The sequence below is a fragment of the Bradyrhizobium lablabi genome (genome assembly GCF_900141755.1).
Lineage (GTDB): Bacteria > Pseudomonadota > Alphaproteobacteria > Rhizobiales > Xanthobacteraceae > Bradyrhizobium > Bradyrhizobium lablabi_A.
Map to the genome: position 1 here is coordinate 6,438,041 of NZ_LT670844.1, position 115,343 is coordinate 6,553,383.

The following is a 115,343-nucleotide window of genomic DNA, read 5'->3' on the forward strand; positions in this document are numbered from 1 at the left end:
AGCCAATCCCTTGATTCGCTTCACCAGCTTGCGCAGCACCAGCATCGCCGGCGGCGTCACTAGCAGTCCCAGCATCGACATGAAGGGATCCTGCATCACCATGACGACGGCGAGGCTGATCAGGAGCAGCAAATCCCGTCCAACCGCGTTGATCAGCGAATTGAGAACGTCGGTGATCGATTTCGCGCCCGCCGTCAGCCGGGCCAGAAATTCGGAGGAATGCCGCTCGGAAAAAAATCCGACGCTTTCGTTCATCAGCTTGGCAAACAGCGCCCGCTGATTATTGGCGAGGATGGCGTTGCTGATCTTGGACAGGATAACGGTGCCCCCGTAGGTCGAAGCACCCTTAATCGCGAACAGCACGGTGATCACCAGCGACCAGATCACGATGCCACGGACGTTCTTGTCGACATAGGCCTGGTTGATCACCTGGCCGAGCACCCAGGCCGATCCGGCCGTTGCGCCGGCGGAGACGCCCATCAGCACGAGGGCAAGCAAATAGCGCCGCCAATACGTCACCCCTTGTTCCATGACCAGGCGGCGAATCAGGATCACCGCCCCGTAGGGGTCGTCAGTAATTTTCTTCGGAAACGGGGCCATCCGCGCTCCATGGACGGCGGTGGGCGGCGAGCCGCCCGCGCGTCAGGTTGATGCGAATGCCTCCTTGCCCGCTAAATCGCCGTTTTTCAAGCCAAATCAGGGCTTGCGTCGCGCCGGATTTTAGGCCGATACCGCGTGCTGCAAGTCGCCATGGCGCTCCCTGGACAATTTCTCTTCCCATTTGAGCGCATGCGCGGCGATGGTGTCGAGATCGTCATATTGCGGCGTCCAGTCCAGCGTCGAGCGGATGCGGGCGGTATCCGCGATCATGGTCATGATATCGCCTGATCGCCGCGGGGCATATTGAACCGCAAAATTGCGCCCGGAGACGCGCCGCACCGCCTCGATGGTTTCCAGCACCGAGTAGCCGCGGCCATAGCCGCAATTCAGGGTCACGGACGTGCCGCCGCCGCGCAAATAAGAAAGCGCGGCGCGATGCGCCTGGGTCAGGTCGGTCACATGGACGAAATCGCGGATGCAACTTCCGTCCGGCGTCGGGTAATCGGTACCGAACACATCGATCTTGGCACGCTGTCCGGTGGCCGCTTCGACCGCGATTTTCAACAGATGCGTCGCGCCGACGGTTGCAAGCCCGATGCGCGCGTCCGGGTCTGCCCCCGCGACATTGAAGTAGCGCAGCACGATATAGTTCATGCCGTGCGCGGAGGCTGTATCATGCAACATGATTTCGGTCATCAGCTTCGACGAACCGTAGGGCGACAGGGGCCGTGTCGGCGCATGTTCGGGAACCGGCACCTGGTCCGGATTGCCGTAAACCGCTGCCGTCGACGAAAAGATAAAACGGTTGACGCCGCACTTGACTGCCGCGGTCAAGAGGCTGCGCGTGGTCATGGTATTGTTGCGGTAATAAGCGAGCGGATCGCGCATCGAATCCGGCACCACCACGGAACCCGCGAAGTGGATGATGCTTTCGACACTGTGTGCCGATATCACGCCCTCGACGAGGTTCTCGTCGGCGGCATCGCCGATGAACAGGGGAACGCCTTCGGGCAGGAATTGGGAAAAGCCGGTCGACAAATTGTCGATCACCACGACGCTTTCGCTGGCGTCCGTCAGCGCGCGAACCATGTGACTTCCGATATAGCCGGCGCCGCCGGTGACAAGCACGGTCATGAGTTCACCCATCTCCCTCTCATGTAGGCGATGCTATCGGGGGCGCGGTGAAGAGTGGGTTTCGGCGCAAGCGAACTGGCCACTATGCTTAATGTTGCGTATAGGAATCCCGCGAAACGGAGTTTTGCGTGGACAATCTGCAACTGATCGTGCCGAATCTGCACAGGCGCTATTCGGGCGTCACCGCGACGAACCGCATGGTGGCTCCGAAACTTGCAAAGATGTTCCCCGCCGCATGGCTCGGCCCCGATGCACCCGGCGGCATCGCGCCAATGCGGCTTGCGGATCTCCTGAAATTATGGCGGCGCGGCACGCCCGTGATCTGGCATGCGCGGCGCAACAACGAGATGATCGCGGGCGTCGTGCTGCGCTTCCTCGGCTGGCCGCTAAAACTGGTGTTCACCTCGGCGGCGCAGCGGCACCACACCTGGATCACGCGATGGCTGATCCGAAGGATGGACGCGATCATCGCCACCAGCGACATCTCGGCCTCGTTTCTTAAAGTGCAAGCAACCGTAATTCCGCACGGCGTCGATACCGACACTTACGCGCCACCCGCCAATCGCGCCGCGGCGTTCGCCGAAGCTGTGTTGCCGGGCCGCTACGCCGTCGGCTGCTTTGGGCGGGTGCGCGCGCAGAAGGGCAGCGACGTCTTTGTCGAGGCGATGTGCCGGCTGTTGCCGCGCTATCCCGATTTCACCGCCGTCATGGTCGGCGCGATCACGCCGGAGCAGATGCCTTTTGCGAATGATCTGAAAAAAAGAATCGCTGCCGCGGGTCTCCAATCGCGCATCGTTATCACCGGCGAGGTTGAGATCGAGGCGGTGCAGCGCTGGTACCGGCGGCTGACGATATACGCCTTCACCTCGCGCAACGAGGGTTTTGGATTGACGCTGATCGAGGCGATGTCGGTGGGTGCGGCGCTGGTGGCCTCGCGCGCGGGCGCCGCCGAACTCGTGGTCGAAGACGGTGTTACCGGCGTACTGACGCCGCCGGGCGATGTGGATGCGCTGGTGGCGGCGCTGGAGCCGCTGATGCGCGATCCGGCAGCGGCGAGCGCGATGGGCGAACGCGGCCGCGCGCGGGTTCTGGAAAAGTTCAGCCTGGACGCGGAAGCTGGCCGAATAGCCGAAGTCTATCGCAGGCTCGTCTGAGCCATCACCGCGGCGACAAACGCGTCGAGGTCGCCGCCTTCGAACAGAAAGCCGGGGAGGCCTGCGGCTTCCGCCGCCTCGATATCGGTCGGGCGGTCGCCAATGACAAAACTGCCTTCGTGCCGGACCGGCCAGTGCGCCATCAAATCGAGGATCATGCCGGGGCTCGGCTTGCGCCAATGGTGATCCTCGAGGTAGCCCGCGACCGTCCCGTCGGGATGATGCGGGCAGTATCTGATGTCGTCGACGACGGCACCTTGGGCAGCGAGTTCGGCGCGCATCCAGTCGTGCAGGGTGTTGAGTTCGTCTTCGGTGAAGAAACCGCGTGCCACGCCGGATTGGTTGGTGAAGAAGAACACAAGATATCCGGCCGCGTTGAGCCTGCGGATCGCCTTTGCCGCATTCGGCATCCAGCGAATCCGCTGCCGCGTGCCCATGTAGCCGTCGTCGTGATTGACGACCCCGTCACGGTCGAGGAACGCGGCAGGCTTCGGCGCGGAGCGGGCGGAAGCGATGCCGCTCATTTTTTCGCGGCCCCGCGCATCAACGTCTGCTCGATCTCGTCGCAGATACCGTGCGCCACCGCGAGATGAATTTGCTGGATCACCGGCGTGTCGTCGCTGGGCGCGACCAGCAGATGATCGCAGAGCGCGCCGAGGGTTTTGCCCTTGGTTCCGGTGAAGCCGACGGTGATTAGTCCGCGCTCGCGCGCGACACGCAACGCCGCCAGAATGTTCGGCGAGCGTCCCGAGGTGGATAACGCCAGCAGCACATCGCCGCGCTGGCCGAGACCGTCAACCTGCCGCGCGAACATCTGCTCAAAGCCGTAATCGTTGGCAATGGATGTCAACGCGGAGGTGTCGGTGGTCAGCGCGATTGCGGCATAAGCCGGCCGGTCCTGCTTGTAGCGGCCGACGATTTCGGCGGCGATATGCTGGGCATCTGCGGCGCTGCCGCCATTGCCGATGATCAGGAGCTTGTTGCCCGCGCGCAGCGCGGCGATGATGATCTCAGCGGTCTTGCGCGCGGCGGCGAGCAGCGCCGCATCCTGCGTCGCGCGCTCAAGCGCGGCGAGCGATTGACTTAGGTGGGCTCCGATCAGGTCTTTGGAATCGCGGTTCAAGTCGCACCGTCCAGGTTGCAGCCATCTCTGGTAATGAGCGCGCGGCGGCGGCGCAAGGTCGCAAAATTCAAGCTCGCGAAATCCAGGCCCGCAAAATCAATGCGCAACGCGAGCTCCGGTCTCCGCCAGCACGCGCCCGACGGTCTCGACCACATCGGATGCAGGGATGTCCCGCATGCAGCGATGGTCATTCATGGTGCAGACCGGCCGGTGGCAGGGTTGGCACGGGACCATGGTTTTGGTCTGCACGGTCGCAGCAAGGCCGTTCAGCGGCGCCCAGTGATACGGGCTGGTGGGACCGAAAATGCCCATGGTCGGCGTTCCCAGGGCGGCTGCGATATGCATCAGGCCGGAATCGTTTGAGATCGCGACGTCAGCCGCTGCCATCGCCAGAATGCCATTGCGCAGGTCGGCACCCGTAAGGTCGCGTACGCGTGGTCCGCCCGCGGCAACGATTTCCGCGGCCAGCGCCTTTTCGCCGGGCCCGCCCACCACCCAGACATCCAGGCCCTGCTCGGCCAGAAGGCGCGCGGCCTGTGGATAATGGGTCCAGCGCTTGGAGGCGCCGACCGAGCCCGGGGCGAGCGCCACCGCGGTTCCCGTGCCCAGCCCGTTCGCCTGCCGCCATCGGGCCACCTCCTCGGCGGGAACATTGAGCTGCGGCACCGGCCATTCCGGCGGCAAGGGCGCCCCGTCCGGGAGCGCCAGGGCGGCGTTTTTGTCGATGAAGCGGGGCAGGGCCTTTTCGCCCCAGCGCCATCGGTTGAGCAGCCCGAACCTGAATTCGCCGACAAACCCTACCCGTTCCGGAATACCGGCCAGCGCCGGCGCTATGGCCGATTTCCAGGTTCGGGGCAGCACCAGCGCCGTGCCGTAGCTCCTCGCCCTCAGCTGCGCCGCCAGGCCCGATTGCTTGGCCACCGCAAGCCGGCTGCGGGGCAGGTCCCAGACGATGCCCGCCCGCACGCCGGGCATATAATCGACCAGCGGCGCGCAGAGCGAGGTCACCAGCAGATCGACCGGCCGGTTGGGCCAGCGCTGCTTCAGGACCCGCACGACGCTATGCCCGCGCACGAAGTCGCCGATCCACATGTAGGGGATAATCAGGACCGGCCGGGTATCCGCCAAGTCCTCCATCGTCAGCATATGGTCTGAATATGTGTTCATGTCTTGGAGATTTAGTCGCGGGTTTTTATCAAACCTGTCGGTAACCGCTCCTCACGGCGGGGTAAAGCGACCTGATGGGTCGCGCCCCTTCACCACGCTCGCTTACCCAAGTTGCCTGCCGGACAGGACTAGGGCAAAGCTGGCTTTCCATATCAAGGGCAGGGATGCGAATGTTGCTGGTGACCGGTGGCGCCGGTTTTATCGGATCGAACGTCGTGGCCGCGTTGAACGACGCCGGCCGGGCTGACGTCGTGGTCTGCGACATGCTCGGCGATGACGGCAAATGGCGCAATCTCGCCAAGCGCCAGCTCGCCGACATCGTGCCGCCGGCGGAGTTGCCGGCTTGGCTGAGCGGCCGCAAGCTCGACGCCATCCTCCATCTCGGCGCCATTTCAGAGACCACCGCGACCGACGGCGATCTCGTGATCGAGACCAATTTTCGACTTTCGATGCGGCTGGTCGACTGGTGCACGGCGAACGCGACGCCGTTCATCTACGCCTCATCGGCGTCGACCTATGGCGACGGCGCGCTAGGGTTTCGCGACGACCCCTCGGTCGACGCGCTGAAGAAGTTGCGGCCGATGAATCTCTATGGCTGGAGCAAGCATCTGTTCGACCTGGCGGTGGCCGAGCGCGCGGCGCGCGGCGACAAGCTGCCGCCGCAATGGGCCGGCCTGAAATTCTTCAACGTGTTCGGCCCCAATGAATATCACAAGGGCACGATGATGAGCGTGCTGGCGCGCCGCTTCGACGACATCAAGGCGGGCCGCCCGGTGCAGCTGTTCAAGTCGCATCGCGACGGCATCGCCGACGGCGATCAGCGGCGCGACTTCATCTATGTCGACGATGTGGTGCGGGTGATGATGTGGCTGTTGGCAACGCCTTCGGTGAGCGGCATCTTCAATGTCGGCACCGGCAAGGCGCGCAGTTTTAGGGATTTGATGCTCGCGGCCTATGGCGCGCTCGGCCAGGCTCCAAATATCCAGTATGTCGATATGCCCGAGCAAATTCGCGGCAGCTACCAGTATTTTACCCAAAGCGAGGTCGATCGGCTGCGGCGCGCCGGTTACAATGGCGGTTTCACCGCGCTGGAAGATGCGGTCGGTGCTTACGTCAAGGGTTTCCTCGATCGCGCCGATCGTTTTCGCTGACGCGCAACAACCGACGAGAACAGATGTTCGATTTTGACGCCCTCGCGCATTCGATTGTCAGCCAGACCGTGCTCTGCGTCGGCGACCTCATGCTCGACGAATTCGTCTATGGCGAGGTGTCGCGGATTTCGCCGGAGGCGCCTGCGCCGGTGATCGCGGTGCAACGCAGCGAGACCAATATCGGCGGCGCCGGCAATGTCGCGCGCAATATCGCCTCGCTCGGCGCGCGCTGCATTTTTGTCGGGCTGATCGGCGAGGACGAGGCGGGGACGAAACTGAAGGCGCAGCTTTCGCAACAAAGCCTGATCGAAAGCGTGCTGGTTTGCGATGCCGCGCGGCCGACGACGCGAAAGGTGCGTTTTGTCTCCGAGCATTTCTCGACCCACATGCTGCGGGCGGATTGGGAAGTGGCGGCGCCTGCTGCCGCTGATATCGAACAGAAACTGATCGACGCCATCCTGCCGCAGCTCGCCCGCGCCGATATCGTGTTGCTGTCCGACTATGCCAAGGGCGCGCTGACGGCGCGCGTAATCCGCAACGTCATCGACACCGCGCGAAAACTCGGCAAGCGTGTGATCGTCGATCCCAAAAGCGCCAATTTTGCTATTTACCGCGGCGCCACGCTGCTCACCCCCAATCGCAAGGAGTTTGCGGAAGCGACCCGCAGCCGCGCCGACACCGAAGCGAGCATCGCGGAAGCAGCGCAGGACGCGATGCAGCTTGCTGATTGCGAGGCCATGCTGGTAACCCAAAGCGAGCACGGCATGACCCTGGTAACGCGCAAGGGCGAGGCCATCCATGTGCCGGCCCATCCGGTCAAGGTCCGTGATGTCTCGGGCGCGGGCGATACGGTTGCCGCGGTGCTTGCGGTGACGCTGGCGGCGGGGGCCGATTGGGAGACGGCGCTACGAATGGCGAACGCGGCGGCCGCGGTCGCCGTCAGCAAGAAAGGCACGGCGATCGTGACATCTGCGGAATTGCGGCGAAAAATCCTGCCGCACGCGTTCCTCGCGGCGGAGGAGAAAATTATTGCGGCGGGCAGCGACCTCGACGCGCGTCTTCAGGATTGGCGCAAACAGGGACTGCGGATCGGATTCACCAATGGCTGTTTTGACATTTTGCATCCCGGCCACGTCAAGGTCCTGACCGCCGCGCGCGGCGCCTGCGACCGGCTGATCGTCGGCCTGAACAGCGACGCCTCGACCAAGCGGCTGAAGGGCGAGGGACGTCCGGTCCAGGACGAACGGGCGCGCGCGGAAGTGCTGGCGGCGCTGGAGGCAGTCGATCTCGTCGTGATCTTCGAAGAGGACACGCCGATCCAATTGATCACCGCGATCAAGCCGAGCGTGCTGGTAAAGGGCGGAGATTATACCCGCGAACAGGTGGTCGGTCATGAGATCGTCGAGGCTTTTGGCGGCGAGGTGCTGCTGGTCGACGTGCTGCCCGGCTTCAGCACGACCTCGCTCGTCAACCGCGCGCGCGGAGGCAAGGCGTGACCGCGGCGGCGAGCGAGTCGCGGCCGGCGCCGTTGTGGCGGCTTTGGCGCGATCCGGCCACCTGGGTGACCACGGCCGATATCCTTGTCATTTTGATCGCCGTGTCGCTGCCCTGGTCGACGTCGCTGGTCGGGATTTTAGGGGTCGCATTCCTGGCGACGATGGCGCCGTTCCTCGACGTCAGGGCGTTCCTGCAATCGCTGAAGCGGCCGATCTGCGCGCTGCCGATCGCGCTGTTCGCGCTCGCCTTGATCGGAACGCTGTGGTCGAACGCGCCATGGGGCGCGCGGCTATATGCGGTCAGTCCGGCCGCAAAACTTCTGGTGCTGCCGCTGCTGCTCTATCATTTTGAACGCTCAGTGCGTGGCGCGCAGGTGTTCATCGCCTTTCTGGTATCCTGCACGCTGCTGATGGTGATGTCCTGGATCGTCGCGTTCGATCCCGGCCTGACGCTGAAGTCAGCGGGGGATACCGAACGGGGCATCTTCGTCAAGAACTACATCGACCAAAGCCAGGAATTTGCGCTGTGCGCGGTGGCGCTTGCCTATCCGGTTGTCACGCTGCTGCGGGCGAAACGAATTTGGCTGGCGGTGTTGCTCACTGCGGTTGCGTTGAGCTTCGTCGTCAACATGTCGTTCGTCATCGTGTCACGGACCGCACTTGTCACCATCCCGGTCTTGCTCGCGGTGTTTGCGCTGCTGCATTTGAAATGGCGAAGCATCGCCATCATTGTTTGCGCGGCGATTGCGTTCGCCGCGGTTGCATGGGTGACGTCGCCGCAATTGCGCTGGACGGCGGAGACCTTCTTACGGGATTACCGGCTATACAAGGAGCGCAATATTCCCACCTCGATCGGCAACCGACTGGAATTCTGGCAAAAGTCGCTGCGGTTTTTTGGCGAGGCTCCGATCTTCGGGCACGGCTCGGGATCGACCCGCGGCCTGTTCGAGCAGGCCGCCGTTGGCCAGGTTGGTGCTGCCGCCGAGGTTATCGGCAATCCGCACAACCAAACGCTTTATGTCGCCATCCAGTGGGGCTTGATCGGCATCGTCGTGTTGTACGCGATGTGGTGGCGGCATCTGATGCTGTTCCGCGGCGAGAGTTTGGAAAGCTGGATCGGATTGCTGATCGTGGTGCAAAATATCTTCACCTCGCTGTTCAATTCCCACATATTCGATTTCCACGAGGGCTGGATGTATGTTCTCGGCGTGGGCATCGCCGGCGGCATGGTGCTGGGGACAGGTTCGCGCGAAGCGGCGTCGGAATTTCGAACCAAGTCATGACGGCTGGCATCTCCCGGGGAGATGGGCTATCAGCAGCCTCGCAACGGCCCAGCCCCGATCTGATTTTTTAGCGGTCAGCGAAATGATACGTTTCCAAGGTCTGACCTACCGCAACTTGCTGATCGCAGTGCATGACGCGCTGGCGACCACGCTTGCGGTTCTTGCTGCCTTCTATCTGCGCTTCGAGGGTGAATTCTTTACCGAACGGTTGCCGCTGCTGCTGCGGATCCTGCCCTATTTCGTCGCGTTCAGTATCGTCGTTTGCTACTTCTTCCGACTGACGACCACGAAATGGCGCTTCATTTCGTTGCCGGACGCGCTGAATATTATCCGTGCGGCAACGGTGCTCACGGTCGCATTGCTGGCGCTGGATTACATCTTTGTTGCGCCCAACGTCCACGGCACGCTGGGGACGCCTAACCTTCAAACCCCGTTCTTCCTCGGCAAGATCACCATCATCCTCTATTGGTTCCTCGAGGTGTTCTTTCTCAGCGCCTCGCGCTTCGCCTATCGCTATTTCCGCTATACGCGCGTGCGCCATCACGCGAAGACTGAGGATGCGTCACCGACCCTGCTGATAGGCCGCGCCGCGGATGCCGAAATTCTGCTGCGCGGGATAGAAAGCGGCGCGGTCAAGCGGATCTGGCCGGTTGGCCTGTTGTCGCCGTCGCGCGCCGATCGCGGTCAGACCATCCGCAATATTCCGGTGCTGGGCGGCATCGACGACATCGAGGACGTGATCGCCGATTTCGCCAGGCGCAACAGGCCGATTGCACGCGTGGTGATGACGCCCTCGGCGTTCGACCCCGAGGCGCGCCCGGAAGCCGTTCTGATGCGCGCGCGCCGGCTCGGGCTGATCGTCAGCCGCCTGCCATCGCTGGAGAGCGGGGATACGCCGCGGCTGACGACGGTCGCGGTCGAGGACCTGCTGCTTCGCGCCAGCGAAAAAATCGATTACGCGCGGCTCGAAGCGCTGGTGAAGAACCGCTCGGTCATCGTCACCGGCGGCGGCGGCTCGATCGGTTCGGAGATTTGCGAGCGCGTCGTGACCTTCGGCGCGGCGCGGCTGTTGGTGATCGAAAACTCGGAACCGGCGCTCTACGCGGTCACCGAGGCGCTGGCGGCGCACGAGACCGGCGCGGTTATCGAGGGGCGGATCGCGGACATCCGCGATCGCGAGCGCATCCTGCGGCTGATGAGCGAGTTCAAGCCGGATATCGTGTTTCATGCCGCCGCGCTGAAGCACGTGCCGATCCTCGAGCGCGACTGGAGCGAGGGGGTCAAGACCAACATTTTCGGATCGGTCAATGTCGCCGATGCGGCGCTGGCGGCGGGCGCCAAGGCGATGGTGATGATCTCGACCGACAAGGCGATCGAGCCGGTCTCGATGCTGGGCCTGACCAAGCGGTTCGCGGAAATGTATTGCCAGGCGCTCGATCGCGATCTGGTCTCCCAGCCGGGCGACAAACCGCGGATGCGCTTGATCTCGGTCCGATTCGGCAACGTGCTGGCGTCGAACGGATCGGTGGTGCCGAAATTCAAGGCGCAGATCGAAGCGGGCGGGCCGGTGACGGTCACCCATCCCGACATGGTCAGGTATTTCATGACCATCCGCGAAGCCTGCGATCTCGTGCTTACCGCGGCCACGCACGCCCTGATGCCGGCGCGCCCGGACGTTTCGGTTTATGTGCTCAACATGGGACAGCCGGTCAAGATCGTCGACCTCGCCGAGCGCATGATCCGGCTTTCAGGGCTGCAGCCGGGCCATGATATCGATATCGTCTTCACCGGCATGCGGCCTGGCGAGCGGCTCAACGAAATCCTGTTCGCGTTCGAAGAAGAGACGGTCGAAATCGGGGTTGCCGGCATTGTCGCGGCGCGGCCTCGCGAGACGTCGCTGAACGTGATCCGGGCCTGGCTGGCCACGCTGCAGCAGGCGGTCAATAGCGAACAGCGGAACCTGATCGTGTCGGTGCTAAAGGATGCGATCCCGGAGTTTGCCGGCGGTGCAGGACCGGCTAGTCAGTCCGCACCCGCGAAAATCGAACAAGCACGATCGTAACGCCGAGGGCTCCAAGCGCCAGCGTCGCCAGATCGACGCGCGTCGAACCGGCTGCAATCGAGATTGCCGCCAGTCCCGCCAAAACCAGGTTGAGCAGGAATACGTCGGCGATGACCCGGCGGACGCTAAATCCATGGTTGGTGGCGCGTTGATAAAAATGCGATCGGTGCGCGTCCCAAAACCGCTCGCCGGCCGCAACCCGCCTGAACAGCGTGATCGTTGCGTCGGCGAGATAATAAAGCGGCAGCAGCAGCGCCGCCGCAAAATGCTGACGTGATGCCAGTTCGATCAGGCACCAGCCGGTCACAAGACCAATCGGCAGGCTGCCGACATCGCCGAGGAACAAGCGCGCGACGGGCCGGTTGAAGGGGGCAAAACCGAGCAGGGCGCCGGCGAGCGCCAGTGCGATCGGCAGGACCTCCGGCGGGGCTTCGCCGAACAGGGCGAATGCCGCGAGCGCGGTGGTGATCGGAAGCATTTCCGCGACCGTCATCCAGTCGAGGCCATCCATGAAGTTGACGAGGTTCACGAACCAGAGCAGCCCCAGAATCAGCAGCGCCCGCTCCAGCGAAATCGGGATCGCCTCGAAAATCCGCATCTGTGGCGGAAGGGTTGCGATCAGCAGCGCGACCACGGCGAACTGCAGCGCAAGGCGCGGCACCACCGGGATCGGCCGCAGGTCGTCGATCATGCCGACCGCCGCAAGGCAGGAAGCGGCAGCCAACACAACGGGGATCGTCAGGCCCAGATCGGGTGTCCCGAGCAAGGCGGTCAGCGCCACGGCGATTGCGGTGGCGGTGATCACGGCGATACCGCCGCCTTGCGGCGTTGGCGTCACATGCGAGGAGCGCGCGTTGGGCCGGGCCAACGCATAGCGCTGAAGCAGGGGGCGCAGCACCACGATCAGGCCGGCGCAGATCAGCGCGGCTGCGACTGGAATGACGAGGGCCAGGGCAGCGCGGTGCGGGTCTAACGTCGTCATGAAAAAATAGCCGGTGGCAGCCGGAGCGTTGATGCCAGCGGCGTATCGGTTCGGGGTCTCATCGGAAAACTCATGCGGTTGAAATCGGCTGCGGTCAACATCCAGCGGCCTGCCGATCAAGATCGCCTCGGAGAAAAGGGACTTCTGCGAAGCAAGCGCACGCCCCGAATGGATCGCGGAAGCTGCTCTGGAACCTCAGATCGCGCCGCGGGCCGTCGGGCGATTACATCGTGCCGGCCAGGGGATGGCCAGGATGAATTTCCAAGCAATTGATTAATATGATTTTTTTGAGTAAAGGCAACATGAGCCGTATAGTTTCGGCGACCCGGATCGTCCGGCGATAAAATGGTTGGGTTAGAGGGCGATATCGGCTAGGTCGTGCGCAACGAATATCCTGTGTATTTCCGGTAGATAGGTGGGCGGGTGATCAGGTTTGGCCTGTTGGGATGTGGGCGCATCGCTAAACGCCATTCCGACCTGCTTGGGGGCGGTCATATCGCCGGCGCCAAACTGGTTGCCGTCTGCGACGAGGCGCGCGAGCGCGCCGACGCGCTCGCTTCCCGCTTTGGAGTGGCCGCGCACTATGACCTGGATGAACTTCTGGGCCGCAACGACATCGACGCCGTCTCCGTGCTTACCCCGAGCGGCATGCATCCCCGGCATGCCATCGCGGTCGCGAAAGCCGGCAAGCACGTCATTGTCGAGAAGCCGATGGCGCTGCGGCTTGAGGATGCCGATGCGATGATCCGTGCCTGCGACCAGGCCGGCGTCAAGCTGTTCGTCGTCAAGCAAAACAGGTTCAATGTGCCCGTGGTCAAGGCGCGGGAGGCACTGGATGCCGGCCGCTTCGGCCGTCTGGTGCTGGGCACGGTGCGGGTGCGCTGGTGCCGCGACCAGGGCTACTATGATCAGGATAAATGGCGCGGCACCTGGGCCTATGACGGCGGCGTTCTGTCCAACCAGGCCAGCCATCATGTCGATATGCTGGAATGGTTCTTCGGCGATGTCGTCAGCGTACATGCGCGGGCGGTGACGGCGCTGGTGAATATCGAAGCCGAAGACACGGCGGTCGCAACGCTCAAATTCAGAAATGGCGCGCTTGGCATCATCGAGGCGACGACCGCGGTGAGGCCGAAAGATCTCGAGGGCTCGCTCTCGATACTGGGCGAGAAGGGCACGGTAGAGATTGCCGGCTTCGCCGTAAACAATATCCGGCACTGGCAGTTTGCCGAAGAGCTGCCGTCCGACAAGGACGTGATCGAGAAGTTTTCGGTCAATCCGCCGAACGTCTACGGGTTCGGCCACCAGGCCTATTACGAACATGTCGTCAAATGCCTCAACGACCAGAGCCCGGCGCTGGTCGATGGCCTGCAGGGACGCAAGAGTCTCGAATTGATATCGGCGCTCTACGAGTCGATCGAGACCGGCAAGGAAGTGCTGTTGAGTTTTGTTCCGCAGCTGTGCCGCCTCGGTGAGCTGCCGTGAGCGAGCCCGAGATCCGGCATGTCTGCGTCCACGATGTGCGGTTCGGCGCGCGTGTGACGATTGTGGAGCCTTGCAATCTCTACGGTTGCGAAATCGGCGACGACTGCTTTATCGGCCCGTTCACCGAAATTCAGAAAACCGCCCGCATCGCGGCGCGGACCCGCGTTCAATCCCACACCTTCATCTGCGAACTCGTCAGCATCGGCGAGGATTGTTTCATCGGCCACGGGGTGATGTTCATCAACGATACCTTCGCGACCGGCGGTCCGGCCGGCGGGCGCAAGGAATTGTGGCGCTCCACGACCATCGGCAACCGGGTATCAATCGGGTCGGGCGCCACCATACTCCCGGTGACGATTTGCGACGATGTCGTGATCGGCGCTGGAGCCGTGGTGACCAAGGATATCGCGGTCGCCGGATCGTATGTCGGAAATCCGGCGCGTCTGTTGGCGCGACGGTGACGTTAATCCGTTAAGTTTCCAGAAGAGAACCCAAGTCGATGGCTGTGCCCTACGCTGATCTTCATCTGCAATACCAGACCATCAAGCCGGAAATCGACGCCGCGGTCGCCGCCGTCATTCGCGACAGCGCGTTCATTCGCGGTCCCTATGTCGATGCGTTCGAGCGTGCCTTCGCCGACGCCGTCGATGTCAGGCATTGCGTCTCCTGCGCCAACGGAACCGACGCGCTCTACATTGCGATGAAGGCGTTGGGGATCAAGCCCGGCGACGAAGTCATTACGACGGCGCATTCCTGGATCTCTACATCGGCCATGATCACCCACGCCGGGGCGAGCGTGGTGTTTTGCGATACCGATGCCGCTACCTTCACCATCGACCCTGCCGCCATCGAGGGCGCCATCACGGCGCGAACCGTCGGCATCATACCGGTCCACCTCTACGGACAGCCGGCCGACATGGCGGCGATCATGGCGATCGCGCGCAAGCATGGCCTTTGGGTGATCGAGGACTGCGCGCAGGCGCATTTGGCGCGATACAGGGGACAGCAGGTCGGCACGTTCGGCGAAGCTGCGACCTATTCATTCTATCCGGGCAAGAATCTCGGGGCGATGGGCGACGCCGGTGCCATTGTCACCAACCGCGCCGATCTCGCAGAACGGATGGCGATGCTGGCGCGGCATGGCGGCCTGACCAAGCATCAGCATCAGATCGAGGGCATCAACAGCCGTCTCGATGGCTTGCAGGCGGCGATCCTGTCGGCGAAGTTGACGCATCTGTCGCGCTGGACAGAGGCGCGGCAGGCCGCGGCCGCGGTCTACGATGCCGGCCTCAACCAGATCGAGGATGTGATCGTGCCGCAGGTCGGTGCTGATCGAACCCATGTCTACCATCTCTACACGATTCAGCACCCCAGGCGCGATCAGCTCGCAGCCTATCTGAGCGCCAACGGCGTGCAGACGGCAATCAACTATCCGGTTGCGCTGCCCTTCCTCGAGGCTTACCGCCGCTTCAACCATCGCGCGGAACACTTCCCCAACGCCCGCCGTCATCAGGACCGGATTTTGTCGTTGCCGATTTTCGCCGAGATCACGCCGCAGCAGCAGCAGACCGTGGTCGACCTCATCCGCGCCTTTGGCTAGATGCATTCACTAAAGCATGATCCGGAAAAGTGGGTACCGGTTTTCCGAAAAGATCATGCTCAGATAAACAGATAGAGCGGGATGACGATTCGAAGAAAAGTCATCACGCTCTAGGCGCGTGTTGAATAGCGATATCGCTGATCGGCTTCGACCCCAGTGCCATCATGGTCGCTCAAGATGGTTTCCAGCCGAGCGCAAGCAGTTTTCTCGGCTGCGCGACGAGCGGGCGGCCGATCCTTTGCCATATGGCGCTTCGACCAATGGCTTTGAGAGACAGTTCGAGCCATCGTTCGGGTACCGCTATGAGCGAGGGCGGTCTGCCCAGGCTTGCCCGGTAACGTGTGATGATCTCGGAAAGAGTGAGCGGCGTCGGATCCGATACGATGAACGTCTCCCCGCGCGCGCCGGGATTGGTCAGAGCGAGAGCGACGGCGGAACAGAAATTCTGAACCGACAGCACGGATCGTTGAGCCGTCAACCCTCCAAACGGCAGTGGAATCGGAAGGCGCGATATCCTATGGATGGACGCAAAATTCCCCTTTTCGCCGTCGCCGAAAATCACGACAGGCCGCAGGATTGTGAACGAAGTACCTACCGCGCGAATAGCCTGTTCGGCGCCCAGCTTTGATCTTCCATAGGCATTGATTGGCTTAGGAACGTCATCTTCGCTCAATTCGCGGTCGGAGCATGCGCCTGATTGCGCGGCAATGGACGAGATGAAAACCAGATGCGCGCCGGAGCGAAATGCGGCGTCGGCCAGCGTCGCCGTCGCTCGATGATTGACGCGGTCATACAGGTCGTCTTCAGCGAATGTGTGAGCGATGCCGGCGAGATGGACGACGGCATTGCATTGCCCCAGCAGGGGTTGCCAGTCGAACGGCTTTGATAGATCCGGAAGCGATGCAGCGACTATGTTGGGGCTCTCGAAACTGGACAGAGCCCTCGATGCGGCTATCACCTTGTAGCCCTGTGCAGCGAGATAAGGCACGAGATGGCTTCCAATGAACCCGTCCGAGCCGGTTACAAGCACTGTGGTCTGGTCGTTCATGGAATGGCTTGAGATCGGTAAGCACCGTCGCCAGCTATTCTCGGCAGGGCTGCCAGCTTGATGCCATATCCCTTATCCCATAATGCCGGCTGGCGCCATCGGTCATGTCTTGTTGGCGCCTCTCACTGAAGCGGTTTCAAGCTGTTTTGATCGTCGCGCGATGCGAGCCAGCTTCAAGCGGCGGTTTTCAAGCTGTTTCGGGCGCGGGAAAGCTGTCCATCCAGCAACCTGTCAATGACATCGCGATAGGCGCCTAGTGCGATCTTCTGCGTGAAGCGGGAGGCGACCATCGCCGCGCGATGCCCTTTTTCAGCGGTGTTGCCGGCGGCGGAGGCCGCAAATGCGATGACCTGGGCGATCGCTTCCGGATCTTCTGGGGGGGTGACCCAGCCGATATCCTCCTCCCGCATCAGAATTGCCGCCTCGGCGTCCGGCTCCGAACAGATGATGATCGGTCGGCCGATGGCGAGCAAGTTGTAGATGCGGCTTGGGACTGACACGCCGGTGTTGTTCTTGCGATAGGGCACGATCCAAATGTCGCCAGCGGAGAGAAAGCTCTCCAGCTCGGATTCAGGCACTCGCTCGGTCAGCGTAACGTTGGGAAGGGGCGACGCCGTCTGCATCTCATTGAGCTTGTTCCAGCCCACGCCTTCGCCCGAAAGCAAAAATTTGATGTCCGGATTGTTTTGCAGGATTCGAGCGGCTTCAAAAACGGACTTGGGATCGTGCGTGAAACCTGAATTGCCCGACATCGCGACGATAAATCGACCCCCGCATCTCCTGCGATAAGGATTTTCGGGGTCCAGTTCTCTGTATCGGATCGGCAGGGTCGCCCAATTTGGAATTAGATTGATTTTCGCAGCGGTCATTTTGGGATATTCGAGCAATTTCGGACCCATGTCGCGACCGATGATCACAATCGCATCGAGCCATCGAAACATCACTCCGTTGGCAAATCGAAGCCACTTTGTGAGAATGGAGGAGGCCCTGAGAAAGCCGGCCATTACCAGGCTGTCCGGATATAAATCATAGATGATCAAGGCTGCAGCGGCCCTTCGCAGCCTTGCGGCCAGCGTAACGGTGTATGGCAACGTAAACGGCGTGGTCACGCATAGCAGGACATCCTCGCTCCGGGCATGCTTCATCACGGTAACGAAAACCTGGATGGAAAACAGCGCGGCGGCGAGCAATCGCGAAACCAGCGCGGATTTTTCCGGCCACCAGCTCTTGATCTCGATGACTTCGGGCTCGCCCGGCTGGGGCGGTAATTTGGAGGCTGAATCGGGCGAGCTCGATATCACCACTACGCGGTTCTTCTGTGCCAGCGTTTTTGCGATGTCCGTCATGTAGCCGGACGTCGAACTGGGGAAGGGCGCATAGTGCTGGGTGACCACCACGATCTTCCCGGTACGCCGCAGGTATTTGTCGACTGGCGACAATGGCTGGACGTCGCCCGAGTATGCCAACGTCAAGTCGTCATAAAGCTGGACAATCGAGCTTCCGATAATTTTCGCGGAAAGCTTGCTGACGACCAGTTGCCGCGCGGCATTACCGTATCGTGCGCGTAGTTCGGACGATCTGGCGAGACGCATGATTGCTTGCGCTAGTGCCGTCGGATCTTCGATCGGCACCAGAAGACCGGTTTGCTCGTCAATGACGACCTCGCGGCAACCGGGCGCGTCGGTTGCGATCATGGGTCGTCCGCACGCCGCTGCTTCGAGCAGGCTCACTGGCAGGCCTTCCCGGTGCGAAGGCAGCACCGCAAAGTGACAGCTTCGCCATAACGAGACGATATCTTCGATGTGTCCCAGCCAGGTGATCCCGGGCCGGCGGCTCCACTCTTCCACCTCTTCCAGCGCGATAGAAGTTGGATTGGCGGGGTCGAGATCCCCTGCGATGATCAGATTGGCATCGTGGCCGTGCTCACGCAGAATGCTATGGGCAGACACCAATGCCCGGATGCCTTTGTCGGTCAGGAGGCGTCCCGCGAAGCCGAAGGTAATAGGCCCTTCCGGTTCCGGCAGCGGCTGCAGGGCGTCCGTATCGACGCCTGAACCTGGGATGAGAACCATTCGCTCCTGTTCGATTCCAAGATCGTCAAGCGCCGAGCGATCATCGGGGTTCTGAACCAGAACGAGACTGCGTTTGCGATTTAGAAGCCAGGGTAGCAGCCATCTCATGCTTTCCTTTAACAGCCGCGTTCGCCAGGTTGTCGACGTAAAGATGTAGCCAAGTCCGGTGATGGCATTGACTTGCAGGAGATTTTTGCCGAAGGCCGCAATCGACCCATAGACGCAACATTGCAAACCCGCATGATGCACGATTTGCGGTTTAATTTTCTTCTCGACCCGCCGAAGCGCAAAGATGGTCGGAAGTGCTGCGAACGGAGACAATTCCCCGCGCCGGAAGGGTATCCGGTGCAAAATGAAGCCCTCGGCCTCGATCGCCTTCGCGCCCTTGTTTACCCGTGTCGCGACATGAACTTCGAAGCCCGCCTCACGCGCGGCGCGCGCCATCGGCAGACGATTAAGCAGGAACGCGAAATCCTCGTTCGCGACGTAGAGCAATCGTCGAGGCGAAGAAGCCGTGATCGGGCTCATGCTTTCGGCGTCGGAGAGGTCAGGCGCCTGCAGCGAAGCATCGATCGAGTGGACAGCCATTGCAAAATTATCCCATTCCCTGTGGGTCCGTTCGGACTCTATTTGTGCCGTGTAGCGTTCCCGGCCGGCGACGTCGGGCGTTGCCGGCCGAAATAGCGCGTTGCCGTCACCAACAAGCCGGCCAAGACTGGTGCCAGCAGCAGTCCACCAGAAAACAGCGCAATATTCAACGCGGTAGCCAGGAGCGTAAATACACCAATAAACGTCGCTCCCAGCACGGCGACAGCGACGACGGTCTTGCCATGGACGAGGAAGGCCGCGTCGACTGAACGGCAAACTGCCCCAGCGATCAGGCTAAACACGGCCACGCCGGCGTAGGAGAAGTCAGCCCACGCGTCAGCAATAAAGAGAGCCGGGTTCGTAGTATCATAGGTGCCGTACCATGTGAAAGCCACGATGCTGAAGGCCGGCAAGTAGGGCAGTCCCATCAGCACCGCGACGGGACGGAGATTGGCGCCCCACATGTAGGGATGCGCGTAAGGGAAAGTGGCGAAGTTTTCCAGCAGCGCCTGATTTTCCACTTCGAAGACGCGAAAATAAACGAATTCCAGCCCTGCGATGCCCTGAGAAATTGTCATGATCAGGCGAGTGATCGCGTACAAGACGAGCGCGACAACGCAGGCTCCGCCGAGCGCGGTTCGCCATGTAATCCTGTTCGTGAACGTCAGAAAAACCGCGATCATCAGCTGAATCAGAAAAAATGCCGGCGGCGCTTTGCTGAGAATTTCAAGTTTTCCGATCGCGGTGGCCATGAGCAGCAAAGATGCGGCCAACAACAGCGGCAACGATCTGTTCACCCAGCCTGACAGCAGACCCCAAATGACAAACATCGGAGCAACTGCCCCAAGTACCAAGCGGTAGGAATAATTGGGGCTTCCGGCAAAATGCAACCGAAACGCATTCTTGGCGACATTAAGATCATCGTCCCCTTTAATCGACAGGAAGTTCCAGATCGTTGCAACATGGTGCTCGGCAATCGAAAAAAACAACATGAACGCGACAAGAGATAGAATTAGGATCAGCAGAAAGCGCTGGCTGCCGAGATCATCCTCAAGCGTTTGAGCGTTCCAGTCCGTCAAAGCGATCCGCATCGCCGCGATCCGTTTGGGAATCAACCGATCGACGATCTCGACCCCTGCGATGATGCCCAGATACATTAATGCAATTGAAAAATTCATCGCAGTGACGACGGCGCCTAAATCCAGGCCTTTCGCCTTGATGGCCGCAAAGATTGCATGTGGTGCGCCGACCGAACCCGACAACAGGTGGATCAAATACGCGCGTTCGCCGGATGAAAGCGTATAGCTCAAACATGCGGGCCCGTAGATCAGCAACAGCGATCCGACCAGCATGGTGGTCGTCGTCAAGAACAGGCGCAATCTGAATATCAGGTAAAGTGCCGCGGCGACCATGGCAGCGGCTGCAGTGACGTAGCTTGCCGTAAGCGCACTCATTTCCTGCATGAAGCTGAACCGTTGTCCACGAACCCGCGACTTTCTGAAAGAAGCTTTAGGAGAGAACCTGAGCGCCGTGTCTCGGATCGAGTTTTTCCCTCGATGGCGTCAAGCCGGGAGCCAAGGCGTCATCCATCCGTCTCAGCGCAATAATTCCGACCGTAAGCGCGAAAAAGAATTGGTCCAAATATGCGATAGCAAATGCACCGGAAAACTCGGAGCCTGCGATGTGGAACACATACATGGATACGGCCGCTTTCTGCGCCAGCGTAAGCGAGGGCCAGTGCCTCAGCGAGATGACCAAGGGAGATAACGTAAGAACGCTGAACAGCAACAGTCCGGCAATTCCGGCTTCGTAAAGCATTTCGAGGTGCACATTATGGGGATAGACTCGGGAAGCTATGGTGCGGTGAAGCGGCCAATCCGGAGGGCCGTAACCCTCGTCCACGGGATAAATGCCGATCCCTCGACCGAACAACAGTCGATTCGGCTCGGCGATGATGCGGTGCCATGCTTGCGACCATATCTCCAGTCGTAGGCCGGGAGTCGGGTTGTGAATTTCTCGAATCGTGCGGGAAATCGCATCGGCAGCGACCCCATCGATGTCTCGATCGTGAAGCGCGCGTTCGTAAAACAGGCCTGATGCAACGGTCCCCACCGCGACGACGGCAATGATACCAAAGACGGCGAGCTTTTTTGAGCGAACCCAGATGGCTGCGCTCGCCAGAAAGATCAGACTACAAACGAACGCGATCAGCGCGCCCCTCGCTGAGATATGAACCAAAACCACCAGAACGACCGGCAAGGCGCAGATCGAAAGAATTCGCCAAGCTCGATTTGAACTTAGTCCGAGTGCCGCAAGCGCGGCCAACCCCAGCATTATGCCGATCTCCTGCTGGAATGCGATATATATGATCCGATCTCCGACGCCGAAGATATCCCTGAGATAGCCGTCCTGCATAAGTACACCGAACCGGATGATGTGCTGGACGAGCACGACCGAAAAGATTGCTCCGGCGCCCAGCAACATGACCAATACCGGTCTCAAGGCACGCGCAGCCGCAAAACCAAAAATAATGAAGAGCCCATGGAAAATCAGGATACCAAGCAAGTGCGTGGTCGGGACGGCCGGCCGAGAATAAAAAAGGAAGTTGGCAATAACCAAGCCGTAAAACAATGCCAACAAGAGAAGAATGTCGGGAACCTTGGTCGCCATGTCATATAAAGGGCGCCAACCAATTGCGATCAGCGTAACCCCGAGCACGCTGGCTACCGCAAAAATACCCGTTGAGCCAATGAAATAAAATGGCAAAAACATCTTTGCAAATGCAGCGGTGGTGACTACCGCCGCTGTCACTCCCGCAAGGGGACCTTTTTCATCTTTCGTGAAATAGAGGAACTGCCGAGGTGAGTCAGTCGTCATCTGGTCCACGAGATCAAGTTAGCGAGATCGGGCGTCGACAGCGAAGTGCCGATGGAGCGAACAGTCATTTCGAAATCATCTCATTCTCGTCGACCGGTTCGGATTCCACGCGCTGTGAGCCGGATGTTCGATCGGCGATCTCGAGGGTAAGCCCCGCAAATACCAGGTTGCCATCCCGGAGAAACCCCATCTGGAACAAGAGACGAGCCTCAACTGCGATCTCAAGTCAACTGGGGGGATTTTAGAATTTTTGGAGGGCCCTATGGCAGGGATTACGGCGGTCGCCTACGCAAAACAGATTTTTTGCCAACCGCTACGCCGCCCCGGTGCGTCATGGCGGTTCAGTCGGCCCCTGGCGCGCAGGACCCGAACCATCAATCCTTACGCCAAATGAAAGTCACTTTGGTGCGCCAGCAATTGCGCGGCGGTGACGTGCTGAATCATGATCGCGTCGTGCGCGGCATCCGTAATGACGGCATTGCCATGGCCGTCGTCATGGATTGCCGCGAGAAGAGCTGTCATGTTTGCGAAGATCGACTGGCTGATCTGGATCGTGTCCGTTGCCGGGTCGAAGTTCGCGATCGTAACGTGGCCAAAATTCGGCGCGAAGACGAACGAATCTTGGCCTGCTGTCACGAGCAGGTTCGACGGGCTGGTGCCGGCGGCTTGGCCGGCCGGACCGCCCTGGGAGACCGACTGGCCGGATGTCGGCTGACCGTATACGATGATTGCATCGCCATTGTCGTTCGCGAATTTGAAGTTGGCCTGCGAATATTCTCCAGCGAATTTGAGATTGATCGTCGTCGTTCCGTCGCTGACATTGAGGATCCCGTTGGAACTGTCATAGCTGGACTGAACCGTACTGTAATTCATGCCGCGCAGATCGATCTGATCCGAGCCAGCTAGGGTACCGTCCCCAGTGAAGCCGGTGATCTCGCCGGCGAATGTCGAAGGCGTATCCAGGATTAAAATACCGGCTGAGCTGGTAAAGGTTACCGGGGCGGAGCTCGTGCCGGCCAGCTCGAGCGCTGCCGGGCTAGTCGAAGCAGGAATGCCGATCACACCGTCGCCGTTCAGGTCCTGATGGAAAACGGTCTCGATCGATTCCAGCGCGGTGTCGGTGCCAGACACGAGGGTGGCGAGAAACGAAACGAGGTTTCCATTGCTGTCGGTGTTCCACACCGTGTACTGATCGCCGCCTAGGTTCTTGTAGGCCACGTCGTAGCCGCTGGCCGTTTGTACAGCGCCGATCGGCGCCCAGGCACCAAACTGACCCGCCACGACCGGCGCGCCGCCAATTTTTAGCGAAGGTCCAACCCCACCGGTGTAAAGATAGTAGCTATTTCCAACCTCGACCAGGCTGGTCGATCCGTCCGTCTGGATCACGGTCGTGGGCGGACCAATCAATCCGTCACCGTTCAGGTCCTGGTGGAAAACGGTCTCGAGCGATTCCAGCGCGGTGTCGGTGCCAGACACGAGGGCGGCGAGAAACGAAACGAGGTTTCCATTGCTGTCGGTGTTCCACACCGTGTACTGATCGCCGCTTAGGTTCTTGTAGGCCACGTCGTAGCCGCTGGCGGTTTGTACAGCGCCGATCGGCGCCCAGGCACCAAACTGACCCGCCACAACCGGCGCGCCGCCAATTTTTAGCGAAGGTCCAACCCCACCGGTGTAAAGATAGTAACTATTTCCAACCTCGACCAGGCTGGTCGATCCGTCCGTCTGGATCACGGTCGTGGGCGGACCAATCAATCCGTCACCGTTCAGGTCCTGGTGGAAAACGGTCTCGAGCGATTCCAGCGCGATGCTGCTGCCAGACACGAGGGCGGCGAGAAACGAAACTAAGTTGCCATTGCTGTCGGTGTTCCACACCGTGTACTGATCGCCGCTTAGGTTCTTGTAGGCCACGTCGTAGCCGCTGGCCGTTTGTACAGCGCCGATCGGCGCCCAGGCACCAAACTGACCTGCCACAACCGGCGCGCCGCCAATTTTTAGCGAAGGTCCAACCCCACCGGTGTAAAGATAGTAACTATTTCCAACCTCGACCAGGCTGGTCGATCCATCTGTCTGGATCACCGTCGTGGGCGGACCGATCAATCCGTCACCGTTTAGATCTTGATGGAAGACAGGCTCGAAAGATTCCAGCGCGATGCTGCTGCCAGACACGAGGGCGGCGAGAAACGAAACGAGGTTTCCATTGCTGTCGGTGTTCCACACCGTGTACTGATCGCCGCTTAGGTTCTTGTAGGCCACGTCGTAGCCGCTGGCGGTTTGTATAGCGCCGATCGGCGCCCAGGCACCAAACTGACCCGCTACAACCGGCGCGCCGCCAATTTTTAGCGAAGGTCCAACCCCACCGGTGTAAAGATAGTAACTAGTTCCAACCTCGACCAGGCTGGTCGATCCATCTGTCTGGATCACCGTCGTGGGCGGACCGATCAATCCGTCACCGTTTAGATCTTGATGGAAGACAGGCTCGAAAGATTCCAGCGTGACGCTACTGCCCGACACGAGGCTGGCGAGGAACGAAACCAGGTTGCCGCTGCCATCGGTGTTCCACACCGTATACTGATCGCCGTTCACGTTCTTCCAGGCTATGTCGTAGCCGCTCGTCGTCTGTATCGCGCCGATCGGCGCCCAGGCACCAAACTGACCCGCCACGACCGGCGCACCGCCATATTGCAGCGATGGCCCAGACCCGCCGTTGTAAAGGTAATACTCGTTGCCGACTTGCGTCAGGGCAGTCGATCCATCTGTCTGGATCACGGTCGTGGGCGGACCGATCAATCCGTCACCGTTTAGATCTTGATGGAAGACAGGCTCGAAAGATTCCAGCGTGACGCTACTGCCCGACACGAGGCTGGCGAGGAACGAGACGAGGTTGCCGCTGCTATCGGTGTTCCAAACCGTGTACTGATCGCCGTTCAGGTTCTTCCAGGCTACGTCGTAGCCAATCGCGGTTTGCTCGGCGCCGATCGGTGCCCAGGCGCCAAACTGACCTGCCACAACCGGCGCACCGATGTATTTCAACTCGGGGCCGACCCCGCTGCTGTTATTGTCAAGGTAATAGTTATTGCCGACCTGAACGAGGCTGGTCGAACCAAACGCCTCGATCACCGTTGCGGTGGGACCCGTCACCGAGAAGCTTTGCCAGGTGCTCCACAACGTTCCGTCATTGACACGAACCTGCAGCAAATCCGTGCCGCCTGCGGTCTGATAGGTCAGCTGCGAAAGCTGCGCCGCCGTCACGTCGATTTCTTGATTGTTCGCCTGCACCACCCCGTTGAGGACAAAGTGGCCGTTGCCGGCATCCTTGAGCGCGTAGCTGGCGATCGCGTCACCGTCAGGATCTGAAGCCGCAAACAGCGAAGAGGTTGCAACGGTTGTGAGATTGGCATCCAAAACCACGTTCGCAGCCGTCACCACCGGTGCGCGGTCGATCGCGATTTGCGACGTTGTGCTAAGGTTGGATGTTCCGTCGTTGACAGTCCAACTCACGTTGCGCAGCGGATGGCTTCCGGTCGAAGAATCGGTACCCGCATCCTGGTAGGTGATCTCGCTGAGCAGCGTTTCGTAAGCGGCAATCGAGATGTTGCCCACCAGGTTCAAGGATTTGGTGACGTTGTTCCAGCTCACCGCGACGAGGCCGCCATCGACCGTGCCGCTTTGCTGGCCGTTGATGTAGAGTTCGTCGCCTGCAACCGCGCTGCCGCCCGCGTTAGCAATCTTGGTTGTCGCGCTGGACAAACTTGCGCTTGCCAGATCCGTGATTGTTGGCGGCCCGCTTAGAAGCGCAACGGCAACTCCCCCCTGTATCGCCTGGGACGTTGTAGCGGCGACGACGATCCCCTGGGGCGCCGTATGAAAGCCCAGCGCATCGAGTTGCTCTTTATCGGCGTTCGTGAGAGTCTGAGTGGTGCTACCGGTATAGAATTCGTTGAACGGATCGTTGTAGCCCTGCACGCCGCTGTTGAGGAAATCGCTGGCATCGGAGATCTGGCCGTAGTCGGCCAATTTCGTATTACCTCCGTCCACTGAAAAATAGGCGGCCGGGGCAGTGGCGCCGCCCTCGATCAACCGCGCGCCGGCTGAGGTGAAACGGAAAAAGTCGAAAATATCGGGTTGCGGACCCTCAGCTTGCGGCACACCCGGGACCGGACCATAGGGAACGCGGCCCATCGCGTGGGTCAGTTCATGAAGCGCAACGCCAACCAGCAAGTTCGGACTGATATCGGTTGCAAAGGTAGCGCTGCCGTCGTCGGTGGTGGTGTCGTTCGCCCCAAGCAGCCCGAACAGTTTCAGCTGCGCATTCCAGACCGCGACACTGGACTGACCCTGAAACGATGAGCCGCCCGGCAGTGTATTAAAGACCGTGTCGCCGGGCGTGGCGTTGTTGATCAAGGCGGCCCTTACCGACGAATAGCTTTCGTACAGGCCGTTATCGGGACCGGCAGCAGCGCCACCGCCGGTTCCGCTATAATCGATTTGTATGTTGACGGTGATCTTGTCAGAGATTGCCGCCGTCAATATCGATGCCGCCTGCTGTATGCCAGCGCGAAAACTCGCGGGCGCCGCCATAGCTGCGGAATCGAACAACAGATTAATAGTGATGCCCCCGGACGTCGCCGCGGCGAGGGTAAAGGTTCCGCTTTGCGCGCTTTGGGCCTGGATTGCTTCGTTGGTAAGGGCAGTCGGCGGTATCGCTACGGGGGCGCTGGCGGACCGGTGCCAGCCGCCGTCGGCGGACGGAGTCGAGAAACTCACATAGATTTGGTCCCACGCCGAGTCGAGCAAGCCGTCGGAGGGGTCATGCGGGTCTGTGACGAACCTGGACCTCATCGCTTAGTCCTTGATCCTCAAGAAGAATTCGGGCCGATCCAATTCATTCCGAAACGTTGACGCCGCAATTTGTGCGGACACGAATGAGTCGCAGTGAAAAAATCACGCCCTCAGTCGATACGGGCAGCATGTTTACCTAGCTGTTAATTTGCAGTTTAGAATTCCGCCGCACGCGAGCAAAAGCGTTGAAGGGGGAGGCGAGGCGGTTCGGATAGACGAACCTCTGGCAGCAACCGAAGCCACCTTTTGGGGGCGCTTCCTCCCCGGCAGAGCGTTTGCCTCGACGAACAATTGTAGAATCCGCCAAAGTCGCCGGGGCTGGCGATTCCGGCCGAAGGGTGGCTGCCACTGGGCGCGGGGTGTTACGGCTTGCGCCGTTCCCCGTGGCCTAATAGAGAGGCGAACAGGAGCTCCGCTATTCTCGGGCGAGGAGCCCGGTGTTTTCGGAAGTTACCCGTGATTGGCCTGGAATCGGAAGGCAGGAATCGTGCAGCAAGAGCGAGGCCGATGAAGGTCATAATTCTGGCAGGCGGCCTGGGCACTCGCCTTGCCGAGGAGACGACGGTTCGCCCCAAGCCCATGGTCGAGGTTGGCGGGCGACCGATGCTTTGGCACATCATGAAAATATACAGCCACTACGGCTTCAACGATTTTATCATCTGCCTCGGCTACAAGGGTTACTTGATCAAGGAATATTTCGCGAACTATTTTCTGCACATGTCCGACGTCACCTTTCACATCGCGGAAAACCGCATGGAGGTTCATCGCGAAACCGCGGAGCCGTGGCGGGTGACGTTGATCGAAACCGGCGATCGAACCATGACCGGCGGACGCCTCAAGCGAGTCTTGCCCTACGTCAGCGGCGACGACGTTTTCGCGCTTACCTATGGCGACGGCGTCGGCGATATCGATCTCCACGCCCAGCTCGCCTTTCACAGAGCGCATGGCCGCATGGCGACCGTCACGGCGGTGCGGCCGGCAAAGCGTTTCGGCGCGATCTCCGTTGAAGGCGACCGCGTGGTCAGTTTCCAGGAAAAGCCATCGGATGATGGCGGGTGGATCAATGGCGGGTTCTTTCTGTTATCTCCCGCGGTCGGCAATTTGATCGCCGACGACGACACGATCTGGGAGCGGGAGCCGCTGGAAGCTCTCGCCCGCACCGATCAGTTGCGTGCTTTCGTTCATCACGGGTTCTGGCACCCGATGGATACGCTGCGCGATCGCACGTTTCTCGAGGAGCAGTGGGAAAGCGGCGCCGCGAAGTGGAGAGTTTGGTGATCGACCAGGCTTTCTGGAACGGACGGCGCGTCTTCCTCACCGGACATACCGGCTTCAAGGGCGCCTGGATGGTGCTGCTACTGCGTTCGCTCGGGGCGGAAGTCAGGGGATTCGCGCTGCCGCCGGACCATAAGCAGGGTCTATTTGAAATCGCCCGCGTCGCGGATGATGTCGATCACCGGATCGGCGACATCCGCGACCCGGCTGCGCTTGAGGCGGCGCTTGCCGAGGCCAAGCCGAGCCTTGTCATCCATATGGCGGCGCAATCGTTGGTGCGGATGTCCTACGATGCGCCGGTCGAAACCTATGCCACCAACATCATGGGCACGGTTCATCTGCTGGATGCGGTGCGGCGGACGACGGGCATCCGGGCAGTCGTCGTCGTCACAAGCGACAAATGCTACGAAAATCGTGGTGTCGCACGCGGCTTCCGCGAGGCGGATGCCATGGGTGGACATGATCCCTATAGCAGCAGCAAGGGCTGTGCTGAATTGGTCACCGCGGCCTATCGGGACAGCTTCTTTCATGCACCAGGGTCTGTTCGGGTGGCGTCGGCGCGCGCCGGCAACGTGATCGGCGGCGGCGATTGGGCGCGGGACCGGTTGGTGCCGGACATGATGCGGTCCTTCATGGACGACAACGTCGTCCGGATACGGTCACCGTCGGCGATCCGGCCGTGGCAGCACGTGCTCGATCCGCTGCTGGGATATCTGAAGTTGGCGCAACACCTTGTCGGCGGGTCCGATGGAGTCGCCGAGGGCTGGAACTTCGGACCGGGTGAGGAGAGCGAAGTTCCGGTGTCGACCCTCGTCGAGCAATTGGCGCGGCGCTGGGGTCCCCGGGCCCGCTGGCAGCTTGACGAGGGCGAGCACCCTCACGAAGCGGCCTATTTGAAGCTCGATTGCAGCAAGGCGCGGACCCGGCTTGGCTGGCGGCCATTGGTCGGACTTGATCTCGCGCTGCAGATGACGTGTGACTGGTATCTCGCGCTGGCCGAAGGTAAGGACATGCGGCAGGTGTCGACGCGCCAGATCGAAAGCGTGATGGAAAAGGCGCTGCATCACGCTTGACCTGATAAGCATCAAGCTGCGGAGATGGAATTTGGCAGAACAAGCGTCGGCGATTACGTCCTGCGAGGTTTGCGGCAGCGTCGATCTGCGGCTTGCGGTCGATCTCGGGTTTCATCCGATGTGCGACGATCTCGTTGCGGTCGGTGATGATCGCGCCTGCAGGGAATATCCGATCGAAATTCTGTTTTGCGATGTCTGTCGTACCGCGCATCAGCGGTTTCAGATCCCGAAGCATGAGCTTTTCCCGGCGACCTATCACTATCGCTCGCGGCATACCGCCGACGTTCTCAACGGGATGAAGGATCTCGTCGCGGCCTGCGAGCAGTCGCTGGGCAGCCTCGCCGCCAAAAAGGTGCTCGACATCGGGTGCAACGACGGCAGCCTGCTGTCGTTCTTCGTCGCGAAGGGGGCGATCGCCTTCGGGATCGAACCGACCGGCGCGGCCGCCGATGCATCGCAACGAGGTTATCCGATCGTCAACGATTTCTTCTCGGAGGCCGTTGCCGAGGATTTCGTGCGACGGCACGGCCGGCCGGACATCGTGACATTCACCAACGTGTTTGCGCATATCGAGGATCTGAAAAGTGTCCTTCGGGCGCTGCAGCAGGTTTGCCAAGAGCACACGCTGATCGTCATCGAAAATCACTATCTCGGGGCCATCCTCGACAAGAACCAGTTCGATACGTTCTATCATGAGCATCCGCGCACCTATAGCTACACCTCGTTCGCGCATATCGCGAAATCGCTGGGCCGCGAGATCGTGCGCGCGGAATTTCCGAAGCGCTATGGCGGAAATATCCGCATTTTCCTGGCCGCGCCGCATGGCCCGTCGCGCGCCGATGACGGGCAGGCGGCGATCGCCAGGGCCGAGGAGCTGTTCGGCCAGCGGTTAGACCAGCTGGCCGGCAAAATCTCGCGTTGGAAAACCAACAAACTGGACGAAATCCGCAGCCTGGTCGCGGAGCATGGTCCAATGCGCGCCAAGGCGTTTCCCGGACGCGCGGCTATTCCGATCAAGATGCTGGGACTGACGACGGCCGATGTCTCTGCAGCCTATGAAAAGCCCGGATCCGCGAAAATCGGGCATTATATCCCAGGAACGCGTATCCCGATTAAATCCGACGATGATTTCGATCCCGGCAAAGCGGATCAGGCGCCCTTATTGAACCTGGCGTGGCATATCACGAACGAGATCAGCAGCTACCTGCGGCAACGTGGCTATGCGGGCAGGATCATCGACATCATTTCGCCGGAAGATTTTCTGGACAAGAGATAGACGGAGGGTTGTCGCATTTCGGGGTCGGCGCCATGACGCGCGATGGGCGAACGATCGCGCTGGTTGGAGGCGGTCGCTGGGGCCGCGTGCACGCGTCGAATTTGGTTCAGCTTCTGACCTCCAGGGATCGCGTGCTCTGGGTTTCTCAACACAACCAGGATGTCCTGCGCAAAAATATCGCGCAATTTTCAGGGGACGGCCCAAAGTTCGAACTGCTGACGCGCCTTGATGAAGCGCTGGTCGAGCGGCCGGCGGCCGCGCTCATCGTCACCGCGCCGGACGCCCACGTCGCCGCGGCTGACGCCTGCTTGCGGCAGGGCATTCATACCTTTGTCGAAAAGCCTCTCGCATTCAGGCTTAGCGATGCACTGTCGCTGGTCGACGCTGCAGCAAGAGCCGATCTGATCCTGGCGCTCGGCGTGCATCTGCTTTCGGCGAGCTACTTGCGCCATTTCAAAAGCCACTTGGCAACGCGGCGCATCGCAGCGATGTCGATCCGCTGGTTCGATCCGGTTCACGAGATGCGTTACGGCGAGACCAAGCGCGCCGACTACTTCACGCCGCTGGCGCACGATCTTTATCCTCATCTCTGGTCCATCGTTCGCGTGCTGGCCGGCACAGGCGTCCAGATCATCACGAGCGCATCGAAGCAGCCCGACGGGTCGATCTCCTTCGAATCTTCGGCGGGTGCGGTGAAGATCGACGCACAATGCGGCCGCGGTACCGGCGTGCGCGAGCGCTGCGTCCGTGTCGTTTTTGAGGACGGCGGAACAGCCGGCATCGATTTCACCGAGGAGCCCGGCACGGCGACGCTGGGCGATGCTGCGTTGCCGCCGGATCCGCTGTGGGGCAAGACCCCGCGCCCTGCGATGGCCGAGGTGCGGGATTTTCTGGCGCAGGTTTCATCGCCGCTACGCGATCGAGAATGGCTGCATTTGGCCGCGAACTGCCTCGACAGCGTGACCGGAGCGGAAGCTCTCAGTGCCAGGCTGGCGTAAGCTGGCGCAAATACCGCAGAGGCCAGCGAGTGACGCAAGCTGGTCCTGGCTATTCATCCCGTGTGCGGCACGCGCGCTGAAACGTAGTATTGCGCCCCCAAGGGAAGCCATCCGATCATCCTGTCGAATGCCCGATAACCAGCGCCATCGAGCGGCGTGAAGAGAATGAAGCGGCTTTCGATTGCCGCGAACTTTGCCTGCGCGACCAGCTTCGACAGCCGTCCCCTGCCAAGCAACACGGCATTCTCGTCGATCGGACAGGTGCGGACAATCCACTGGGTCAGCGGGTTGATTGGATTGTGTTCGAAGATGGCGATCGATCCGCCGGGGCGGACGACGCGCCGCATCTCGTTCAGGAACGCCGGCCATTGCGGCGGCGGGACATGATGCATGACGGCGATGGTGTAGGCTGCATCGAAACTGTTGTCGTCGTAAGGCAGCCGCTCGCCCGCATAGGATTGATAGTCCACCGTCGGATTCATCAGACGGGCTTCCTCGACAACCGTTGCGGCCACGTCGACCGCCGACAGTTTCATTCGCAGCGCGGATTGAATGAGATAGGGATGGATATGACCGTGCCCGCAACCGACATCGAGAACCCTTAAAGGGATCGCAGCCAATGAGGGAGCCTCTTTCTCGACGGCACCCAACAGACCGATCAAATATTCCGCTTTCACGCGTGTGAAGAAGTCGTGCGATTGGCCGCTGAATGCCACCGCTCTGTCGATGTCCGATCGATAGGTTTCCTTGTGCCGGTCGAACTCCTGTGGCGCGTTCATCATGGCCTCGATTAGTTGTCCTGCATCGTTCGTGGCCGATCGGGCGCGGAATATTTGCGTGGAGCGGATTCCGCCGAAGGCATCATGTTGATTGAACGTTCGATGACGGTGGTCGGCCGTACGCGGATCTGCTCATAGATGCGCCCGACATACTCCCCGATCACGCCGAGAAAGATCGCATTCAAGCTGATCCCGAACAGGATGAGGATGGTTGTCGTCGCAAAGCCCTCCGGCCACTCCGTTCCGAAGAACAGCCGTCCGAGAATGTAGAACACACTCGCGAGCGCGGTTGCGAGCGCTATCAAAAGCCCGGCAAACGAGGCCATCCTGAGCGGCGTCGTGGAATGGGCGACAAAGCCATCGACCGCCAGACCGATCAATTTGACCAGCGGGAACTTGCTCTGGCCCTTTTCGCGGACCGCTCGCTCATACGGAACGCCGGTTTGATTGGACGCCAATAGCGAGGTCAGGCCGCGGGTATAGGGCGACGCATCGTCGATACGGCGGAGCTGATCGAGGATGCTGCGATCGACAAGACGGAAGTCGCCGCTGTCGAGCATCAGATTGTCGCTCGAGATTGCCTTGAGCAGTCGATAGTAGAGTTTCCGGCTCCATTGCAGCAACTTGCTCTCGTCGCGAAAACGTCGAATGCCGACCACAACGTCGTGGCCCTGCTCCCACAGCGCCAGGAACTGCGGAAAGATGGCCGGCGGGTCCTGCAGATCGCAGTCGATCTGGATCGCGGCGTCGCCGCGCGCGAGGCGATAGCCGGTCATCACCGAACGCTGAAATCCGAAATTTCGCGCGAAGCGGACCGCCCTGACGCGTTGATCCGATTTTGCTATGGCGAGGATACGCTCAAACGTCGCATCCAAACTGTGATTGTCGGTGAAGATGATCTCGAAATCGTAACGTTCGGCGAGACTTCCGAACACATCCGCGACCGCGGCATGGGCCGCGGCAACGTTCGCTTCCTCGTTATAGACGGGGATGACGACGGAGATCAGCGGCTTTGCTGCCGCTGTCGGTCGATCTGGGTGCGCGATTTCGGCGGTATCCATTTGCGAGGAACTTCAAATGAGCGCGGTTGAGCTACCATAGCTCATATCGCATGCTGCGAATCGAGACCAGCCGCTGGGGCCGTAAATCGACGCCCATCCGCCCGATTGCGGGTCTCGCGGCCGACGTTCCGTTCCGGACTAACCGCGGCCGGGACCGATGCGCCCTTTGACCCTCTCGCGCGGGACACGCTATAGGTTCGGCGGATGCCGTTCATCGCGATTGCGCAAGCGACAGCGGCCAAGACTACCGCAATGGTTGGAATCAGGGAATGCTTCAAGGGTCGGGACTGTGGTGGTGGGAGGATTTTGCGGCCGTGCCGGCCTCGCGCAGAAGGGCGATCACCGGGATCGTTATCGTTCTCGGATTTCTGCTGAGTGGGCTCCTGATCGGCGGGTTGTCTTATTCAAAGATCGGGCTCGTCGATGAGAATGACCTGCCGCAATATGTCGGCACCGAGGGGCATATTGCGTTCAGCCAGATCCCGCGTCTGTTGCTCGAGAAAACCGAGGTCGGTCAATTCGGCCAATCCCAGCGCTTCCGTCCCGTCTATTATCTGACCCGGCTCATCGAGACCGCGTTGTGGGGCCTGGAAGGCGGCTATTGGTACAGTTGGCGCGTTGTGATGTTCGGCGCGGTGATCGCCGCCATGCTGTGGCTCTACACACAATGCACCGGCCTTTTCCTCGGCGCCATCCTCACCGCTTATACGCTTTCATTTGCGATGTGGGTCGACATCTGGACACGCTCGACCGGTCCTTCCGAACAATATGCCGTCTTTGGCAGCGCGATCTTCGCGGTCGGCGCCTGGCAATTCGTGGAACGATGGCGCGCCGGCGAAGGCCTGGATGGTTCCTGCCTGGCGATGGCGGCGGGCGCCATCATCGCGATGGGCTCGAAGGAGAACATGTTGCTGCTGGAATTGCCGTTGCTCGCGGCATTGGCGGCGGGGCTGTGGCACCGACGAATAGGCCGCTTGAGTGCGGTCGCACTGAGCCTCGCGATCGCTTTCGGGGTGTGGGTCGCGTCGTCGATTGCACTCTATTTTGTCGGCGCGAAGGTCGAGGATATCTACGGCAATTCCGTTCACACATCGCTGCTGGGCGCGACATGGATGCGACGCGTCTACGCCGGAGTGCTCGTCATGGCGGTCATCGTCGGTGTGATTGGCCTCGCGCTGTGGAAGATCGGTGCTAAGGACAGGCTTGAGCGGTATCGGCCTCTGGCGTGGCGATATAGTCTGTATGCGTCGGCCATCGCTGGCGTTTTTGTCTTCAACTTTCTGTTTTATACCGGGATGATCCCCGCTGGGGCGCGCTACGATTTCCCGGCTGTTCTGGCGTTGCCGGCGCTGTTGATCCTGTTGCTCGATGGCCTGAGCGAACTCGGAGCGCTTTTTGGTCTTGGCCTTGTTGTGAAAAGGGCGGCCGGTCTGCTGTTGGCGGTCGCATTGATTGCCTATACCGCCCGCGCACCGTGGGAGCTCCCGGCCGCCGTGAAGGCGAACGTCGCGCGTAACTCGGCATTCGAGGCGGGTCTGCGCGAAACTCAACGAGTAGCAGGCGCGCACCCAGAGTGGCCGATCTTCATCAAGAGCTTCAATTTTCTGGATTATGAAGTGATCCAGGCGCTGGGGTATTTCTTTATCGCAAGGTCGATCAACAATCCCCGCTATCTCGTCTACGTTGCAAACCCCTACGGCGAACCTCGCAATGCGTTTCAGTCGGGCCTCGACCAGGCACTGCAGGCGGAGTCGAACAAGGGAATGCTGACGCGGGGATATCTTCCGCTCGCCGAAGCAACAACGCCTTCCAACGGGAAGTGTTACGTCGTTGTCTTGCGCAAGCCTGAGCAGTTCGCGCTGGACCAGGCAAACGGCAAAAACCCGGTCGCCGGCGAAAACTGCGCGCCCATTCCGTTGTCAATCTACTGGGACGACAACAGCCAGATTCACTTTGATCCGCCGAAGCGCTAATCGAACGCCCGACCAAACCGCCAGTACCCAACCGGTTCCAGCCAGGCAATTCAGGCGGTGACCGCGACCGCGGTGTCGGCAAAAATGAACGCGTTCTCCGGCCCGATTTCGCCCGCCGCCATCAAGCCCCGTTCCAGATCAGTCAGGAGTTGCAGCAGCGCAGCGTGGCGCTTGTTGGCGGGGTCGAAGTGATCATAGAAATTTTGATCGAGCGCATGTTGCAATATTCCGCCGCCAAACGGCAGAACTCTGGCTGAAGGAAAGTAGGAATTAATTAGATTGAGGATTTCACTGGATCTAACGCATTCCGAGGGGTCGGTCCGCAGCAAATATTCCTTTGGAGAACGATATACGACGCCAAAGTCGAAACGCTCGTTTTGCCTCCGCAAAATCTTCTTCAGCAAGCGTGACACCGCGCGTTGCCAGGGAGCCCACGACGCCCGCTCCTCGCGCGCGCATATCTCCCACGCTTTCGACATGAGGCGGAACAAGCGGTCGTTCCTGATACCGATCGGTTTGCGCGCCCTCAGTTCCGGCGGCATCATGAAGGCGAGGGCATTGATCAGCTCAAGCTGTCGCGGCGGGTGGGCCATGTAAGACGGACCGACATATTCGCAAGCATAGAGCAGGCCGCCCGGCTTAAGGGTCCGTCGCATTCCATCGAGGACGCCCTCGAGGTTGCTGATGTGATGCAAGGCGCCATTGGCGATGACGAGATCGTAGCCATGTGGCTTCCAGTCATAGTCATTCAGATCTGCCGCCGCGTACTCCATCTTGACAGCAAGGCCTTGCGCCCTTTGACGCGCATGAGCCAGCGCACCTTCCGAAAGGTCCAGGCCGAGGCAATACTCGACCCCCGGCAAGCGCGTGACAAAATAGCGCTCCACGTTACCGAAGCCGCAACACAGGCTGATGATCGATTTGATCGGCCGATTACGCAGAAACTTCTCGATAAAGATATCGATGGAATAAAACGCATTGGCCCGATGAGCTTCGACTTGGTCTTTTCCGAATGCGGTCTCGATGATGTATGGCCTTACCAGCGGCGAAACATAGAAGCCGCCATTCTCCTCGAGCGGTTCGCGGCTCGCCCAATGGTCGGCGACCTGTGAGTTCTCGCTTGCTAAGGTCATTCCGGCTTTCTTTCAGGGGGTCGATGGTCGCGGCCGCGAAAGGCGGACGATCACAAACTATACCATCCCCTGCCTTCTGACTTGAAGAAAAAGTTCCGGACGCGCGGTTTTCGATGGGCGTCTCCTTGCAACGCTCCTTGGCGAGAGTGTCAGGCTCATCGTGAGGGCGGACGCCGCCGACAAGGGGCTCGCTTCGTGTTCGTCCCTGTCGGGGTAGCACATCGGTCGAGCCCCGAAGGCCTCGTGATCAGCCCGGCGAGGCCATCGCCGACAACGTTAGTTCGTGGATAAAAGGCAGCACTGGCCGGGCATTGAAACCGAATTCCGACTGGATCAGGCCAACTTCGATAGGCGTAAAGCGAATGGTTCTCGCTTCCGGCGAAAATGTAGCGGACGCTCCTGACCCTCGGCAGACCTCCCCGATGATATCTGAATTTGTCAGGTTCATGCCGCACGCAACATTGTAGACCGGCTGCGTCCCCTGAGTCGCGATCCGGGTGATGAGCTCCACCGCATCGTCGCAATGGATGTAATCCTTTTCCGAGTCGGGAGTTGTTTGCAGCACGACGTGCTTCCGGATGACAGCATCGCGAATGACGCTGAAGAGGAAATCATTCGAGCCGAAATTGGCGCCGACCACGTTGGAGAGCCGAACGGATCTCGCATTTCTGTCCCTGTATTGCCGGCACAGGGCTTCGCCGGCAAGTTTAGAGAGGTTGAACAGATCTTCCGGATCGCCGGGGTCGACCATGATGGGAGTGCTTTCCGACGTCGTTTTGGTCCGGATGTACACCCGGGTGGACGAAAGATAGGTGAAAGATTGGTATCGGCTTCGAGCCAGGACATGGTTGACGAGGGACACATGTGCATCCACCGTTTCAAACGGACGGGTTCGGAAGTCCGCGGTCGTGCCGGCGCAATAAAGCACGTGTCCGAGTTCTCTACCGAGACTCTTAAGGTCGCCTTTGGCGGGCGTCGTGCAGATCGATCCGGAGGAGCGGAGGTAGGACGCAAGCAAAGAGCCGATGAAGCCGGCGCCACCGATGACCGTAAACCTGTTGCCCGGCATGTTCACCGCGTGCAGTCGATGTTGATGGTTCTGTCGATCACGTAGAGTGGGCGCTGCTTGCCCTGGTGGTAAATACGTCCGACATACTCGCCAATGATTCCAAGGAAAAAGGCGTTCAATCCGATGGCGAAGAGCAACAGGACAATGATAGCCGTGGTTCCGGTTGGAGGAACCGGCATCCAGGACGGAGGATAGAACTTCACGACGACGAAATAGATGGTCGCCGCTGCCGAGAGGCACATGGCCATCAGGCCGAAATAAGAGGCGATGCGGAGCGGCAGGTTCGAAAAGGAGATGATCGCGTTAGCGGCCCATTTCGTCGAATACCAAACCCCCGCTGTGGACTTTCCATGCGCACGCGGATCGCGATTGTAGACGAAGGAGGTCTGGTTAAAGCCGGTCCAGTGGATCAGCCCCCTTAGATATCGATCCGGTTCGCGCATATTTCTCACTACGTCGATAACCCGTCGGCTGATCAGGCGGAAGTCCGTGGCGTTGGGCGGCAGCGGCGATGCGCTGATGGCGTTGATCAACGGATAGAAGATCTTGGCACCGACGGTCTTGAACGGGGTATCGTCGTTGCGCTGGTCCAGGACACCGTAGACCACGTCAAAGCCCTGCTGCCAAAGGCCGACCATCTGTGGGATCAATTCCGGCGGTTCCTGCAGGTCGCCGGCGACTACGATCAGCGCGTCTCCGGTTGCGATATCGAACCCGCAAGCGAGAGAATTGTGGTATCCGAAGTTGCGGGAGTACCGCACGTACTTCCAGGCGGGATTATCGGCGCAAAACTGCTCGGCCAGTTTCGGCGTGCCGTCCTCGCTCCGGTTGTCCAGGATGATATATTCCGGGCGAACCGCGTCCGCGATCTGTTCGAATGCGCGTTCGAGCCGCTGGCGCAACTGCGGCAGACTTGCTTCCTCGTTGAGGGCGGGGATGAGGATGGTCAGGGTCTTCATGGAGGTGGTCGCTCCTGGCGGAGAGGATTTCAGCTGCACGACCTCGTCAAGACGCCAGATGGACTGATGAAATGGTGGCTCGCGTGTTGATGGCGACTTATAAGGCAACGAGCCGTTCAGGAAAAGCGCATTCCCTTAGACCCGAGAGGCCCTCGACCTTGAAATTTTCGAAAACTCACATTGACGGCGTCGTTATGATCGACAGCGACGAAAGCCTCGATCAGCGCGGCGGCTTCTTTCGGACATTCTGTTCTGACGAGTTCGAACGCAATGGCCTGCCGGGACGTTTCGTGCAGTCAAGCGTCTCTCGCAATACCTTGCGCGGCACGCTGCGGGGGATGCATTTTCAGCGGGATCCAAGGGCCGAAGGAAAGCTGGTACGTTGTATTCGCGGACGGGCGTTCGACGTCGCCCTCGACCTGCGGAGGTCGTCGCCGACCTTCAAACGATGGTTTGCGGTCGAACTGGCGGGGGCGGGTACCCGGGCAATCTTCGTTCCGGCGGGCGTGGCGCACGGATTTCAGACTCTCGAGGACGATACAGAGATTTTCTATCAGATGACCGAGCCTTACGTTCCCGAGCTTGCGGGCGGCGTGCGCTTCGACGATCCCGCCTTCGCGATATCCTGGCCGCGCGCTGTATCGGTGATATCCGAGCGCGACAAGAGCTTTGCCGACTTCGATTAGCGCAACTGGGCTTGCGCGCCGGCCTCCCGCTCAATCCGCGCTATCAGGGCCCGACCGATTTTCTGCCCCGGCAGTTCGATGCACCGGAACGTTATGTTGGACATCGCTACCGCTGCCGCGACTGTGGTCGTATAAAAAAGCAGGCTCTGGAGCGGCGGGTTAACCCCGAGCCAGGCCGGCTCAAGGTAGCGGTGGACAAGACTGATCGCCCAGAAATGGAGGAGGTAGACGCTGAAACTTACGCGTCCCACATGGCAGAGCAGCGGATTGACCAGAACGCGAGGGCCGCCCGAGGACATGCCGTAGCAGAGCAGGCCGAAGATCACGGCGTAGAACAAGGGTAGGGGAGCTACCGGGGCATGGACCCAGGGAGCGACGAATAGGGCCGCAATTGCAATGAAGGTGAGCACCCCGCTCCATCGCGCCGGCAGCGCGGAATGCCTTGTAAAGAGTAGAAACACGATGAAGCCGATCGGGAAGACACTGGCCTGGATCGGAAACCACAATTGCGGAAACCAGACCAGGATCGTCCTGTCGTCCGCGAACGGAGCCAGCAGAAGAGGGGCGACGAAACGATTGGCAGCCATCCCGAGGATGGCGAGCGCAACGGTCAGCGCAATTGCCCGGACCACGCTCGTAATAAGACTAAAACACACCGGCACGAAAACATAGAACGTCATCTCGACCGCAATCGACCAGCCTCCGGGAACCACGGTGTTGATCGCATCCGGAAACCAGCCATTGACGAAGGCGAAGGTACTCAGGATCTGCCAAGCGTGAATCCCGTCCGGAGCAAACGGTGTCGGCCCCAGGCCGTCCTTGGTCAGGTAAAACAGTGCGGCAAGATAAAACGCTGGTGCAATGCGAAAGAAACGCCGGATAAAGAAGAACAGGACCGGCCGCGTCTCACGGTCGTGCTTCGCCTCAATGGAGAGAAACAGCGTGAAGGCGCTGACGACGAAGAACAGCTGCACGCCATAGGCACCGATCACATTGAGAAATGTGAGCGACGGCTGTAGCGGCGTATGCGCCAGCACTACCAGCAGGACGGCGATGCCCCGCAGCGCGTCGACAAAATCGTACTTTCGCTGTTCGATCACGGGCCGGCCAGGCGCGAGAGCCTTTTCGGCGCCGCTGAGTTTCGCCCGATTCGATCCCTCATCAGCTGTCAGTCCGTGCATGCGAGCATACGGTTCTTGATGCCGTTGGCGACGTCATTCAGGATCAAGACATGTCCGATGCCGCGCTCCCTGGCATGCGCGCAAAGTTCCTGATCGGAAATATCCGTCGCGTCGAAATCGGATCCATAGGGCGTCGTATATGCGTCGCGCGCACAATGGTACGACGCTGGTGGCCCTCCCAGCAAGGAAATGCGGCCGGTGAGGGCAACCTGCACATTGTGCCTGTCGCGGCAGGTCGTTTGGAATTCCCAGAACTTGGTATTCGATGGCGGGACAAATACCGCAAAGTCGGGCCGCTCCGAGCCCGGGGTGCTTCGGACGGCGTCGATCAGCCGTGCCCCGTAGCTTTTCGCCAAAGCGTCGCGAAAGTCGGCGCCGTATAGTCTTCGCTCGGTCTTGAGCGTGTCCAGCATGTAGCGCGAAACCGATCGGCCATGCAGGAGCGCACCCCCGGTTTCGCCGTCGGCGGACCGCACCATCTCGCCAATCGCGGGAAAGAACGTCGGAGTCACCGCTCGCACCAACTGGGCGGCAACGACAAAGGCCAGGACGGCCATTGCCGGCTGGAACAAGGGGCTGCGCCGGGCTCCCGCGAGCAGGGACCGGATGTCATCCTGCGTCACCGCGGCCGGCAGAATACCGATCGCGTACCACTGACAGACGTTGAGAAAATACCATACCGACGAGTCCTGCGGGATGCCGAGCATGGCGGGCATGGCACCGACGATGGCCACGATCAGAATCGCCTCGGTCATCAGCTCGGACCTGCCGCGAATGAAAGCTGCGGTACTCCCGCTCTTGTGCAATCGTAGCAGCAGCAGGCAGGCCGGAAACAGAAGGCTGGCGAGACTTCCGAGCTCTGGGTCGACGCGCAGATAGTAAAACGGTACCACGAGTGCGCTGCTGGCCCGCTGATAGTCGTTCGGCCCAGGCGCGAACAGCGTGAATGCGAACAGGATGGCCGCCAGGCAGCCGAGGCCGATGACGATGGTTCTCGGCGCAAAGCCATGCCGTCGAAGCGTCACCCAGCCGAGGCTTACAGTCCAGAGAATGCCCACGGAAACCTTGAGAGAGCAAAGCAGCGGAATGGCGATGATGGCAGCCGCCGCGCTCGCGGAGTCCGACACGGAATCTCCGTCGGTCCTCGCCAGGTTCGCCAACACGGGCAGCAGGAGAAGAAGGACGATCAGCGCGAAGGTGTAGCTCTCGGAAATATAGTACGACTTGATGTCCAGGGAGTCGGCGAGCAACACCAGCGCAAGCCCGAACGCCAGGTAATGCGTGACCGGCTTCACACCCCTGTCAGCGGCAAGTCCGCAGAGGATCGCGGCGGTCACCAGCAGAGGCGCCGCGACGACCGGAACGGCCGCGCCGTAGCTCGCGGCCGGCTCGGCGCCGGCCATGACGCTGAGCCCGGCAAACCAGTAGTGAGAGCCGAAATGATATTTGAGTGGCAGTAACCCATCCACCGCGATCGACGGTCTGCCGAAGTTTTCGATGATAAAGGCAATGGCCGCGTGGAAACGGGTGTCGTGGTTGAGAAGGCCCAGCAGGCTCTGCTCGGGCGACAGGATGCCGGCGTAACCAAGGTTATGGACCACGATGAACAGATATGTCGCGACGGCGAACGAAAGCATTCCCAAGGCGACGAACCGAAGGGAGCCGCGTGCAACACCGAGGGCGCGTCCGAGCCCAAGCAAGGCCACCACTCCGAACAGAGCGATCCCAGACTTGCCAAGCACGAGGCCCGCATCGACGAGCAGCAGCATCGCAGCCGCGATGATGGGCAGTGCGATCGCACGGCGCCGGACGTCGGCAAGCCAGCCCCGGGCCGGAACCAGAAGGGGGCCGCACAGGGACGCTGCAACGATCAGGACGCACAACGGCAAGAGGAGCGGCGGGCTGGACAGGCCGAGCCTCCCGAGGCCGCAGCCCAGCGCCACGAAGAGACTGACGCCGGTTCCAAATAACGCAACCACCGCCCATTTGCGGTCGAAGTCTCGCGCACCAGCCGAACCCCCGGCTGTTTGCATCTCGAAAGCTTCGCCGCCGCTTGTGGTCGCATCCATGTACCCGTTCCCTTGCCAGTCGTCTTGCGCCCGCGACCTTACTTGCGCAATGGGGCCGCTTCAATTGCGCCAGGACCGATTGCCGCCGCCGCTGCGTGATTGCGACCAATCGGGTTTGGCGGTCAAGGTGTGCGGTCCTGCCCTTTTGCGTTCAGAGACCAGTTGCCTCCTGGGCTGCGGCATGGGACATGATGGCCTAAAGCGGGATCCGCGGAGGGGTGACCTAGTGAAAGCAATGGGGAAGTGTCGCTTCTGTGATGCGCCGCTGAGCGAGACATTCGTCGATCTCGGGATGATGCCGCTGTCTAACTCCTTTGTCCCGCCCGAGCGATGCCTTGCGCCCGACATGACGCTGCCCCTGCATGCCTTGGTCTGCGAGGCCTGCTGGCTTGTGCAGATTCCGGAGTTCGAAAGCCCGGAGAACATCTTTAGCGACTACCTCTACTTCTCGTCTTATTCCGATCTCTGGCTGAAGCACAGTGCCGCCTATTGCCAGCAGATGATCGAGCGTTTCGGAATAGGACAGGCCTCGATGGTGGTGGAGATTGCCAGCAACGACGGTTATTTGCTAAAGAACTTCGTGCACCGCGGTATCCCGGCGCTTGGAATAGAGCCCGCCGCGAACGTCGCGGAAGTCGCGCGCTCGCAAGGTGTGCCGACCGAGATTTTGTTCTTCGGCGTGGATACGGCGCGATCGCTCTCGGCCAATGGGATATCAGCCGATCTCATGACGGCGAACAATGTGCTTGCGCATGTCCCTGACATCAACGATTTCGTGGCCGGTTTCAGGATCCTTCTCAAGCCCGAAGGCGTGGCGACGTTCGAATTTCCATCGCTTGAGCGGCTGATTTCGGAGCGGCAGTTCGACACGATTTATCACGAGCATTTTTCCTACCTTTCGCTTCTCGTTGTAAGCCGCATATTCCAGGCGCATGGCTTGAGGGTGTTCGATATCGAATCGCTGCCGACCCATGGAGGTTCGCTGCGGGTCTATGTCTGCCGGAACGAGGCCCGGCATGCGCCAACAGCGCGGGTCGACCAGCAGTTTCGAACTGAACTGGACGCCGGGCTTGAGCGCATCGGCACCTATCGGGCGTTCGCCCGCAGCGTCGTCGAGGCCAAAATTGATCTGCTAAGCTTCTTCGTTAACGCGCATCGTGCCGGAAAGCGTGTCGTCGGATACGGCGCGCCGGCAAAGGCCAATACACTTCTGAATTTTTGCGGGATCGGTCCCGAACTTCTCGAATTCACGGTCGATCGAAGCCCGCACAAGCAGGGACGGCTGATGCCCGGCAGCCGCATTCCGATCAGGGCACCGGACAAGATATTCGAGGTCCGCCCAGACTATGTTTTGATTCTGCCGTGGAACCTGCAAAGCGAAATCGTTCAGAGCTTGGCGGGCATTCGCGAATGGGGCGGGCGTTTCGTGGTCCCGATACCGTCCGCGCGAATCTTGCCATAAATCGCTCGATCGGTGCGGGATCGTTGGCATTGTTCTCCCCAGTCCGCGGAACAATTCAGACCTCTTTCAGGAGCGCCTCGAGGCGAGAATGTTGGCCTCTCGTCTAGATCGGGCTATCGTCAAAGCTTTGGCGGGGAAAAGTGAGATCGAGTCAGGAATATCGGCCAGAGATTGACGGGGTGCGCGCCCTCGCCGTCGTCGGTGTGATATTGTTTCACTTGAGGCTTGGAGCATTTCAGGGCGGATATTCTGGAGTTGACATATTCTTCGTCATTTCGGGATTTCTGATAACCCGCAACATTCTCCACGATGTTGCTGCGGGCGATTTTTCATTCGCCGAATTTTACGCTCGGAGACTCCGCCGAATTTTCCCCGCGCTGCTGTCAACGATAATTATAACGTTTCTTGCGGGTTTTTTGTGGTTTCCACCTGATGCGCTAAAGCTCCTCGCTAGCGCCGCTACAGCTTCCGTATTCTCTGTATCGAATATATATTTCTGGATGGGAACCCAAGGCTATTTTGTGCCCGCGTCTGATTATCTTCCCTTGTTGCATTTCTGGTCGTTGTCGGTCGAAGAACAATTTTATCTGTTCTGGCCGATCTTTCTGCTGCTGATATCTCAAAGGCGCCTACGTAACGTGCTTCCGGGGATCGTTGCTTTCGTTTCGATCTTTTCGCTTATTGAGGCGCAGCGTTGGTTGTCTAGAGACGCGTCCGCAGTATTTTATCTTACGCCGTTTCGTGCCTACCAATTCGGGCTGGGAGCATTGCTCTTATTTATCGAGGATACGCTTCGTCCGAGAGTTATTCTGCGACAAACAATTTTTCTGCTCGGCGTTTTTCTAGTCGCCATCGCTTACTGCTGCTTTGGCGGCCAATCGAGAGTGCCATCGCTTGCTGCGAGTGTTGGGGGGATGTGTCTAATCGGGGCTGGTCGGGCACCCATAATCTCAATCCTAATCACCAACCGCGTGGCAACTGCCATCGGCGCAATCTCTTATTCGCTATATCTTTGCCATTGGCCAATCATCGTTTTTGCAAACTATATTTTTGGTGACCTGACGGGAAACGCAACAGCGAACGTTTCGATTGTTGTTGTCACGCTGCTCTGTTCGCTCACGATGTATTTCTGTGTTGAGAAACCATTTCGGCTAGCGCCACGTGCTGCTGACCCGGGTAGGTATTCGCGAACGTTCGCAATCTTCGCTGCGCTCACAATCTTCGTCGGGGGCCTTACTGCGACCGCCTCAGCCCAAGGCGGATGGTTCTGGCGACTGACGGATCGGCAGCAGGAGATAAATCGGGGTGAGAAGTTCGGCATGTTCCCTTGTCATCAATCGCACTTAAACGATTGCGTTTTTGGCAGCATCACCGGGCCTGTTGGTGTGGTGGTGATCGGTGACTCTTATGTTGAGCAATATGTCGCTGGTTTGCACATTGTCGCTCGGGAACTTGGTCTGCGTGGCGCCGCCTTTACTCATGGCGGGTGCCTGGGCTTGCTTGGAGTTCGTCGAATTAACTACGTCGAAGAGAAGGAGTGTCGTGATGGCCGCGATCTATCACTTGCTTTGGCCAAGTCGAGCAACGCTCCCGTCGTGATCGGGCAGGCATGGATGGGATACGCATTGGGATCAATCGGAGACGACGACAGCAAACCGACTGCTTTTCGATCGGAGGAGGAACGACTAGGCATTCTAAGAACGGCTCTTGAAAAGACGATTAGATTTCTCGGCAGCGATCGTCGTGTCCTAATTATTGGCGCTCAGGTTCTCGCACCCTGCGATATCGAGGCTTATCGTTTTGGGGCCGGTCCGCTCTGGCATCGGCCGGCGCGTGATTGCGCGCCCTTGCCGTTAGTAACCGCTCGCGGCGAGACTGCCGCAGTCAACATGATGTTGCGTAGTTTGGAGTTGAAGTACCCGTCACAAGTAAGTCTCCTGCTTCCTGAGGACTATCTTTGCGATGCGGTTTGTCGCTTCCAAAGAGATGGTGTTTGGCTTTATCAAGATCAGGGTCATCTCACGGTTGCCGGCTCCGAATACATAGCCCGTCGAGCGTACGATAAACTCAAAGCGTTCCTTCTTGTGGGACCAAAATCCGACCCCTCCTAGCTGGTTGAGGCGCCATCGGCTCAGTGCAGTAGGCTGGCGAAATATGCGCCAAAGAACGACGCCCAAATTAGTTGCGGCCAAAAACACAATGATACCAAACGGATATATCCGTTCACGTCGTGAACATCGCCCTTGACGTTCATGCCATGAACGCGCTAAGACCCCCACCAAGACCTTAGGGGGCGGGGGATGGATCGCTTGTTGGACACCGAGCACGAGAATGAGCGGATCGTGCTTGGCCTGTTGAGTTCCGTCGAGAACGACGGCGAACGTTCCCAGCGCCATATCGCCGCCGAGCTCGGCATCGCGCTCGGTCTGGTCAACGCTTACCTCAAGCGCTGCGTCAAGAAGGGCCTGGTCAAGGTCCGCGACGCCCCGGCGCGCCGCTATGCCTACTACCTGACACCGCATGGATTTGCGGAAAAGTCCCGGCTCACAGTCCAGTATCTCTCCGACTCATTTTCGTTCTTTCGCCTCGCCAAGGCCGATTGCGCACACGTGCTCGACGCCGCCAAGGCCGCAGGCTTCAGCCGGCTGGTGTTGGCCGGAAAATCGGACCTTGCCGAGATCGCCATTCTTTGCGCGGTGGAGGCCGCGATCAAGATCGTTGCGGTGGTTGATCCGCGCAGTGACGATGCGCAATTCGTCGGGGTCGACCTCGTCAAATCCTACACTGAGGTAAAAGACAAGTTCGATGCGGTTATCGTGACCGACGTCACCCGCGCAAAATTGTCGTTTGACGCAGCCGTCGAAGCCTGCGGGCCCGACCGTGTGCTGGCGCCCGCGCTGCTCGGCTTGCGGCCGCCGCAGAAGACGACAGGGGGCGAGGCATGAGCGAGACGATCGGCCCGCGCTGGTATGTTGTGCAGACGCAAGTGAACGGCGAGGCCAAGGCTGCGCAGAATTTGGCGCGTCAGGGCTACGAGATCTATCTGCCGCGCTATCTGAAGCGCCGCCGTCACGCCCGCAAGGTCGATTTCACGGCGAAGCCGCTGTTTCCGCGTTACATGTTCGTGGCCATCGACATGGCGACGCAGCGCTGGCGATCTATTCAATCGACCTTTGGCGTGGCGCGTCTCGTCAGCAACGGCGACGATCCGGCCAGCGTGCCCGAAGGCGTGGTTCACGCGCTCAGGGCGCGCGAAGACGACAGGGGGTTCGTCAGGCTCGATTGCAAGCCCGTCTTCGCGCCCGGCGACAAGGTGCGGGTGCTGGCGGGTGCCTTTATGGACAGCGCGGGGTTGTTCAACGGCCTCGCCGACCACGATCGGGTCTCAATTCTGTTGGAGATGCTCGGCCGCAAGGTCCGCGTGCTGCTCGACGCGGACATGGTCGCCGCCGCCTGACAAGGCGGCTTTAGCGTGCGCCGCGCGAAGCGGCGCACTTCGTCTCGGCTCCGAACAGGAGCAACCCGTGTGACGCCTGAGTCACCCGGACTGCGGTAGCATGGAAATTTTTGGCACAACCTCGTCTGATCCGAACACTTCCGGGTTGGCTTGCGCGGTGACGCTATTTGATGACCTATCGAATCTTTATTCAGGCACGCATGAGTTCGGCGCGGTTTCCGGGCAAGATGCTGGCGCCATTTCGCGGTCGCCCGTTGATCGCGCAGGTGTTGGAGCGCTTTCGTGGGTTCGACTTGCATTCGCGGATCGTCGTGCTCACGAGCGTCGATTCAACCGATGACCCGTTGGCGGATTTCGTCGCCAACCGGTGCGCCGTGCCTGTCTTTCGCGGTGAGCTCGGCAATGTGGTGGCGCGCTTCCAATCGGCCCTTGCCGAATACCCTTGCGAATGGTTCGTGCGTATCTCCGGTGACAGTCCGTTGATCGATGCCTCGCTCGTGCAAGCCATGATCCGGCTGTCAGATCGCGGGCACGATGTGGTGTCCAATGTGGTGCGGCGAACCTTCCCGCCGGGGCAGAGCGTCGAATGTGTTCGAAGCGGGGTCTTCCGTGCCCTCAATGCGGGTGACTTGACGCCGGATCAGCGCGAGCATGTCACCAAAGTGTTTTACGACCGGCCCGATGACTGGCGGCTGCGCAGCGTGATCTGCGAAGAACCGGCATGGGCTGATGTCCGGATGGTGGTCGATCACCTCGACGATTTGCGCAAATTGGAGGCCGGCTTGGCGCAACCGGCATCGTTTGGCGATCTGGCAAGGCCGGAGGCAGGGTGAAACGGCAACTCGGCGTCGCCGTGATCGGGCTAGGTATCGGCGAGCAGCACGCACGCATGTATGCGACGCTGTCGTCCTGCAAGGTAAAGCTCCTGGTCGATCTCGACAGGTCTCGCGCGGAAAACCTTGTTCGGGAGTTTCCGGGCAGCGATGCCGGGAGCAATATCGGCGCGGTACTCGATCGCGACGATATCGACATTGTTTCGATTGCGTCGTTCGACGACGCGCATTTCGACCAGGTGATGCGCGCGCTGTCGGCGGGCAAACATGTCTTCGTCGAGAAACCGCTCTGCCGCACCGCCGACGAGCTTGCGCAGATCAGGGCGGCGCTCAACGCGAATGCCTCCCTGCATCTGGCGAGCAATCTGGTCTTGCGGGGCGCCGATCTCTACCGCTGGCTTCGCGACGAAATCGCGGCCGGTGCATTCGGCGAAATCTATGCGTTCGACGGCGACTATCTTTACGGGCGCCTGCACAAGATCACCGAAGGTTGGCGCGGCGAGACGGACAACTATTCAGTGATGCTTGGTGGCGGCATTCACATGATCGATCTGATGCTGTGGCTCACCGGTCAGCGTCCGCGCTCGGTCCAGGCCGTCGGCAACCGCGTCTGCGCCCGCGGCACGGGCTTTCAATATGACGATTTTACTGCCGCGACCATGACCTTCCCGTCCGGCATGGTTGGCCGCATCACCGCGAATTTCGGCTGCGTGCACCGTCATCAGCACGTCGTCCGCGTGTACGGTACGCGCAAGACCTTCATCCTCGACGACGCCGGAGCCCGTCTCATGACGGCGCGCGACCCGGTCGAGCCGGGCCTCGCAGTGGCCCCGGTCGAGCCGCTCAAGCTGGCAACCAGGCCCGCGCACAAGGGGGCGCTGATCCCGGCGTTCGTCGAAGCGATTGTGCTGAACAAGCCGTCCCGCACCGCAGACCTCGATGCCACGCTCGACGCGATTGCCATCGCCGCCGCATGCGACGAGGCGGTCTCAACTTCCTCATTTGTTCAGATCAGATATCAATGACCCAGGCACGTAAAATTCCCTTCGGCAAGCCTTGGATCACCGAGGCGGAGCGAAACGCCGTTCTCGGTGTTCTCGCCGGTGATGTCCTCACCCATGGTCCGCAGGCCCACGAATTCGAGAAGGAGTTCGCCGCGGCACTCGGGAACGGGCATGCGTTGACGCTCAGCAACGGCACCGCTGCGCTGCATCTTGCATACTGGCAACTCGATATCGGCGCGGGCGACGAAGTTATCGTGCCGGCGCAGACGCATGTGGCGACCGTGCATGCCGTCGAAATGGTCGGCGCGCGCCCGGTATTCGTCGATTGCGATCGCGCGACCGGCAATATGACGCCGGACGCGATCGAGGCGGCTATTACGCCGCAAACGCGAGCAATTGGGCTCGTGCATTTCGTCGGCATTCCCTGCGACATGCCTGCGATCATGACGGTTGCGTCGAAGCGCGGTCTGAAGGTGGTCGAGGATTGCGCGCTGGCGCTCGGAACGCGGTGGGACGGAACTCACGCCGGGCTGTTCGGAGACGCAGGGACGTTCTCATTCTACCCCGTCAAGCACATCACCACGGGCGATGGCGGCATGCTGGTCACGCGCCATGAGGACCTCGCGAAGAAAATATCCAAGGCCCGCGCCTTTGGAATTGATCGTACCTTCGCCGAACGCACCGTTCCCGGGGTCTATGATGTGCTTTCGCTCGGCATCAACTATCGCTTGAGCGACATCAACTCTGCGATCGGCCGCGAGCAGCTCAAGCGCCTCGATACGATCCTGGAGCGGCGGGCGCGGAACTTTTCAGCGCTGAAGAAGGGGCTGGCCGGTCTTGAGCATGTTGCGGTTCTGGATGTCACTGCCGCCGGCCAAACCAGCAGCCATTATTGCCTGACGGCGGTATTTGACGGCCCATTGGCGGACAAGCGGACGGAGATCATTCGCCGCCTCAATGCCGCCGGCGTCGGCACCAGCGTCTACTATCCCCATCCGATTCCACGGCTCCAATACTACCGCGAAAAATACGGCGCGGACCTTGCGCGGTTCCCGAATGCGGCGCGGATCAGCGATCAATCGATCGCATTGCCGGTCGGGCCGCATCTCGAGGTCGACGACATGAATTACATCGCAAATGAACTGACCACGATCGTGAGGGATTTGACGTGTTCGAAGAAAAACTGAAGGGCCGTACCGTCGCACTGATCGGCGGTGCGGGGTTCATCGGTCATAACCTTGCGCTGGCATTGAAGCGGCATGGTGCCGACCCGCACGTGATCGACGGGCTGCAGGTCAACAATCTCGGCGCTTTCACGAATTCCGGCCAGGACCCCAACAAGACGCTGTATGTGAATTTCATTTTTGAGCGTATGGGGTTGCTGCGCCAGGCAGGCATTCCGCTGCACGTGCTGGACGCGCGGGATTATCACGCATTGTCCCGCTGCCTTGGTGAGATCAAGGCGGACTGCATTGTCCAGCTTGCGGCGATCGCCCACGCCAATCGTTCGAACAAAGACCCCTACAGCACGTTCGATCACTCGTTCCGGACGCTGGAGAACGCGCTCGACACCGCGCGTGACCAGAATGTTCACTTTGTCTATTTCTCCTCCTCGATGGTGTACGGCAATTTCGACGGTGAGGCCGCCGTCGAAGAGCGGCATTGCGAGCCGATGGGTATCTATGGCGCCTTGAAATACGGCGGCGAGAAGCTGGTGATCGCGCACAACCAGGTGTTCAACACGCCCTATACCATCGTCCGTCCCTCGGCGCTTTATGGCGAGCGTTGCGTCAGCCGGCGCGTCGGACAGGCGTTCATCGAGAACGCGCTGCGGGGCATGCGTCTCACTGTGAACGGAGACGGCAACGACGCGCTCGATTTCACCTATATCGAGGATCTGGTGCAGGGGGTGCTGCGTTCGATCGCGCTTCCAGAGGCCAGAAACCAGACGTTCAACATGACGTATGGCGGCGCCCGGACACTCAACCAGATGATCGAATTGATGAAGCAGGCATTTCCGGACATCGAAATTGTGCACAATCCGCGAGACGGCCTGATGCCGGAACGGGGAACGCTGTCGATCGATAAGGCCAGGCGCCTGATCGGTTACGAGCCGCAGTATCCACTGGAAAAAGGTTTTCCGCGTTACATCGAATGGTACAAGCGATTGTCCGCCGAACATCCCGACTATTTTGGCTGAGCGTTCACCGTGCGCGTCGAAAAAGATCAGTGGCTGTCAGATGTTCTTGAGATGGCGAGCTGGAAAGTGCTTGACGTCGAGGCGGGCACGTCGCCCGCTGACATCCGGGCGGTTTTGCTCGATCGTGCCGGCGGGGACGCAGCATTCTTCTCTGCAAAGATACGAACCCGGGATGTCGACGCAGTGAAGAACGCGACCCGGGCCGGGTTCCTCCTCGTCGATACCAACGTTACGCTGGATTGGTGTGGCGTAGCCGACGGCGCTTCCGGTAACAATGGGATCGATAGCGACACGACAATCGAAGCGGCGGGCCCGGCTGACGCCGCGGCGGTCGAAAGGCTTGCCGGGCAGTGTTTTGCATTTTCGCGCTTCCATCTTGATTCCGCCATCGGTCTGGCTCGGGCAAATGAGGTCAAGCGGCAATGGGCGCGCAATGCCTGTCGCGGGCGAGCCAGTGTGGTTTATGTCGCCCGAAAGAAGAACGATGTGACCGGCTTTTTGGCGGTGCTCGAAGGCGGATCGGATGGGCATAAGGATGCGATCATCGATCTGGTCGGGGTGGCCAAGGGCCATCAAGGGCAGGGCGCCGGTCGGGCACTGAGCTGGACGTTCGTCGACCAGTGGCGCGACCGCGCGGACCGGCTTCGCGTCGGCACGCAGATTTCCAACATTCCGGCGATGCGGCTCTATGAAAAGATCGGCTTTCGGATCACTGAGACGTCGTACGTCCTGCATGCCCACGTCAAGAACGGAGCGTTTGCGGTATGAAGATCGGTAGTATCGACCTTGCCGAACGGCCGTTTCTGATCGCCGAGATTGGAAACAATCACGAAGGCAATCCGGATCTTGCGGTGAAGCTTGTCGACGCGGCGGTCGCGGCGGGCGCCGATGCCGTCAAGGTGCAGTTGATCAATCCCTTGCGGCTCGTCAACAGGTCGGAAGCGCAGCGCATCGCGCAATTGTCGCGGTTCAAGCTGGAACGCGATGTGTTTCTGGAACTGGCGCGGCGAGTGCGGGAACGCGGTGCGCTGTTCATGGCGTCCGCATTCGATTGCGACACGCTCCAGGACTGGGCCGACGATCTCGACGCCGTCAAGATCGCCTCCGGCGATCTCGACTTCGATCCGATGCTGCGGGTGGCCGCGAAGTGCGGCAAGCCTGTGGTGTTGTCGACGGGGATGTCGACGCTGCCCGAGATCGAGCGAGCGGTCTCCGTGTTTTCCGCGGCGCTGCCTCCCGGCGTGGCGGCGAAAGATCGCCTCGCGGTATTGCACTGCGTCAGCCTCTATCCCACGCCGCTTGCGCTCGCCAACCTTTCGGCGATCGCGGAGTTGCGTGACCGGCTCGGTCTAACCATCGGTTACTCCGACCACACGCTCGGTGTAACCGCTGCGACCATAGCACTCGGGCTCGGCGCCCGAGTAATCGAAAAACATTTCACGCTCGACAAGGCCTATTCCGAGTTCCGCGATCATGCCTTGTCGGCCGAGCCGGAGGAATTTGCCGTCCTTGCCGAGGCGGCTCGTTCCTTCAAGGATATTCTGGGACGCGGATTTGTCGGCGGCGAGCTGGCCGATGCGGCGACCCGCGCGGTTGCACGGCGCGGCATCGTCGCGGCCCGCGAAATTGCCGCGGGAGCAACCATCACAGCCATCGACCTCGACTATGTCCGCCCGGCGACTGGTTTTCCGCCGTCGGCCGCCGAACGGGTGATCGGCCGGCAAGCGCGCAAGCCGCTCGCCCTTCACCAGGTCATCCGCGAGGAAGATCTCGCGTGATGCATCCCTATCGCGGCTCGCTAACCTAACATCATGTGCGGAATTGCCGGATATCAGGGTCGGTCACCGCTCGCACGGGAGCGCATCGACGCTTGCCTCGCGCTGATGAGCCGCCGGGGGCCGGATCATCGCGAGGCGCGTCAATGGCAGACGGCGTCGGGAACTCACACCGTCCTGCTGCACAGCCGGCTGTCGATCATCGATCTCGATCCGCGCGCCAACCAGCCTATGGGCTTCGAACGCTCTTGGATTTCGCTGAACGGCGAAATCTATAATTTCCTGGAGCGCCGCTCTGAACTCGAGGCCGCCGGCGTGGCGCTGAATACCCGGTCCGACACTGAAGTGCTGCTGGCGTCGATCAGTCGCTTTGGCTGGGAAGTGCTGGATAAATGCGAGGGCATGTGGGCGTTCGCGCTGTATCACGAGGCGAGCGGGCGGCTGACCCTGTCGCGCGACCGGTTCGGAGAGAAGCCGCTCTACTACTTTGTGACCGAGGACGGCATCTACTTTGCATCCGAAATCAAGTTCATCGCCGCACTCATCGGCCGGAAGCTCGCCGTCAACCACGACCACCTGTGGCGTTACCTCGTCAATGGGTACAAGGCGCTTTACAAGAACAGTGCGCATGCATTCTTTCAGGGTATCCGCGAGGTAAAATCAGGCGCAAATCTGGTCTGCGAGCGCGGTGATATCGTCTCGGAGCGGCGCTACTGGCGGCCTGCGACCGCGATCGACGACGATATGACCTTTGCCGAGGCGGTAAGCGGTGCGAAAGAGCGGCTGATTCGTTCGGTGGAACTGCGACTGCGGGCCGACGTGCCGCTGGCGTTCTGCATGAGCGGCGGCGTCGATTCCAACGCGCTCATAAGCATCGCCAAGCGCGTGTTCGGCTACGACGTGCACGGATTTACCATCGTCAACACCGATGCGCGCTATGAAGAGGCCGACATGGTTGACCTCGCGGTGCGCGAACTCGGCGTGCGTCATACCGCTGTTCCCGTGATGACCGACGGTTTTCTGCCCGGGTTGCGCGCGCTGGTGCGCCAACACGATGCCCCGGTCTATACCATCACTTACTATGCGCAGTGGATGCTGCAGAAGGCGATCGCGGATTCAAATTATCGCATCTCCATCAGCGGCACGGCCGCCGATGAATTGTTCAGCGGCTATTACGATCATCACCTTGCCTACTTGCAGGAAATCAAGGGCGACAAGGCGCATCACGCCTCCTCCCTCGCGTCATGGCAAAAGCACGTCAAGCCGATGGTTCGCAATCCCCACCTCGGCAATCCGGATTTGTTTGTCGACGATCCGGAATTCCGCGATCATATCTATCTCGATGCCGAGGAGTTCAGCCGGTTCTTGACGGTTCCCTGGAGCGAACCATTCGGCGAGACCAACTACAGCAACCGCCTGCTGCGCAACCGCATGCTGAATGAGCTGTTCCACGAGGCGGTGCCGGTGATCCTGCACGAGGACGATCTGAACGCGATGTATTTTTCGGTCGAGAACCGCTCGCCGTTCCTCGACCGCGACCTGTTCGAGTTCTGCAACAGCATTCCGACCCGGCATCTGATCAACGACGGAAAAGCCAAGGCGATCCTGCGGGAATCGGTGCGTGGGATCGCGCCCGACGGCATCATCGATAACCCGCGCAAGGTCGGCTTCAACGCCCCGATCCTCGATTATCTCGACGTCCGCGATCCGGACGTGCGCAACTATCTGTTGGATGACAGTCCGATCTACGACTACGTGCGCAAAGACCGGATCGAGCAGCTGATCGGCGCGTCCGATTTGCCGAACAGCCAGAGCAAATTCCTGTTCTACTTCCTGAACAGCAAGATATTCCTTGAAGAGTTTGCCGCGTGATGCGCTACTGCAGCCAATGCATTCTGCCGGACACGCGCCCCAATCTGGTGATCGGGCCGGATGGGGTGTGCAACGCCTGCCGGTCGCACGGCACGAAAGCGGACATCGATTGGGACGCGCGCAAGCGGGCGTTCGAAGCTGTTGTCGCGCGGGCCAAGGCTCACGCCAAGTCCCGCAGCACCGGCTACGATTGTCTCATTCCGGTCAGCGGCGGAAAAGACAGCACGTGGCAGGTCGTGAAGTGTCTCGAAGCCGGCCTTAATCCGCTCGCGGTCACGTGGAAGACACCTGGCCGCACCGATATTGGTCAGCGCAACCTCGACAATCTGGTTGCGCTCGGCGTCGATCACGTCGACTACCAGATCAATCCGAAGGTCGAGCGGAGATTCATGCTGGACGCGCTGGAGCGTTTCGGCTCGACGGCCGTTCCGATGCACATGGCGATCTTCGCGATCCCGGCGAAGCTTGCCGTCAAGTTCGGAATTCCGCTGGTGGTCTGGGGCGAGAATTCTGCGTTTGAATATGGCGGGCGGGACGAGGAGCGAACCGGTTTCAAGCTCGATGCGGCGTGGCTGCAGCGTCACGGCGTGACCCACGGCACCTCGGCAAGAGACTGGATTTCGGATCGCCTGACCGAACGGGAACTGACACCCTATTTCGGGCCGGGCGAAGCGGAGCTCGATGCCGCCGGCGTTCTGGCGATCTTCCTCGGCTACTACCTGGAATGGGATCCCGAAACCACGCGTCGGATCGCCGCCGAACACGGCTTTGTCGCCAACCGGCAAGGCCCCCGGACCGGGCTATACGACTATGCCGACATCGACGACGACTTCATCTCGATTCATCACTGGCTGAAATGGTACAAGTTCGGCTTTACCCGGCTGTTCGACAATCTTTCGCTGGAAATCCGCAATGGCCGAATGACGCGTGAGCAGGCCGTCGCGACTGTCCGCGCACGCGGCGACGAAACGCCGTGTCAAGACATCGCAAAGCTGTGCGAGTTTCTCGGCATTTCGTCGCAGCGGTTTTTCGAGATCGCGGAAACGTTCCGCAACCGCGACATCTGGGCCCACGATGGCGGGGAGTGGAAAATGCCGGGCTTTCTCGTTCCGGAGTGGGACTGGAACGATAGCGGGCAGAAGCTGAGCGCATGAAGTTCGAACCGAAGAATCCGCCGCGGGAATTTGAAGTCGGCTACGACATCAAGGGCGTCATTCGCGACTGCGGTTCGATGCGGCTGGCGCCCGACGAGCAGGTCACGTTTCTGACCGAGGATGGCGGCGAATACGACCTCACGCGCAAGGACTGGGGATTTTATGCGACGCCGTCGCTCAACGGACGGCTGGCGGGTTTCAACCTGCGTGCGGTGCTGGTGAAAAATCGCGTGGAGCGATATTTTGTTCTCTTGGTCGAGCGTGGCAAGGAAGAGGCGTTCGATCGCTACATTCGCCAGGAGCCGTTGAAGATCGTTGCATGGCTGGACTCGCTCGAGGCGCTGCAGGCCCTCGAAACTGCGCTGGAGCGGCGGTCGTGAGCAGCCTGCGTCCCGCGGCCTGTCCGATATCAGGTGAAACGCAGTCGCGCCTGGTGTTTTCCTACGACGCGCCGCCATCGGGAGAGATCGGTTTTCGCCGCCCGCCGGGCGAGCCTTATCACCGGGAAGTCTGGCAGTTCGTCCGGTCAAACCATTTTGTCTCGCGCCACGCGATGACGGTGCAGACCGACTACGGCGGCGACTATGTCAACGCGACCTATGGCAACGACGCCGGCTTAAGGGCTGCGTTCGAGCGCGTGATCGCGCTGCCGCCGGAGCGTTCCGACAACGCCGGCAGGATCGCCCGCATTCGCTCGTTCGCTGCAAGCCATTTCGGCGCGGAAAAAAATGTGCGCTTGCTCGATGTCGGCGCGGGGCTTGGCGTGTTTCCGTACGCGGTGAAGCAAGCAGGCTGGCAATGCACGGCGATCGATCCCGACGAACGGGCTGTGGCGCATATGAGGGCCGGCGTCGGCGTCGATGCGATGCTCGGCGATTTCATGAGCCTTGACGCCGCGGGGCAGTTCGAGATTGTCACCTTCAACAAGGTCCTCGAACATGTCCAGGATCCCGTCGGCATGCTGCGGCGGGCACGGCAGTTCGTGGCGCCCGGCGGCTTTGTCTATCTTGAACTGCCGGACGGCGAAGCCGCGGCAGAAGCAGGCGAGGGACGAGAGGAGTTCTTTGTCGAGCACCTGCATATTTTCAGCTTCGTATCGATCGCGATGCTCGCCGACCGGGCCGGCTTCCGGCCGATCGTGGTCGAGCGGCTGCAGGAGCCGAGCACCAAGTTTACCCTGCGGGCGTTTCTTGTTCCATCTTCACGATAAATATCCAGTTAGCGAGTTTCAATGACAGCATCCAATCGCGAGCGAGAGCACGAAGACGTCTACGGAAAGAGCTTCGCTCTCTATGACCGCGAACAGATGACGCAATTTACCGGCTTCTTTGAGAAACGGCTGCTTGCCAACGGTCTCGACGGAGAGAGTCTGTTCAAGGGGAAGCGGTGTCTCGACGCTGGCTGCGGAAACGGGCGGGGCTCGCTTCTAATGCTTAAGAATGGCGCAGCTCACGTCACAGCTCTGGATATCAGCCAAGAGAATTTGCGAAGCGTCGATCGCAACCTGAAGAGTTTTGGTTATTCGAATTTCGAGTGCAGACAAACCAGTCTTGAGAAGATTGCCATCCCCGATCAGTGCTTCGATTTTGTCTGGTGCAATGGCGTGTTGATGCACACAGCCGAGCCCGATGCGTGCCTGCAAGAAATAGCTCGCGTTCTCAAGGTTGGAGGAAGATCCTGGATCTACGTTTACGGATCAAACGGACTGTATTGGTATCTCATCAACCGCTTTCGCATGTGGTTTCGGGAATTCGACCCCCAAAGATTGCTCGATTGTTTGCAAATGATGAGCGTCGAGGTGCGATACATTGGGGAATATATGGACGATTGGAAGGTTCCTTATCTTCGCTCCTACACAGACTTGGACTTCTCTACACGATTGCGCGAAGTTGGTTTCGGCGACGTGGCTCGCCTGTGGCGCGGTGTTTCTTACGATACCTCAGAACGGTTGATGCGCTTCCCGAACGATCGGCCGTGGTTGGGGGAAGGCGATCTGAGATATCTGCTGACCAAGACCGGCGTGGCGGGGTCTGCTGATGGTCAGCCACTCAGTAGTGACGAGCATGGTTCGAAACCGAACTTCGATCGGCTAATCCTCGAGAAACTCGATGCGCCTTTGACCGATTTGGAAGCGGCGATCGGATCAAATGTAATCCTCGCGGCGTTACTTGCGTCAAATCTACAGCGCCGATTGCGAGACATGATGAGTGAAGAATGCCCACTGGATGTTGCGAGTTTCCTTAATTTCGTCAGATCAAATTGCGAAGCAGCGAAGATATTGACTGCTGCCGGATCGAGGGGCCGTTGACTGTGTTCTGGTGGTCGCGCGTGACGCGCGAATGAGAAAATTGTTATGCGTGTAATGTTTTTTGCGCCACACGCGGCCTTCTGGTATCACGCGTTTCCGGAGGCGCTCGTCGCAGAGGGGCTCATCCACAGAGGTCACGAAGTTCTTTACGTCACGTGCGATCGGGCGCTGGAGGATTTTTGTGTACCGATGGCCGCGAGCGGATTGACCGGAAAGAGCGACGCAATTTCCAAACGAGAAATCTGCGGCCAATGCATGCACAACGAAAAGCTAATTCGGGAAGAATTCGGCTTTGCGGGGCCTCGCCTTTCGGAGCTTCTCGATGCGGAAGCGGAAAAGGCTATCGAGGAAGTCCTTGCGAGTGTATCTCGCGATTCAGTGCTTGAGCTGTGCGTAGATGGTGTCGCTGTTGGGCGACTTGCCCTATACAATCTTCTCAATCGAAGAAAACGCATCCGACTCGATTTAGATGATGATGAATGGAATGAGTATTGGATTGAACTAAAGAATCTTTTGCGTGTTTGGCAAGCGGCAGACAGGCTCTTTGCGAGCTTTCGGCCTGACCGTGTCGTTGTTTACAACTCGCTTTACCCGGTCAACAGGGTTGTGAGTAAATTCGCGGAGGTGAAAGGGATCCCGAGTTATTTTATGCATGCCGGTGGCGACTTATCGAGAAGACTGCAAACCTTGCTGATTGGGCGCGGCGACACTTTCACTTTCTATGAGAGCGCCTTGGAAAATTGGCCGAGATTTTCCAAAATTCCGTGCGTGCCTGAGGATTTGGCTAAGGTAACACGTCACTACGCCCATATTTTCAAAGGTAAGAGTGTCTTCGGCTATTCTTCGGCAAATACTGGACTTGTCGACATCAGATCGCGCTTTCAGGTGGCACCGGAGCAAAAGCTTCTTCTCGCCACGATGAGCAGTCTTGACGAGGTTTTTTCCGCTCAAAGCATCGGCGCTTTTGATGGGTATGCGCCGCTATCCGCATTTGCGAATCAAATCGAGTGGATAAGGTCGCTGGTCGACTACGTTTCGGAAAGGCGTGACCTGTTTTTGATAGTGCGCGTTCATCCTCGTGAATTTCCGAACCGACGGGACCAGGTGGTTTCCGAGCATGGCAAGCTACTTCGAGAGATGTTCGTTAATCTGCCGTCAAACATCAAGGTCAATTGGCCAGAAGATAAGCTTTCACTTTACGATCTGGCTTGTGGAACAGACGTTGTTTTGAATGCGTGGTCGAGCGTCGGCAAAGAAATGGGTGTCCTTGGGATTCCGGTCGTTCTCTACAGCGGAAATTACGTACTGTATCCAGCCGATATCAACGACGTTGCTACAACCGCGCCAGACTATTTCAAGAAGATAGAATGTGGCTTGCGCGACGGATGGTCATTCGAACGTGCGCGGCGTGCTTATAGATGGAGCGTATATGAATTCTGCCGCTGCGTCGTCGACATCGGCGATAGCTATCCGGTTCTTGAGAATCCGGATCGAAGCATTTTCGAGAAATTGATTGGGCGGGTTACCCGATACATTTCTAAGGACTACGAAAAACAACAGGATTTCCGTCGACGCCGCAAAACGTTGGCGGCGGAAGGCCAGATCGATCGTCTCTTGGGATCTGGAGACGGGACGATTGTCGAGCACATGATGCCGGCGATCCCCGGGGCTGGATCATTGGAACGGGAGACGATCGCACTGCGTGGCGAGCTGAAAAAATTGGCGGCTGTGCTGTTCCCGGATCAAGCGTCGCGCTCTGGAAATCACCTCTACAAGATGCTGACTGGTTCCGCAGGTTAGATCGCGGGTGGCCCACGCTGCCTGATGAGCTTGTGGACCCTGGGGTCTGTACGCAAGGCCTCGAAGATTTACGGCAATTGACATGGTTGGAGCGTTGAAGTGAGCCACTCTCCTGTGATGCATACACTATCCAACGCAGCGCGAACTCTCTTGGGATCGGCTGCTTTTCTTCGGAGTGGACGTACTCCGGCCTTCGCCTATCGAAGTATGGTTCAGCTATTTTGTGCGACGGGTGGTACGTCAAATGACGCTATGTCATCCATGTTGGCCATGTTGAAGCGACCCTATCCGTTGGTGGACCATAACGGGGTTCTCGGTCACCTCTCGACCGACGATGTTGACGCGATCGGTGCCGATCTCAGCCTACGAGGCTATCATGTCTTCATGCAGCGCCTATCCGACGACTTGTGCGACCGATTGTTGGAATTTGCGTTAGCTGCACCGTGCGCTAGACGCCAAATGGACGGCGAGGCGACCACGGAAAGTGCTGCGGCGCGATATCCGAGAGAGAAGCCTGACGCCGTATTATACGATTTTCGCGAGCAAGATCTGATCAACAATGGTCTGATCCAGAACCTGATGGCGGATCGCTCGATCATCGCCGTCGCGCAGAACTATCTGAGTGCCCAGCCTATCGTCGATGTCGTTGCTATGTGGTGGAGCGCCGCCTCGGAGCTGCCGGATAAGCAGGCAGCGCAATATTGGCACTTCGATATGGATCGTATCAAGTGGCTGAAGTTTTTCGTCTACCTAACCGATGTCGGGCCGGAGAACGGCCCGCATTCCTTCGTGGAAGGATCGCACCGCCGCGGCGGGATTTCAAAAAGCTTGCTGCAGAAGGGCTATTCGCGACTCACTGACGAGGAGGTCAGTGCCAACTATTCGCCCGACAAGTTTATCGAATTCACGGCGCCGCGGGGTACCGTGATCGCGGAGGATACGCGTGGATTGCACAAAGGCAAGCACGTGACGAAGAGGGATCGGCTTGTCTTACAGCTGCAGTTTAGCAATAGCTTGTTTGGCGGCGATTATCCGAAGTGCACCATCCGGAACCCGTCTAGCCCGCAACTCGTGGAGATGATGGCGAATTATCCGAGGTTATACTCGCACTATACTTGAGACCTGACTCTGTCCCAGATCGCTATTTCACAGCATCGGCGCCTGCTCGGCGTCGTTCGAGCTATCCCCGCAGCCGCGCGGCTGATCTTCAACAAATCGTATGCCCTCCGGCATCTCCGAAACCGCTGGCGTCACCCCGGGCTCGACTGTGACCCTACCATCAATTTCGCAGGCGAGGGTTTCATGGAATACGCGCCTGGAGCAAGTCTTGCCGCGGGCTGCAATGTCGTGCTCGCGCGCGGGACTCGCCTTATCTTGGGCCGGCACTGCTCCATCGGTAGGCAAGTCGAACTCGGACCCGATCCGGCAATCGCTGTCGGAGATTACACATCCATCCAGGACCGTTGCATTATCCTGGGAAATGTGCGGCTCGGCAGGTACTGCGTTCTTTCCTATGACATCTACATCTCGTCTGGAAATCACGTGTTCGATGGTCGGCCGGCGGCTCTGATCAAAGATCAGGATCGTGAATTCGCGGGAACAGTCGACGCCCTTCGGTCCGTTGAGGATCTGGTCGTGATTGAAGATGATGTCTGGCTCGGCGTCCATGTCGTGGTGATGCCGGGGGTTACGATCGGTCGTGGCTGCGTGGTTGGGGCCAATTCCGTCGTTACGCGCAGCTTGCCGCCGTACAGCGTTGCGGCCGGAGTGCCGGCGCGAGAGATCCGGAAGCGACTGGAATTCACGCCGCCAGCGGCGATTGATTGGCAAAAAGAAGACGATGTTCCCTATTTTTACCGAGGCTTCGAAACGTCGGCCGAAGAGCGGCGCAATCATGCGAAGGAGGGCGGGCATTTGGCGGCCGGCGACTTTGCTTTATCGCTAAGACCGGGGCCACGCGGTAAAATCTGCGTTCGCATGAAAGATTTGTCTGGGGGGCGGGCTATCGTCGAGAGCTGCGGCAAGTCCTATGCGCTATCGGATGCGGTAGCCGACTATGAATTCGACGTCGACAAGAGAGAGTGCAATCGACCGGCGACATCCACTTTTTCCGTGAAGGATGGTCCCGTCGTCGTGACCAGCGCGTGGACCAGATGACCGTCCTGCAACAATTGCAGTATCTTCGCGCCCTATTTGCCTTCGCATTTCGCAACAGTCCGCTTCTGCCGGTGGGCCTTGTTCTCTCGGTTGTCTCGGTTTTTCTCGAATTGGCGGCGATGGCGAGCCTGATGCCGCTTGCGACCATCGTTGCGGGCGGATCTGCGCCGAGGGAAGCAATGGTTGTGCGTGTCCTTCGCTTCGCTGGGATCGATGCTACCGGGGATAGAATACTGCAGTTCTTCCTTTTGTTGTTTGCGTGCCGGATATTGACACAACTCATCAGCCAGACGCTGACGATCTATCTTAGCAGACGGATGCTGCTTCAGCTCACCTCGCAGGCATTTTCGGCGCTGATCTTCGATGTTCCTGTCAAGGTACTTGAACAAAAGAGCATCGGCTATTTCATTGGTCTGGCCGGCGATGAGGCAAGCCGGGCCAGCAACCTCATCGCCGTAATCTCACAATTCTTGACGACAGCGCTGCTGGCGGCGCTTTACTTCGCGGCCATCGTCTCCTATTCCGTAGTGATTGCGTTCGCCGTTCTGGTCTTTCTGGCGGTGACGTTCCTGGCGCTGTTCGAGTCCTTTCGGGTCTCGCACCGGCTCGGTGTCCGCCAGGTGGAACAATCGCACTCCGCTGGCTCGCTCTTTCTAGATGCGCTCAACGGTTTGCGCTCGGTACGCTCGTTCTCGGCAGAAAAATATGTCACGCAAAGCTACTACGGCCAGATGCACGGTTATGTGCGCACGCTGGCCACGATTGACGCAGTGGCGCTTTTCGCTCGACTGGGGCCGGCTCTGATCCTTCTGGGGTCGGTTGCGATCCTCAGCGCATGGCCTGCCGCGCGAGAGAGTTTTTCTCTGGATTTGCCCTTTCTCGTCACCATGATTATTCTTCTGATGCGCTTCTTCCCGATCGTGGGCCAGGGACTCAATCTCGCGCTTCGTGTGGTCGCGGATGCCCGTGCCGGTCGCGATGTGACGCAGATCATCGGGCAGTATCAAGCAACATCGCGCGCCGGATCGTCCCGATCAAACGTCGGTGCGATCGAGCGGATCGAAGCAGTAGACGTCCATTTTCAACACCTCGACGGCAAGCCAGTTTTACAAGGTTTCAACGCCCGGTTCGTCAAAGGGAGGAGCTATGCGCTGATCGGAGTTTCCGGATCGGGCAAGTCGACGTTCCTGGATTTGCTGCTCGGCTTCTTCTCACCGGCCAAGGGAGCCATTCTCGTGAACGGCCGTTCGTCTGACGAGCGGAGTCAGGGGGATCTGCGAGGCAAGATCATCCTTGTAGCGCAGGACGCCGCCATATTCAACGACACGATGGAAAGCAATCTGTGCCTGGGCATTGAGGCGTCCCATACGGAGGTGGAGAGGGCTTGCGGGATTGCCTGCATTCACGAGTTCATCCAGGAGATGCCTGACGGTTATCGGACGATCCTGAATTATCGCGGCACCAACCTGTCCGGCGGTCAAAAGCAGCGCATCGGGATCGCACGAGCCGTGCTACGCCATCCTGATGTCTTATTGCTCGATGAGAGCACGAGCGCCTTGGATGCCGCCACCCGAGAGCAGGTTGTTGGAAATCTGCTGAAGGAATTCAAGGACCGAATTGTGGTGTTTGTTACACACGACGCGTTCGTCATGTCAGCGGTTGACGAAGTGCTTGACCTCTCTCTCATCCGCAATGATTCGACCGCTGTTGTTCCATCCGTGGCATGAGGGCCGAACAGCCAATCATTTGCGTCACAGCAAGCGCAAAGACCTGCCTCCTGCGGGCCTCGAATTTCCGGATGCTGAATCCCATGTGCGAATTGTTCGATCGTTGATTTCCATGGTAAAGCGACTGGTGCGCGCGGCCGCTCCCTCGTGGGCTGTCGAGGCGGTGAGGCGTGGCCTCGAGAAATTTGACCCGTTCGTCAACCTTGCATACTCGCAGGACGGTGAGGACATGATCCTGCGGCGGCTGTTTGAGCGGCAGAAATCCGGATTCTATGTCGACGTCGGTGCGCATCATCCCTATCGGTTTTCCAACACCTGCTATTTTTATCGGCGGGGCTGGCGCGGCATCAACATCGACCCCAATCCTGAGGCGATCGAGGCGTTTTGTCGCCATCGCCCTTCCGACACCAATATTTGCGTCGGCGTCTCGGATGCGGGGGCGAGCCTTTCATTCCACTTTTTCAACGAACCTGCGCTGAACACGTTCGATTCCGAACTGGCGGCGGAACGTGTACGCCTGCCCGACTATCACTTGCTGGAGACAAAGAGTGTCCCGGTTCGGCGGCTGGATGATCTGCTTGCTGAATACCTTCAGCCTGATCAGCAAATTGATTTTCTATCGATCGACGTGGAAGGCGTCGATTTGTCCGTGCTTCGTTCGAATGATTGGAGCGTGTTCCGTCCTCGCATATTGCTGGTTGAAGCTCGTCGGCGATCCGTTTCGGGAATCGAGACCGATCCGATCAATCGTTTTGCAGTTGCGGCCGGTTACCAATTGATCGCCAAGACGCTCAACACGCTGATCTATGAAGACGGGTCAAGTACGGCTGCGTCGGGCAGGGTATCCTGAATGCCCGATCTCGCCCCCATCGTGCTGTTCGTCTACAACCGCCCCGACCACACGCGCCAGACGCTGGCCGCGCTCGCCGCCAATCCGCTGGCTGCTGACAGCAATCTGATCGTCTACGCGGATGGCCCGAAAAGGCCGGAACATCGGACCTCGGTCCATGCAGTTAGGGACCTTGTCCGGCGCACAAGTGGCTTCAAATCAATCGAGATTGTCGAAAGGGAGGCCAATCTTGGGCTAGCCAATTCGATTGTTTCGGGCGTGTCGGAGGTTTGTGCGGACCGCGGTCGTGTCATTGTTGTCGAGGATGACCTAGTCGTTTCGCCCGATTTCCTGGCGTTTCTAAATGCAGGACTGGAGCGCTACGCCGACGAACGAAACGTGATGCAGATCTCCGCCTACGCGTTTCCGGCACACGACCAATCGACGTCCCGGACTTTCTTTCTGCCGATGGCCTCATGCTGGGGCTGGGCGACCTGGTCGCGCGCCTGGGCGGCGTTCGATCCCAGGATGTCGGCGCTCGCGAAGCTCGACGACGATCCGGTCGCGCGCCGGCGGTTCAATATCGACGATGCCTACGACTACTACGGCATGGCTTGCCTGCAGCGCCAGGGCAAGATCGATTCTTGGGGCATATGCTGGCAACTGAGCCTGTTCGCGTGTGGTGGTCTCGTGCTTTATCCGCGCGACTCGCTGGTCTACAATGCGGGCATCGATGCGTCCGGCACGCACGGGATGGGCCAGACGGCATTTCAGCGCAAGCTCGAAAATCGTGCCATCGAGGTAGGCGGACTGACCTGGCCGGCGATGGTTGCGGCCGACGAATCCGCCATGGCCGAGGTCAAACAGTTGCTCCGGGCCAACCGGCCCGGAGTGTTGCGAAGGATCATTGGGCGTCTCAGAGCATGAAGCAAATCATTAGGGATCTCTGTCCGCCGCTGGTGTGGCGAAAGCTGCAGGATGTTCGCAATCAGGTTCGCCCGCACCAGGTCAAAACCAGCGGTGACAACCAGGACCTCGATCTCTACTGGACCCCGGAAATGGCGCAGGTGCTCGAAACCTGGGCCGCCGGCAACGCCTGGCTCGAGGTGCAATTCCTGATGGCGAACTGTGAAGGCAAAGTGCTCGATATCGCCTGCGGCACAGGCAAAACCATGACCCTGCTTGACCGGACCAGGCTCGACATCAAGGGATGCGACATTTCCGATCTGTTGATCAAAAAGGCGGTGGAGCGCGGCCTGCCGGCGGAAAGCCTCGAAGTCTGCGATGCGACCAAGCTTCCCTTTGCGAACGGTGAATTCGACTATTCTTACTCGATCGGATCGCTCGAACATTTCACCGAGGAGGGGATCGGAAAGTTCATCGACGAGGCGTCGCGGGTCACCAAAGTCGGCTCGTTTCACATGATGCCGACGTCACGCTCCGGCAAGGACGAAGGCTGGATGAAGACCTATCAGAGCTTTCACAATTGTTCGCCATCCTGGTGGGTCAGCAAATTCGAGAAGCAGTTCAAGCGCGTGCGCGTGCTCGATTCCAACTGGAACGACCGGATTTCGATCGGAAAATGGTTTCTCTGCTACCATTGAGTGCGTCTTGATCGATCGCCTGGCCTACGCGCTGCTCGCTTTCCCCTCGCGGATCCGCGACAGGCTTTGGGTGGCGAAGCTGCGCCGCTATTGCTGCGCGGCCGAGGATGCCGAGTTCACGCCGCAGACATCGATCCACAATCCATTCGCGAGGGCGGCCGTCGGCATCGGATCGCGCAGCCTCTTCATGGGTGAAATCAACATTATCACCGACGCGGCAAAAGTCCGGATCGGGGACTGGTGCTTTGTCGGGCCGGGCGCCAAGCTGTGGGCGATGGAATCGATCGACATCGGCAGCCGGGTCTTCGTTTCGCACGGCGTCCAGGTGTTCGATAATAATTCGCACAGCCTGTCCGCGGGCGAGAGGCACGAGAGGTACAGGGAGCTTCGTACCGCCGGCCGTCATTTGACGCCCGAGGCGGTCGTGCACCGGGCGATCAGGATCGAGGATGACGTCTGGATCGGCTTCAATTCGGCGATCATGAAGGGCGTGACCATCGGACGCGGCGCCGTCGTCGGTGCAGGCTCGGTCGTGACCCATGATGTCGAGGCTTATTCGGTCGTTGTCGGAAATCCGGCGCGCGTCGTCGGCCAGAGCAAGACGTGATCGATCTTCTCCGCAAGCTTGTTCACCGCAACCGTGCCCGCGAAAACCGCAGCCGGGTGACGCGGCTCGGCGACGGAACGCGGCTCGACGGGGTGATCGATCGCCGGGCCGCCGGCGCAGAGATCAATATCGGAGCCCACTGCCTGATCCAGGGCCAGATCGTGGCCGAGCGGGACGAGAGCAGGGTCGATCTTGCCGATCGTGTCTTGCTCGGAGGAGGGTCCGTGATCGATTGCGCGCTCTCGGTTACCGTGGAACGCAATGTCCTGATCAGTTACGCCTGCCTCATTGCGGACGCGGACAATCACAGCCTGTTCCCCGAGCTGCGCGTCAATGATCTCGCGACCTGGATGGACGGTCGCCGCCACGACTGGTCGCACACCGAAATGGCGCCAATCCGGATCTGCGAGGGCGCGTGGATCGGTGCACGGAGCATCATCCTCAAGGGTGTTACCATCGGCGCCGGGGCCGTGGTAGGGATGGGAAGCGTCGTGACCAGGGATGTACCTGCGCGCTCCGTCGTGGGCGGCAACCCCGCGCGGGTGATCCGGGAAATCGGACCGGCGCCCGGGACATGACCTTCATCTGAACTGGATAGGCGATGGCTTATGAAAGAATAGAACGCGACGGCACGCTCTATGCCGAGGTGATATGGGCGGGCACGTCAGTCGAGAAAAGCCGCTTCTTTTCCGAGCAAGGATCGTCGTTGCAATTCGGGCTGCTGGCGCATGAGGCGGGATTTGTCGAGCCCGCGCATTATCACCATCCGATCAAGCGCGAGATTTCCGATCTGCAGCAGATGCTCGTCGTGCAGCGTGGCGTCCTCGCTATCGAATTCTATGCGCCGGATGGCGCCAAATTCCACGAGGTCGTCTTGCGCGTGGGCGATGCCATCAATCTCGTTCACGGCATTCACGCGGTTCGCGTGATCGAAGACATGCAGTGTGTCAGCGTCAAACAAGGGCCGTTCTTCGGCGACAAACTCGATAAGGTCAATGTCAGCACCAGGTAAAATAGCGGTTCATGAGCCGGATCTCGGCGAAGAAGAGATCCAGTCCGTTCTCGATGCCCTCCGTCGCGGCGAAATATCGGGCTCCTTCGGCAAGGCGCTGCCGGAATTCGAAGCGCGGTTCGCCGCCTATGTCGGCTGCAAATACGGGGTAGCGGTAACAAGCGGCACGACGGCGCTGCAACTCGCCTCGTCCGCCGCCGGAATTGGCCGAGGCGACGAAGTCCTGATGAGCGCGTCGACCAATATCGCCACCGCGCTTGCGGCCTATCACAACGGCGCGGTGTCGGTTCCCATCGACTCCGAATCGGTGACATGGAACCTCAATCCGGACTTGATCGAGGGGCTGATCACGCCGCGCACCAAGGCGATTATCCCCGTGCATCTGTTCGGTCATCCCTGCGCGATGGACAAGATCATGGCGGTCGCGCGCAAGCATGGTCTGGTCGTGATCGAGGATTGCGCGGAATCGCATGGCGCGACCTGGCAGGGGCAGATGACCGGCAGCTTCGGCGACATGGCCTGCTACAGCTTCTATGCCAACAAGATCATCACCACCGGCGAGGGCGGGATGGTCGTCACCAACGATCCCAAGCTTGCGGAGCGGCTGCGGCTGTTGCGCAACCTCGGGTTCGGAAAGCCGCGATTTTTTCACGAGGTGCCGGCCTATAATTTCCGGATGACCGGCATGCAGGCGGCGCTCGGCCTGGCGCAGCTCGCAAAGATCGACCGTTTCATTGCCGAAAAACGCCGGGTCGCCGCCACCTACAACGAACTGCTGGTGAATATTCCCGGCGTTCAGACGCCAGCGGAGCTGCCGGGAGCGCTCAACGTCTATTGGATGTATGCGATCGTGATCAAGCCGGAGTTCGGCCGGACCCGCGATGAGCTTGCCGGCATTCTGCTGGAGCAGGGCATCGAGACCAGGACCTTCTTCTGTCCGATGAACATGCAGCCGTTCTTGCGGGCCCAGCAAGGCCATCGCGATATCGCCTGCCCGGTTGCCGAAGGATTATGGAGGGACGGCTTTTATTTACCGTCGGCCAACCAGCTCGCTCGTCCGACGATTGCCCGCGTCTGCGAGGCGATCGCCGCGGCAAGACGCTGAATTCGATGCACGTTGCGGCCGTCGTCGCCGGGTTCGATCCGCAATCCGGCGGCGGACACACGTTCGAGCGGGAGATCCTCGAAGCCCTGCGTCAGGCCGCGGCTTCGTCAGCGCACCGCTTCACCGTGCTCTGCCCGGAGCCGTCGGCCGCGGCCCTTGCGAAGGAAATGTCCGGGAGCTTGCCGGTGGTCGGGGTGCCACGCCGCACCGGACGGCTCACCGCGATGGCGTTCCGCGAGATCGAGAGCGTACGCGCGCATTGGCGCCGCCAGAGCGATATCGATCGCGTCGCAGCGGCGAACGGGATCGAGTTCGTCTGGTTCTTGAGCGCGCAGCCCGATCGCACCGACATTCCCTTCATGACGGTGGTCTGGGACCTCCAGCATCGCGCAACGCCCTGGTTTCCGGAGATGAGCGCGGGCGGAATGTGGGACGGACGGGATTCCGTTCATCGCTGGTTCCTGCAGCGGGCCAGTAAGATCATCACCGGCACCCGGGCCGGTTGCGAGCAACTGACGCAGTACTTCCAGATTTCGGCGGAAAACATTCTGACACTCCCGCATCCGACGCCGTCTTACGTGTTCCGCGAGAATCAAGCCGCGCCGGCGGACGCGATCGAGCGCCTGGGGATGAGGCCGCCTTACGTGCTTTATCCCGCGCAATTCTGGCCGCACAAGAACCACGTCAATCTGTTGCTTGCGATTGCGGATCTGAAGAGAAAGGGAACGGCGGTTGCAGCCGCCTTCGTCGGCTCGGACCAGGGCAACCGCCAGTTTGTCGCGGATGTTGCGGCGCGCGAGGGAATCTCCGACCAGGTGCATTTTCTAGGTTTTGTCGAGCGGCCCGTTCTGGTTGCGCTGTATCGGCAAGCGCTGGCGCTGACCTATGTCTCCTGGTGTGGTCCGGAAAATCTGCCCCCGCTGGAGGCGTTTGCGCTGGGCTGTCCAGTTATCGCGACGCGCGTTCCGGGCGCGGAAGAGCAGTTGGGTGATGCCGCGTTGTTTTGCGAGCCCGGCGATCCCACGAGTATTTCCGGAGCGATTGCGAAAGTTCTCGACGATGCGGCGCTTCGCTCGCGGCTTGTCGAGGCCGGCCGCATCCGCGCCAAGCGATTTTTACCGGCCGATTTTGTCGCGGGCGCGCTGAAATTTCTCGACGAGTTTTCCGCCATTCGCCGCTGCTGGCCTTGAGCTGAAGCGATAAGCGATCTCTCCCGTGCGCATCTCCGTCGTCACGCCATCGCTGAACATGGCGCCGTACCTCGAGGACACCATCAAATCGGTGATCGGAAATCTGAAGGCGGGCGACGAATATTTCGTCATCGATGGCGGTTCGACCGACGGCAGCATCGACATCATTCGCCGCCATGAAGATCGCATCACCGATTGGGTCAGCGCAAGCGATGCCGGCTACGCCGACGCTCTCGCAAAAGGCTTCGCGCGGGCCAGCGGCGACATCCTGTGCTGGATCAACGCCGGCGATATGTATCTGGCCGGCGCGCTCGATGCCGCACGAAAGCGGATGACCGAGGATCTCGACATGATCTTCGGCGACGATTTTTACATCGATGAAGCCAACAAGATATTGGCCTACAGCCGCGGATGGGTTCCGGATTTGCGGATGGCGATGTTGTATGGCGGCTGGACGCCGCTGCAGGATGCCTGCTTCTGGCGCCGCAGCCTGTATCAGAAGATCGGCGGGGTCGATCGTTCGCTGCGATATGCCGCGGACTATGACCTGTTCCTGCGCATGGCGATTGCCGGCCGCACCGGCTATGTGCCGCTCGCCTTCAGTGCCTTCCGGCGGCATGCCGGGCAGAAGTCGATCTCGGGCTCGGCGGCTTACGAGGACGAACGCAAGCGGGTCCGGGCCAGGGAAATCGGCGGATGCCGGTCCGCTTCGGCCATGAAGGCGCTCTACCGCTGCTTCACTCGGGTGGCGATGAGCGCCCGCGCCCGCCTCGCACCGCTATTGTGGCGCCGGCCGGATCTCGTGGGCAGGCTGGTTACGAGCCTGCCGTGTGCGGGTTACTGGCCGGCCGTGCCGGATCGGCTTTGAGTTCGGTCGGCCTGCGATGAAAGAATTTGCCAAGCGCTGGATCGGCGCGATCGTCGACTGGCGCCGCCTGGTCTCGCTGCGATATCTTCCGCGCTATGTGGCGGACTGGCTCGCGTTTCGCCGGCAGGCCGGATCCTGGTCCGTCAAAGCCGCCGACTCCTATCCCTGCCTCGCGGACCGGCTGTCGGCGACACCGTTCGATCCGCATTACTTCTATCAGGGCAACTGGCTTGCCCGGCGGCTGGCGGACGCCAGGCCGCGCCAGCATGTCGACATCGGGTCGAGCGTGCTGACGGTGGGCGTGCTTTCCGCCCATGTGCCGACCATCTTTGTCGATTACCGGCCGCTCGTCGTCCGCCAAAGCGGATTGAACTGCGTCGCGGCCGATATCAATCGTCTGCCGTTCGCGGACCGCTCGGTGGCAAGCCTGTCCTGTCTGCATGTGATCGAGCACATCGGCCTCGGGCGATACGGCGATCCTGTCAATGCCGACGGGGCCCGGCTCGCCGCGGAGGAGTTGCAGCGCCTGGTCGGCGAAGGGGGTACGCTTTATCTGTCAACGCCGATCGGCCGGGAGAGGGTCTGCTTCAATGCGCATCGCGTGTTCGCGCCGGCCACGATCCTGTCGCTATTTGCGCAGCTCAGATTGACCAATTTCTCCTATGTCTCGGACGATGGCACGCTGCATCAGGACACGGCTCCGGCGCTGGTTCCGCAGCTCGACTATGGCTGCGGTTTCTTCGAGTTCCGGCGGTAACGCGGTTCGGTTGTCTTTGGGGACGTCTTGTTAGTGCTGTCAGCCCTGCGCCGCCGCTTTGCGAGCAGCGATCTGTTCGCTTTCAACCTGCGCAATCGCGACCGCTGGATCGCCGAGCAGGCCGCGAGTGTGCCCAAGGGATCGAAGGTGCTCGATGTCGGGGCCGGGTCGGCGCCATACCGTGCGCTGTTTGCACATTGCGACTACAAGACCCAGGATTTCGCCCAGCTGAAAAACGATCAGCTGCGGCACGGCGGCTACGCTCCGATCGATTTTGTCTGCGAGGCGAACGCCATTCCCGTACCCGATGCGTGTTTCGACGTCATCATTTGCACCGAGGTGCTGGAGCACGTTCCCGAACCGATTGCCGTGTTGAAGGAATTCGGCCGGATCATCGCGACCGGCGGCCGCCTGATCCTGACCGCGCCGCTCGGGTCAGGCATTCATCAGGAGCCGTATCATTTCTATGGCGGCTATACGCCGTATTGGTACCGGCGGTTTCTGCAGGAGGCCGGATTCGATTGCATTGCCGTAACCGCCAATGCCGGCACCTTGCGCCATGTCGCGCAGGAAACCATCCGGTTTGCACGTATGACGCGCCCGCTCGGCTTTGCCGCACCATGGCATATTCAGTTGCTGTGGTTGCCGTTCTGGCTCGTTCTCGCGCCCGTTCTCGCGCTCGGCGTTCCGCTGGCGGCGAAACTACTTGACCGGTTCGATCGCGAGCAGCGCTTTACCGTCGGCTATCACGTGACGGCCATCCGTCAGCGCGCCGCCTGATCCATGAAAATCCTGTGCGTGTTGAGCCGTTATGCCTATGGCAAGCCGGAGCGCGGCGAAAATTACGATTACGTCCATTTCGTTCCGGCGTTCGAGCGGCTGGGGCACGAGGTTTCTTTCTTCGATTCGGGCGACCGCTCGCTGCATGGCGATTTCGCCGATCTCAACATGGCGCTGCTCGATCGGGTCGCGCGCTTTCGTCCCGACCTGATCTTCTGCGTGCTGATGCACTACGAAATCTGGTTCGAGACCCTCGATCTGATCCGCCAGGCAAGCCCGGCGGTCGTCGTCAACTGGGGAACCGACGATTCCTGGAAGTTCGCCCAGGCCTCGCGGTTCTTCGCCGAACACGTCGATCTGCATGTGACCACCGATCGTGCGGCGGCGGAGACCGCGCCGTCACGCGGCCTTGGCAATGTGTTTCTCTCGCAATGGGCGGCCTCAGCGGCGACATCGCTTGAGCCGTGCTCGTCGCAATCCTGCCATTACGACGTCAGCTTCGTAGGCTCCATGTATGGCTATCGCGCCGAGTGGATCGCGGCGCTCCGCGCAAGCGGCATCGCGGTGTCGTGCTTCGGCCATGGCACCGAGAACGGCGTCGTCAGCGCGGCGGAAATTCCGGAGATTTTCCGGGCCTCCCGCATTTCGCTGAACTTTTCGGGCTCGGGTCAAAATCCAGGCGGCGCAGGCAGCCTCGATCAGCGCCAGATCAAGGCACGAACGTTTGAGGTGCCGGGGGCAGGCGGCTTTCTGTTGACGGAAGTTGCACCCGAACTGGAACAATATTTTGCCGTCGGCAGCGAGATTGCGGTGTTTACTTCGCCGGGCGAACTCGTCGAGAAAGCGCGCCATTATCTTGATCACCCCGGCGAGCGCGACGTCATCGCGCGGGCCGGTCACGCGCGGGTGATAACCGAGCATACCTACGAACGGCGCATTTCCGAAATCCTGGAAAAACTCCGGCCGCTCCAGGCCGCGCGAAAAACTCAGCTATGGGCTCTCTCGGTCGATGCGCTCGCGGCGGCTGTCGAGCAGCATCGCCATAAAGGTTTTGCCGGAAGGCTCCGCTCGCTGTTGATCGCCGCTTTCTCGCTTGTGTTCGGGAGCGAACGCGGCCCGCGCGCGGCGCGACGATTTAGCTATGAGCTTTCATGGCGGCTCGCGGGCGCGACGACCTATCGCGCGCGGGGCTTGCCGGGCCGGCTGTTCTACGCCGAGAGCTGAGCTTGTCCCAAGCATCGCATCAGGACGAGCGCCCGCTGGTGTCCGTCATCATGGCCATGCGCAACGCCGCGGAGACGATCGGCAGCGCCGTGCGCTCGATCCAGCTGCAGACGCTGCAGGATTGGGAACTGATCGTCATCGACGATGGCTCCATCGACCAAGGCGCAGCGATGGTCCGGACGTTCGACGATCCGCGCATCCGGCTGGTTTGCGAGGCTTCCGGCGCCGGGCTTGCGATGCGGCTGAACCAGGCCGTGGCGCTGAGCCGTGGGGTTTTCATCGCCCGCATGGATGCTGATGATGTTTGCTTTCCGGATCGGCTTGCGCGGCAGATTGATCGATTGCGACAGGAGCCACAGCTTGATGTCCTCGGGTGTGGGGCCGTGGTTTTTAACCGCAACGCCCGGCTTGTCGGCGAATTGCCGGTCGGTCTGTCACATCAAGAAATTACGGCACAGCCTTTTCGCGGCTTTCCTTTTCCGCACCCGACCTGGTGCGGCCGCGCGGAATGGTTTCGCAAGCACCCGTATGATGCGCGACTGATGAAAACCCAGGATCAGGATTTGCTGCTGCGGACTTTCAGAACCAGCCGCTTCGCCGCACTCGATGAAGTGTTGATGGGGTATCGTCAGGACGCACTGGAGCTAGCCAAGATGCTGTTGGGGCGGCGGATGTTCATCGGTTCGTTGTGGAGATATGCGCGGCATTCCGGAGAGTTTTTGCCCGTCTGGAAGGGGATCGCGATGCAGCTCGTCAAGGGAGGTGTGGACGTTGCGACCATTGGTCTGGGCCTCAACCGGTTGGCTCAGCAAAACCGGCTGAAGCCGGTTCGTCCCGCGGTCGCGAAACAATGGCAGGATTTGCAGGCGCGTCTCGGCCGCGCCGGGGAAATAGACTGATGTGCGGGATCGCAGGGCTGTTCCGCCCGGGCGGCGGCGACGAAAGCGCGCTCGCCGGCTACGCGAAGCGGATGGCGGACGCGCTCGCCCATCGCGGCCCCGATGCCGGCGGCGTCTGGACCAATGCCGCCGCAGGCGTGGCTTTCGGCCACCGCCGGCTGTCGATCCTCGATCTGTCTGAGGCCGGCGCCCAGCCGATGCGCAGCGAGTGCGGCCGCTTCACCGTCACCTTCAACGGGGAAATCTATAATCATCTCGATATTCGCAGCGAGCTCGAGGCAGACGGCGCCGGGGCGAACTGGCGCGGGCATTCCGATACGGAGACGCTGTTGTATGCGGTCCGGCACTGGGGCGTGGCCGGCGCGCTGCAGCGCCTTATCGGCATGTTCGCCTTCGCGCTGTGGGACGAGAAAGAGCGCATGCTCGCGCTGTGCCGCGATCGCTTCGGCGAGAAGCCGTTGTTCTATGGATGGTGCGGCGGCGATCTCGTCTTTGCTTCCGAACTGAAGGCGCTGGCGGTTCATCCGGAATGGTCGCCGTCACTGGACCGTACGGCGCTGACGGCGTTCATTCGGTATTCCTACGTTCCGGCGCCGTCGACCATCTGGCAGGGCATCAGGAAAATTCCATCCGCGTCGTTTGTGACGTTTGCCGCCGATGCGTCACCGGGATCGATGCCGGAATCAGTTCCCTACTGGTCGCACCGGGAACAGGTCGTCGCAGCACAGGGCGCACGCATCGGCAATGAGGCCGAGGCGAGCGAAGAACTGCAGCGGCTGTTGTCGATCGCGATCAAGCGCCAATGCCTGTCGGATGTGCCGCTCGGGGCGTTTCTGTCGGGCGGCATCGATTCCTCGACCATCGTCGCGCTGATGCAGGCGCAGGCGAGCCAGCCGGTGCGGACCTTCACGATCGGCTTTGCCAACAGCGCGTTCAACGAGGCCGACGACGCACGCAAGGTCGCCTCGCATCTCGGCACCTCGCACACCGAACTTACGGTCGATCCGAAGACCGCCATGGACGTGATCCCCACGCTGCCGCGGATGTATGACGAGCCGTTCGCCGACTCCTCGCAAATTCCGACCCATCTGGTGGCCGCACTGGCACGTCAGCACGTCACCGTGGCGCTGTCCGGCGATGCCGGCGACGAGCTGTTCGGCGGCTACAACCGGCATGTCTGGGGCGGCCAATTGGACGCCCGGTTCGGCAAGATGCCGGCTCCGCTCAGGCGGGTCGCGAGCGCGCTGCTGAATGCGGTCTCGCCGGAGCCGGCCGGCAGCCTCGCACGTTTGGCGGAGCCGTTGCTGCCGTCGCGGCTGCGGGTCCGCAGGGCCGGGGATCAGGTGGCAAAGCTCGCGCGCATCATCGGCTCGAAATCATTCGACGATATGTATCAATTGCTCTGTTCGATCGACAGCGATCCGTCGCAAACGGTGCTGCACGGCGACGAGCGCGCCGACTGGTCGACTGGCGAGATGAACAAGGTGACAGGCCCGCTCGATCCGCTCGATCGCATGACGCTTGCGGATTCGCTCAGCTATCTGACCGACGATATTTTGCAGAAAGTGGACCGGGCGGCGATGGCGGTGAGCCTCGAGACGCGGGTGCCGTTCCTCGACAAGGATGTCGTCGAATTCGCCGCGAAGATCCCGCCGCACATGAAGGTTCGCGCCGGGCGGGGCAAATGGCTGGTGCGGCAGGTGCTCTATCAGCATGTCCCGGCGGCCTTGATCGATCGGCCGAAGGCCGGCTTCAGCATTCCGCTCGACGACTGGCTTCGCGGTGCGCTGAAAGCGTGGGCCAGCGATCTTTTGTCACCGGACCGATTGCGCCGGCAGGGATTGTTCGACCCAAAGCGCGTCGAGCAAAAGCTTGGCGAGCATATGAGCGGCCGCCGCAATCACGGCTATTGGCTCTGGAATGTGTTGATGGCGGAGGCCTGGCACGACGCGTGGTGCGCGCAATGACGACCCAAGATCGCGTCACGGAAATCGGCCGGTCGAGATCCGGGCTCTTGGGCGAGCTCTAGAATTCTTCCCTTACTTCGCTCACCTCCATCGGCGCGGAAGTCTTCTCCGCGCTGAAGATCCAGACCAGCCCTCCGACGCAACCCACGATGAATGACACCGCGCCAAACAAAATCGAAACCACCGTTCCATCCGTTTGCGCCAGCCCCGCGTAGCCAAACGCGACCATCATCGTCGCCTCGCGTACCCCCCAGCCCGCGATCGAGATCGGCATCATGGTGATCAGCATGATCGGAGGGATCAGCAAGAATAATTGCTCGAAATCGGCGGGCGCCGAAATCGAGCGAACGGCGCACCAGGCGATCACCACGGCCAGCACGTGGATCGAGAGCGACAACACGGCGATCTTCGGCCCGCTCCGCCGGTCGAAGATCACCTTGTTGGCGATGACCGAACAGGCGTGGACATGTCTGGTCGGCCACCAGGTCTTCAGCCAGTTCCACGGCAGGTGACCGAGCAAAAGAAAGCCCAAGCCGCCCGCGAGCGCCGCGAAATCGACAAGCACAAGCGCGAGCCGGCCGTTATGGTCGGCGATCATGCCGTAGCTCCACGGCAGGCTGGCGACGATGATCAGGGCCAGTGCGATCAGCCCGATGGCCCGATCGGTCAATATCGAATAGGTCGCCGCGCGCCACCCTGCGCCGGTGCGGTTGACGAGCCAGAGGCGCACCGCGTCGCCGCCAATCGAGGAGGGCAGCGTCTGATTGAAAAACGCGCCGATCATGTTGTAGCGGAAGGCCTGCAGATCGGTCAGCGGTGCCCGGCATAGTTGCGAGATTTCACGCCAGCGCAATGCGCCGATGAAGATCTGAACCACCGTTACCAAGAGGGCGAGCGCGATCCAGCCGAGATTGATCTGGCTAAGGCGCGACTGAATTGCCGTAAAATTGATCCCGCGCAGCGCCAAATAAAGCAGCGCCAGCGACACCAGAATTCGGATAGACAAAACAAGAAACGGACGCATTCCAGGCCGTGTTCGCTGATTGGTTAAAATGATCGAAGGCGAGTGCGCCGGGCGCTCCTTCCCCGCCTTGGTATGGCTTTAGCGCCGCCAAGGCAATAACCCTGGCAAAGACGGCCCGCACACCCCTTGCGGTGCCCACGGTGCGGCGGCTAAACAGTCGGCGGAACCGCGTCAAGGGGGTCCCGAGAGGCTGGAATATCATTTGATGTCACACCGCCGTAAGATCGCGGTTATCGGCTTGGGTTATGTCGGATTACCGGTGGCGGCAGCGCTCGCGCGCGCAGGTCACCCGGTCGTCGGTTTCGATGTCGATCGGTCCCGCATCATGGAACTAAAGGCCGGCCGGGATCGCACGCGCGAGGTTGAACCTTCCGACCTGAAGCTTGCTTCACTGAGCCTTACCACCGAGGCAACGGCGCTGCGAGCCTGCGATTTTTTTATCGTGACTGTTCCAACCCCGATCGATGTCGCGCGCAGGCCTGATCTCGGCGCCATGTTTGAAGCTTCGCGGCTGGTCGGCGCCGCGCTCAAGAAGGGTGACGTTGTCGTCTATGAATCGACGGTCTATCCCGGCGCGGTGGAAGATGATTGCGTGCCGATCCTCGAGCAATGTTCCGCGCTCAAGGCCGGCTCGGATTTCAATGTCGGATATTCACCCGAACGCATCAATCCCGGCGACAAGGAACATCGCTTCGAATCGATCGTGAAAGTGGTCTCGGCGCAGAACCGCGAAACCCTCGATATCGTCGCGGAGGTTTACGGATCCGTGGTGACGGCCGGCATCCACCGCGCGCCCTCGATCAAGGTCGCAGAGGCTGCGAAAGTTATCGAAAACACCCAGCGCGACCTCAACATCGCGTTCATGAACGAATTGTCGCTGATTTTCCATGCTCTCAACATCGACACCGGCGACGTGCTGGCGGCTGCCCGCACCAAATGGAATTTTCTGCCGTTCCAGCCCGGCCTGGTCGGCGGCCACTGCATCGGGGTCGACCCCTATTACCTGACCTTTCGCGCGGAAAAAGCAGGCTACCACCCCGAAGTCATCCTGGCCGGTCGCCGCATCAATGACGGCATGGGTCAGCACGTCGCGCGGGAATGTGTTCGGGGGCTGCTTCGTCGAAAGGGCAGTGGAGGGACCGTCACCATACTCGGCCTGACCTTCAAGGAAGACGTTCCGGATACCCGCAACTCTCGCGTCGTCGACATCATCCGCGAGCTGGAGTCATTCGGTCTGTCGGTGCAGGTACACGACCCCCTGGCGAACGCCGCCGATGCCAGGCACGACTATGGCGTGTCGATAACCGAACTTGAGGCGTTGCGACCCGCCGATGCCGTTGTTCTGGCTGTCGCGCACGCAAGCTATCTCGATGGCGGTTGGCCGCTGATCCAGAAATTGTTGGCCGGCGGCACGGGTCTCGTGCTCGATGTCAAGATGAAGCTCGACCGCGGCCTCAAGCCTGCCGGCATCGAGCTTTGGCGGCTCTGAGGCAGGACCGGAGACAGGATGTCGGACAAAGCGGTACTGGTCACCGGAGCTGCCGGCTTTATCGGATTCCATATTGCGCAGCGTTTGCTGTCGGCTGGCCGCGTGGTCGTTGGACTCGATGCCGTCAATGATTATTACGATCCCAAACTGAAGGAAGCCCGCCTCGATATATTGAAGCGCGATCCGAATTTCAGTTTTGTGAAGCTCGATCTGGCAAATCGCGCGGCAACAAGCCTACTTTTCGCGCAGTACCGCTTTCCTGCGGTCATCCATCTCGCCGCGCAGGCGGGCGTCCGCTATTCGCTGCAGCATCCCCATGCCTATATCGATGCAAATATCGGGGGTTTCATGAACGTGCTGGAGGGGTGCCGGCATAATGATTGCAAGCATCTGTTGTTCGCATCCTCGTCTTCAGTCTATGGCGCCAACACCAAATTGCCGTTTTCAGTGCAGGATAATGTCGATCATCCGGTCAGCCTTTATGCGGCATCGAAAAGAGCCAACGAACTGATGGCGCATGCCTACAGTCACCTGTATCGCATTCCCGCAACCGGTCTCCGGTTCTTTACGGTCTATGGTCCCTGGGGCCGTCCGGACATGGCGATGTTCATTTTCGCCAAAGCGATCACTGAGGGGAAGCCGATCAAATTGTTCAATGGCGGCAACATGCGCCGCGATTTTACCTTTGTCGACGATGTCAGCGAGGCCATCATGCGCCTGATCGATCGTCCACCACAGGGCAATCCGGGTTGGTCCGGCGCAAAGCCCGATCCAGCGACCAGCGCCGCGCCGTGGAAGATCTACAACATCGGCAACAGCCATCCGGAAGATCTGATGCACGTGGTTTCGCTTCTGGAAAAACAGTTCGGCCGCGTCGCCGCCAAGGAGATGTTGCCGATGCAGCCGGGCGACGTGCCGGCAACCTATGCCGACATCGATGATCTGGCGCGCGAGATCGGGTTCGCCCCGGCCACCACGATTGAAAATGGTATTGCAAAGTTTGCAAAATGGTATCGTGACTATCACAACCTCTGACAGCAGGGCGCAATGAGCAATCGTATCATTCCACTGATCATGTGCGGCGGCGCCGGAACGCGGCTGTGGCCGTCCTCGCGCGAGGGCCGACCCAAGCAATTTTTGCCGTTGTTCGGGGTGCGCTCGACCTTTCAGGATACGCTTTCGCGGGTGTCGGATGCGGCGCTGTTCGAGCGGCCGATCGTCATCACCAACACGGCCTACCGCTTCATGGTGCTGGAGCAACTGGCCGAGATCGGGCTTGAGGCCGATATCATGCTGGAGCCGATGCGGCGCGATTCCGGTCCGGCGATCGCAGCCGGCGCGGCCTTTGCGCAGACGCGCGACAGTGAGGCGATCGTTCTGGCGCTCGCCGCCGACCACGTCGTGCGCGATACCGATGCCTTTGTCGCCGCCTGTCGCCAGGGACTGGTCGCGGCGGCCGCGGGGCGCATCGTCACCTTCGGCGTTGAGCCCGAGCGCGCCGCAACCGAATACGGCTATATTAGCGCCGGCGAGCCGGTTGCCGGCGAGGTCCGCGCCGTCGCCAGATTCGTCGAGAAGCCGGATCCGGCAAAAGCCGCCGAATACGTCAAGGCCGGTTATTTCTGGAACAGCGGCAACTTCATGTTTCGCGCCGGCGTCCTGCTCGATGAATACCGCAAGGTCGACACGGAGAGCGTGCAGGCCGTCGCCGATTCCGTCACCAAAGCGGGGCGCGATCTCGGATTTGTCACGCTCGATTCAAGCGCGTTCGGATCGGCGAAGGCGATCTCGATCGATTATGCGGTGATGGAAAAGACCTCGCGCGCCGCGGTGGTGCCGGTCAAGTGCGGCTGGTCCGATGTCGGCTCCTGGCATGCGGTGTGGGAACTGTCGGACAAGGACGGCCAGGGCAACGCCGCGCAGGGCTCGGCCGTGTTCGAGGATTCCCGCAACTGCAACGTTTCGACCGACAAGGCGCTGGTTGCGCTCGAAGGCGTTGATGATCTCGTCGTCGTGGCGACGCAGGACGCCGTGCTGGTGTCGCGCCAGAAGGATGCCAACGGCCTGAAGCGGCTGGTGGCGAAATTGAAAACCGTGGCGCCTCAGGTCACGGAAGAACATCTCAAGGTGCACCGTCCCTGGGGGTCGTATCAATCGATCGACATGGGCGAGCGCCATCAGGTCAAGCGCATCATCGTCAAGCCGGGCGGCCGGCTCTCGCTGCAGAAACATCACCACCGATCCGAGCATTGGATCGTGGTGCGAGGTGCCGCGCGGGTGACGGTCAACGAACTCGTCAAGGTCGTGCACGAGAACGAATCGATCTACATCCCGATCGGCGCCACGCATCGGATGGAAAATCCCGGCAAGATTCCGCTGGAGCTGATCGAAGTCCAGACCGGAAGCTATCTCGGCGAGGACGACATCGTCCGCATCGAGGACGATTACCGGCGCGCCTAGGCGAATCGGGCTGGTCGCTTGACTTGGAACCGTAGCTTTTTGGGCCGGGTATGGTGCTTAAGCCGGCGGCAGGATGCTGTAATTTTTTGAATCAAAACGTGTCCGGGATCGCGTCTCGGCATTCGCCACATGTGTGGCGACGTGCTAGAGAGCCATCGGGATGTCCTTGGGGATATTCGTGGGGATGTTCGTGGCGCAGGAATTATCGGGGTTGCAGATATGACTTCCAGGGAAGGGGCATCGGCCGGGAAGGCCGAGGCGAAACGTGCGCTTCGCATCGGCGTCATCGGCGCCGGCGTCATGGGCAGCAATCATGCCCGCGTGCTCGCCGGCTTGCCGGATATTACGCTGGTCGGCGTCGTCGATCCGCTACCGGCGCACCGGACGCGCGCTACGGAAATGACGGGCTGCCGCACTTTTGCTGATCTCGACGCGTTGATCGTCGAAGGGGTCGACGCGGTGACCATCGCCGCACCAACCCACCTACATCATGAGATCGCGCTCGCCTGCATCGGGCAGGGCATTCACGTCCTGGTCGAAAAGCCGATCGCCTCTTCGGTGGAGGAGGGGCGCGACATCGTCGCCGCCGCCCACCGCGCCGGCGTGACGCTGATGGTCGGTCATGTCGAACGCTTCAATCCGGCGGTCGCCGCCATCAAGCAGGCGATCTCGGGCGAAGACATCCTGTCGATCGCGATCACCCGTGTCGGCCCGTTTCCGCCGCGGATGTCGAATGTCGGCGTGGTCATCGACCTCGCCGTGCACGACATCGATTTGATCCGCTGGTTCACCGAGTCCGATATTGTCGAGGTGCAGCCGCAGCTCTCGAGCGCCGTTGCCGAGCGCGAGGATATTGCGCTGTTGCAGTTCCGCACCGCCTCCGGCGTGCTCGCCCATATCAACACCAACTGGCTGACGCCGTTCAAGGCGCGCAACGTCACGGTCGCGACCCGCGGCAAATATGTCATGGGCGATCTCTTGACGCGCCAGGTCACCGAATGCTTCGGCTTCAAGCCGGACGGCGCCTACTCGATGCGCCATCTGCCCGTCGGCCATGACGAGCCGTTGCGCGTCGAACTGATCGCCTTCCTTCACGCGGTACGCTCTGGTGGGGCGCCGGCGGTGAGCGGCGACGAAGCTGTCGCCAGCCTCGAAATCGCGACCCGCTGCCTGGAAACGCCCTCAAAACCCGCCGCGGCCTCTCCCGCGCGCAAGGGGCCGCGGCGGGTCGTCGGCTGACCGCGCTCCTGATGTCCCCCTCTCAATCCCTGCAAGGCTCCATGAACCAGCATCTGCGTCCGGAACCCGTCCCCTTCATCGACCTCGCCGCGCAGCGCCGCCGGCTCGGCACCTCCGTCGACGAGGCGGTTTCCCGGGTGCTCGCCCATTGCCAGTTCATCAACGGCCCGGAAGTGACGCAGCTCGAGGCGGCGCTTGCGGCCTTCAGCGGGGCCAAGCATGTCGTGAGCTGCGCCAGCGGCACCGATGCGCTCCTGATGGTGCTGATGGCAAAAGGCGTCGGCCGCGGCGATGCGGTGCTGTGTCCGTCCTTTACGTTCTGCGCGACCGGTGAGGCGGTGGCGCTGACCGGCGCGACGCCGGTATTTGTCGATGTCGACGAGGCGACGTTCAACATGAGTGCGGATTCGCTCAAGCGCGGCATCGCCACCGCGAAAAAACTTAGGCTCAAGCCGGTGGCGGTGATCCCGGTCGACCTGTTCGGGCAGAGCGCCGACCATGACGCGATTGCCGCGATCGCGGAAGCTGAGGGGCTCTTCATACTTGATGATGCGGCGCAGGCCTTTGGCGCCAGCTACAAGGGCCGCCGTCTCGGCACTTTTGGGCTAGCCACTGCTACGAGCTTTTTCCCGGCAAAACCGCTCGGCTGCTTCGGCGACGGCGGCGCGATCTTCACCGACGACGCCGAACTCGCCGCGACGCTGCGCAGCGTTCGCGTCCATGGCCAAGGTTCTGACAAATACGACAATGTTCGTCTCGGGCTGACCGGACGGCTCGACACCATGCAGGCGGCGGTCCTGCTCGAGAAACTGAAGATCTTCGAGGACGAAATCGCCGCGCGCGACCAAGTTGCGGAACGCTATGCGCGCGGGCTCGGCAATGTCGTGACGGTGCCGCGGCTCGCCGGCGGCAGCACCTCGATCTGGGCGCAATATACCATCCGCCTGCCCAGGGGTTGCGACCGCGACAGTTTTGCCGCGGCGCTGAAAGCGCAGGGCATTCCGACCGCGATCTATTATCCGAAGTCGATGCATCAGCAGACCGCGTATAAGGATTTTCCGGTCGCCGACGGCGGCCTGCCGGCCTGCGAGCGCTTGTCATCCGACGTCATCAGCCTGCCGATGCACGCCTATCTGGACGAACCGACGCAGGAGCGGATCATTAAGGCTGTGCGCGGCGCCATTTCAACCTGATTTTTGCCGTTTTGAAGCGCTGCCGTATGGGCCATAGCGTTTTCGAGCGAAGCATGCCCTCGGACTCGATCCGGGGGTGGATACCGGGTCGCGTTAAGAAAACGCGTCAAAACAAAGAAACTAGCGCTTCGGTTCTGATGCAATCGGAACCGAATATGCGCTAGAAGCGGCGCATGCTCGGACGCATCTTCACCGTCGGCGGTTATACGCTGCTCTCGCGGCTGACCGGTTTTGCCCGCGATATCATGCTCGCGGCGATCCTCGGCGCGGGTCCGGTGGCGGATGCGTTTTTCGTGGCGCTGCGGCTGCCCAATCATTTTCGCGCGATCTTTGCCGAAGGCGCTTTCAACGCGGCGTTCGTGCCGGCCTATGCGCATGTCCACGGCGAACGCGGTGAAAAATCCGCGAAATTATTCGCCGACCGCATCTTCACCCTGCTGTTTGTCTCGCAGCTCTTGCTGCTGATCGTGGCATGGCTGTTCATGCCGCAGGCGATGAGTATTCTGGCGCCCGGCTTCACCGAGGACGCCGAGCAGCGGCGGCTCGCGATCGAGCTGACGCGGATCACCTTTCCCTATCTGCTGCCGATCACGCTGGTGACGCTCTATGGCGGCATGCTCAACGTCATGCACCGCTTTGCCAGTGCCGCCGCGGCGCCGATCTTTCTCAACATCGCGATGATGGCGACGCTGGCGCTCGCCGCTTTGTTTCCGGGACCCGGCCATGCCGCGGCCTGGGGCGTGCTGGTTTCGGGCTTTCTGCAATATTTTCTCCTGGCCGGCGATCTCGCCTTTCATGGCGGCCTGCCGCGGTTCGCTTCGCTCAAGCTCGACGACGATGTCCGCGCCTTCTTTGCAGCACTCGGGCCCGCGACGCTGGGCTCGATGGGAACGCAGGTCGCGCTGTTTGCCGATACCATCATCGCAACCTTCCTGCCCGCCGGCGCGCTGTCGGCGCTGTATTATGCCGACCGGCTCAACCAGCTGCCGATCGGCGTGATCGGGATTGCGATCGGCACGGTATTGCTGCCGGAAATGTCGCGGCGGCTGACCGCGGGCGATCACCAGGGCGCGATGGCCTCGCAACGGCGGGCGTTCGATTTTACGCTGTTGTTTTCGGTGCCGTTCGTGGCGGCGTTCCTGACCGTGCCCGATGTCATCATGCGCGCGATGTTCGCGCGCGGCGCGTTCTCGAAGGCCGATGCCGCGTCCGCAGGCGCGACACTCGCGGCCTACGCGGTCGGGCTGATCCCGTTTGTGCTGATCAGGAGCGCGGTCGCGACCTTTTACGCCCGCAAGGATACCGCAACGCCTGTGAAGGCCGCCCTGATCGGGGTCGCCGCCAATGTCGCATTGAAAATTGCACTGGTCGGCACGCTGGCGCAGGTCGGTCTCGCGCTCGCGACCGCGGTCGGCGCCTGGATCAATCTTTTGTTGGTGACAGGTTTTGCGGTGCGGGCAGGGTACCTCGAATTCGACCGCGCCTTTGTGTTGTCGCTGATCAAATTTTTCGGTGCCGGCATCGTGCTTGCCGCGGCGTTGTGGCTGGCCGCACGCCTTGCTGCGGCGCAACTCACCCATGTCAGCATGCTGCGGGATGAAACCACATTGGTTCTGCTGATCGTGGTAGGTACGGTCGTCTATGCCGGATCGATCCTGCTCGTGTTCGGCAGGGGCTGGCTGAGATCGCTGGTGCGGAGCTAAAGGCGTTTGCGCTTCGCCGCGAACCACGCCAATATGGCGAAAATAACTTGAGAGGAAACGGAGATACGATGGCTCCCATCAAATTCGGCGTCGGTCAGAGCGTGCTTCGCAAGGAAGACGATGCCCTCATTCGCGGCAAGGGCCGCTACACCGACGACGTCGCGCCGATAGCTGCGATGCATGCGCTGGTGCTGCGCTCGCCGCATGCCCATGCGAAGTTCACGATCGATGTCGGCAAGGCTCGCGGCCTGCCCGGGGTCGGGGTGATCCTGACGGCTGCGGATGTCAGCGATCTCGGCGGCCTGCCGTGCCTGTTCAACCTGGAAGTCAACCCGTTCACCGGGCCGCCGTATCCGATCCTGGCCAAGGATGAGGTGCGTCATGTCGGCGACGCCGTTGCTTTCGTGGTCGCGGATACGATCGATCAGGCCCGCGACGCGATCGAGGCGATCGAGGTCAAATGGACGCCGCTGCCGGCCGTGGTCGGCGTTGCCAACGCGGTCAAAAAGGGTGCGCCGCAGGTCTGGGCCGAACATCCCGGCAATGTCTTGTTCGACGTGCCGATCGGCGACAAGAAGGCCGTCGACGAAGCCTTCGCCAAGGCTCATGCGATCGCCGAAATCACCGTCGTCAATCCGCGCGTCATCACCAACTTCATGGAGACCCGCGCCGCGGTCTGCGAATACGACGCCAAGCGCGATCACCTGACGCTCACGGTCGGCAGCCAGGGCAGCCACCGTCTGCGCGAGATCATCGGCGGCATGGTCTTGAAGATTCCGCTGGAAAAGATGCGGGTGATCTGCCCCGATGTCGGCGGCGGGTTCGGCACCAAACTGTTTCCCTATCGCGAATACGCACTGATCGCCGTCGCCGCGCGAAAGCTGCGCAAGACGGTCAAATGGACCGCCGACCGCGCCGATCACTTCATGGGCGACGCACAAGGGCGCGACAACGTCACGACCGCGCGGATGGCGCTCGCCGAGGACGGCAAGTTCCTCGCGATGGATGTCGACCTGATGGGCGACATGGGCGCGTACCTCTCGACCTTCGGGCCGTACATTCCCCACGGCGGCGCCGGCATGCTGCCGGGCCTCTACGACATCCAGACCTTCCATTGCCGCGTCCGCACCGTGTTCACCAACACCGTGCCGGTCGATGCCTATCGCGGCGCGGGACGCCCCGAAGCGGCCTATGTGGTCGAGCGGCTGGTCGACGCCGCTGCGCGAAAACTCGCCATGACGCCGGACGCGATCCGCCGCAAGAATTTTATTGCTCCGCGCGCGATGCCTTACAAGACCGCGACCGGCAAGATCTACGATTCCGGCGACTTCACCGCGCATATGAAGCGCGCCATGGAGATCGCGGAGTGGAAAGAGTTTCCCAAGCGCGCCAAGGCCGCCAAGAAGGAAGGTTTGGTGCGCGGCATCGGGCTTGCGACCTATGTAGAGGTCTGCGGCACCATGGGCGAGGAGACCGCCAACGTAAAGCTCGATCCCAATGGCGACGTCACGGTTCTGATTGGCACCCAGTCAAGCGGGCAGGGCCATCAGACCGCCTACGCCCAGATCGTGGCCGACCAATTCGGGCTGCCGCCCGAGCGCGTCCACGTCCTGCAGGGCGATACCGATCTGATCGCGACGGGCTTAGGGACCGGCGGCTCGGCTTCGATCCCGACCGGCGGTGTCAGCGTCCAGCGTGCGACCAGCGAGCTCGGCAAGAAGCTGAAGGAAATCGCCGCCGAGGCGCTGGAAACAAGCAGCAGCGATCTCGAGATCAACGAGGGAATTGTGCGCATCGCCGGCACCGATCGCTCCGTCAGTTTTGCGGACCTTGCAAAGCGGCCGGGCGTCGATCCTTCAAAACTGAACGGAAGCGCGACGTTTGCCGCGGCCGACGGCACCTATCCGAACGGCACCCACCTCGCCGAGGTCGAAATCGATCCCGCAACCGGTATCATCAAGATCATCAATTATGTCATCGTCGACGATTTCGGCGTGACGCTCAATCCGCTGCTACTCGCCGGCCAGGTCCATGGCGGCGCGATGCAGGGCATCGGCCAGGCCTTGATGGAGCAGGCGGTCTATAGCCCGATCGACGGCCAGCTCGTGACCGGGACGTTCATGGATTACGCGCTGCCGCGCGCGGCCGACGGCCCGTCATTCGTATTCGAGACCCACAACGTCCCCTGCAAGACCAATCCGCTGGGTGTCAAGGGCGCGGGCGAGGCCGGCGCGATCGGCTCCTGTCCGGCGGTCGTCAATGCGATCATCGAGGGGTTGTGGCGCGAATACAAGATCGATCACATCGACATGCCCGCGACCGCGGAGCGGGTCTGGATTGCAATTCGCGAGCATCAGCGCCGGCACAGTCTCTGATATCTGTCACTGACGTTATCTCCGATATCTTCTTGGGGGAATAAACCGCCGTGATCAGAGTTTTAGCGATGGATGAACCGCGACCGCGCTTCCGCGCGCTGGCGGTGTTTGGCTTCTCAGGACGGAGTGCTGGCCGATGATACGAACCGTTATTGTTGCGGGCGCCTTGTTGCTCGGCGTCGGCGCCGTCATGGCGCAGCAGGATGTCGCCGTGAAGCAGGACAATTTGATGCGGGCGCAGGGCAAGAGCATGTATGGGGTGATCCTGAAAACGGTGAAAGGCGAGATCCCTTACGATCAGAAAGCGATCGATGCCGCCTTCAAGGATCTTGAAGGCAGCGTGCCCACGATCCCCAACGTGTTTGCGACCAATCCCAAGGAAGACGTCGTGAACGCGACCTACGGGTCCTCGCAAAAAATCTGGCAGAACAAGGCCGATTTCGATTCGAAGGTGCCCGCGGTCTCCAAGGCGCTCGCGGACGTCAAGGGCACGGCCAAGGATGTTGCCAGCCTGAAGGTCGCTTTCGACACCGTCCAGGCCAAGTGCACCGATTGTCACGAGACCTATCGGCTCAAGCTCAAATAAGTCGCCGCAAGCTCGCTTGTAGCTCGAATTGCAAAAGGGTGGACGCCGTCAGGCGATCCACCCTTTGTCTTGAGATCTTACGATGTCTTGAGATCTTACGATGTCTTGAGATCTTATGATGTCTTGAGATCTTATGATGTCTTGAGATCTTATGATGCTTCGAAGCGGCGCCGGAGCGACGAGCTCCAGCGCAATCTCGAAAAATTACTTGGTCACCTGACCCCGGATTTCGCCGCCCGGATTGGCCGCGGTGTGGACGTTGACATAGTACTTGCCGGCCATCAGGTCGGCGGCCTGTTCGTCGGTCAGCGTGGCGCTGCCTTCGGCCGGGCTTGCGGTGGCGTTCGGGATCGGAACCTTGACGCCGGCGTTCTTGCCGGGCTCGGCCGGGCCGTGGAAATGCGCCGCCGTGGCCGGGCCGGAGAGGCCCGAATAGGTCAGCTTCCAGGTCATCTTCTTGGTGGCGGGATCGTAGTCGATGTCGGCCGTGCCTGAGCCGGTGGTGGTGGTGGCGGGCACCTCGGCTTTGCCGTCCAGCGTCGCCTTCATCTTCTCGGCAAAGGCGGGGCCGGCAAAAGCAAAGGTTGCTCCCAGCGCAAGCGTGGCAAGCATGGTTTTGGTATTCGACATGGTTTTCTCCCCTGTTGGCGTCACGTGATGGTGCCCAGTTTTAAAACGCGCCAATTTCAAAACAATGAGGTTGTGATTTTATTCCCGGAAACGGGTTAAACGCCTCAAATTTTAAGACAGTGTAGGGCCGAATTAGCAGTCATACTAGCGGCCAGATTGCGATGGATCGTGACGGGCTGGTGATGCTGCGACGAATTCTCCTTGGCCTCGCTCTCGCCGGTGCTGCCGGCTTTGGCATCTACTGGTGGCTGACCGCGCCGCCGGCCGTATCAGCGGTCGCAGCGCCGGCCCATACGCCGAACCCTGCGAACGGCCAGACAACATTCAACGCCGGAGGATGTTCCTCCTGCCATGCCGTGCCCGGCCAGCCCGATCGCTTGCGGCTCGGTGGCGGGCTTGCGATACCGTCCCCGTTCGGGACGTTCTACGCGCCGAACATCTCTCCCGATCCGGCCGACGGCATCGGGCGATGGACCGAAGCCGAATTCGTCAACGCGGTGACGCGGGGAATCTCTCCCGCGGGATCGCATTACTTTCCGGCCTTTCCCTACACGTCTTACGCGCATGCGAAGGTCGAGGACATCAGCGATCTCTTTGCCTATTTGAAAACGCTTGCCCCGGTGTCCGGCAAGGTGCGCGACCATGACGTGCCGTTTCCGTTCAATATCCGCCGCAACGTCGGAATCTGGAAAATCCTGTTCATGGACGGCAAGCCCTTTGTCCCGGACGCTGCGCATTCACCGCAGTGGAATCGCGGCGCTTATCTCGTCAACAGCCTCGGCCATTGCGCCGAGTGTCACAGCCCGCGAAATTTCCTCGGCGGCATCATCACAGCCCAACGCTTCGCCGGCGGGCCCAACCCCGAAGGCGAGGGCTGGGTGCCGAACATCACGCAAAAGGGGCTAGGCGATTGGAGCGAAAAGGACATCGCTTTCTTTCTCGAAACCGGGGTAACGCCCGATAACGACACTGCCGGCGGCTCGATGGCGCGCGTGATCAAGAACACCTCGCAATTGTCGGCGGAGGATCGCGCGGCGATCGCCGACTATCTCAAATCGCTGCCGCCGGTCGAGGGACCGCCGCGCCCGCCGCGCAAGGCGAAGGATGGCGACAAGTCGTGATCAGGGCGCATGCTGATAGACGCTTGAGCGATGCACGCGGCCCTAACCCATCGCCACCGCGCCGCCCGCTCCATGCTTGCGCCGGTCGAGCCACAACGTGCCGAGCGCGAACGCGATCCAGCCGAAATTGTAGATGAAGCCGACGATCAGTACGACCCAGCCCGGAATTGGACCGACGGCGGCGCGATCGACAAATTCCTGCAGCGTCGCCGCGGGCGTCGGATGGATGGCGATCTTGCCGTAATAGGCGATCACCTGGATCGCGAGGATCCAGACGTAGTTGCGGCGCAACCGCCGGCCCGCGGCGCGGACAAACGAAATGTGATGGCGGGGCGCCATATAGTCGCGCGCCAATATCGTCTGCCAGTTTTGGTCGCGCGCCTCGCCGGTGAATATCGGCGCGTAGAAATTGGTCTCGAGCCAGCGCGCCCGGGCGCGCCAGACATTGAAATAGCGATAACGTCGCGCCTCCATGCCGAGAAACACGGCGATCAGTAGCCCGACGAGCAGCAGCGGCAGCGGCGAAGCCTCGGGGCTCGAAAACGTCGTCGACAGCGCGATGCCCATCGTGACGATCGCCCAATTGGTGGTGTTGTCGAGCCGCGTGCGCCAGATCGTCGAGCGATAGACTTCGCCGCGATAGAGATGGGCGATGGCGCCCATCTCGGCGGGATCGAAGGTGTGCTGAGACTTTGCTTCGCTGGAAACCATGACAGACATGACGGAGACTCCGGTTGCCGAACAACACTTCCGCATGTGACCGGTGTTGACGGCGAAGAGTCTAGATCACCAACGCCGATCAACCCGTCCGGAATTGTGATGCCGCCACTATGCGTGCCCCTAGCCTGAATTACCAGCATCGGATTGTTGGAATAGCACGGTGCGCCGCAAAATCCCGGCCCGCCTGCCAGCGCCTAGGCGAGCTTCACGATTCCGAGTTCGTCCGCAACCTGATCCAGCCCCCGCATCAGCGCGGGCGCGATCGGAATTCCATCGCGAGTCCGGGCCGCCCGCGTTTCCTGGCTGCGCTCGCCCGGAACTGAAATCCGCTCTACGCCGGGCATCCGGCGGCTGTTGCGGAAGTCGCGTATCAGCGCATCGACGCTCGCCTTGAACACATCAACATCGCCGAAGGCTGCGATGTTGATGGCCGCGATCGCCTGCCCGGTGTTGGTGACGCTGCCGTCGTCGTGGTTGAAGTCGATCACGTCCTTCCCCATGGCGGCGCCGCCGAGCGTGCCGGCGAGCAGCCCGATGATCATGGCGAGGCCATAGCCCTTGTAGCCGGCCTCCATGCCGCCGAGCGGCAGCAGCATGCCTTCGTCGGCGCGTTTCGGATCGGTCAGGGGCTTGCCCTCGCGATCGATCATCCAGCCCTCCGGCATGGTCTCGCCGCGCAGCGCTTTTGTCTTTACCTTTCCGTAAGCCGCGACCGTGGTGGCCATGTCGAGCACGATCGGTTTCTCGTCTCCGGCCGGGATCGCCGCCGCGATCGGATTGGTCGACAGCAGCATGTCGAGGCCGCCCCAGGGCGGAAGATGGTTGGCGTTGCCGACCGCGAAATAGAGCCCGATCATGTCGTGGGCGAGCGGCATCGTCGCGTAGAGCGAGGCGGGGCCGGCATGGTTGGAGAATTGCGAGCTGACCCAGGCAATGCCGGTAGCGCGCGCTTTTTCGATCGCGATCTCGGCCGCGCGCTTCATCACGAGATGACCCATGCCGTTGTCGCCATTCAACAGGGCCGTGCCCGCCTGCTCGCGGACAAGATGAATGTTGGGCCGGACGTTGAAGCCGCCTGCCTTGATGCGACGGGCATATTGCGGCAGCCGGGAGACGCCGTGTCCGTCCGATCCCTGCAGGTCCGCTTCCGCCATCAGCGCGGCGACGACAGCGGCATCGGGGACCGGCAAGCCCAGTCTCGTCAGCGCTTCCTGGATGAACGCTTTGAGCCGGCCAAAGCTGACTTTCGATTCAGGCTGCAGGATCGGCACTCCCATTTCAAAGCGGCGCACCGCTGCACATCAACCCGCGAGAGTTTGACCGCGAACGGACCTAGCCGGTGCCGAACGCCTTGAAGGTGATGATGGTATGGGTGTCCTGGATGCCGGGAATGGTCTGCACCTTCTCGTTGACGAAATGGCCGATGTCGGTGTCGTTGTCGACGTAGAATTTTACCAGGAGATCGTAGTCGCCCGCGGTGGAATAGATCTCGGAGGCGATCTCGGCCTCGGCGAGCGCGTTGGCGACGGCATAGGACTGGCCGAGCTTGCATTTGAACTGGACGAAGAAGGGAACCATCGCTGTCGTCTCCGGAGGGCGTCTCTTTGGGCTTCAATATAGCGTTCAAGAACTTGCTGGCAATAACGCCTCGCGCTAGGGATAGGGATATGATCCTGATCGGCCGGCTGAAACTAAAGCTAAAAAGAGCCAAGCGATGACGACGCCTGTCGCGCTCACCATCGCCGGCTCGGATTCCTCTGGTGGTGCCGGCATCCAGGCCGACATGAAGACCTTTGCCGCGCTCGGCGTCTACGGCACGTCGGTCATCACGGCATTGACCGCCCAGAACACGAGCGGCGTCACCGGCATTCATCTCGTGCCGGCGGATTTTGTCACCGCGCAAATGGATGCGGTTTTCAGCGATCTCAACGTCAAGGTCGTCAAGATCGGAATGGTGGCGCAGCTCGCGACCATCGAGGCCATTGCCGCGGGGCTCAAGCGCTGGTCCCCAAATCATGTCGTGCTCGACCCGGTGATGGTAGCGAGTTCGGGCGACCGGTTGCTGGCGGCGGAGGCGGTCGAAGCCTTGCGCACAAAACTCATCCCGTGCGCTTCCCTGATTACGCCGAATCTCCCCGAGGCCGGCGCTCTCCTGGACGAGCCGGTCGCTGTGAGCGAGGCCGACATCGAGCGCCAGGGCAGGCGGCTGTTGTCGATGGGCTGCGCTGCAGTGCTGATCAAGGGCGGGCACGGGCAGGGCGCAGAGAGTATCGACTATCTCGTGCGCGGCAGCGGCACCATCGCTCTCACAGCACCGCGCATCGCCACCAAAAATACCCACGGCACCGGCTGCTCGCTTTCGTCGGCGATCGCAGCCCTGCTCGCCAAGGGCGAGGAGATGGAAACCGCGGTTCGCCACGCCAAAACCTTTATCAGCGCCGCGATCGCAGCCGCCGACCGCTTTAGCGTCGGCCACGGCCACGGGCCGATCCATCATTTCCACCGGTTTTATTGAGGCGCGTTCGTCGTCTCTGACGCGCGGCTGCGATGTTCTGTTGATCTGCTGTGGCGCGCCTCACGCGCGAACTCCGGCCACATGTTCGAGGAAGCTTGCCTCGATTTCGGCGCGCTCGATCCCTCTTGCGATGAACACGATCCTCGATCGATGGTCGGAATCAGGCCAGGCATGGAGAAGCACGGGTGGATGAAAAATGTGGTGCACGCCGTGAATTACCACCGGGGCGCTCTCGCCGACCAAGTTCAAGATGCCCTTCACACGCAGCAGATCGTCGCCTGCGCTGTGCCGCAACCGGCCAAGCCAGGTAGAGAGCGCCTCCCATGACAGCGGCTGGTCGCAGCTGAGGCAGAAGGCGTTGATGTCATGATGATGATCGCGGTGTTCATGGTCGCGGTGATCGTGCGGCTCGCTTCCGTATGCGTCCTCATTGATCCAGCGCCGGACATCGACCGTCTTGCGCGAAGGATCGAACAATGCAGCGCCGAACAGCGCTTCCGGCACAATCTCGCCGTTTGTAACAACGTGTCGCGCTGCCCCGGGGTTAAGCGCGACAAGCTGCAATTGCAGGTCCTCGATCGTCTCCGGCGGCGCTAGATCAGTCTTGGTAAGTAACAGGCGGTCGGCCAGCGCGGCCTGTTTGACCGCCTCCGGGTGCTCGTCGATATGCCGTAAGCCATTCACCGCATCGACGGTGGTCACAACGGTATCGAGACGCACGAAGTGACTGACCAGCGGATTGTTCAGCAAGAGCTGAACGATCGGCGCTGGATCGGCAAGTCCGGTCGTCTCCACCAGAATCCGCGAAAAAGCCGGCACTTCGCCGCGATCGCGCCGGGCCAAAAGGCCGCGCAGCGTCTGCTCCAGATCGCTGCGCAACGTGCAGCAGACACAGCCGCTTGCCAGAACAGCGACTTCCCCCTCGATCGCCTCCACCAGGAGATGGTCGAGCGGGACCTCGCCAAACTCATTGATGATTACGGCACTGTCACCCATGCCGGCATGGTGCAACAGCTTGTTGAGCAAGGTCGTTTTGCCGCTGCCGAGAAACCCGGTGATCACCGAGACCGGCAGGCGCGACGCCGACATGTCGACATCAAACAATCCCATGCTGGATTCCCCTGACTCTGCAGTGGCTTGGAAGCGCCGCCAGATCAGCGCCCAGGATCGGAATGTGTCCCTGTCTTGTGGCCGTGTCAGCGGCGCAATATGATCCTTTTTGTCAACGTCGTCACCCATCAATGAGCGAAACGAACTCTGGGGAGGAACACATGACAAACCCAAACAACAATGAGTCCATGGATGATACAGGATCGGCGTCAACCGACCGCCGAGGATTCCTGAAGGCCGCCGGAGTGGCCGGCGCCAGCGCGGTAGCCGTCGCTGGCGCGTCGCACGGCAAGTTCGGACTTGCGCCAATCACACCTGCGCAGGCCGACACAATATCGCCGCCTAAGCTAAGCGAGAAGAAATGGTGGCCCTCGAAATGGGGTGCCGATGACCAGGCGGGTGCCTCGAACCACATCACGCCCGCGAAGGTGCTCGATACCGTCAAGTGGATCAAAGAAGGCAAAGTCTACAAGCTTGGCCATAACTACGAGTCCACGATGCCTCTGTTCGGGAAGCGGGTATTTACGTTGCGCATCCCCGGTAGCCCGACTGGAGGCCCGTTTGGTGACAATCGGCTCGTATACCACGATGAGTTCGTGACCGCCGAGATTGGCCAGGTGGGGACTCAATTCGACGGCCTTGGTCACATCGGCATTCAATTGGGAGCCGACGGCGACAAGAAGGAGATGAGATTCTACAACGGTCATGCTGCCGCGGATTTTAGTGACACGTATGGCCTCAAGAAGCTTGGCGTCGAGAACTGCAAGCCGTTTTTCACCCGCGGTCACCTGATCGATATGGTCGCGGTGAGAGGGCGCATGATGGAAGCCGGCGAAGAGATCACCGTGGCCGATGTGCGCGCGGCGCTGCAGAAGCAGAATATGTCGGAGGCCGACTTCAAGCCCGGAGACGCCATCTTCTTCCATACCGGCTGGAGTTCGCTCTGGGGCAAGAACAACGACAAGTTCAACAGCGGTGAGCCTGGCATGGGTCTTGAGGTCGCGAACTGGGTGATCGAGAAAGATCTCTGCCTGACTGGCGGTGATACCTGGGCGGTGGAGGTCGTCCCTAATCCTGACAAGACGCTGGCCTTCGCGGTCCACGGGACCCTGCAGACCAAGTACGGCATCTACAATCATGAGAACCTGGTGTTCGACGATTTGATCGCCGACAAGAAGTATCAGTTCGTCTATGTCTTTACGCCGGTCCCGATGGCCGGCGCGACCGGCTCGCCGGGCGTCCCCATCGGCATCACCTGAAGGACGCGACGGCGGCGGGTTCATCGAACCCGCCGCTAATCGCGCTCCGGGAAATCTGCCCCAACAGCGAATAGACCTGGTTCGCCTCTGCGCTACCTTGGGAAGATCGGGAGTTGGCATCATGCTGATCACGAACGTCAGGGCACACCACATCCGTATCCCCTACGACGCCGGTGTCGCGAGCTTCAGGCAAGGCGCCTCCGCCATAACGGCTCTCGATACCGTCATGGTCGAAGTCTCCACCGACGCGGGCGTAACAGGCTGGGGCGATGCCTTTAGCTATGTGTGTCCACGATCTACCGCCACCGCGATTGATGAAATGATTGCGCCGCAGGCTCGAGGTCTCGAAGTTCCGGATGCCGAGGGCATTCCCGCCTTCATGGATCGCGTTCAGCGCAATCTGCATTTGTTCGGCCGTTATGGCATCACGATGTTCGCGATTTCCGGCCTCGACATCGCGTTGTGGGATCTTGCCGCAAGAGTGCAGGGCGTGCCGCTGCACCGCCTCATCGGCGCCAGCAAGCGGGCACGGATTCCGGCCTATGCAAGTCTGCTTCGGATCGGGAACCCGGAGCATGTTGCCGGTGAATGCGAGACGGCGCTACGACGTGGCTACACCGCAATCAAGCTGCATGAAACCACGGTGCCGACTGTCTTCGCCGCCCGTCAGGCGATAGGCGCAGCCATTCCGCTGATGGTCGACCTGAATTGCCCGATGGATGCGACCGAGGCGACCGCGTTCGCCCACGCTTGCCGAGCGGCCGTGCCAAAATTCCTCGAGGAGCCGGTCTGGCCACCGGAGGATTTTGCGACGCTCGCGAAGGTACGCAGGGAAGGCGGGATCGATATTGCGGCGGGAGAGAACGCTTGTACGGTTCATCAATTCCGCCAAATGATGACCGCGGACGCCGTGAGCTATGCGCAGCCCTCGGTGACCAAGGTCGGCGGCGTTACCGAATATCTGAAAGTGGTCGCGTTGGCCGATGAAAGGGGCGTCAAGCTTGCGCCGCATTCTCCCTATTTCGGGCCGGGCTTTCTGGCGACGCTGCAGCTGATGTCGCTGCGCGACGATGCCACGTTTGTCGAAGTGTTTTTCATGAACCGCGCCGCCTGTCTTTGGGGCGGCCGCATCGATGTCGATGCCAATGGCACGATCACAGTGCCCCAGGGACCAGGGCTCGGCTACGAACCGGACAAGGCGATCATCGAGCGCTACCGCGTTTCATGACTGGCATGGACCGGCGTCCCCGACAGCGGACATCCATCGGGCGAAAGGGTACCTCAGCTTCGTGCCCAATAACCGACATGCGCGCCGCTGAACCAGGTTTCGGAGGAATCTCCTGATCCACTGATCGAGCTTCTCCCCGGCTCCATTTTCGTGCAGACTTGCGCAACCAAAGGGAAGGATGTCCGGATGACCGAGACCCTTCAGACCGCGGGGTTGCCCCGGCAAGGCGTCCGGAAGCAGACCGCAGCCGCGGCGCTTACCGCACTCGGTGTTGTCTACGGCGATATCGGCACCAGCACGCTCTATGGGCTGAAGCAGGCCGTCGAGGCGGCGGGCGCGCCCACCCCCGACACAGTGATGGGCGTCGTGTCGCTGATCCTCTGGGCGCTGCTCCTGATCGTCGCGCTCAAATACGCAATTCTGATCCTGCGCGCCGACAATCACGGCGAGGGCGGCATCGTGGCACTGCTGGCGCTGCTCGATGCAAGGCGCGCACCACGCGGGAGCTGGCGTGCCTCCCTGCTCATCGTCGGTCTGATCGGGGCGGCGCTGCTTTATGGCGACGGCGTGATCACGCCGGCGATCTCGGTGCTCAGCGCAATTGAAGGTCTCAAGATCGACGCGCCCGGACTCGCACCAATGGTCGTTCCTATCACCATCGCAATCCTGGCTAGTCTGTTTCTGGTCCAGCGCAGGGGAACGGAGTTCATCGGCAGCATCTTTGGGCCGGTAATGCTGATCTGGTTCGCTGCCATCGGCCTGCTCGGCCTGCTTGGCATCATGCAGACTCCGGGCATCCTGGCCGCCATCAGCCCCCACTATGCCGTTGCCTACCTCCTCCACGCAGGACCCGGCGTCGCCTTCGCCGTGCTCGGCGCCGCCTTTCTGGCGCTCACGGGCGCCGAGGCAATGTACGCGGATATGGGCCATTTCGGCCGGCTCCCCATTCAACTCGGATGGTTCGCGATCGTGCTGCCTGCTCTCATGCTCAACTATTTCGGCCAGGGAGGATTGCTCCTGGCAGACCCCCACGCCGTCGAGAACCCGTTCTACTTGCTCGTACCAAAGTGGGCCCACTATCCGATGGTCGCGTTCGCTACGATCGCCACCGTGATCGCCTCGCAATCCATCATCTCCGGCGCGTACTCCCTCACCCAGCAGGCGATGCAACAGGGCTTCTTGCCCCGCATGCGGGTGCAGCACACGGCCAGCCACGAGAAGGGCCAGATCTATATCCCTGTCGTGAACTGGCTGCTGGCCGCGGGCACGCTTGCGGCCGTGCTTACGTTCGGTTCATCCGACGCGCTCGGCGGCGCGTACGGCATCGCCGTCTCGATGCTAATGGCGATCACGACGGTGCTGGCGGCCCTTGTTGCCCTGAAATGGGGTTACAACCCGCTCTTGGTGGCAGCGGTGAATGGGTTCTTCCTTGTCATCGAACTGATCTTCGTTGCCGCGAACATGACGAAGCTGATCCAGGGCGGCTGGTTCCCGCTCCTGATGGCCGGCGTTATTGCGTTTCTGATGCTGACCTGGCGAACCGGGTGGCAATTGCTTGAAGACCAGCGCTCCAAGCTGCGCCAGCGTGAGGACGAGTTCGTTGCGTGGGTACTCGACAGTCGGCCGATTCGACTGTCAGGAGCGGCGGCGATCTTCACGGCCGCAAGCACAGGCATCCCGCTCGGCCTGACGCATCATCTGCGGCATAATCGCGTCCTGCATGAGCGTGTGCTGCTGATCGCCTCCATCAGCACCGACAAGCCGCGCGTCGAGCCTGAGCAACGCATCAGGCTGGTGCCGGTAGGCGCCGGCATCACCCGCGTCCTCTTCCATTTCGGCTTCATGGAAACACCGAACGTGATGGAAGGGCTGAAGCTTGCGTGTCTCGAGCCTGAACTTCGCGGCATCGATCCTCAGAACATCACCTATTATTTCAGGCGGGTGATGGTGATCCCCAGCAACGCGACATCCGGCATGGCTGTCTGGAGAAAATCTCTGTTCGCCATGATGCACCTCAACGCCAATCTTCCGGCCGCGTATTTCGGGGTTCCGCCCGCACAGGTCGTAGAGGTCGGTCTCGAAGTCGAGATATAGGTATCCGCAAGGATGGCCGGAACACTGGACGATCCGGGCGGGTCCAGGTGGAAGATGGCCGTATCCCGAAGCGTTCGGCCGACCAGAACGACGAAAACCCCGCGTCATGATTTGGGCCGATCCGGGGTGCAGCGTCCTCCCGTTAACGACCGGCAACTGGTCGATCACAATTCAAAACAGGGAGGACGACGATGGGAAGTTGGCTCAGTGAACGAGAACAGCGCCTTGTCGCAGGCGCCGAGGCGGCATCGGCCGCAACGCCGGTTCCGACCCAGATTGTATCGAACGGCGAGTATTTGCCGCCTTCGCAGAGCGCGACCCAGAAGAGGGTCGAAGCACGCATCAATGAGTTGGCCGACCTTAACGGCCAACGGCTCGGCTTGAACCGGCGGCAGTTCATGCGAACGAGTTGCGGCATGGCGGCCGCCTTTCTCGCCATGAACGAGATCTACGGCAACGTCTTCCAGGTCACGGCGGCCGAAGCCCACGAGCCCGAAATGATGCTGGCGCGGGCGCAAAGTCTCGCAGGGCAATTCGTCTTCGATGTCCAGACCCACTTCGTGCGCGACGATTTCAAGCATGAGGAACTGCTGGGCCTCGCAAGCTTCGCCAGCGAGCACTGGAATCCGAACATGAAGCAGGAAGGCGTGTCGTCGCTCGCCCGCTACAAGTTCCAGAACTACATGAAGGAGATCTATTACGACAGCGACACCACCATGGCACTTCTGAGCGGCGCCCCGTTCGACGATCCGAGCTGGTGGCTGTTGTCGAATGAGCAGATCGCCAAGGCGCGTGAGATGATCAACGACTTTGCGGGCTCACGCCGCTTGCTAGCGCACACCGTGATCACGCCCAAGCAGCCAGGCTTTATGGATGAGGTCGACAAGGCGATCGCGGTCTACAAACCCGATTCATGGAAGTCCTACACGATCGGCGACCCGCTTGCGCCGTCGAAATTCCCCTGGCGGCTTGACGACGAGCAGGTGATGTATCCGTTCTACGACAAGGCGGTGAAGGCTGGGATCACAACCCTATGCATCCACAAGGGTCTACTGCCGCCCGATTACGAGAAATCCTTCGCCGGCGTATGGGAGTACGCAACCGCCTGGGACATCGGCAAGGCTGCCAAAGACTGGCCGCAGATGAACTTCGTCATCTATCACTCGGCGCTGCGTCCGTTCCTTGAACTGCCCGATCAGGCCTGGGCCGAGTTCGAGTCCACAGGCCGCATCCGGTGGGCCACCGATCTAGCGGAAATTCCACAGAAGTTCGGGGTCACTAACGTCCACGCGGAGCTTGGCACGTCGTTTGCCAACTCGGCCGTGGCGCATCCCAAATTCTGCGCCGCTCTGGTCGGCACGCTGATCAAGGGCATGGGGGTCGATCATGTCCTATGGGGCACCGACTCGGTTTGGTACGGGTCACCCCAGTGGCAGATTGAGGCGCTGCGTCGGCTCGAAATCCCCGAGGATATGCAAAAGAAATATGGTTTTGCTCCGCTCGGTGGCGCCGACAGCGCGATCAAGCAGATGATCTTCGGCGGCAACGCGGCGCGCATGTACCGGATCAATCTGAAGGCTGCCGACAATATCAGGATGCCGGCCTTTTCCGAGGACCGGCTGACCGCCCTGAAGAGCCAGTATGAGCTCGCCGCCAAAGAGCCATCGAATCTGCGTTACGGCTACGTCCGGGCCGCCTGATCGCGGTTTGGGCTTTTGCCCAATGGCTTCGGCGAGGATTCCTCGCCGAAGCCGCGCCGTTGAGGCCGACAGCAAGCCCGCGTGGCGGCGATGAGGTTTTGTGCGCGGGTGGTTTTCATGGCTGTATCCACGATCGGAGGAAGGTCGCCGAAACTTCCGCTAATTGCCGGAAGGCGGATTCCTCAGTTTCTCCATGGCTTGTTCGACTGAGAAGGAGCCTGGCCTTTGGCGTGGCGGAAAGTCCCGAAAGCTCGACAGATGCTGTGCCACGACCGCCTGCGCGGGGACGAGCACGAACGCATGTTCAACAAACCACCGCACGTAATCGCCTGCCTCGTGCTGGGCCCGCTCGAACGGATCTGCGCGGAGGTTGAACAGCATGGGCAGGCGGAGCTGAACGAGCGGTTGCTGCCAGACACTGAAGCCTTCGGCCTTCTGTTCCAGGAACGCCGCCTTCCATTGTTCATATCGAAGGCCGGCAAGATTGCCGTCGTCGGTCCAGTAGAAAAACTCGCGGCGCTTGTCCGGACCCTTGCCGGCGAGCAGGTCGCGCTGGTCGTAACCGTCCAAATGAACTTTGAAGTTCTTGCCTGCAGCGTCATAACCCTGCAGGAGCTTGTTCTTGACATCGGGCTCGCCGGCGGCCGCGACCAAAGTCGTCGCCCAGTCTTCGGCAGAGAAGATTTCGTTGATCTCGGTCCGCGGAGGTACCGTACCGGGCCAGCGTATCATCGCCGGAACGCGGTAGCCTCCTTCCCAATTGCTATTTTTTTCGCCACGGAACGGCGTCGTTCCGCCGTCAGGCCACGAGAAAGTCTCGGCGCCGTTGTCGGTCGTGTAGATTACGATCGTATTGCTGGCGATGCCGAGATCGTCGAGCTTTTTGAGCAACTGTCCGACTTGGCCGTCATGCTCCACCATGCCGTCCGGATAGATACCGAGCCCGGTCTTGCCTTGAGATTCCGGCTTGAGACGGGTCCAGATGTGCATGCGGCTCGGATTGAACCACACGAAAAATGGTTTCTTGTCCCGGTTCGTGCGGTCGATGAAGTCGATCGAGGCGTTGAGGAATTCCTCGTCGATCGTCTCCATGCGCTTCTTGGTGAGCGGCCCGGTATCCTCGCATTTTTGCTTGCCCCACGGACCGAAACGGGGATCGTCGCCCGGCGTGTCGGTGGTCGTCGCGACGCACTTCATCACGCCACGCGGACCAAACTGCGCCTTGAACGATGGATTCTTCGGGTAGTCCGGATTCTCCGGCTCCTCCTCGGCATTCAGATGATAGAGGTTGCCAAAAAACTCGTCGAAACCATGCACTGTCGGCAGGAATTCGTTGCGGTCGCCGAGATGGTTCTTGCCGAATTGTCCGGTCGCGTAGCCCTGTGGCTTGAGCAGTTCGGCAATCGTCGGATCCTTCTCCGACAACCCCTCTTTCGCTCCCGGCAATCCCACTTTTAGAAGTCCGGTTCGCAGCGGGCTCTGGCCGGTGATGAACGCGGCACGGCCGGCGGTGCAGGACTGCTGGCCGTAATAGTCGGTGAATATTGTACCCTCGTTGGCTATACGATCAATGTTTGGCGTGCGATAGCCCATCATGCCGCGGTTATAAGCGCTGATATTCCAGTAACCGATGTCGTCGGCCATGATGACAAGGATGTTGGGCTTTTGCTGTTGCTGCTGCGCCGACGCGGCTACTGGTGCGACCAGTGCGAAAGCGAGCGATGCCGGCAGGGCAAGCCAGGTGTTCGCAAGCCAGGTGTTCCAGCTCCTGTTCATCGTTGATCTCCCGACGAAGTGGTTGCTTGATCGGCTTATGGTCCGCGGACGCCCCGTGGGGCGCCCGCATCACCCGCAAGCATCCGAACTACTGGCTCGGGTGCCCCTGACCCTTCCTGAGCTGTTCCATGACCTGATCCAGGTTGTAGCTCGCCGGATCCTGAAGCGGGGGGAACTCCTTGTAGGATTCCAGCTCCTTCAGCCACAGCACCTGCCCGATGGGCAGCAGGTTCCAGTCGTAGACGTAGGCCGAGACCGGCCCGGCGAGCGCCCCGCCGAACCAGAAATTCGCCTTTTTCTCGTCGCCCCACGACGTCTCGAATGGATCGCGCTTGAGGTTTACCATGCCGGCTGCGAACTGGGTCTGAACTCCCGGCAAGAGGAAGCCCGTCGCGGTTTCGGGCGCGATCGCGAAATACATCTTCCAATTCTTGTAGCGCACCGCCGACGGATGGGCACTGGAATAGTAGAAGAAGGTATCGCGCGCGGACTTCTCCGAACGTCCCGAGAGGTATTCAGTCTGGTCGACGCCATCGAGCCTGGTCTTGACGATGCCCGGATAGGAACCGGCCATAATCCGCTTGTTCAGCGCATCGCCCTTATCTCCGCCGGCGATGTTGACAAGCGTGGGCAGCCAGTCGAGCGACGCGAAGATGTCGTTCTTGACGGTGCCGGGCTTGATGACGCCCGGCCAGCGCATGACACACGGAGCGCGCATGCCGCCTTCCCAGGTGTTCATCTTCGAGCCCTTGAACGGGGTGGTGCCGCCGTCCGGGTAGGTGAACGTCTCGGCGCCGTTGTCGGTGGTGAACACGACGATCGTGTTGTCGAGCTGACCCATGTCCTGGAGCTTCTTCAGCACATAGCCGATGTTGTCGTCCATCTGCTTCATGCCGGCTTCGTTGACGCCCCAGTCCTTGCCGCCCGGCTCGCCGACCATGGCCATGTACTTGTCGTTCAGCACGGTCGTGATGTGCATGCGCGCCGGGTTGTACCAGACGAAGAACGGCTTGTTGGTCTTCTTCGGGTCATTGCGATCGAGGAAGTCGATGACCTTGGCCGAGATTTCCTCGTCGACACCCTTCGATCGCTCAAGGGTCAGTGGACCCTCGTCCTTGCATGTCATGTTCTTGGCGGTGCCGTCGGATTTGCACGCCAGGATCGGTCGTGGCGGCGTCAGGCAAGTCGTGGTCTTGGGATCGACGGCGCCGGGGACCTCGGGCACGCCGGGGATCGGCGTGTTCTTGCACGGCGGGGCGACCGTCTGCTGGGTCGGAGACTTGTTGATGTCCGGGAAGCTCACCCCCTGCATGGCGTCGAGGTGATACAGGTAGCCCCAGAATTCCTGGAAGCCGTGCGCGGTCGGCAGCGCGTCGGTGTGATCGCCGAGATGGTTCTTGCCGAACTCGCCGGTGGTGTAGCCGAGATCGAGCAGGAATTTGGCCAGCGTCGGGGTGCCGGGGCGCAGATAGGACGGACTGCCGGGCAATTGTGGAGGGATCATGCCGGTGCGCAGCGGATTCATGCCGGTGAAGAAGGCATTTCGCCCGGCCGTGCAACTTTGCTCGGCATAGTAGGTCATGAAGATCGCGCCTTCATTGCCGATGCGATCGATGTTCGGCGTCTCGCCGACCATCAGGCCGCGGTGATAGATGCCCGGTTGCATCCAGCCGATGTCGTCGCCCATGATGAAGAGGATGTTTGGCTTTTGTGGCTGCTGCTGTTGTGCCGCCGCCGGCGTGCTGGCCGGTCCGCATAACGATAGCGACATCAGTGTCGTCGCTCCGAGCAGCGCGGCGCGAGACCGCTTATGCCAGCCTGCTGCCGTCTTGCGCAGCGCGTTTCGGATGCCAGGCGGTCTTTCCTTGAGTATGCTGTCAAACATGGCGTTACTCTCCTGTTTGTGGCGCATCAGAGGCTCCTCGCCTGATGCATCGAAAGCCGACGTGACTCGTCGACGTATCGACCGGCTCGGCATGGCGCGCAGCCGGCCGGTAGCGGCGGCAGTAGTTCGGCGCGCACAGATGCGAGCCGCCCTTGATGACTTTCTGTGGAATCCTCACATTGGTCGTTCGGGGGTCGTAGCTGCCGTCCTCGCGTCCGCCGCGCGGATTCTCCGGGATGCAGCAAGCCTTTGGCGCGTCAGCCTTGTGCCTGGGTGAATACCAGTCGGCAGTCCATTCCCAGACGTTGCCGATCATGTCGTAAAGCCCGTAACCGTTCGGCGGGAATGCGCTGACCGGCGAGGTGCGCTCGAAACCGTCCGCATTGACGTTCTGCCGCGGAAATTCACCCTGCCAGGTATTTGCCATGTGACGGCCATGCGGCGTGAATTCATCGCCCCAGGCATATTCGGCACCGTCGAGCCCACCGCGCGCAGCGAATTCCCATTCCGCTTCGGTTGGCAAATCCTTCCCAGCCCATTTCGCGTAGGCGGCTGCATCGCTGAAAGCCACATGCACGACTGGATGATCGTCCAGCCCACGGATGTTGCTTCCGGGTCCGTAGGGATGCCGCCATTGCGCGCCCCTGGCGAAGGTCCACCACTGGCTGAAGTCGCGGAGGTTGACCGGATGGTTGGGCGGCGAGAACATCAGCGAGCCCGCGTAGACCATGTGCGGGAGCATTCCAGGATAATCCTTGGGGTCGGGTATGATTTCCGCGACGGTGACGTGCTTGGTAGCCCTTACGAATTCCTTGAATTGCCGGTTAGTGACGGGATAGCGGTCCATCCAGAACGCATCGACGGTGACGCGGTGGACCGGAGCTTCTTCCGGATAATGCTTGTCCGATCCCATGCGAAAGGTGCCGCCCGGAATGAATACCATCGGCGCGGATGAACTCTCGCGGATCTCGACCTTCGCGAGAGTGTTGGTTGAAATATTCATGCAGCTAACCCCTTGTTGGGCGGGTCGCCATTAATTGAAAATACCAAGTGCAACCCGCCAAGGCAGGGTTGGGATCGCGGCATGCCGCTAAGAACGGGGCGGGATCGGACGATCCCGCCAACGCGGCGCGGTCCCGTGACGGACTAGAATACGTCCCCCCCTGGCCGCCGCTATGCAAAAACGGACGGAAGCTCGGGCAAATCCTTTCGACGACAAGAAAGTACCTGCTTCATGCCGATCTCCGGGCATGCACGGTGGGCAAGGTCAATCCACTCTCCGGACTGCCCTGCACGTGGACGGGGTCTCTCTCTTTGCCGCAATCACGGCTGTGACTTTTCCGTCGCAACGTTCAATTTTTTTCCAGCAAATCGAAATCCTGCCGGAATTGCATATTGAGCCGCGAGTGGCCAAGCTAACCAGGGAGACATCGCAAGGATGCAACGGTTACTTGGTGACGCTGAAGGGCATTGCTATGTTAGTAGCGCTACCATCCCGGAATGAAATCTTGTTAGGCGGTCGGGAGGACTTCCGATGTCCAAATATCATTTTGCAAGCACTTTCCGGCAGGCAATAGCGGGTCCATTCATCGGTGCGGTTCTTGGCTTGAGTTCGACATTTGCTCAAGCAGGCCCATGCAGTGCCGACATTGCAGAATTCGAAGCAGCCGTGCGTCAATCAGCAACCAATCCAAATGCGGGATTAACAGCACCCCAGTCAGTCGGTGCGCAACTTGGTCACCAACCAACCGTGGCTTCTACGAAACAAGCCGAAGAGCGGTTGAAATCCAAATTTTCAGCAAATTTGGCCCGCGCCAAACGGCTTGATGCCCAAGGTGATCGCTTAGGTTGCCAGCGCGCGCTTACCGCAGCTAAACGAATGTATATCCTGTAGAACCCAAATGAACTTCTTTCCGCGAGGACGTAAGCGGCAGGGTCTCACGATCATCGCTACACTCGTCATTTTGTATGTCGTTCTCAGTTACCTTGTTTTACCCGCGACATGGGCGCGTATTGAGCACGAACCCGGGCTTGTAAAGCATACAATGCTGACCGCGACGGCGCAGGGTATCCCGGGAGGTCCTATTAATGTTGGCCTGGTAGGAACTCGTGAGGATTTGGTTCGCGCATTTCATGCCGCGGGCTGGTACCCCGCCGACCCCATCACATTGCGGACCAGCGTGGAGATCATCGGGAGCGTACTGCTCGACCGACCTTACAAAAGTGCGCCGGTCAGTCCGCTGTTTTACGAGGGGCGACGTGAGGATTTGGCGTTCGAAAAGCCACATGGCGGGAGCGCCGATCGCCGCCAACACGTCCGCTTCTGGAAGGTCCTTGAAAGCGGAATTGATGGCGGTCCCGTTTGGCTCGGCTCTGCGACTTTCGACAGCGGGGTCACTTTAAGCCGCGACACGGGCCAGGTTACTCATCGCATCGCGGCCAATATTGATGAAGAGCGAGACCGATTGATCGCAGAATTGAACGATGCCCACATGGTGACAAGCATTTATCAAATGAAGGGGATCGGTCCCACCTTAAATGGGCGAAACGGTGAAGGCGATCCTTACTATACGGACGGAGAAATATGGGTGGCGCGACTCGTCAGCGGCGGCAAAGAAGCTGAAAAGCTTGCTGAAATGCTGCCGGCACCCGCACTCATTCAAATGAAAGACACCGCGTTTTCCTGGGGATCGCGAATAGGATGGCACTGACCGCGCGGATCGCCGCGTTCGCGAGTGAGTGGAGTCATGGAAAATCTGACGCATTACCCGTTGCTGGTGTTCGCGGCGGCCTTCGTGACGCTGTGGCTCGCTTCAGTCGCGGGCTCGTGGCTGCGCAGGCGCAACCCGAGCGCCGGCGATGAGCGTAATGAGGATCTCGGTGTCATCCTTGCGGCCACCCTGACGCTGCTCGCATTAATCATCGGCTTCAGCTTTTCGATGGCCACCAGTCGCTACGAACAGCGCAAGAATTTCGAGGAAGCCGAAGCCAACGCGATTGGGACCGAAATCTTGCGAGCCGACGTTCTGCCACCTGCGGATGCCGCAAACCTGCGCAAGCTCCTTGGCGACTACCTTGACCAGCGTATCCTGTTCTACATCACTCACGATGATACTCAGCGAACGCGGATCGATGCGCGGACCAGCCAATTGCAGGCTGATCTCTGGGCTGCGGTCCGCGGACCGGCCACCGCACAACCGACGCCGGTTGCGGCGCTGGCGCTCGCTGGCATGAACGACGTGATCAATTCGCAGGGCTACACGCAAGCGGCGTTCTGGAACCGGATTCCGACCGCCGCGTGGTGTCTGATGGCGGCTATCGCGCTGTGTTCCAACGTGCTGTTCGGCTATCGGTCGCGAAACGGCAAGGCTGCGGGAAAGCTTGCTCTCGTGCTGCCGCTTATCGTCTCGATTGCCTTCCTTCTGATCGCCGATATCGATACTCCGCGGCATGGCTTGATCCATGTCAGTCCACAGAACCTGGAAAGCTTGGCGAAGTCGCTTGGACGCTGAAGTTCACCGCGCGAGGGGCGCCACGGTTAGGTGTCCATCGTCGGATGATACGACGATGGACAAGCGCAGGGTCTCGCCGACGGCAAAGCGGCACCTTTCGTCCGCACTTTACGGTGAGAAAAGAAAGGTTGAGCGGCTCCGCGATGGGCCGTTGCGGGTTGAGGGGACGGCTGCAGACGTGATTCAAGCTCCGAAGCCGGCGCCTCGAACCATGCGCGACGAACTCAACGATGATGGATCGTCGACGTCTCGTCCTTGATCCCAGCGCCATGCTCCGGAATGACGATCGATGTCGCTTGGTTGTCGCACGGCGCTGCTATTCGCGCTTTCGACAAGCGGACGATTGAGTCGCGTTGGAACCGGCCTTGGCGAATGAACACTGCCGATCTCGATCCTGCCCAAACAAAGAGCACGGTCTTGAGCTCCGGGAACCGGTTTTCCTTTTCGGTACAAACGCGAAGCGTTTGCCGGCAGACCATGTCCAAACAAAACGTAAAGGGTCCCGTCATCTCGTTGTCACGGGAATCGGCTAGCTGCTCGACATGGGAAGTTACACTATGAGTGACGAGTTGCCGGAACGGCGCTTTCGCACTTTGTTTATCTCCGACGTCCACCTCGGGGCCCGCGGCTCGCAAGCCGAACGATTGCTGGACTTTCTGCGCACCCACGATGCCGACACCATCTATCTGGTCGGCGATATCGTCGATGGCTGGGCGCTGCAATCCAACTGGTACTGGCCGCAATCCCATAACGACTTCGTGCAGAAAATGCTGCGCAAGGCGCGCAAGGGCGCCAAGATCATCTATGTGCCCGGCAATCACGACGAGTTCCTGCGCAACTATTACGGCACCCATTTCGGCGGCATCGATGTCGTCGAAAATACCGTCCATACCGGCGTCGATGGCCGGCGCTACCTCGTCATTCACGGCGATATTTTCGACCTCGTGGTGCAGAACGCGCGCTGGCTCGCCCATCTTGGCGACAAGGCCTATGATTTCGCGATCCAGATGAACCGGCTGGTCAACTTCTTCCGCCGCGCCTTCGGCGTGCCCTATTGGTCGCTGTCGCAATGGGCCAAGCTGAAGGTCAAGAACGCGGTGAACTATATCGGCGCCTTCGAGCAGACGCTCGCCGCCGAGGCGCGCCGGCACAACACCGACGGCGTGATCTGCGGCCATATCCACTACGCCACCATCCGCGATGAGCACGGCATCCGCTACATGAACTGCGGCGACTGGGTGGAAAGCTGCACTGCGCTGGTCGAGCACGAAGACGGCCGGTTCGAGATCATCACCTGGACCGATCCGCTGCGCCGGACGGCGCCTGTTGCCTCGGTCGCCGCGCGTGCCGCCTGATGCATATTCTGGTCGCGACCGATGCGTGGCATCCCCAGGTCAACGGGGTGGTACGGACGCTGACCATGATGGCGGACGCGGCAGAGAGGCTCGGCGTCGAGGTCAGTTTCGTCACCCCGCAATCGTTCCGCACCTTTGGTTTGCCGAGCTACCGGGATTTGCGCGTGGCGCTGCCGACGCCGGCAAAAATCGCGCGATTGATTGAAGACGCCCGGCCCGACAGCATTCACATCGCCACCGAAGGGCCGATCGGGCTGTTGGCGCGGCGCTATTGCCGCAAACATCAAGTGCCGTTCACCACGAGCTTTCATACCCGCTTTCCCGAATATATCTCGGCGCGTTTGCCGATCCCCGAATCCTGGATTTGGGCGGCGCTGCGCGCCTTCCACCGGCCGAGCCAGGCGGTGATGGCGGCGACGCCGGCGCTTTCGAACGAGCTGCGCTCCCGCGGCTTCCGTAATGTGGTGCTGTGGCCACGCGGCGTCGACGCGCGGCTGTTTCATCCGCGCGCCGTCGAGCTCGGCCTGCCGCGCCCGATTTTCCTGTGCGTCGGCCGCGTCGCGGTCGAAAAGAATCTCGAGGCGTTTCTCGATCTCGATTTGCCCGGCACCAAGCTCGTCGTCGGCGACGGACCGGCGCGGGCGTCGCTGCAGCGGCGCTATCCCCACGCGGTGTTTCTAGGCAGCCGGCAGGGCGAAGCGCTGGCGGAGGCCTATGCCGCGGCCGACGTCTTCGTGTTTCCGAGCAAGACCGACACGTTCGGGCTCGTCCTTTTGGAGGCGCTTGCCAGCGGCCTGCCGGTCGCCGCGTTCCCGGTGACCGGGCCCCGCGACGTCATCGGCAACGCGCCGGTCGGCGCGCTGAACGACGATCTCAGGACCGCCTGCCTGTCCGCCCTGCAGATTTCGCCGCAGGCCTGCCTGGAATTTGCCGCGGGGTACACCTGGGAATCCTCGGCCCGGGTCTTTGTCGAAAATATCACCAATATCCGTAACGTCGAACCATCAGGCGAAACGGTGGAATTTGCCGCCGAAACGCCGCGCGTCGTGGCCTGATCACGGCTAAGTTCTCGCAAGCATCTTGCCCGCGCATCCGGGTCCGCGATACAAGTGGCGGATGGCGGATTCCTCCCTTGCCCTGCCGGTCAGTTCCATGGATATCGACGCGGCCGCGCGCGTGCTCGCACCATACGCGGTGCGCACGCCGTTGTTGTCCTCGCCGGTGCTCAATGAGCGTGCGGGAACCAAGGTCTTCCTGAAGCCGGAAATGCTGCAGCGGACCGGGTCGTTCAAGTTCCGCGGCGCCTTCAACAAGCTCTCATCGATCCCCTTAGCCGCGCGCGGCGGCGGCGTCGTCGCGTTCTCCTCCGGCAACCATGCCCAGGGCGTCGCGGCGGCCGCCAAAATCCTCAACATGCAGGCGACCATCGTGATGCCGGCCGATGCGCCACTTTCAAAACGCGAGCGCACCAAGAGCTATGGCGCCGAAGTCGTCTTGTACGATCGCGACCGCGAGGATCGCGAAGCCATCGCCCGCGACATCGCCGCTAAACGCAACGCCACGCTGGTGCGCCCTTACGACGATACTTTTGTCATCGCCGGCCAGGGCACGGTCGGTCGCGAGATCGCCGAGGACATGGCGGCGCTCGGCATCACCCCCGACATCGTGGTGGCGCCGGCTTCCGGCGGCGGCCTGATCGCGGGCGTCGCGACCGCGGTGAAGGCGCGCTATCCGCAGGCCATGGTGATGTCCGGCGAGCCGGAAGAATTCGACGATCACGCCCGTTCGCTGCGCGCCGGAAAACGCCAGGCGCACGGCTCCAAGGGCCGCACCATCTGCGATGCGCTGATGGCCACGATGCCCGGCGAGCTTACGTTCTCCATCAACAGCCGGCTGTTGACCCAAGGCATCACCGCCTCCGACGCCGAAGTCGGCACCGCCGTCGGATTTGCCTTCCGCGAATTGAAGCTCGTGGTCGAGCCGGGCGGCGCGGTCGGCCTTGCCGCCCTTTTGGCCGGGCGCATCGACGCGCGCGGCAAGAACGTCGTCATCGTGCTGTCCGGCGGCAATGTCGACGCGGATCTGTTCGCGAAGCTGGTGGCCTGATCAAGGGAAGCTGCGAACCACCTCGATAAGACCCACGATTGCGGCGTTCAAGGCATCCATCTCTTCGGCCGGAATCCAATATTCCAAATGAGACCTGCCGCCGGCTTCTTTCGCCTCATAGCGGTCGATGAAGCTCCGGGTGACCTCAAAGCGGGTCACGAAGCCGGAACCGCTCGCCGGAACGTTCCAATCGCGAGCAATTTTCACCGCGTATTCTTCAGACAGGACCGGGTAGAAAATCGGCTGTTCGGGCAGCCGCGGAGGAAAGGCCCGCATGCCGCTCTGTCGGATCAATTCAAGCTCGTCCGGCCCGACCGGTCGCCAAAGGGTCACAGTTTCTTCGTTCGGTGTCATGCTTTTCAGGCTTGCTTTTCAGACTTGATTTTCAGACTTGCCTCCGTGTGCGTGACAGCGGTGCGACAAGAAAGAATTGGTGGCCTTGCCAAGTGCTGCTGCGCCATCCGGCCGACACAATGAAGCTCTTACCTGACGCATGGAACCAAAATGGGATCCAACACTTGTAATCGCGATTTGGTTGGTTGGCATCTCGTTCGAACAAGGGGGGAGAACCGTGCGCCTCCAGTTCCTAGGCGGCGGCTTCCGGACGATCTTATTTCACCATCTCTTCTTTCCGGGAGAAGCGCGAGATCACTCGCGCGACCGGCTGAAGTTCCAGTGCGATTGGCTCTGCAGCAACTTTCATCCTGTTACTCTCAGACAGGCTCAGACGGCGTTTGCCAACGGTTCGCTCCCGCCCAAAGCAATTTTGATAACCATCGACGACGCAAAGATCGACATCCTGAGCGCGCTCGATGTGTTTGCGTCCTTCTCGCTACCGATCTGCATTTTTCCCTGTGTTGGTTGGTGCGCGCAAGAAGTTGAGGTTGCACACGATCCACGCGTAGCACTTGCTAAACTAGTCGCCGACCTCGAGTGGTACCGGGGCCCTGCTGTCAATTTAGAAATCGCTGGCCAAACCGTAGTAGTTGGGGCCGACGCGCCTCAAACCGCACGAGCGATCGATTATGTTCTAACCGCCGCATTCAATGGCAATTTTACGTTTCAGCGCCCCCTGAGCTTCCCACGAAAGAACACTCGCTCCTGCTGCTCTCTCGATGAACTAACGGACATTGCCTGCGAAAGCGTCGCAATTGGTGCCCACTCTGTGAGCCATGTGAACCTCGCGCATGCGGGTCCGTTGAGGCGGGAATACGAGATCCGTGCCAGTCGAGAAATTTTGTTCGATGCAATCGGAGAGTGCGCAGCGTTCGCCTACCCTTACGGAATGCAGGGAACGCATAGCGACAAAACTGAGCAAATCATCCGAGAGGCAGGTTTTGAGCTCGCCTTCTTGAGTCATTCGGATCTGATCGAGCAAACAACAAACATTTTCCAGCTGCCGCGCATTTCTCTGCCAAACAGGCCGATCTCAAAAATCGAATTTTGTACGCGGGTAGCTGGGGCCGGAATCACCTTTCGAAAATTTAAGCAAGCATTTGGGGGGGCATTGATATGTTCGAGGTCGTTCTAGCTGTCCTACTCGCCACGACCGCTGGTCTTCTCACAGTACCTATATTCACTTTGCTGTTCGAGGTGCTCTCGGCCATAAGAGGTTACCCGGATCAACTTGATGGTGTTCCGAACGCTACCAACTCTGAGATTACAGCTGTCGTCATTCCGGCTCACAACGAAGGTGCTAGTCTAGTCCCGACGTTGTCGGACTTGAGGCCGCAGTTAGGGAGCAACGATCGCCTGATTGTGGTCGCAGACAATTGTTCCGACGATACAGCTGCCATAGCAAGGGGTGAAGGGGCTGAAGTGATAGAGCGCACTGACCCCGCTCACCTTGGCAAGGCATACGCGCTTGCCGCAGGGATCGCTTACCTCAACCAGGCTCCCCCTGACCTGGTGATGTTCGTCGATGCTGATTGCCGAGTAAAGCCTGACACGCTCCCTCGCCTGAAGAGAGCCTGCGTAAAATCGAAACGCCCCGTGCAGGCCTGCGTCCTAATGGTCGCGCCGAAGCGGTGCTCTATTGATCACAGGCTCGCTGAGTTTTTCTGGCGCCTACGAAACTTGGTTCGGCCGCTCGGGCTCGCCCGGCTTGGCCTGCCTGCGCAACTAATGGGTACGGGAATGATTTTTCCTTGGCGATTGATTCGTGGTGCAACATTGCGACATGGAAATCTGGTCGAGGACCTACAGCTGGGCTTGGACTTAGCTGAAATCGGTTGTGCCCCTCTTTTTTACCCGTGCGTTGTCGGTACAAGCGAGTTTCCGCATACGAAAGCAGGCACCGAATCCCAACGCCAGCGTTGGATTCAAGGACATGTGCGAATGATAGTGCGGGACTTGCCGCGGCGCTTCGCGCGAGCAGTTCAAGAGCATAACTGGGATCTTCTTGTTCTCATATTGGATGTGGCCGTCCCTCCTTTTTCGATGCTCGCTTCTATCGCAATGGTAATGCTGATCGCAGCGGTAGCCCTATTCCTTCTCGTTGGAATTGCCAGCCCTATGGTTGTGGCCGGTATCAATTTCGGCGCTCTGCTTGGTGCAGTATTACTGGCGTGGACCAAGTTTGGTCGTGAACTCATCTCGATCCGGGATCTAGCGGCGATTTGGAGATCCTTGCTCAATAGGCTGTCTTTTTATGCGCGAGTATATTTTGGATCGAGAGCGAGTTCGTGGGTCCGAACGGACCGGTCAGACTAATAACGAGAGAACTCGCCCGGCACACCGCAAAGGCCACTAGCGAAACGGGGACGAGGGCGCTCAATGGCTTGGCGCTTCTTCACGGACGACTTTCTGGCTTGAGGCATCCAAAGACGTGGATGGCCCGGCATCGCAGACAAGTTTACGCAGTCTGCGCAAAGCAGACTGCTTTGGCCGGGCATGACGAGGTCATCACGAAAACAGCGCGATCTTTTCGGCTTGGCTCATGCGGCGGAGCGGCGCCAGCGGGTCGGACGCCGAGGCGGCGGGTTTTGTCACGATTCCGCTGGCGATGAGGCTTGAGCCCAAAGAACTTTCAAGCGGACGCTCAGCCACCGCACGCTCCGCAACCGCATTTTCGAGGGACGGCTGAAGCGGCGCCTGCATCGCTTCTGCCTGCGTCGGCGAAGCCATTGGCTCGGCTTCCTGCGGCTCGGCCTCCCGCGCGACGATGACAGGTTCCACGGGCCACGGCGCGGCGTCGGTCTCGTCCGGATCGGGACCGGAATCCAATTCGATGTCGGAATCATCCAGCGCGGCCATTTCCTGGGCGACCAGTTCCAGCACCGCTTCGTCATCGGCCTCGGCGGCCTCTTCCGTGATCTCGGAGACGTCAGGCTGAACATCGGCCGCTTCGGCCACCATTTCGGCCGCCGGGGCCTGCGCGACGGTCTCCTCGGTCGGGATTTCCGTGGTGCCGATCGCAGCCTCGGGATCGCTCGCCGCGGTCGCTGGCGGCATCGTCTCGGGCGCGGCGGTCGCCGATG

99 protein-coding genes and 1 pseudogene (2 of these 100 running past the window's edge) are annotated in these 115,343 nt (G+C 60.6%); 69 read left to right on the forward strand and 31 right to left on the reverse strand.

What is annotated here, in order from left to right; translation table 11 throughout:
• Together B5526_RS29725 and galE are read right to left on the reverse strand one after the other, a co-directional pair.
• Positions 1–600, reverse strand: the start of a protein-coding gene (locus B5526_RS29725) for an ABC transporter ATP-binding protein (RefSeq protein ID WP_079543329.1). It extends 1,209 nt beyond the left edge of the window; the window shows 600 of its 1,809 coding nt (coding positions 1–600); its start codon is at positions 598–600; the stop codon falls past the left edge of the window.
• A gap of 120 nt (positions 601–720) precedes the next feature.
• On the reverse strand, positions 721–1,734 hold the full coding sequence (galE, locus tag B5526_RS29730; RefSeq protein WP_079545567.1) for a UDP-glucose 4-epimerase GalE: 1,014 nt from the start codon (positions 1,732–1,734) through the stop codon (positions 721–723).
• A gap of 128 nt (positions 1,735–1,862) precedes the next feature.
• On the opposite strand from galE, the gene B5526_RS29735 reads away from it, so the two are divergent.
• A complete protein-coding gene (locus tag B5526_RS29735) occupies positions 1,863–2,888 on the forward strand; it encodes a glycosyltransferase family 4 protein (protein ID WP_079543330.1) in 1,026 nt (341 codons plus the stop codon).
• Here the strand turns inward: B5526_RS29735 and B5526_RS29740 are convergent.
• From B5526_RS29740 to waaF, 3 genes are all read right to left on the reverse strand, one after another.
• Positions 2,870–3,412, reverse strand: a complete 543-nt coding sequence (locus B5526_RS29740; protein ID WP_079543331.1) for an HAD family hydrolase — start codon at positions 3,410–3,412, stop codon at positions 2,870–2,872. The genes B5526_RS29735 and B5526_RS29740 overlap by 19 nt on opposite strands.
• Complete coding sequence (locus tag B5526_RS29745; RefSeq protein WP_079543332.1) at positions 3,409–4,011, reverse strand: D-sedoheptulose 7-phosphate isomerase; 603 nt, start codon at positions 4,009–4,011, stop codon at positions 3,409–3,411. The genes B5526_RS29740 and B5526_RS29745 overlap by 4 nt, the downstream gene beginning before the upstream one ends.
• 96 nt (positions 4,012–4,107) lie before the next feature.
• Positions 4,108–5,178, reverse strand: a complete 1,071-nt coding sequence (gene waaF, locus B5526_RS29750) for a lipopolysaccharide heptosyltransferase II (RefSeq protein WP_079543333.1) — start codon at positions 5,176–5,178, stop codon at positions 4,108–4,110.
• Between the two features lie 170 nt (positions 5,179–5,348).
• Here waaF and rfaD point away from each other — a divergent pair, with 170 nt between their 5' ends.
• The 4 genes from rfaD to B5526_RS29770 all read left to right on the forward strand — a co-directional run bounded on the left by rfaD (position 5,349) and on the right by B5526_RS29770 (position 11,170).
• On the forward strand, positions 5,349–6,329 hold the full coding sequence (gene rfaD, locus B5526_RS29755; protein ID WP_079543334.1) for an ADP-glyceromanno-heptose 6-epimerase: 981 nt from the start codon (positions 5,349–5,351) through the stop codon (positions 6,327–6,329).
• Positions 6,330–6,352: 23 nt separating this feature from the next.
• A complete protein-coding gene (gene rfaE1 / locus B5526_RS29760) occupies positions 6,353–7,825 on the forward strand; it encodes a D-glycero-beta-D-manno-heptose-7-phosphate kinase (protein WP_079543335.1) in 1,473 nt (490 codons plus the stop codon).
• On the forward strand, positions 7,822–9,108 hold the full coding sequence (locus B5526_RS29765; RefSeq protein ID WP_079543336.1) for an O-antigen ligase family protein: 1,287 nt from the start codon (positions 7,822–7,824) through the stop codon (positions 9,106–9,108). The genes rfaE1 and B5526_RS29765 overlap by 4 nt, the downstream gene beginning before the upstream one ends.
• 82 nt (positions 9,109–9,190) lie before the next feature.
• Positions 9,191–11,170, forward strand: a complete 1,980-nt coding sequence (locus B5526_RS29770) for an SDR family NAD(P)-dependent oxidoreductase (RefSeq protein ID WP_079543337.1) — start codon at positions 9,191–9,193, stop codon at positions 11,168–11,170.
• On the opposite strand, the gene B5526_RS29775 is transcribed toward B5526_RS29770, so the two are convergent.
• On the reverse strand, positions 11,127–12,152 hold the full coding sequence (locus B5526_RS29775; protein ID WP_079545569.1) for an MraY family glycosyltransferase: 1,026 nt from the start codon (positions 12,150–12,152) through the stop codon (positions 11,127–11,129). The two genes, B5526_RS29770 and B5526_RS29775, sit on opposite strands and share 44 nt — an antisense overlap.
• Positions 12,153–12,575: 423 nt before the next feature.
• Between B5526_RS29775 and B5526_RS29780 the strand changes: the two genes are divergently transcribed.
• From B5526_RS29780 to B5526_RS29790, 3 genes are read left to right on the forward strand one after another with little or no spacing between them, the layout of a single operon-like run.
• Positions 12,576–13,637 (forward strand): Gfo/Idh/MocA family protein, encoded by a 1,062-nt coding sequence (locus tag B5526_RS29780; RefSeq protein ID WP_079543338.1) that lies wholly within the window; start codon positions 12,576–12,578, stop codon positions 13,635–13,637.
• Positions 13,634–14,098 carry an acyltransferase gene (locus B5526_RS29785; RefSeq protein ID WP_079543339.1) on the forward strand — a complete coding sequence of 155 codons (465 nt, stop codon included), beginning with the start codon at positions 13,634–13,636 and terminating at the stop codon, positions 14,096–14,098. Before B5526_RS29780 ends, B5526_RS29785 begins: the two co-directional genes overlap by 4 nt.
• A gap of 38 nt (positions 14,099–14,136) precedes the next feature.
• Positions 14,137–15,237 carry a DegT/DnrJ/EryC1/StrS family aminotransferase gene (locus tag B5526_RS29790; protein ID WP_079543340.1) on the forward strand — a complete coding sequence of 367 codons (1,101 nt, stop codon included), beginning with the start codon at positions 14,137–14,139 and terminating at the stop codon, positions 15,235–15,237.
• A 172-nt stretch (positions 15,238–15,409) separates the two neighbouring features.
• On the opposite strand, the gene B5526_RS29795 is transcribed toward B5526_RS29790, so the two are convergent.
• The 6 genes and pseudogenes from B5526_RS29795 to B5526_RS29815 form a co-directional block, all read right to left on the reverse strand.
• Positions 15,410–16,285 carry an NAD-dependent epimerase/dehydratase family protein gene (locus tag B5526_RS29795; RefSeq protein WP_079543341.1) on the reverse strand — a complete coding sequence of 292 codons (876 nt, stop codon included), beginning with the start codon at positions 16,283–16,285 and terminating at the stop codon, positions 15,410–15,412.
• 173 nt (positions 16,286–16,458) lie between these two features.
• Positions 16,459–17,631: a glycosyltransferase family 4 protein gene (locus tag B5526_RS39630; RefSeq protein ID WP_349642787.1), complete on the reverse strand. Its 1,173-nt coding sequence runs from the start codon at positions 17,629–17,631 to the stop codon at positions 16,459–16,461.
• 114 nt (positions 17,632–17,745) lie between these two features.
• Positions 17,746–18,885: pseudogene (locus tag B5526_RS39200) on the reverse strand (glycosyltransferase family 4 protein); the annotation flags it as partial.
• 98 nt (positions 18,886–18,983) lie between these two features.
• A complete protein-coding gene (locus B5526_RS29805) occupies positions 18,984–20,408 on the reverse strand; it encodes a hypothetical protein (RefSeq protein ID WP_079543343.1) in 1,425 nt (474 codons plus the stop codon).
• A gap of 46 nt (positions 20,409–20,454) precedes the next feature.
• On the reverse strand, positions 20,455–21,822 hold the full coding sequence (locus tag B5526_RS29810) for an O-antigen ligase family protein (protein ID WP_079543344.1): 1,368 nt from the start codon (positions 21,820–21,822) through the stop codon (positions 20,455–20,457).
• Positions 21,823–22,203: 381 nt separating this feature from the next.
• Positions 22,204–26,661: an NF038122 family metalloprotease gene (locus tag B5526_RS29815; RefSeq protein WP_079543345.1), complete on the reverse strand. Its 4,458-nt coding sequence runs from the start codon at positions 26,659–26,661 to the stop codon at positions 22,204–22,206.
• 507 nt (positions 26,662–27,168) lie between these two features.
• Between B5526_RS29815 and rfbF the strand changes: the two genes are divergently transcribed.
• From rfbF to B5526_RS29835, 4 genes are read left to right on the forward strand one after another with little or no spacing between them, the layout of a single operon-like run.
• Positions 27,169–27,939 carry a glucose-1-phosphate cytidylyltransferase gene (rfbF, locus tag B5526_RS29820; protein WP_079543346.1) on the forward strand — a complete coding sequence of 257 codons (771 nt, stop codon included), beginning with the start codon at positions 27,169–27,171 and terminating at the stop codon, positions 27,937–27,939.
• Positions 27,936–29,009 (forward strand): CDP-glucose 4,6-dehydratase, encoded by a 1,074-nt coding sequence (gene rfbG / locus B5526_RS29825; protein ID WP_079545572.1) that lies wholly within the window; start codon positions 27,936–27,938, stop codon positions 29,007–29,009. The genes rfbF and rfbG overlap by 4 nt, the downstream gene beginning before the upstream one ends.
• 31 nt (positions 29,010–29,040) lie before the next feature.
• Positions 29,041–30,285 carry a class I SAM-dependent methyltransferase gene (locus B5526_RS29830; protein ID WP_244562095.1) on the forward strand — a complete coding sequence of 415 codons (1,245 nt, stop codon included), beginning with the start codon at positions 29,041–29,043 and terminating at the stop codon, positions 30,283–30,285.
• 32 nt (positions 30,286–30,317) lie between these two features.
• Positions 30,318–31,283 (forward strand): Gfo/Idh/MocA family protein, encoded by a 966-nt coding sequence (locus B5526_RS29835; RefSeq protein WP_154071524.1) that lies wholly within the window; start codon positions 30,318–30,320, stop codon positions 31,281–31,283.
• A 53-nt stretch (positions 31,284–31,336) separates the two neighbouring features.
• On the opposite strand, the gene B5526_RS29840 is transcribed toward B5526_RS29835, so the two are convergent.
• Both B5526_RS29840 and B5526_RS29845 read right to left on the reverse strand, forming a co-directional pair.
• On the reverse strand, positions 31,337–32,062 hold the full coding sequence (locus B5526_RS29840) for a class I SAM-dependent methyltransferase (RefSeq protein WP_197688374.1): 726 nt from the start codon (positions 32,060–32,062) through the stop codon (positions 31,337–31,339).
• Positions 32,063–32,073: 11 nt separating this feature from the next.
• Positions 32,074–33,123 (reverse strand): glycosyltransferase family 2 protein, encoded by a 1,050-nt coding sequence (locus B5526_RS29845; RefSeq protein WP_079543349.1) that lies wholly within the window; start codon positions 33,121–33,123, stop codon positions 32,074–32,076.
• Positions 33,124–33,392: 269 nt separating this feature from the next.
• Between B5526_RS29845 and B5526_RS29850 the strand changes: the two genes are divergently transcribed.
• On the forward strand, positions 33,393–35,096 hold the full coding sequence (locus tag B5526_RS29850; RefSeq protein ID WP_154071525.1) for a hypothetical protein: 1,704 nt from the start codon (positions 33,393–33,395) through the stop codon (positions 35,094–35,096).
• A 50-nt stretch (positions 35,097–35,146) separates the two neighbouring features.
• Here the strand turns inward: B5526_RS29850 and B5526_RS29855 are convergent, their stop codons facing one another.
• The 3 genes from B5526_RS29855 to B5526_RS29865 form a co-directional block, all read right to left on the reverse strand.
• Positions 35,147–36,229, reverse strand: coding sequence for a class I SAM-dependent methyltransferase (locus B5526_RS29855; RefSeq protein ID WP_079543351.1), 1,083 nt, complete (start codon positions 36,227–36,229; stop codon positions 35,147–35,149).
• Positions 36,230–36,476: 247 nt separating this feature from the next.
• Complete coding sequence (locus B5526_RS29860) at positions 36,477–37,298, reverse strand: NAD-dependent epimerase/dehydratase family protein (RefSeq protein ID WP_079543352.1); 822 nt, start codon at positions 37,296–37,298, stop codon at positions 36,477–36,479.
• A gap of 2 nt (positions 37,299–37,300) precedes the next feature.
• Positions 37,301–38,257, reverse strand: coding sequence for a glycosyltransferase family 2 protein (locus tag B5526_RS29865; protein WP_079543353.1), 957 nt, complete (start codon positions 38,255–38,257; stop codon positions 37,301–37,303).
• Positions 38,258–38,415: 158 nt separating this feature from the next.
• Here B5526_RS29865 and rfbC point away from each other — a divergent pair, with 158 nt between their 5' ends.
• Entirely contained in the window at positions 38,416–38,943 is a 528-nt protein-coding gene (rfbC, locus tag B5526_RS29870) for a dTDP-4-dehydrorhamnose 3,5-epimerase (protein ID WP_079543354.1), read from the forward strand.
• Here rfbC and B5526_RS29875 read toward each other — a convergent pair.
• Both B5526_RS29875 and B5526_RS29880 read right to left on the reverse strand, forming a co-directional pair.
• Positions 38,940–40,124, reverse strand: a complete 1,185-nt coding sequence (locus tag B5526_RS29875) for an acyltransferase family protein (protein WP_079543355.1) — start codon at positions 40,122–40,124, stop codon at positions 38,940–38,942. The two genes, rfbC and B5526_RS29875, sit on opposite strands and share 4 nt — an antisense overlap.
• Complete coding sequence (locus B5526_RS29880) at positions 40,112–42,193, reverse strand: hypothetical protein (protein WP_079543356.1); 2,082 nt, start codon at positions 42,191–42,193, stop codon at positions 40,112–40,114. Before B5526_RS29880 ends, B5526_RS29875 begins: the two co-directional genes overlap by 13 nt.
• A 235-nt stretch (positions 42,194–42,428) precedes the next feature.
• Between B5526_RS29880 and B5526_RS29885 the strand changes: the two genes are divergently transcribed.
• From B5526_RS29885 to B5526_RS38030, 17 genes are all read left to right on the forward strand, one after another.
• Complete coding sequence (locus B5526_RS29885) at positions 42,429–43,655, forward strand: class I SAM-dependent methyltransferase (RefSeq protein ID WP_079543357.1); 1,227 nt, start codon at positions 42,429–42,431, stop codon at positions 43,653–43,655.
• A gap of 140 nt (positions 43,656–43,795) precedes the next feature.
• Positions 43,796–45,766, forward strand: coding sequence for an acyltransferase family protein (locus B5526_RS29890; protein WP_283807575.1), 1,971 nt, complete (start codon positions 43,796–43,798; stop codon positions 45,764–45,766).
• Positions 45,767–45,955: 189 nt separating this feature from the next.
• Positions 45,956–46,600 (forward strand): winged helix-turn-helix transcriptional regulator, encoded by a 645-nt coding sequence (locus B5526_RS29895; protein ID WP_079543359.1) that lies wholly within the window; start codon positions 45,956–45,958, stop codon positions 46,598–46,600.
• On the forward strand, positions 46,597–47,112 hold the full coding sequence (gene nusG, locus B5526_RS29900) for a transcription termination/antitermination protein NusG (protein WP_079543360.1): 516 nt from the start codon (positions 46,597–46,599) through the stop codon (positions 47,110–47,112). Before B5526_RS29895 ends, nusG begins: the two co-directional genes overlap by 4 nt.
• A gap of 170 nt (positions 47,113–47,282) precedes the next feature.
• On the forward strand, positions 47,283–47,945 hold the full coding sequence (locus B5526_RS29905; RefSeq protein WP_079543361.1) for a cytidylyltransferase domain-containing protein: 663 nt from the start codon (positions 47,283–47,285) through the stop codon (positions 47,943–47,945).
• Positions 47,942–48,970 (forward strand): Gfo/Idh/MocA family protein, encoded by a 1,029-nt coding sequence (locus B5526_RS29910; protein WP_079543362.1) that lies wholly within the window; start codon positions 47,942–47,944, stop codon positions 48,968–48,970. Before B5526_RS29905 ends, B5526_RS29910 begins: the two co-directional genes overlap by 4 nt.
• On the forward strand, positions 48,967–50,136 hold the full coding sequence (locus tag B5526_RS29915) for a DegT/DnrJ/EryC1/StrS family aminotransferase (protein WP_079543363.1): 1,170 nt from the start codon (positions 48,967–48,969) through the stop codon (positions 50,134–50,136). The genes B5526_RS29910 and B5526_RS29915 overlap by 4 nt, the downstream gene beginning before the upstream one ends.
• The gene (locus tag B5526_RS29920; RefSeq protein WP_079543364.1) at positions 50,118–51,149 is read left to right on the forward strand and encodes an NAD-dependent epimerase/dehydratase family protein; all 1,032 of its coding nucleotides are present in this window, start codon (positions 50,118–50,120) and stop codon (positions 51,147–51,149) included. The genes B5526_RS29915 and B5526_RS29920 overlap by 19 nt, the downstream gene beginning before the upstream one ends.
• Positions 51,150–51,158: 9 nt before the next feature.
• Positions 51,159–51,917 (forward strand): GNAT family N-acetyltransferase, encoded by a 759-nt coding sequence (locus tag B5526_RS29925; protein ID WP_079543365.1) that lies wholly within the window; start codon positions 51,159–51,161, stop codon positions 51,915–51,917.
• On the forward strand, positions 51,914–52,927 hold the full coding sequence (locus B5526_RS29930) for an N-acetylneuraminate synthase family protein (RefSeq protein WP_079543366.1): 1,014 nt from the start codon (positions 51,914–51,916) through the stop codon (positions 52,925–52,927). The genes B5526_RS29925 and B5526_RS29930 overlap by 4 nt, the downstream gene beginning before the upstream one ends.
• A gap of 33 nt (positions 52,928–52,960) precedes the next feature.
• Positions 52,961–54,796, forward strand: coding sequence for an asparagine synthase (glutamine-hydrolyzing) (gene asnB / locus B5526_RS29935; RefSeq protein ID WP_079543367.1), 1,836 nt, complete (start codon positions 52,961–52,963; stop codon positions 54,794–54,796).
• Positions 54,796–55,950, forward strand: coding sequence for an N-acetyl sugar amidotransferase (locus B5526_RS29940; protein ID WP_079543368.1), 1,155 nt, complete (start codon positions 54,796–54,798; stop codon positions 55,948–55,950). Before asnB (B5526_RS29935) ends, B5526_RS29940 begins: the two co-directional genes overlap by 1 nt.
• Positions 55,947–56,330 (forward strand): hypothetical protein, encoded by a 384-nt coding sequence (locus B5526_RS29945; protein ID WP_079543369.1) that lies wholly within the window; start codon positions 55,947–55,949, stop codon positions 56,328–56,330. Before B5526_RS29940 ends, B5526_RS29945 begins: the two co-directional genes overlap by 4 nt.
• The gene (locus B5526_RS29950; protein WP_079543370.1) at positions 56,327–57,160 is read left to right on the forward strand and encodes a class I SAM-dependent methyltransferase; all 834 of its coding nucleotides are present in this window, start codon (positions 56,327–56,329) and stop codon (positions 57,158–57,160) included. Before B5526_RS29945 ends, B5526_RS29950 begins: the two co-directional genes overlap by 4 nt.
• Positions 57,161–57,181: 21 nt before the next feature.
• Entirely contained in the window at positions 57,182–58,258 is a 1,077-nt protein-coding gene (locus B5526_RS29955) for a class I SAM-dependent methyltransferase (RefSeq protein ID WP_079543371.1), read from the forward strand.
• A 45-nt stretch (positions 58,259–58,303) separates the two neighbouring features.
• Positions 58,304–60,058 carry a capsule biosynthesis protein gene (locus tag B5526_RS29960; protein WP_154071526.1) on the forward strand — a complete coding sequence of 585 codons (1,755 nt, stop codon included), beginning with the start codon at positions 58,304–58,306 and terminating at the stop codon, positions 60,056–60,058.
• Between the two features lie 261 nt (positions 60,059–60,319).
• Positions 60,320–61,177: a phytanoyl-CoA dioxygenase family protein gene (locus B5526_RS38030; protein ID WP_172842142.1), complete on the forward strand. Its 858-nt coding sequence runs from the start codon at positions 60,320–60,322 to the stop codon at positions 61,175–61,177.
• Between the two features lie 27 nt (positions 61,178–61,204).
• On the opposite strand, the gene B5526_RS39205 is transcribed toward B5526_RS38030, so the two are convergent.
• Positions 61,205–61,726, reverse strand: coding sequence for a hypothetical protein (locus B5526_RS39205; protein WP_172842143.1), 522 nt, complete (start codon positions 61,724–61,726; stop codon positions 61,205–61,207).
• Between B5526_RS39205 and B5526_RS39210 the strand changes: the two genes are divergently transcribed.
• The 16 genes from B5526_RS39210 (at position 61,694) to asnB (B5526_RS30045) (ending at position 76,784) form a co-directional block, all read left to right on the forward strand.
• The gene (locus B5526_RS39210) at positions 61,694–62,215 is read left to right on the forward strand and encodes an acyltransferase (RefSeq protein WP_172842144.1); all 522 of its coding nucleotides are present in this window, start codon (positions 61,694–61,696) and stop codon (positions 62,213–62,215) included. The genes B5526_RS39205 and B5526_RS39210 overlap by 33 nt on opposite strands.
• The gene (locus tag B5526_RS29975; protein ID WP_154071528.1) at positions 62,212–63,942 is read left to right on the forward strand and encodes an ATP-binding cassette domain-containing protein; all 1,731 of its coding nucleotides are present in this window, start codon (positions 62,212–62,214) and stop codon (positions 63,940–63,942) included. The genes B5526_RS39210 and B5526_RS29975 overlap by 4 nt, the downstream gene beginning before the upstream one ends.
• Complete coding sequence (locus tag B5526_RS29980) at positions 63,923–64,792, forward strand: FkbM family methyltransferase (RefSeq protein WP_244562096.1); 870 nt, start codon at positions 63,923–63,925, stop codon at positions 64,790–64,792. The genes B5526_RS29975 and B5526_RS29980 overlap by 20 nt, the downstream gene beginning before the upstream one ends.
• A complete protein-coding gene (locus B5526_RS29985; protein ID WP_079543377.1) occupies positions 64,793–65,698 on the forward strand; it encodes a glycosyltransferase in 906 nt (301 codons plus the stop codon).
• Entirely contained in the window at positions 65,695–66,375 is a 681-nt protein-coding gene (locus B5526_RS29990) for a class I SAM-dependent methyltransferase (protein ID WP_079543378.1), read from the forward strand. Before B5526_RS29985 ends, B5526_RS29990 begins: the two co-directional genes overlap by 4 nt.
• A gap of 7 nt (positions 66,376–66,382) precedes the next feature.
• On the forward strand, positions 66,383–66,982 hold the full coding sequence (locus tag B5526_RS39505) for an acyltransferase (RefSeq protein ID WP_079543379.1): 600 nt from the start codon (positions 66,383–66,385) through the stop codon (positions 66,980–66,982).
• 386 nt (positions 66,983–67,368) lie between these two features.
• Positions 67,369–67,560, forward strand: a complete 192-nt coding sequence (locus tag B5526_RS39805; protein ID WP_433994670.1) for an acyltransferase — start codon at positions 67,369–67,371, stop codon at positions 67,558–67,560.
• Positions 67,561–67,583: 23 nt separating this feature from the next.
• Complete coding sequence (locus B5526_RS30005) at positions 67,584–67,994, forward strand: hypothetical protein (protein WP_079543381.1); 411 nt, start codon at positions 67,584–67,586, stop codon at positions 67,992–67,994.
• A complete protein-coding gene (locus B5526_RS30010; RefSeq protein ID WP_079543382.1) occupies positions 67,978–69,099 on the forward strand; it encodes a DegT/DnrJ/EryC1/StrS family aminotransferase in 1,122 nt (373 codons plus the stop codon). Before B5526_RS30005 ends, B5526_RS30010 begins: the two co-directional genes overlap by 17 nt.
• Positions 69,100–69,104: 5 nt before the next feature.
• Positions 69,105–70,289, forward strand: coding sequence for a glycosyltransferase family 4 protein (locus tag B5526_RS30015; RefSeq protein ID WP_172842145.1), 1,185 nt, complete (start codon positions 69,105–69,107; stop codon positions 70,287–70,289).
• Positions 70,290–70,314: 25 nt separating this feature from the next.
• A complete protein-coding gene (locus B5526_RS30020; protein ID WP_079543384.1) occupies positions 70,315–71,157 on the forward strand; it encodes a glycosyltransferase family 2 protein in 843 nt (280 codons plus the stop codon).
• A gap of 16 nt (positions 71,158–71,173) precedes the next feature.
• Positions 71,174–71,914, forward strand: a complete 741-nt coding sequence (locus B5526_RS30025) for a DUF268 domain-containing protein (RefSeq protein WP_079543385.1) — start codon at positions 71,174–71,176, stop codon at positions 71,912–71,914.
• Positions 71,915–71,947: 33 nt separating this feature from the next.
• On the forward strand, positions 71,948–72,694 hold the full coding sequence (locus B5526_RS30030; protein ID WP_197688375.1) for a class I SAM-dependent methyltransferase: 747 nt from the start codon (positions 71,948–71,950) through the stop codon (positions 72,692–72,694).
• Positions 72,695–72,697: 3 nt separating this feature from the next.
• The gene (locus B5526_RS30035) at positions 72,698–73,918 is read left to right on the forward strand and encodes a CgeB family protein (protein WP_079543386.1); all 1,221 of its coding nucleotides are present in this window, start codon (positions 72,698–72,700) and stop codon (positions 73,916–73,918) included.
• Between the two features lie 2 nt (positions 73,919–73,920).
• Positions 73,921–74,817, forward strand: coding sequence for a glycosyltransferase family 2 protein (locus B5526_RS30040; protein WP_172842146.1), 897 nt, complete (start codon positions 73,921–73,923; stop codon positions 74,815–74,817).
• Positions 74,817–76,784, forward strand: coding sequence for an asparagine synthase (glutamine-hydrolyzing) (asnB, locus tag B5526_RS30045; RefSeq protein WP_079543388.1), 1,968 nt, complete (start codon positions 74,817–74,819; stop codon positions 76,782–76,784). The genes B5526_RS30040 and asnB (B5526_RS30045) overlap by 1 nt, the downstream gene beginning before the upstream one ends.
• A 58-nt stretch (positions 76,785–76,842) precedes the next feature.
• Here the strand turns inward: asnB (B5526_RS30045) and B5526_RS30050 are convergent, their stop codons facing one another.
• Complete coding sequence (locus B5526_RS30050; RefSeq protein ID WP_079543389.1) at positions 76,843–77,808, reverse strand: lysylphosphatidylglycerol synthase transmembrane domain-containing protein; 966 nt, start codon at positions 77,806–77,808, stop codon at positions 76,843–76,845.
• A 205-nt stretch (positions 77,809–78,013) separates the two neighbouring features.
• On the opposite strand from B5526_RS30050, the gene B5526_RS30055 reads away from it, so the two are divergent.
• From B5526_RS30055 to B5526_RS30090, 8 genes are all read left to right on the forward strand, one after another.
• Positions 78,014–79,297: a nucleotide sugar dehydrogenase gene (locus tag B5526_RS30055; protein ID WP_079543390.1), complete on the forward strand. Its 1,284-nt coding sequence runs from the start codon at positions 78,014–78,016 to the stop codon at positions 79,295–79,297.
• 18 nt (positions 79,298–79,315) lie between these two features.
• Positions 79,316–80,332, forward strand: a complete 1,017-nt coding sequence (locus tag B5526_RS30060; protein WP_079543391.1) for an NAD-dependent epimerase — start codon at positions 79,316–79,318, stop codon at positions 80,330–80,332.
• Positions 80,333–80,344: 12 nt separating this feature from the next.
• The gene (locus B5526_RS30065) at positions 80,345–81,757 is read left to right on the forward strand and encodes a mannose-1-phosphate guanylyltransferase/mannose-6-phosphate isomerase (RefSeq protein WP_079543392.1); all 1,413 of its coding nucleotides are present in this window, start codon (positions 80,345–80,347) and stop codon (positions 81,755–81,757) included.
• A gap of 219 nt (positions 81,758–81,976) precedes the next feature.
• On the forward strand, positions 81,977–82,996 hold the full coding sequence (locus tag B5526_RS30070) for a Gfo/Idh/MocA family protein (RefSeq protein WP_079543393.1): 1,020 nt from the start codon (positions 81,977–81,979) through the stop codon (positions 82,994–82,996).
• 41 nt (positions 82,997–83,037) lie between these two features.
• Positions 83,038–84,189 carry a DegT/DnrJ/EryC1/StrS family aminotransferase gene (locus tag B5526_RS30075; RefSeq protein WP_079543394.1) on the forward strand — a complete coding sequence of 384 codons (1,152 nt, stop codon included), beginning with the start codon at positions 83,038–83,040 and terminating at the stop codon, positions 84,187–84,189.
• Positions 84,190–84,362: 173 nt separating this feature from the next.
• A complete protein-coding gene (gene murJ, locus B5526_RS30080; protein WP_079543395.1) occupies positions 84,363–85,892 on the forward strand; it encodes a murein biosynthesis integral membrane protein MurJ in 1,530 nt (509 codons plus the stop codon).
• Positions 85,893–85,960: 68 nt separating this feature from the next.
• Positions 85,961–88,267, forward strand: a complete 2,307-nt coding sequence (locus B5526_RS30085; protein WP_079543396.1) for a xanthine dehydrogenase family protein molybdopterin-binding subunit — start codon at positions 85,961–85,963, stop codon at positions 88,265–88,267.
• Positions 88,268–88,403: 136 nt separating this feature from the next.
• A complete protein-coding gene (locus B5526_RS30090; protein ID WP_079543397.1) occupies positions 88,404–88,853 on the forward strand; it encodes a cytochrome c in 450 nt (149 codons plus the stop codon).
• 204 nt (positions 88,854–89,057) lie between these two features.
• Here the strand turns inward: B5526_RS30090 and B5526_RS30095 are convergent, their stop codons facing one another.
• The gene (locus B5526_RS30095; protein ID WP_079543398.1) at positions 89,058–89,483 is read right to left on the reverse strand and encodes a CHRD domain-containing protein; all 426 of its coding nucleotides are present in this window, start codon (positions 89,481–89,483) and stop codon (positions 89,058–89,060) included.
• Between the two features lie 182 nt (positions 89,484–89,665).
• Between B5526_RS30095 and B5526_RS30100 the strand changes: the two genes are divergently transcribed.
• The gene (locus tag B5526_RS30100) at positions 89,666–90,604 is read left to right on the forward strand and encodes a c-type cytochrome (protein ID WP_079545577.1); all 939 of its coding nucleotides are present in this window, start codon (positions 89,666–89,668) and stop codon (positions 90,602–90,604) included.
• 42 nt (positions 90,605–90,646) lie between these two features.
• Here the strand turns inward: B5526_RS30100 and B5526_RS30105 are convergent, their stop codons facing one another.
• The 3 genes from B5526_RS30105 to B5526_RS30115 form a co-directional block, all read right to left on the reverse strand.
• A complete protein-coding gene (locus tag B5526_RS30105; RefSeq protein ID WP_079543399.1) occupies positions 90,647–91,324 on the reverse strand; it encodes a DUF2270 domain-containing protein in 678 nt (225 codons plus the stop codon).
• Between the two features lie 194 nt (positions 91,325–91,518).
• Positions 91,519–92,616, reverse strand: coding sequence for an Ldh family oxidoreductase (locus B5526_RS30110; RefSeq protein WP_244562097.1), 1,098 nt, complete (start codon positions 92,614–92,616; stop codon positions 91,519–91,521).
• A 40-nt stretch (positions 92,617–92,656) separates the two neighbouring features.
• Complete coding sequence (locus B5526_RS30115; protein ID WP_079543401.1) at positions 92,657–92,902, reverse strand: Lrp/AsnC ligand binding domain-containing protein; 246 nt, start codon at positions 92,900–92,902, stop codon at positions 92,657–92,659.
• 136 nt (positions 92,903–93,038) lie between these two features.
• On the opposite strand from B5526_RS30115, the gene thiD reads away from it, so the two are divergent.
• Positions 93,039–93,839 (forward strand): bifunctional hydroxymethylpyrimidine kinase/phosphomethylpyrimidine kinase, encoded by an 801-nt coding sequence (gene thiD, locus B5526_RS30120; protein WP_079543402.1) that lies wholly within the window; start codon positions 93,039–93,041, stop codon positions 93,837–93,839.
• Between the two features lie 60 nt (positions 93,840–93,899).
• On the opposite strand, the gene B5526_RS30125 is transcribed toward thiD, so the two are convergent.
• Complete coding sequence (locus B5526_RS30125) at positions 93,900–95,162, reverse strand: CobW family GTP-binding protein (RefSeq protein ID WP_244562098.1); 1,263 nt, start codon at positions 95,160–95,162, stop codon at positions 93,900–93,902.
• Here B5526_RS30125 and B5526_RS30130 point away from each other — a divergent pair.
• The 4 genes from B5526_RS30130 (at position 95,111) to B5526_RS30145 (ending at position 101,230) form a co-directional block, all read left to right on the forward strand.
• Positions 95,111–96,208: a cyclase family protein gene (locus B5526_RS30130; protein ID WP_079543404.1), complete on the forward strand. Its 1,098-nt coding sequence runs from the start codon at positions 95,111–95,113 to the stop codon at positions 96,206–96,208. The two genes, B5526_RS30125 and B5526_RS30130, sit on opposite strands and share 52 nt — an antisense overlap.
• 121 nt (positions 96,209–96,329) lie before the next feature.
• Positions 96,330–97,436 (forward strand): mandelate racemase/muconate lactonizing enzyme family protein, encoded by a 1,107-nt coding sequence (locus B5526_RS30135; protein ID WP_079543405.1) that lies wholly within the window; start codon positions 96,330–96,332, stop codon positions 97,434–97,436.
• A gap of 186 nt (positions 97,437–97,622) precedes the next feature.
• Positions 97,623–99,530: a potassium transporter Kup gene (locus B5526_RS30140; protein ID WP_079543406.1), complete on the forward strand. Its 1,908-nt coding sequence runs from the start codon at positions 97,623–97,625 to the stop codon at positions 99,528–99,530.
• Positions 99,531–99,721: 191 nt separating this feature from the next.
• On the forward strand, positions 99,722–101,230 hold the full coding sequence (locus B5526_RS30145; protein ID WP_079543407.1) for an amidohydrolase family protein: 1,509 nt from the start codon (positions 99,722–99,724) through the stop codon (positions 101,228–101,230).
• Positions 101,231–101,389: 159 nt separating this feature from the next.
• Here the strand turns inward: B5526_RS30145 and B5526_RS30150 are convergent, their stop codons facing one another.
• The 3 genes from B5526_RS30150 to B5526_RS30160 form a co-directional block, all read right to left on the reverse strand.
• Positions 101,390–103,006: an arylsulfatase gene (locus B5526_RS30150; protein ID WP_079543408.1), complete on the reverse strand. Its 1,617-nt coding sequence runs from the start codon at positions 103,004–103,006 to the stop codon at positions 101,390–101,392.
• A gap of 88 nt (positions 103,007–103,094) precedes the next feature.
• Complete coding sequence (locus tag B5526_RS30155) at positions 103,095–104,777, reverse strand: arylsulfatase (RefSeq protein WP_079545580.1); 1,683 nt, start codon at positions 104,775–104,777, stop codon at positions 103,095–103,097.
• 118 nt (positions 104,778–104,895) lie between these two features.
• Positions 104,896–105,894, reverse strand: a complete 999-nt coding sequence (locus B5526_RS30160; protein WP_079543409.1) for a formylglycine-generating enzyme family protein — start codon at positions 105,892–105,894, stop codon at positions 104,896–104,898.
• Positions 105,895–106,425: 531 nt separating this feature from the next.
• Between B5526_RS30160 and B5526_RS38040 the strand changes: the two genes are divergently transcribed.
• The 6 genes from B5526_RS38040 (at position 106,426) to B5526_RS30195 (ending at position 111,864) form a co-directional block, all read left to right on the forward strand.
• Positions 106,426–106,785, forward strand: coding sequence for a hypothetical protein (locus B5526_RS38040; RefSeq protein WP_154071530.1), 360 nt, complete (start codon positions 106,426–106,428; stop codon positions 106,783–106,785).
• A 7-nt stretch (positions 106,786–106,792) separates the two neighbouring features.
• Positions 106,793–107,602, forward strand: coding sequence for an LssY C-terminal domain-containing protein (locus B5526_RS30170; RefSeq protein ID WP_079543411.1), 810 nt, complete (start codon positions 106,793–106,795; stop codon positions 107,600–107,602).
• A 36-nt stretch (positions 107,603–107,638) separates the two neighbouring features.
• Complete coding sequence (locus tag B5526_RS30175) at positions 107,639–108,403, forward strand: hypothetical protein (RefSeq protein ID WP_079543412.1); 765 nt, start codon at positions 107,639–107,641, stop codon at positions 108,401–108,403.
• A 542-nt stretch (positions 108,404–108,945) separates the two neighbouring features.
• A complete protein-coding gene (locus B5526_RS30185) occupies positions 108,946–109,758 on the forward strand; it encodes a UDP-2,3-diacylglucosamine diphosphatase (RefSeq protein WP_154071531.1) in 813 nt (270 codons plus the stop codon).
• Positions 109,758–110,813, forward strand: coding sequence for a glycosyltransferase family 4 protein (locus B5526_RS30190; RefSeq protein ID WP_079543415.1), 1,056 nt, complete (start codon positions 109,758–109,760; stop codon positions 110,811–110,813). The genes B5526_RS30185 and B5526_RS30190 overlap by 1 nt, the downstream gene beginning before the upstream one ends.
• 61 nt (positions 110,814–110,874) lie before the next feature.
• Positions 110,875–111,864: a threonine/serine dehydratase gene (locus B5526_RS30195; RefSeq protein ID WP_079543416.1), complete on the forward strand. Its 990-nt coding sequence runs from the start codon at positions 110,875–110,877 to the stop codon at positions 111,862–111,864.
• Here B5526_RS30195 and B5526_RS30200 read toward each other — a convergent pair whose 3' ends face one another.
• Positions 111,865–112,218, reverse strand: a complete 354-nt coding sequence (locus B5526_RS30200) for an ADP-ribosylation/crystallin J1 (protein WP_079543417.1) — start codon at positions 112,216–112,218, stop codon at positions 111,865–111,867.
• 217 nt (positions 112,219–112,435) lie between these two features.
• On the opposite strand from B5526_RS30200, the gene B5526_RS30205 reads away from it, so the two are divergent.
• Complete coding sequence (locus tag B5526_RS30205; protein WP_172842147.1) at positions 112,436–113,395, forward strand: polysaccharide deacetylase family protein; 960 nt, start codon at positions 112,436–112,438, stop codon at positions 113,393–113,395.
• Complete coding sequence (locus B5526_RS30210) at positions 113,377–114,576, forward strand: glycosyltransferase family 2 protein (RefSeq protein WP_079543419.1); 1,200 nt, start codon at positions 113,377–113,379, stop codon at positions 114,574–114,576. The genes B5526_RS30205 and B5526_RS30210 overlap by 19 nt, the downstream gene beginning before the upstream one ends.
• Before the next feature lie 192 nt (positions 114,577–114,768).
• On the opposite strand, the gene B5526_RS30215 is transcribed toward B5526_RS30210, so the two are convergent.
• Positions 114,769–115,343: the final stretch of a hypothetical protein gene (locus B5526_RS30215; RefSeq protein ID WP_079543420.1), read on the reverse strand. It continues 595 nt past the right edge of the window; only the last 575 of its 1,170 coding nucleotides appear in the window; the start codon falls outside the window, past its right edge — the gene reads right to left on this strand; its stop codon occupies positions 114,769–114,771.

Coding starts and splice junctions, on each gene's coding strand:
- galE (WP_079545567.1), bottom strand. CDS start 1,734: ATGACCGTGCTTGTCACCGGCGGCGCCGGCTATATCGGAAGTCACATG.
- B5526_RS29740 (WP_079543331.1), bottom strand. CDS start 3,412: ATGAGCGGCATCGCTTCCGCCCGCTCCGCGCCGAAGCCTGCCGCGTTC.
- waaF (WP_079543333.1), bottom strand. CDS start 5,178: ATGAACACATATTCAGACCATATGCTGACGATGGAGGACTTGGCGGAT.
- rfaD (WP_079543334.1), top strand. CDS start 5,349: ATGTTGCTGGTGACCGGTGGCGCCGGTTTTATCGGATCGAACGTCGTG.
- rfaE1 (WP_079543335.1), top strand. CDS start 6,353: ATGTTCGATTTTGACGCCCTCGCGCATTCGATTGTCAGCCAGACCGTG.
- B5526_RS29770 (WP_079543337.1), top strand. CDS start 9,191: ATGATACGTTTCCAAGGTCTGACCTACCGCAACTTGCTGATCGCAGTG.
- B5526_RS29775 (WP_079545569.1), bottom strand. CDS start 12,152: ATGACGACGTTAGACCCGCACCGCGCTGCCCTGGCCCTCGTCATTCCA.
- B5526_RS29790 (WP_079543340.1), top strand. CDS start 14,137: ATGGCTGTGCCCTACGCTGATCTTCATCTGCAATACCAGACCATCAAG.
- B5526_RS29795 (WP_079543341.1), bottom strand. CDS start 16,285: ATGAACGACCAGACCACAGTGCTTGTAACCGGCTCGGACGGGTTCATT.
- B5526_RS39630 (WP_349642787.1), bottom strand. CDS start 17,631: ATGACGGACATCGCAAAAACGCTGGCACAGAAGAACCGCGTAGTGGTG.
- B5526_RS29805 (WP_079543343.1), bottom strand. CDS start 20,408: ATGCAGGAAATGAGTGCGCTTACGGCAAGCTACGTCACTGCAGCCGCT.
- B5526_RS29810 (WP_079543344.1), bottom strand. CDS start 21,822: ATGACGACTGACTCACCTCGGCAGTTCCTCTATTTCACGAAAGATGAA.
- B5526_RS29815 (WP_079543345.1), bottom strand. CDS start 26,661: ATGAGGTCCAGGTTCGTCACAGACCCGCATGACCCCTCCGACGGCTTG.
- rfbF (WP_079543346.1), top strand. CDS start 27,169: ATGAAGGTCATAATTCTGGCAGGCGGCCTGGGCACTCGCCTTGCCGAG.
- B5526_RS29835 (WP_154071524.1), top strand. CDS start 30,318: ATGACGCGCGATGGGCGAACGATCGCGCTGGTTGGAGGCGGTCGCTGG.
- B5526_RS29840 (WP_197688374.1), bottom strand. CDS start 32,062: ATGAACGCGCCACAGGAGTTCGACCGGCACAAGGAAACCTATCGATCG.
- B5526_RS29845 (WP_079543349.1), bottom strand. CDS start 33,123: ATGGATACCGCCGAAATCGCGCACCCAGATCGACCGACAGCGGCAGCA.
- B5526_RS29850 (WP_154071525.1), top strand. CDS start 33,393: ATGCTTCAAGGGTCGGGACTGTGGTGGTGGGAGGATTTTGCGGCCGTG.
- B5526_RS29855 (WP_079543351.1), bottom strand. CDS start 36,229: ATGACCTTAGCAAGCGAGAACTCACAGGTCGCCGACCATTGGGCGAGC.
- B5526_RS29860 (WP_079543352.1), bottom strand. CDS start 37,298: ATGCCGGGCAACAGGTTTACGGTCATCGGTGGCGCCGGCTTCATCGGC.
- B5526_RS29865 (WP_079543353.1), bottom strand. CDS start 38,257: ATGAAGACCCTGACCATCCTCATCCCCGCCCTCAACGAGGAAGCAAGT.
- B5526_RS29875 (WP_079543355.1), bottom strand. CDS start 40,124: ATGCACGGACTGACAGCTGATGAGGGATCGAATCGGGCGAAACTCAGC.
- B5526_RS29880 (WP_079543356.1), bottom strand. CDS start 42,193: ATGGATGCGACCACAAGCGGCGGCGAAGCTTTCGAGATGCAAACAGCC.
- B5526_RS29885 (WP_079543357.1), top strand. CDS start 42,429: ATGGGGAAGTGTCGCTTCTGTGATGCGCCGCTGAGCGAGACATTCGTC.
- B5526_RS29895 (WP_079543359.1), top strand. CDS start 45,956: ATGGATCGCTTGTTGGACACCGAGCACGAGAATGAGCGGATCGTGCTT.
- nusG (WP_079543360.1), top strand. CDS start 46,597: ATGAGCGAGACGATCGGCCCGCGCTGGTATGTTGTGCAGACGCAAGTG.
- B5526_RS29905 (WP_079543361.1), top strand. CDS start 47,283: ATGACCTATCGAATCTTTATTCAGGCACGCATGAGTTCGGCGCGGTTT.
- B5526_RS29915 (WP_079543363.1), top strand. CDS start 48,967: ATGACCCAGGCACGTAAAATTCCCTTCGGCAAGCCTTGGATCACCGAG.
- B5526_RS29930 (WP_079543366.1), top strand. CDS start 51,914: ATGAAGATCGGTAGTATCGACCTTGCCGAACGGCCGTTTCTGATCGCC.
- asnB (WP_079543367.1), top strand. CDS start 52,961: ATGTGCGGAATTGCCGGATATCAGGGTCGGTCACCGCTCGCACGGGAG.
- B5526_RS29940 (WP_079543368.1), top strand. CDS start 54,796: ATGCGCTACTGCAGCCAATGCATTCTGCCGGACACGCGCCCCAATCTG.
- B5526_RS29945 (WP_079543369.1), top strand. CDS start 55,947: ATGAAGTTCGAACCGAAGAATCCGCCGCGGGAATTTGAAGTCGGCTAC.
- B5526_RS29955 (WP_079543371.1), top strand. CDS start 57,182: ATGACAGCATCCAATCGCGAGCGAGAGCACGAAGACGTCTACGGAAAG.
- B5526_RS29960 (WP_154071526.1), top strand. CDS start 58,304: ATGCGTGTAATGTTTTTTGCGCCACACGCGGCCTTCTGGTATCACGCG.
- B5526_RS38030 (WP_172842142.1), top strand. CDS start 60,320: ATGTTGGCCATGTTGAAGCGACCCTATCCGTTGGTGGACCATAACGGG.
- B5526_RS39205 (WP_172842143.1), bottom strand. CDS start 61,726: ATGGACGCCGAGCCAGACATCATCTTCAATCACGACCAGATCCTCAAC.
- B5526_RS29975 (WP_154071528.1), top strand. CDS start 62,212: ATGACCGTCCTGCAACAATTGCAGTATCTTCGCGCCCTATTTGCCTTC.
- B5526_RS29985 (WP_079543377.1), top strand. CDS start 64,793: ATGCCCGATCTCGCCCCCATCGTGCTGTTCGTCTACAACCGCCCCGAC.
- B5526_RS29990 (WP_079543378.1), top strand. CDS start 65,695: ATGAAGCAAATCATTAGGGATCTCTGTCCGCCGCTGGTGTGGCGAAAG.
- B5526_RS39805 (WP_433994670.1), top strand. CDS start 67,369: ATGGCGCCAATCCGGATCTGCGAGGGCGCGTGGATCGGTGCACGGAGC.
- B5526_RS30005 (WP_079543381.1), top strand. CDS start 67,584: ATGGCTTATGAAAGAATAGAACGCGACGGCACGCTCTATGCCGAGGTG.
- B5526_RS30010 (WP_079543382.1), top strand. CDS start 67,978: ATGTCAGCACCAGGTAAAATAGCGGTTCATGAGCCGGATCTCGGCGAA.
- B5526_RS30015 (WP_172842145.1), top strand. CDS start 69,105: ATGCACGTTGCGGCCGTCGTCGCCGGGTTCGATCCGCAATCCGGCGGC.
- B5526_RS30025 (WP_079543385.1), top strand. CDS start 71,174: ATGAAAGAATTTGCCAAGCGCTGGATCGGCGCGATCGTCGACTGGCGC.
- B5526_RS30035 (WP_079543386.1), top strand. CDS start 72,698: ATGAAAATCCTGTGCGTGTTGAGCCGTTATGCCTATGGCAAGCCGGAG.
- asnB (WP_079543388.1), top strand. CDS start 74,817: ATGTGCGGGATCGCAGGGCTGTTCCGCCCGGGCGGCGGCGACGAAAGC.
- B5526_RS30050 (WP_079543389.1), bottom strand. CDS start 77,808: ATGCGTCCGTTTCTTGTTTTGTCTATCCGAATTCTGGTGTCGCTGGCG.
- B5526_RS30055 (WP_079543390.1), top strand. CDS start 78,014: ATGTCACACCGCCGTAAGATCGCGGTTATCGGCTTGGGTTATGTCGGA.
- B5526_RS30060 (WP_079543391.1), top strand. CDS start 79,316: ATGTCGGACAAAGCGGTACTGGTCACCGGAGCTGCCGGCTTTATCGGA.
- B5526_RS30065 (WP_079543392.1), top strand. CDS start 80,345: ATGAGCAATCGTATCATTCCACTGATCATGTGCGGCGGCGCCGGAACG.
- B5526_RS30070 (WP_079543393.1), top strand. CDS start 81,977: ATGACTTCCAGGGAAGGGGCATCGGCCGGGAAGGCCGAGGCGAAACGT.
- B5526_RS30075 (WP_079543394.1), top strand. CDS start 83,038: ATGAACCAGCATCTGCGTCCGGAACCCGTCCCCTTCATCGACCTCGCC.
- murJ (WP_079543395.1), top strand. CDS start 84,363: ATGCTCGGACGCATCTTCACCGTCGGCGGTTATACGCTGCTCTCGCGG.
- B5526_RS30085 (WP_079543396.1), top strand. CDS start 85,961: ATGGCTCCCATCAAATTCGGCGTCGGTCAGAGCGTGCTTCGCAAGGAA.
- B5526_RS30090 (WP_079543397.1), top strand. CDS start 88,404: ATGATACGAACCGTTATTGTTGCGGGCGCCTTGTTGCTCGGCGTCGGC.
- B5526_RS30095 (WP_079543398.1), bottom strand. CDS start 89,483: ATGTCGAATACCAAAACCATGCTTGCCACGCTTGCGCTGGGAGCAACC.
- B5526_RS30100 (WP_079545577.1), top strand. CDS start 89,666: ATGCTGCGACGAATTCTCCTTGGCCTCGCTCTCGCCGGTGCTGCCGGC.
- B5526_RS30105 (WP_079543399.1), bottom strand. CDS start 91,324: ATGTCTGTCATGGTTTCCAGCGAAGCAAAGTCTCAGCACACCTTCGAT.
- B5526_RS30115 (WP_079543401.1), bottom strand. CDS start 92,902: ATGGTTCCCTTCTTCGTCCAGTTCAAATGCAAGCTCGGCCAGTCCTAT.
- thiD (WP_079543402.1), top strand. CDS start 93,039: ATGACGACGCCTGTCGCGCTCACCATCGCCGGCTCGGATTCCTCTGGT.
- B5526_RS30130 (WP_079543404.1), top strand. CDS start 95,111: ATGACAAACCCAAACAACAATGAGTCCATGGATGATACAGGATCGGCG.
- B5526_RS30135 (WP_079543405.1), top strand. CDS start 96,330: ATGCTGATCACGAACGTCAGGGCACACCACATCCGTATCCCCTACGAC.
- B5526_RS30140 (WP_079543406.1), top strand. CDS start 97,623: ATGACCGAGACCCTTCAGACCGCGGGGTTGCCCCGGCAAGGCGTCCGG.
- B5526_RS30145 (WP_079543407.1), top strand. CDS start 99,722: ATGGGAAGTTGGCTCAGTGAACGAGAACAGCGCCTTGTCGCAGGCGCC.
- B5526_RS30150 (WP_079543408.1), bottom strand. CDS start 103,006: ATGAACAGGAGCTGGAACACCTGGCTTGCGAACACCTGGCTTGCCCTG.
- B5526_RS30155 (WP_079545580.1), bottom strand. CDS start 104,777: ATGTCGCTATCGTTATGCGGACCGGCCAGCACGCCGGCGGCGGCACAA.
- B5526_RS30160 (WP_079543409.1), bottom strand. CDS start 105,894: ATGAATATTTCAACCAACACTCTCGCGAAGGTCGAGATCCGCGAGAGT.
- B5526_RS38040 (WP_154071530.1), top strand. CDS start 106,426: ATGTCCAAATATCATTTTGCAAGCACTTTCCGGCAGGCAATAGCGGGT.
- B5526_RS30170 (WP_079543411.1), top strand. CDS start 106,793: ATGAACTTCTTTCCGCGAGGACGTAAGCGGCAGGGTCTCACGATCATC.
- B5526_RS30175 (WP_079543412.1), top strand. CDS start 107,639: ATGGAAAATCTGACGCATTACCCGTTGCTGGTGTTCGCGGCGGCCTTC.
- B5526_RS30185 (WP_154071531.1), top strand. CDS start 108,946: ATGGGAAGTTACACTATGAGTGACGAGTTGCCGGAACGGCGCTTTCGC.
- B5526_RS30190 (WP_079543415.1), top strand. CDS start 109,758: ATGCATATTCTGGTCGCGACCGATGCGTGGCATCCCCAGGTCAACGGG.
- B5526_RS30195 (WP_079543416.1), top strand. CDS start 110,875: ATGGCGGATTCCTCCCTTGCCCTGCCGGTCAGTTCCATGGATATCGAC.
- B5526_RS30200 (WP_079543417.1), bottom strand. CDS start 112,218: ATGACACCGAACGAAGAAACTGTGACCCTTTGGCGACCGGTCGGGCCG.
- B5526_RS30210 (WP_079543419.1), top strand. CDS start 113,377: ATGTTCGAGGTCGTTCTAGCTGTCCTACTCGCCACGACCGCTGGTCTT.